The organism is Streptomyces qinglanensis (assembly GCF_900111245.1).
GTDB lineage: Bacteria > Actinomycetota > Actinomycetes > Streptomycetales > Streptomycetaceae > Streptomyces > Streptomyces qinglanensis.
This window is the reverse complement of sequence record NZ_FOGO01000012.1, coordinates 1-114,383: the sequence shown is the minus strand read 5'-3', so window position 1 is coordinate 114,383 and position 114,383 is coordinate 1. Positions and strand designations below refer to the sequence as shown.

General features: G+C 73.4%; 94 protein-coding genes, 1 tRNA gene, 1 rRNA gene and 1 pseudogene (1 of these 97 running past the window's edge). 56 read left to right on the top strand and 41 right to left on the bottom strand.

All coding sequences use genetic code 11. The features are described 5' to 3' along the window. Positions 1-245 carry the 3' end of a nucleoside triphosphate pyrophosphohydrolase gene (locus BMX65_RS23350; protein ID WP_075002313.1) on the top strand. Its footprint begins 742 nt before the window's first position, so only the last 245 of its 987 coding nucleotides appear in the window; its start codon lies beyond the left edge, outside the window; it ends in the stop codon at positions 243-245. A gap of 65 nt (positions 246-310) precedes the next feature. Here the strand turns inward: BMX65_RS23350 and BMX65_RS23345 are convergent, their stop codons facing one another. The 11 genes from BMX65_RS23345 to BMX65_RS23300 form a co-directional block, all read right to left on the bottom strand. Further along, positions 311-1,495: a methyltransferase domain-containing protein gene (locus tag BMX65_RS23345; protein WP_239502258.1), complete on the bottom strand. Its 1,185-nt coding sequence runs from the start codon at positions 1,493-1,495 to the stop codon at positions 311-313. Then, the gene (locus BMX65_RS33015) at positions 1,492-1,632 is read right to left on the bottom strand and encodes a hypothetical protein (RefSeq protein ID WP_019356961.1); all 141 of its coding nucleotides are present in this window, start codon (positions 1,630-1,632) and stop codon (positions 1,492-1,494) included. Before BMX65_RS33015 ends, BMX65_RS23345 begins: the two co-directional genes overlap by 4 nt. A gap of 437 nt (positions 1,633-2,069) precedes the next feature. Then, on the bottom strand, positions 2,070-2,555 hold the full coding sequence (locus BMX65_RS23340; RefSeq protein WP_075002312.1) for a recombinase family protein: 486 nt from the start codon (positions 2,553-2,555) through the stop codon (positions 2,070-2,072). A gap of 94 nt (positions 2,556-2,649) precedes the next feature. After that, positions 2,650-3,852, bottom strand: a complete 1,203-nt coding sequence (locus BMX65_RS23335; RefSeq protein WP_075002311.1) for a helix-turn-helix domain-containing protein — start codon at positions 3,850-3,852, stop codon at positions 2,650-2,652. 233 nt (positions 3,853-4,085) lie between these two features. After that, positions 4,086-5,060, bottom strand: coding sequence for a Ppx/GppA phosphatase family protein (locus BMX65_RS23330; protein ID WP_177214333.1), 975 nt, complete (start codon positions 5,058-5,060; stop codon positions 4,086-4,088). Continuing rightward, positions 5,057-5,605 carry a DUF501 domain-containing protein gene (locus BMX65_RS23325; RefSeq protein WP_075002310.1) on the bottom strand — a complete coding sequence of 183 codons (549 nt, stop codon included), beginning with the start codon at positions 5,603-5,605 and terminating at the stop codon, positions 5,057-5,059. Before BMX65_RS23325 ends, BMX65_RS23330 begins: the two co-directional genes overlap by 4 nt. Positions 5,606-5,748: 143 nt before the next feature. After that, a complete protein-coding gene (locus tag BMX65_RS23320; RefSeq protein WP_075002309.1) occupies positions 5,749-6,225 on the bottom strand; it encodes an FtsB family cell division protein in 477 nt (158 codons plus the stop codon). A 115-nt stretch (positions 6,226-6,340) separates the two neighbouring features. Then, the gene (gene eno, locus BMX65_RS23315) at positions 6,341-7,621 is read right to left on the bottom strand and encodes a phosphopyruvate hydratase (RefSeq protein ID WP_019356955.1); all 1,281 of its coding nucleotides are present in this window, start codon (positions 7,619-7,621) and stop codon (positions 6,341-6,343) included. A 172-nt stretch (positions 7,622-7,793) separates the two neighbouring features. Next, positions 7,794-8,891, bottom strand: a complete 1,098-nt coding sequence (locus BMX65_RS23310) for a transglycosylase family protein (RefSeq protein ID WP_075002308.1) — start codon at positions 8,889-8,891, stop codon at positions 7,794-7,796. A gap of 181 nt (positions 8,892-9,072) precedes the next feature. After that, positions 9,073-10,320: a cytochrome P450 family protein gene (locus BMX65_RS23305; protein WP_075002411.1), complete on the bottom strand. Its 1,248-nt coding sequence runs from the start codon at positions 10,318-10,320 to the stop codon at positions 9,073-9,075. A gap of 79 nt (positions 10,321-10,399) precedes the next feature. Beyond that, positions 10,400-11,053, bottom strand: a complete 654-nt coding sequence (locus BMX65_RS23300; RefSeq protein WP_075002307.1) for a lysoplasmalogenase family protein — start codon at positions 11,051-11,053, stop codon at positions 10,400-10,402. Positions 11,054-11,538: 485 nt separating this feature from the next. Here BMX65_RS23300 and BMX65_RS23295 point away from each other — a divergent pair, with 485 nt between their 5' ends. After that, positions 11,539-12,987: an NAD(P)/FAD-dependent oxidoreductase gene (locus BMX65_RS23295; protein ID WP_075002306.1), complete on the top strand. Its 1,449-nt coding sequence runs from the start codon at positions 11,539-11,541 to the stop codon at positions 12,985-12,987. A gap of 231 nt (positions 12,988-13,218) precedes the next feature. Beyond that, complete coding sequence (locus BMX65_RS23290; RefSeq protein ID WP_075002305.1) at positions 13,219-14,580, top strand: SAM-dependent methyltransferase; 1,362 nt, start codon at positions 13,219-13,221, stop codon at positions 14,578-14,580. Between the two features lie 154 nt (positions 14,581-14,734). Here the strand turns inward: BMX65_RS23290 and BMX65_RS23285 are convergent, their stop codons facing one another. Both BMX65_RS23285 and BMX65_RS23280 read right to left on the bottom strand, forming a co-directional pair. After that, entirely contained in the window at positions 14,735-17,269 is a 2,535-nt protein-coding gene (locus tag BMX65_RS23285) for an ABC transporter permease (protein ID WP_075002304.1), read from the bottom strand. 112 nt (positions 17,270-17,381) lie between these two features. Next, positions 17,382-18,194, bottom strand: coding sequence for an ABC transporter ATP-binding protein (locus BMX65_RS23280; protein ID WP_177214332.1), 813 nt, complete (start codon positions 18,192-18,194; stop codon positions 17,382-17,384). Positions 18,195-18,658: 464 nt separating this feature from the next. Between BMX65_RS23280 and BMX65_RS23275 the strand changes: the two genes are divergently transcribed. Next, positions 18,659-18,745 (top strand) — tRNA-Leu (locus BMX65_RS23275). Positions 18,746-18,904: 159 nt separating this feature from the next. On the opposite strand, the gene BMX65_RS23270 is transcribed toward BMX65_RS23275, so the two are convergent. Beyond that, positions 18,905-19,264 carry a hypothetical protein gene (locus BMX65_RS23270; protein WP_075002303.1) on the bottom strand — a complete coding sequence of 120 codons (360 nt, stop codon included), beginning with the start codon at positions 19,262-19,264 and terminating at the stop codon, positions 18,905-18,907. 193 nt (positions 19,265-19,457) lie between these two features. On the opposite strand from BMX65_RS23270, the gene BMX65_RS23265 reads away from it, so the two are divergent. The 3 genes from BMX65_RS23265 (at position 19,458) to BMX65_RS23255 (ending at position 22,580) form a co-directional block, all read left to right on the top strand. Continuing rightward, positions 19,458-19,895: a VOC family protein gene (locus BMX65_RS23265; RefSeq protein ID WP_075002302.1), complete on the top strand. Its 438-nt coding sequence runs from the start codon at positions 19,458-19,460 to the stop codon at positions 19,893-19,895. Between the two features lie 100 nt (positions 19,896-19,995). Continuing rightward, the gene (locus BMX65_RS23260) at positions 19,996-21,216 is read left to right on the top strand and encodes an aminotransferase-like domain-containing protein (protein ID WP_075002301.1); all 1,221 of its coding nucleotides are present in this window, start codon (positions 19,996-19,998) and stop codon (positions 21,214-21,216) included. A gap of 455 nt (positions 21,217-21,671) precedes the next feature. Continuing rightward, entirely contained in the window at positions 21,672-22,580 is a 909-nt protein-coding gene (locus BMX65_RS23255) for a nitroreductase/quinone reductase family protein (RefSeq protein WP_075002300.1), read from the top strand. On the opposite strand, the gene BMX65_RS23250 is transcribed toward BMX65_RS23255, so the two are convergent. Beyond that, positions 22,529-23,038: a MarR family winged helix-turn-helix transcriptional regulator gene (locus tag BMX65_RS23250; RefSeq protein WP_075002409.1), complete on the bottom strand. Its 510-nt coding sequence runs from the start codon at positions 23,036-23,038 to the stop codon at positions 22,529-22,531. The two genes, BMX65_RS23255 and BMX65_RS23250, sit on opposite strands and share 52 nt — an antisense overlap. Before the next feature lie 143 nt (positions 23,039-23,181). On the opposite strand from BMX65_RS23250, the gene BMX65_RS23245 reads away from it, so the two are divergent. Both BMX65_RS23245 and BMX65_RS23240 read left to right on the top strand, forming a co-directional pair. Next, positions 23,182-23,808, top strand: a complete 627-nt coding sequence (locus BMX65_RS23245; protein ID WP_075002299.1) for a DoxX family protein — start codon at positions 23,182-23,184, stop codon at positions 23,806-23,808. A gap of 188 nt (positions 23,809-23,996) precedes the next feature. Further along, the gene (locus BMX65_RS23240) at positions 23,997-24,845 is read left to right on the top strand and encodes a Bax inhibitor-1/YccA family protein (RefSeq protein WP_075002298.1); all 849 of its coding nucleotides are present in this window, start codon (positions 23,997-23,999) and stop codon (positions 24,843-24,845) included. A 167-nt stretch (positions 24,846-25,012) separates the two neighbouring features. On the opposite strand, the gene BMX65_RS23235 is transcribed toward BMX65_RS23240, so the two are convergent. After that, entirely contained in the window at positions 25,013-25,240 is a 228-nt protein-coding gene (locus BMX65_RS23235) for a DUF4287 domain-containing protein (protein ID WP_019356940.1), read from the bottom strand. Between the two features lie 114 nt (positions 25,241-25,354). On the opposite strand from BMX65_RS23235, the gene BMX65_RS23230 reads away from it, so the two are divergent. Further along, entirely contained in the window at positions 25,355-25,720 is a 366-nt protein-coding gene (locus BMX65_RS23230) for a hypothetical protein (RefSeq protein ID WP_075002297.1), read from the top strand. Here BMX65_RS23230 and BMX65_RS23225 read toward each other — a convergent pair. The 3 genes from BMX65_RS23225 to BMX65_RS23215 all read right to left on the bottom strand — a co-directional run bounded on the left by BMX65_RS23225 (position 25,707) and on the right by BMX65_RS23215 (position 29,888). Further along, positions 25,707-26,780 (bottom strand): hypothetical protein, encoded by a 1,074-nt coding sequence (locus tag BMX65_RS23225; protein ID WP_075002296.1) that lies wholly within the window; start codon positions 26,778-26,780, stop codon positions 25,707-25,709. The two genes, BMX65_RS23230 and BMX65_RS23225, sit on opposite strands and share 14 nt — an antisense overlap. A gap of 384 nt (positions 26,781-27,164) precedes the next feature. Further along, positions 27,165-28,385 (bottom strand): acetyl-CoA C-acetyltransferase, encoded by a 1,221-nt coding sequence (locus tag BMX65_RS23220; protein ID WP_075002295.1) that lies wholly within the window; start codon positions 28,383-28,385, stop codon positions 27,165-27,167. Between the two features lie 450 nt (positions 28,386-28,835). Beyond that, complete coding sequence (locus tag BMX65_RS23215; protein ID WP_075002294.1) at positions 28,836-29,888, bottom strand: SGNH/GDSL hydrolase family protein; 1,053 nt, start codon at positions 29,886-29,888, stop codon at positions 28,836-28,838. A 277-nt stretch (positions 29,889-30,165) separates the two neighbouring features. Between BMX65_RS23215 and BMX65_RS23210 the strand changes: the two genes are divergently transcribed. Continuing rightward, the gene (locus BMX65_RS23210) at positions 30,166-31,554 is read left to right on the top strand and encodes a cystathionine beta-synthase (RefSeq protein WP_075002293.1); all 1,389 of its coding nucleotides are present in this window, start codon (positions 30,166-30,168) and stop codon (positions 31,552-31,554) included. A 295-nt stretch (positions 31,555-31,849) separates the two neighbouring features. On the opposite strand, the gene BMX65_RS23205 is transcribed toward BMX65_RS23210, so the two are convergent. Next, the gene (locus BMX65_RS23205; protein WP_075002408.1) at positions 31,850-32,287 is read right to left on the bottom strand and encodes a hypothetical protein; all 438 of its coding nucleotides are present in this window, start codon (positions 32,285-32,287) and stop codon (positions 31,850-31,852) included. A gap of 179 nt (positions 32,288-32,466) precedes the next feature. Between BMX65_RS23205 and BMX65_RS23200 the strand changes: the two genes are divergently transcribed. Continuing rightward, entirely contained in the window at positions 32,467-33,318 is an 852-nt protein-coding gene (locus tag BMX65_RS23200; protein WP_075002292.1) for a MurR/RpiR family transcriptional regulator, read from the top strand. A gap of 158 nt (positions 33,319-33,476) precedes the next feature. Here the strand turns inward: BMX65_RS23200 and BMX65_RS31690 are convergent, their stop codons facing one another. Next, positions 33,477-34,301, bottom strand: a complete 825-nt coding sequence (locus BMX65_RS31690; RefSeq protein WP_162637699.1) for a TIGR03086 family metal-binding protein — start codon at positions 34,299-34,301, stop codon at positions 33,477-33,479. 586 nt (positions 34,302-34,887) lie between these two features. On the opposite strand from BMX65_RS31690, the gene BMX65_RS23185 reads away from it, so the two are divergent. Continuing rightward, complete coding sequence (locus BMX65_RS23185; protein WP_075002290.1) at positions 34,888-36,087, top strand: PP2C family protein-serine/threonine phosphatase; 1,200 nt, start codon at positions 34,888-34,890, stop codon at positions 36,085-36,087. A 52-nt stretch (positions 36,088-36,139) separates the two neighbouring features. On the opposite strand, the pseudogene BMX65_RS23180 reads toward BMX65_RS23185, so the two are convergent. Beyond that, positions 36,140-36,463 (bottom strand): annotated as a pseudogene (locus BMX65_RS23180) (helix-turn-helix transcriptional regulator); the annotation flags it as partial. 74 nt (positions 36,464-36,537) lie between these two features. On the opposite strand from BMX65_RS23180, the gene BMX65_RS23175 reads away from it, so the two are divergent. After that, positions 36,538-36,741 (top strand): hypothetical protein, encoded by a 204-nt coding sequence (locus tag BMX65_RS23175; protein ID WP_239502259.1) that lies wholly within the window; start codon positions 36,538-36,540, stop codon positions 36,739-36,741. A gap of 166 nt (positions 36,742-36,907) precedes the next feature. Here the strand turns inward: BMX65_RS23175 and BMX65_RS23170 are convergent, their stop codons facing one another. Continuing rightward, on the bottom strand, positions 36,908-37,621 hold the full coding sequence (locus tag BMX65_RS23170) for a type 1 glutamine amidotransferase domain-containing protein (RefSeq protein WP_075002289.1): 714 nt from the start codon (positions 37,619-37,621) through the stop codon (positions 36,908-36,910). Positions 37,622-37,971: 350 nt separating this feature from the next. On the opposite strand from BMX65_RS23170, the gene hutU reads away from it, so the two are divergent. The 9 genes from hutU to BMX65_RS23125 all read left to right on the top strand — a co-directional run bounded on the left by hutU (position 37,972) and on the right by BMX65_RS23125 (position 49,774). Beyond that, positions 37,972-39,642 (top strand): urocanate hydratase, encoded by a 1,671-nt coding sequence (gene hutU, locus BMX65_RS23165; RefSeq protein ID WP_075002288.1) that lies wholly within the window; start codon positions 37,972-37,974, stop codon positions 39,640-39,642. Beyond that, entirely contained in the window at positions 39,642-40,967 is a 1,326-nt protein-coding gene (locus BMX65_RS23160) for an allantoate amidohydrolase (RefSeq protein ID WP_075002287.1), read from the top strand. The genes hutU and BMX65_RS23160 overlap by 1 nt, the downstream gene beginning before the upstream one ends. 8 nt (positions 40,968-40,975) lie before the next feature. Then, positions 40,976-42,604: a formimidoylglutamate deiminase gene (locus tag BMX65_RS23155; RefSeq protein ID WP_239502260.1), complete on the top strand. Its 1,629-nt coding sequence runs from the start codon at positions 40,976-40,978 to the stop codon at positions 42,602-42,604. Positions 42,605-42,703: 99 nt separating this feature from the next. Next, a complete protein-coding gene (hutI, locus tag BMX65_RS23150; protein WP_075002285.1) occupies positions 42,704-43,903 on the top strand; it encodes an imidazolonepropionase in 1,200 nt (399 codons plus the stop codon). 70 nt (positions 43,904-43,973) lie between these two features. Further along, positions 43,974-45,011 (top strand): 3-oxoacyl-ACP synthase III family protein, encoded by a 1,038-nt coding sequence (locus tag BMX65_RS23145; protein WP_075002284.1) that lies wholly within the window; start codon positions 43,974-43,976, stop codon positions 45,009-45,011. Then, positions 45,008-45,814, top strand: coding sequence for a glycosyltransferase family 2 protein (locus BMX65_RS23140; protein WP_239502261.1), 807 nt, complete (start codon positions 45,008-45,010; stop codon positions 45,812-45,814). Before BMX65_RS23145 ends, BMX65_RS23140 begins: the two co-directional genes overlap by 4 nt. Next, positions 45,814-47,322 (top strand): class I adenylate-forming enzyme family protein, encoded by a 1,509-nt coding sequence (locus BMX65_RS23135; RefSeq protein WP_075002283.1) that lies wholly within the window; start codon positions 45,814-45,816, stop codon positions 47,320-47,322. Before BMX65_RS23140 ends, BMX65_RS23135 begins: the two co-directional genes overlap by 1 nt. Next, positions 47,319-48,800, top strand: a complete 1,482-nt coding sequence (locus BMX65_RS23130) for a cytochrome P450 family protein (RefSeq protein ID WP_204357589.1) — start codon at positions 47,319-47,321, stop codon at positions 48,798-48,800. Before BMX65_RS23135 ends, BMX65_RS23130 begins: the two co-directional genes overlap by 4 nt. Beyond that, positions 48,797-49,774, top strand: coding sequence for an NAD-dependent epimerase/dehydratase family protein (locus BMX65_RS23125; protein WP_075002282.1), 978 nt, complete (start codon positions 48,797-48,799; stop codon positions 49,772-49,774). The genes BMX65_RS23130 and BMX65_RS23125 overlap by 4 nt, the downstream gene beginning before the upstream one ends. Here BMX65_RS23125 and BMX65_RS23120 read toward each other — a convergent pair. Then, the gene (locus tag BMX65_RS23120) at positions 49,730-50,938 is read right to left on the bottom strand and encodes a serine hydrolase domain-containing protein (protein ID WP_075002281.1); all 1,209 of its coding nucleotides are present in this window, start codon (positions 50,936-50,938) and stop codon (positions 49,730-49,732) included. The genes BMX65_RS23125 and BMX65_RS23120 overlap by 45 nt on opposite strands. A 395-nt stretch (positions 50,939-51,333) precedes the next feature. Here BMX65_RS23120 and BMX65_RS23115 point away from each other — a divergent pair, with 395 nt between their 5' ends. The 3 genes from BMX65_RS23115 (at position 51,334) to BMX65_RS23105 (ending at position 54,870) form a co-directional block, all read left to right on the top strand. Beyond that, positions 51,334-52,503, top strand: a complete 1,170-nt coding sequence (locus BMX65_RS23115; RefSeq protein ID WP_075002280.1) for a hypothetical protein — start codon at positions 51,334-51,336, stop codon at positions 52,501-52,503. A 319-nt stretch (positions 52,504-52,822) separates the two neighbouring features. Continuing rightward, entirely contained in the window at positions 52,823-54,307 is a 1,485-nt protein-coding gene (locus BMX65_RS23110; protein ID WP_079172048.1) for an MFS transporter, read from the top strand. Continuing rightward, positions 54,304-54,870 carry a MarR family winged helix-turn-helix transcriptional regulator gene (locus BMX65_RS23105; protein ID WP_079172041.1) on the top strand — a complete coding sequence of 189 codons (567 nt, stop codon included), beginning with the start codon at positions 54,304-54,306 and terminating at the stop codon, positions 54,868-54,870. The genes BMX65_RS23110 and BMX65_RS23105 overlap by 4 nt, the downstream gene beginning before the upstream one ends. Before the next feature lie 298 nt (positions 54,871-55,168). On the opposite strand, the gene BMX65_RS23100 is transcribed toward BMX65_RS23105, so the two are convergent. Next, positions 55,169-56,158 (bottom strand): RNA polymerase sigma factor SigF, encoded by a 990-nt coding sequence (locus BMX65_RS23100; protein WP_075002278.1) that lies wholly within the window; start codon positions 56,156-56,158, stop codon positions 55,169-55,171. A 261-nt stretch (positions 56,159-56,419) separates the two neighbouring features. Here BMX65_RS23100 and BMX65_RS23095 point away from each other — a divergent pair, with 261 nt between their 5' ends. The 5 genes from BMX65_RS23095 (at position 56,420) to BMX65_RS33010 (ending at position 61,483) form a co-directional block, all read left to right on the top strand. Further along, positions 56,420-56,818, top strand: a complete 399-nt coding sequence (locus tag BMX65_RS23095; RefSeq protein ID WP_075002277.1) for an STAS domain-containing protein — start codon at positions 56,420-56,422, stop codon at positions 56,816-56,818. A gap of 180 nt (positions 56,819-56,998) precedes the next feature. After that, positions 56,999-57,685 carry an ATP-binding protein gene (locus BMX65_RS23090; RefSeq protein ID WP_177214331.1) on the top strand — a complete coding sequence of 229 codons (687 nt, stop codon included), beginning with the start codon at positions 56,999-57,001 and terminating at the stop codon, positions 57,683-57,685. 457 nt (positions 57,686-58,142) lie between these two features. After that, positions 58,143-58,931, top strand: a complete 789-nt coding sequence (locus tag BMX65_RS23085) for an LPXTG cell wall anchor domain-containing protein (protein WP_075002276.1) — start codon at positions 58,143-58,145, stop codon at positions 58,929-58,931. A 192-nt stretch (positions 58,932-59,123) separates the two neighbouring features. Further along, complete coding sequence (locus tag BMX65_RS23080; RefSeq protein WP_143081882.1) at positions 59,124-60,323, top strand: COG1470 family protein; 1,200 nt, start codon at positions 59,124-59,126, stop codon at positions 60,321-60,323. Then, the gene (locus BMX65_RS33010; protein ID WP_177214330.1) at positions 60,320-61,483 is read left to right on the top strand and encodes a neocarzinostatin apoprotein domain-containing protein; all 1,164 of its coding nucleotides are present in this window, start codon (positions 60,320-60,322) and stop codon (positions 61,481-61,483) included. Before BMX65_RS23080 ends, BMX65_RS33010 begins: the two co-directional genes overlap by 4 nt. A 355-nt stretch (positions 61,484-61,838) precedes the next feature. Here BMX65_RS33010 and BMX65_RS23070 read toward each other — a convergent pair whose 3' ends face one another. Continuing rightward, positions 61,839-63,365, bottom strand: coding sequence for a peptide MFS transporter (locus tag BMX65_RS23070; RefSeq protein ID WP_075002273.1), 1,527 nt, complete (start codon positions 63,363-63,365; stop codon positions 61,839-61,841). Between the two features lie 323 nt (positions 63,366-63,688). Here BMX65_RS23070 and BMX65_RS23065 point away from each other — a divergent pair, with 323 nt between their 5' ends. Then, the gene (locus tag BMX65_RS23065) at positions 63,689-64,369 is read left to right on the top strand and encodes a response regulator transcription factor (protein ID WP_027760256.1); all 681 of its coding nucleotides are present in this window, start codon (positions 63,689-63,691) and stop codon (positions 64,367-64,369) included. 214 nt (positions 64,370-64,583) lie between these two features. After that, entirely contained in the window at positions 64,584-65,870 is a 1,287-nt protein-coding gene (locus BMX65_RS23060) for an ATP-binding protein (RefSeq protein ID WP_075002272.1), read from the top strand. Here BMX65_RS23060 and BMX65_RS23055 read toward each other — a convergent pair. Beyond that, positions 65,790-66,557, bottom strand: coding sequence for a GtrA family protein (locus tag BMX65_RS23055; RefSeq protein WP_075002271.1), 768 nt, complete (start codon positions 66,555-66,557; stop codon positions 65,790-65,792). The genes BMX65_RS23060 and BMX65_RS23055 overlap by 81 nt on opposite strands. 432 nt (positions 66,558-66,989) lie before the next feature. Between BMX65_RS23055 and BMX65_RS23050 the strand changes: the two genes are divergently transcribed. The 3 genes from BMX65_RS23050 to BMX65_RS23040 all read left to right on the top strand — a co-directional run bounded on the left by BMX65_RS23050 (position 66,990) and on the right by BMX65_RS23040 (position 69,988). After that, entirely contained in the window at positions 66,990-68,153 is a 1,164-nt protein-coding gene (locus BMX65_RS23050) for a 5-(carboxyamino)imidazole ribonucleotide synthase (RefSeq protein ID WP_075002270.1), read from the top strand. A 75-nt stretch (positions 68,154-68,228) separates the two neighbouring features. Further along, complete coding sequence (purE, locus tag BMX65_RS23045) at positions 68,229-68,777, top strand: 5-(carboxyamino)imidazole ribonucleotide mutase (RefSeq protein ID WP_075002269.1); 549 nt, start codon at positions 68,229-68,231, stop codon at positions 68,775-68,777. Continuing rightward, a complete protein-coding gene (locus BMX65_RS23040) occupies positions 68,774-69,988 on the top strand; it encodes a dipeptidase (protein WP_075002268.1) in 1,215 nt (404 codons plus the stop codon). Before purE ends, BMX65_RS23040 begins: the two co-directional genes overlap by 4 nt. Before the next feature lie 201 nt (positions 69,989-70,189). On the opposite strand, the gene BMX65_RS23035 is transcribed toward BMX65_RS23040, so the two are convergent. Beyond that, positions 70,190-71,356, bottom strand: a complete 1,167-nt coding sequence (locus tag BMX65_RS23035; protein WP_275435245.1) for an acyl-CoA dehydrogenase family protein — start codon at positions 71,354-71,356, stop codon at positions 70,190-70,192. Positions 71,357-71,571: 215 nt separating this feature from the next. Here BMX65_RS23035 and BMX65_RS23030 point away from each other — a divergent pair, with 215 nt between their 5' ends. Continuing rightward, entirely contained in the window at positions 71,572-72,915 is a 1,344-nt protein-coding gene (locus BMX65_RS23030) for a UDP-glucose dehydrogenase family protein (protein WP_075002267.1), read from the top strand. A gap of 159 nt (positions 72,916-73,074) precedes the next feature. On the opposite strand, the gene BMX65_RS23025 is transcribed toward BMX65_RS23030, so the two are convergent. Next, on the bottom strand, positions 73,075-73,620 hold the full coding sequence (locus tag BMX65_RS23025; RefSeq protein WP_075002266.1) for a CGNR zinc finger domain-containing protein: 546 nt from the start codon (positions 73,618-73,620) through the stop codon (positions 73,075-73,077). 125 nt (positions 73,621-73,745) lie between these two features. Between BMX65_RS23025 and BMX65_RS23020 the strand changes: the two genes are divergently transcribed. Continuing rightward, positions 73,746-74,129 (top strand): VOC family protein, encoded by a 384-nt coding sequence (locus BMX65_RS23020; RefSeq protein ID WP_075002265.1) that lies wholly within the window; start codon positions 73,746-73,748, stop codon positions 74,127-74,129. Between the two features lie 144 nt (positions 74,130-74,273). Here the strand turns inward: BMX65_RS23020 and BMX65_RS23015 are convergent, their stop codons facing one another. Beyond that, positions 74,274-75,536 (bottom strand): LCP family protein, encoded by a 1,263-nt coding sequence (locus BMX65_RS23015; protein WP_075002264.1) that lies wholly within the window; start codon positions 75,534-75,536, stop codon positions 74,274-74,276. 129 nt (positions 75,537-75,665) lie between these two features. Here BMX65_RS23015 and BMX65_RS23010 point away from each other — a divergent pair, with 129 nt between their 5' ends. Continuing rightward, entirely contained in the window at positions 75,666-76,202 is a 537-nt protein-coding gene (locus BMX65_RS23010) for an acyl-CoA thioesterase (RefSeq protein ID WP_075002263.1), read from the top strand. A gap of 45 nt (positions 76,203-76,247) precedes the next feature. On the opposite strand, the gene BMX65_RS23005 is transcribed toward BMX65_RS23010, so the two are convergent. Next, positions 76,248-77,717, bottom strand: a complete 1,470-nt coding sequence (locus tag BMX65_RS23005) for an LCP family protein (protein WP_079172040.1) — start codon at positions 77,715-77,717, stop codon at positions 76,248-76,250. Between the two features lie 356 nt (positions 77,718-78,073). Between BMX65_RS23005 and BMX65_RS23000 the strand changes: the two genes are divergently transcribed. Next, positions 78,074-79,117, top strand: a complete 1,044-nt coding sequence (locus BMX65_RS23000; protein WP_275435246.1) for a glycosyltransferase family 2 protein — start codon at positions 78,074-78,076, stop codon at positions 79,115-79,117. 217 nt (positions 79,118-79,334) lie between these two features. On the opposite strand, the gene BMX65_RS22995 is transcribed toward BMX65_RS23000, so the two are convergent. The 4 genes from BMX65_RS22995 to BMX65_RS22980 all read right to left on the bottom strand — a co-directional run bounded on the left by BMX65_RS22995 (position 79,335) and on the right by BMX65_RS22980 (position 85,168). Beyond that, positions 79,335-81,080, bottom strand: coding sequence for an LCP family protein (locus BMX65_RS22995; RefSeq protein WP_075002261.1), 1,746 nt, complete (start codon positions 81,078-81,080; stop codon positions 79,335-79,337). A 70-nt stretch (positions 81,081-81,150) separates the two neighbouring features. After that, positions 81,151-82,959 carry an LCP family protein gene (locus BMX65_RS22990; protein WP_075002260.1) on the bottom strand — a complete coding sequence of 603 codons (1,809 nt, stop codon included), beginning with the start codon at positions 82,957-82,959 and terminating at the stop codon, positions 81,151-81,153. A 141-nt stretch (positions 82,960-83,100) separates the two neighbouring features. Then, positions 83,101-84,258 (bottom strand): LCP family protein, encoded by a 1,158-nt coding sequence (locus tag BMX65_RS22985; protein ID WP_075002259.1) that lies wholly within the window; start codon positions 84,256-84,258, stop codon positions 83,101-83,103. Between the two features lie 154 nt (positions 84,259-84,412). Continuing rightward, positions 84,413-85,168, bottom strand: a complete 756-nt coding sequence (locus BMX65_RS22980; RefSeq protein WP_075002258.1) for a TIGR03089 family protein — start codon at positions 85,166-85,168, stop codon at positions 84,413-84,415. A gap of 78 nt (positions 85,169-85,246) precedes the next feature. Here BMX65_RS22980 and BMX65_RS22975 point away from each other — a divergent pair, with 78 nt between their 5' ends. From BMX65_RS22975 to BMX65_RS22965, 3 genes are all read left to right on the top strand, one after another. Further along, complete coding sequence (locus BMX65_RS22975) at positions 85,247-86,800, top strand: N-acetylmuramoyl-L-alanine amidase (protein ID WP_075002257.1); 1,554 nt, start codon at positions 85,247-85,249, stop codon at positions 86,798-86,800. 228 nt (positions 86,801-87,028) lie between these two features. Beyond that, on the top strand, positions 87,029-88,111 hold the full coding sequence (manB, locus tag BMX65_RS22970; RefSeq protein WP_075002256.1) for a mannose-1-phosphate guanylyltransferase: 1,083 nt from the start codon (positions 87,029-87,031) through the stop codon (positions 88,109-88,111). 133 nt (positions 88,112-88,244) lie between these two features. After that, positions 88,245-89,159, top strand: coding sequence for a DNA-3-methyladenine glycosylase family protein (locus BMX65_RS22965; RefSeq protein ID WP_075002255.1), 915 nt, complete (start codon positions 88,245-88,247; stop codon positions 89,157-89,159). Positions 89,160-89,288: 129 nt separating this feature from the next. On the opposite strand, the gene BMX65_RS22960 is transcribed toward BMX65_RS22965, so the two are convergent. The 3 genes from BMX65_RS22960 to BMX65_RS22950 all read right to left on the bottom strand — a co-directional run bounded on the left by BMX65_RS22960 (position 89,289) and on the right by BMX65_RS22950 (position 92,454). Continuing rightward, positions 89,289-90,620 carry a coenzyme F420-0:L-glutamate ligase gene (locus tag BMX65_RS22960; protein ID WP_239502266.1) on the bottom strand — a complete coding sequence of 444 codons (1,332 nt, stop codon included), beginning with the start codon at positions 90,618-90,620 and terminating at the stop codon, positions 89,289-89,291. A gap of 158 nt (positions 90,621-90,778) precedes the next feature. Beyond that, complete coding sequence (gene cofD / locus BMX65_RS22955; RefSeq protein WP_075002253.1) at positions 90,779-91,783, bottom strand: 2-phospho-L-lactate transferase; 1,005 nt, start codon at positions 91,781-91,783, stop codon at positions 90,779-90,781. Positions 91,784-91,860: 77 nt separating this feature from the next. Next, the gene (locus BMX65_RS22950; protein WP_075002252.1) at positions 91,861-92,454 is read right to left on the bottom strand and encodes a cysteine dioxygenase; all 594 of its coding nucleotides are present in this window, start codon (positions 92,452-92,454) and stop codon (positions 91,861-91,863) included. 814 nt (positions 92,455-93,268) lie between these two features. On the opposite strand from BMX65_RS22950, the gene BMX65_RS22945 reads away from it, so the two are divergent. The 3 genes from BMX65_RS22945 (at position 93,269) to BMX65_RS22935 (ending at position 99,281) form a co-directional block, all read left to right on the top strand. Further along, complete coding sequence (locus BMX65_RS22945) at positions 93,269-93,532, top strand: WhiB family transcriptional regulator (RefSeq protein WP_004952403.1); 264 nt, start codon at positions 93,269-93,271, stop codon at positions 93,530-93,532. 284 nt (positions 93,533-93,816) lie between these two features. Further along, positions 93,817-97,647, top strand: a complete 3,831-nt coding sequence (locus tag BMX65_RS22940; RefSeq protein WP_075002251.1) for a glycosyltransferase — start codon at positions 93,817-93,819, stop codon at positions 97,645-97,647. Then, positions 97,644-99,281 carry a DUF5719 family protein gene (locus BMX65_RS22935; RefSeq protein WP_075002250.1) on the top strand — a complete coding sequence of 546 codons (1,638 nt, stop codon included), beginning with the start codon at positions 97,644-97,646 and terminating at the stop codon, positions 99,279-99,281. Before BMX65_RS22940 ends, BMX65_RS22935 begins: the two co-directional genes overlap by 4 nt. Before the next feature lie 48 nt (positions 99,282-99,329). Here the strand turns inward: BMX65_RS22935 and BMX65_RS22930 are convergent, their stop codons facing one another. After that, entirely contained in the window at positions 99,330-99,779 is a 450-nt protein-coding gene (locus BMX65_RS22930) for a metallopeptidase family protein (RefSeq protein WP_075002249.1), read from the bottom strand. A 356-nt stretch (positions 99,780-100,135) separates the two neighbouring features. Between BMX65_RS22930 and BMX65_RS22925 the strand changes: the two genes are divergently transcribed. The 6 genes from BMX65_RS22925 (at position 100,136) to BMX65_RS22900 (ending at position 106,014) form a co-directional block, all read left to right on the top strand. Continuing rightward, positions 100,136-100,582 (top strand): DUF3499 domain-containing protein, encoded by a 447-nt coding sequence (locus BMX65_RS22925; protein WP_177214338.1) that lies wholly within the window; start codon positions 100,136-100,138, stop codon positions 100,580-100,582. A gap of 84 nt (positions 100,583-100,666) precedes the next feature. Further along, positions 100,667-102,052 carry a phosphomannomutase/phosphoglucomutase gene (locus BMX65_RS22920; protein WP_075002247.1) on the top strand — a complete coding sequence of 462 codons (1,386 nt, stop codon included), beginning with the start codon at positions 100,667-100,669 and terminating at the stop codon, positions 102,050-102,052. Positions 102,053-102,179: 127 nt separating this feature from the next. Continuing rightward, complete coding sequence (locus BMX65_RS22915; protein WP_019356880.1) at positions 102,180-102,353, top strand: Trm112 family protein; 174 nt, start codon at positions 102,180-102,182, stop codon at positions 102,351-102,353. A gap of 177 nt (positions 102,354-102,530) precedes the next feature. Continuing rightward, entirely contained in the window at positions 102,531-103,733 is a 1,203-nt protein-coding gene (locus BMX65_RS22910; protein WP_075002246.1) for an SIS domain-containing protein, read from the top strand. Between the two features lie 79 nt (positions 103,734-103,812). Further along, a complete protein-coding gene (manA, locus tag BMX65_RS22905) occupies positions 103,813-104,997 on the top strand; it encodes a mannose-6-phosphate isomerase, class I (protein ID WP_075002245.1) in 1,185 nt (394 codons plus the stop codon). A 39-nt stretch (positions 104,998-105,036) separates the two neighbouring features. Next, positions 105,037-106,014 carry a cation diffusion facilitator family transporter gene (locus BMX65_RS22900; protein WP_075002244.1) on the top strand — a complete coding sequence of 326 codons (978 nt, stop codon included), beginning with the start codon at positions 105,037-105,039 and terminating at the stop codon, positions 106,012-106,014. Positions 106,015-106,428: 414 nt separating this feature from the next. On the opposite strand, the gene BMX65_RS22895 is transcribed toward BMX65_RS22900, so the two are convergent. Next, positions 106,429-108,753, bottom strand: coding sequence for a fructose-specific PTS transporter subunit EIIC (locus BMX65_RS22895; protein WP_075002243.1), 2,325 nt, complete (start codon positions 108,751-108,753; stop codon positions 106,429-106,431). Positions 108,754-109,146: 393 nt separating this feature from the next. On the opposite strand from BMX65_RS22895, the gene ahcY reads away from it, so the two are divergent. Then, positions 109,147-110,607, top strand: a complete 1,461-nt coding sequence (gene ahcY / locus BMX65_RS22890; RefSeq protein ID WP_075002242.1) for an adenosylhomocysteinase — start codon at positions 109,147-109,149, stop codon at positions 110,605-110,607. Between the two features lie 420 nt (positions 110,608-111,027). Continuing rightward, a complete protein-coding gene (locus BMX65_RS22885; protein WP_075002241.1) occupies positions 111,028-111,648 on the top strand; it encodes a hypothetical protein in 621 nt (206 codons plus the stop codon). Between the two features lie 59 nt (positions 111,649-111,707). Here the strand turns inward: BMX65_RS22885 and BMX65_RS22880 are convergent, their stop codons facing one another. Next, a complete protein-coding gene (locus tag BMX65_RS22880) occupies positions 111,708-112,655 on the bottom strand; it encodes an RDD family protein (RefSeq protein WP_075002240.1) in 948 nt (315 codons plus the stop codon). Between the two features lie 166 nt (positions 112,656-112,821). Here BMX65_RS22880 and BMX65_RS22875 point away from each other — a divergent pair, with 166 nt between their 5' ends. Next, positions 112,822-113,829: a stage II sporulation protein M gene (locus BMX65_RS22875; RefSeq protein WP_075002239.1), complete on the top strand. Its 1,008-nt coding sequence runs from the start codon at positions 112,822-112,824 to the stop codon at positions 113,827-113,829. Between the two features lie 463 nt (positions 113,830-114,292). Next, positions 114,293-114,383: ribosomal RNA gene (locus BMX65_RS22870) — 16S ribosomal RNA — on the top strand; the annotation flags it as partial.

Here is a 114,383-nt window from a genome sequence, read left to right as displayed (position 1 = left end):
CGGTCACCGAGGGCGTCCCCTTCGGCCAGCCCGCCCTCTCGCTCGCCGCCAAGCTCGCGGGCCGCGCCCGCACGGCCGGCCTGCCCGCCCCCGGGGACGGCGCCGGTGCCGGCGTGGGCTACGCCCTGCTGGCGCTGGCCGCGGAGGCCGAACGGGAGGGCGTCGACCCCGAGGCCGCACTGCGCGCCGCCGCCCGCGAGTACCGCGACCTGATCCGGCAGGCGGAGCAGCACCCCGCCGACTGACCCCGGCCCGGTCCGGCCCGGCCCCACCACGGGTGGTCGCCGGGCCGGGGCGAGGGGCCACGCCGCTACGGCACCCGCACCGGTACCGGGTTGTCCGGGTGGTCGAGCCACACCCGCTGACCGCGCGGGGTGACCGTCAGCCCGTACCGTGCGAACCCCGGCTCGCCGTGCTCGCGCCACCAGGACAGGACGGCCTCGGCCTCGGCCCACAGGCGGCGCGGCCCGTACTCGGCGACCTCGAACTCGCCGCGACCGGGTTCGAAATCGGCCGTCGCCCAGGACGTGCGGCCCATGTCGAGGAGCCACAGCCGGTATGCCCCGCCTGTGCCCCACTCGACGCGGCAGAACAGATCGGGCACCTGCACGCCCAGCGTGAACATGTGGTGCCAGGCGCCCATGTCGTCCGGCGAGAGCGCTGTCGTGCGCCGCCGCGCCGCACCCGGCCAGTCCTCCGCGCCGGGGAACAGCCGGGTCGGCGGGAACCGGTCGCGCTGGTCCCGCAGCCGCATGAACGCCGAGGAACCGACGAACGGCCCCGTCGCGATCCCGCCCTCGCCGACCGTCAGCCGCGCGACCGCCTGCCCGCCGTAGGGCGGGCCCCACGGGACGACGAGCACGGCACCCGCGGCGGCCTGCTCGATCCATGCGTACGGCACCCGGGAGACCCCGCAGGTGGCGATGATCCGGTCGTACGGCGCTCCGGCGGCATGGCCCCGCGCGCCGTCGCCGACGACCGACACCGGTACGGGCCCCGCCGCCGCGAGGCGGCGCCGCGCTCCCTCGGCGACGGCGGGATCGACCTCGACCGTCACCACGTTGCCCGGCCCGAGCCGGTGGGCGAGCAGGGCCGCGTTCCAGCCGGTTCCCGTGCCGATCTCCAGCACCCGGTTCCCCTCCGCCACGCCGAGGGCGGCGAGCATCGAGAACACCATCGTCGGCATGGAACTGGACGAGGTCGGAGCCCGGCCCCTGGCCGTGCCCGGCTGCGTGCCGTCGTCCCACTGGGTGGTGAGCGGAATGTCGCTGTGCACCTTCTCCCACCACAGCGCCGGGTCCGTCCGGCGGTCGATCACCTCGCCCTGCCGGTTGCCGCCCGCCGTGCCCGGCCACAGCCGGTCGGGGACGAACGCGGCCCGCGGCACGGCCCGGTAGGCGGGCAGCCAGTCCGGCGTCAGGACACCCTTGTCCACCAGCACGGAGGCCAGCCCGTCCGGGCCGGCCTCCCGCGTGCCGGATTCCGCCCCGGTCACTCGCCGTCCGCCGGGCCCTGGCCGTCCGAGGTGTTGCCGCCCTCGTCCGAACCGCCGCCCCCGTGCTTGTTGCCGGAGTCGCTGTCATCCTGCGGGTTGCCACCATCGGCCCGCGTCAGCCACGGAACTGCGTCCACTGGGTACCTCCTGATCGGTGTTCCTCGTGCGGTGCTTCGGAATTCCGCCCCGGCCGGATGGGGAGCCACCGGACCCGGCCGGGGCGGAGTCTGTGCGGGCGCCGCCGGTGCGGAGGCGCCCGATGCGCAGCGGGACACCGGGCACGCACAGCGCCCGCCGCGAGGGCCGGTGCGGGGCGGTCCGCTGCTCCGGCGGCGGACCGCCCGCCCGCAGCCGAGCGCGTTCGGCCTCGACCCAGTGGAGCTGTTCGACCCGGAAGACGCACCAGTGACAGGCACGGAAGGGGACGGTGACACCGCGCGCCTCCATCGTCCCCAGGCACGCCACCGGCAGGTTCGTACGCTCGCAGCGGTGGCAGGACCCGCGGCGGAAGTCGAACCGGGCCCACAGCTCCAGCGGCCTCACGCCCATGCGGCACCCCGCGCCCGGCGCGGCGTCAGCACGGAGTGTGCGGGCGGGGCCGATCGGCGCCCATGACGTGCAGGAAGCCGCCCGCCTTCTCGACGCTCCGCGCCACCTCGTCGTACTCCTGCGCGATGGTCGAGATCATCGAGCGCCAGGGTGTGAGCACCGCACCGGCCTTCCGCTCCTCGACCAGTTCCACGGCGCGGGCCAGCCCCTCGCGCCCCTCCGGGGGCAGCAGTCCGACGCGGTCCTCGACCACGTCCACGATCTGCCAGCCGAACGACCCGGCGTACGCGAGGCACTCCTCGCGCGGCCCCGCGATGTCGGAGTTCGCCGCCGCGCACAGGTAGACCACGACCCGGAAGCGGTCGACCTTCGCCACGCGGGCGGGTACGGGGCCCTCGCCCGGTACGTGACCGGCCGCGTGATCCGCGAGAGCGTGCCGCCGCCGCCTCTCACCCTCGGTGCGCCGGGCCGGAGTCGGCCTCTTCCTGAGTCCCTGCTCGCTGCTGACCATGCATCAATCGTGTCGCCTCGATCACCCAGGGTGAAGAGATCTGACGTAGGACCAGCGCAACGAGTGCCCGGCCGACTCCTACGCCGCGTCGGCGTCACGCGACCAGGGGGACACCGATCGCCTCGCCGATGCTGCGGACCCGCGCCGTCGACACCTTCGCGATCCGCCGGCCGATGACCCCCGGCAGCGCCTGGTGCCGCACCCACTCCGGCGCGTCGAGACCGACCTCGACGAGAGTGTCGCCCGCCTGGTCGTACAGCCCCGCCGAGCACTGCGCGAGCGCGACGTCCAGCTTGTAGCGGTTGCGGGCCAGCTTGGGCATGGCGCGGGGCAGTTGGGTGCGCGCCGCCAGTTGCAGCGCCCTTCCGTGGTTGCCGAGTGCCACCGCGATGCCCACGGCTTCGGTGTTCGCCATGGTGGGGCCGAAGTGCGTGCCGTACATCGCCGTGTCCGCACCGAGCCGGGCGGCCGCCGCGTGGGCCTGCGACAGATAGTCGTCGGCGGAGACGGAGTCGCCCTGCCGCGACGCGGCGACGGCCGCGGAGATCATGAGCCGCCCGTATGCGACCATCCGGGGCCGGGAGGCCCGGCTGAACGAGGGCTCGATCCGGGAGGCCGCCTGTTCGGCGACGGACACCGCCCGCTGGATTCTCGCGCAGCGCAGCGAGATCCAGGAAAGCGTCGAGTCCACGAGCGCGGCCTGCACCTCGTCGCCCGAGTCCGCTGCCAGGTGACGGGCGGAGGTGAGGGCGCTCAGGGCGAGGTCCCGCTGCCCGAGGAGGAGCGCGGCCGAGGAGGCGAACTGGTAGGTGGCGGCGAGCAGTGAGGCGAACTGTTCGCGCTCGTGCCCTGTGGCCCGCGCGTACCCGGCCCGCCCTTCGAGCAGCACCTTGGCGGCGAGTTCGCTCAGTTCGCCGAACGAGCCCTGCCAGTAGGCGGTGCCCAGACGGTCGTGCGCGGCGGTGAGCTGGCCGAGCGTGCTCGGTTCCTCGATGCCCTCCCACCCGCCGAGCGCGCTGTCGTGCACCGCCTCGGAGAGCCGCCGGACAGCGGCCCTGGTGTCCCTGCTCATGCCCCGGCGCGGGGCCTGCTGTCCGAGAACGACGGCCACGTCGGTGCGGAGCGCACGGGCGAGCTTGAGCAGCGAGCCGACGGACAGCTCCCCGCGGTCCTGCTCGGCCTTCTGCACCAAGGCGTAGGAGACGCCTGCGGCTTCGGCGAGCTCGTGCTGTGTCAGGTCGGAGCCCCGCAGGGCCTTGATGCGCTTGCCGGTCGTCAGATCAGCCCAGTTGCTCACGTGTGCACCTCAGCGGTTTCGGGCCTGGTGGCTGTCGCTTCCGATGGTAGGGCCGGCCGGGTGACCGCCTCCGGCGAACGACGAGGGCGCCCGGACTCGCCGCAACCTGCCCTGCTCCACCGGGATGCGTGCCCGCTGCGGACCGGCCGACACCGACCGGCCGGCACCGCCCGCACACGGCGGCGCTCCCGGCGGAAGTCCGCCGGGAGCGCCGATCGGGCTGTCGTCTCCGGTCAGGAGCGCCCCGCGGCGCAACTGTGCGCGATGCCGTCCAGGATGTCGTGCTCGCTCACCACGACCTCCTGGGCGCCGATCCGCTCCATCAGCGTCAGCAGTACGAGGGCCCCGGCGCTGATCACGTCGACCCGCCCCGGGTGCATGACGGGGATGGCCGCGCGTTCGTCGTGGGTGGCGGACAGCAGCCGGGAGGTGAGTTCGCGGACCTGCGCCAGCGAGATGCGGGAGTGGTGGATGCGGGCCGAGTCGTAGGCGTCCAGCTCCAGCGCGATGCCGCCGAGCGTGGTGACGGTGCCCGCGAGCCCCACCAGGGTGTGCGGCCGGTCCAATGGCACCGTCCGCGCCACTTCGTCCAGTGCCGCGTGCACGTCGGCGCGGATCGCGGCGATCTGCTCGGCGGCCGGGACCTCGGTGCGGGTGCCGCCGTGCGTGAGATGGCGCTCGGTCAGCCGGACGCAGCCCACGTCGACGCTGCGGGCCGCCTCGACGTGCTCGGTGCCCAGCACGAACTCCGTGGAGCCGCCGCCGATGTCCACCACCAGGTACGGCGGCGGGAAGGTGCCGGGTGCCAGCCCCTCGGTGGCGCCGGTGAAGGAGAGGTCGGCCTCCTGGTCGCCGGTGATCACCTCCGGCTCGACGCCGAGGATGTCCAGCACGCCGCGGACGAACTCGTCCCGGTTCTCCGCGTCGCGGGAGGCGGAGGTGGCCACGAAGCGCGTCCGCTCGGGCGGTACGCCGAACTCGGTGAGGACCTCGGCGTAGCGGCGGCAGGCGGCGAAGGTCCGCTCCAGCGCCTCGGGCGCCAGCCGTCCGGTGCGGTCCACGTCCTGCCCCAGCCGGACGATCTCCATCCGGCGGTCCCGTTCGGTGAGGCCGCCCGGGGTGCCGTCGGCGGACACCGCCACGTCGGCCACCAGCAGGCGGATGGAGTTGGTGCCGCAGTCGACGGCTGCCACACGGTTCGTCGTCACGGCCGGGCCTCCTCGGATTCCGCCGTCTCCTCGGGGACCGTCACACACGGCCCCTTGCGCCACCACTCGGGCAGCAGCGCCAGCGCCTCGTCGCCGAGCGGGTTGACGCCGGGGCCCGCCACCAGCGAGTGCGCCACCAGCACGTGCAGGCACTTGACCCGGTCGGGCATCCCGCCCGCGCTGGGGAAGCCGACCAGCTCCTCGATGGCGTCGCGGCGGGCCAGATAGTCCTCGTGCGCGGCGCGGTAGGCGTCGGCCAGTTCCGCGTCCTCGGCCAGCCGCGCCGTCATCTCCTTCATGACGCCGTTCGCCTCCAGCGTCCCGATGGCGGAGGCGGCGCGCGGGCACGTCAGGTAGTACGTGGTGGGGAACGGCGTGCCGTCCTCCAGCCGGGGTGCGGTCTCCACCACGTCGGGCAGCCCGCAGGGGCAGCGGTGGGCGATGGTGCGCAGCCCGCGCGGCGGGCGGCCGAGCTGCTCCTTGAAGGCGGCGATGTCCGCGTCGGTGGGCGCGGTCGGCTCGGTGCGGGGCGGTGGAGTGTCCATGGGTGAGGTGCTCGTCGCTTCGCTTCGGTCGTCAGGAGGGTGCTTCGGTCGTCAAGAGGGTTCGGTCGTGCGGTCGATCGTCATGAGGCAGGCAGGGCAGGGTCAGGCGGCGGGCCGCCCGCGGAAGGGGCGCGGGCGGGCGTTCACCCGTCCTGGTCCGCGCGGTCCACACCGTCCCACAGGTTCTGGTACCAGGGCCGGTCCTCCGGCTCGTGCTCGCGGGGGCGGCGCACCTCGGCCGTGCCGTCCGGCATGGTGTAGCCGGTCTCGCCGGGGCGGACGAAGTGCAGGTGCTCACGGGCCTGCCGCTCCACGTAGGCGGGGTCCTGCCAGCGGGCCCGCTGCTCGCGCAGCCGCTTCACCTCCGCGCGGGCCTGCTCGGCCTGCCGGCGCTGGTCGGCGATCTGCGAACGCTGGGTGATGTACTGCCGGGTCGGGTACGCGAGCGCGACGACCAGGGAGCACACCACCAGGGCGAGGAGCGCAGCCCGGCCGGTGAGCCGGCCCTTGCGCGGGGTGCGGACCTTGCGGCCCTGGGCGCGGTACACCCGCTCGGCGGCCTGGGCGCCGAGCGCGCGCAGGCGCGTCGCGGTGGAGAAACGGTCCCGGTCCGCTCCCATACCTCTCCCCTGCGGTGCACCTGCCGAAGCTGTGTGAACGGTGGCGACGGTGCCCTGTCCCCGGGACCCCGGGAGGAGTCGGGGCGCAGGGCACCGGCGGCGCGGTGTGCGGCGGTCAGCGCTTGTAGCGCGGGAACGCCGAACGACCGGCGTAGACCGCCGCGTCGTCCAGGATCTCCTCGATACGCAGGAGCTGGTTGTACTTCGCGACGCGCTCCGAGCGCGCGGGGGCGCCGGACTTGATCTGGCCGCAGTTGACGGCGACGGCCAGGTCGGCGATCGTCACGTCCTCGGTCTCGCCCGAGCGGTGCGACATCATGCACTTGAAGCCGTTGCGCTGGGCCAGCTCGACCGCGTCCAGCGTCTCGGTCAGCGAACCGATCTGGTTGACCTTGACGAGCAGGGCGTTGGCGACGCCCTCCTCGATACCGCGGGCCAGCCGCTCGGGGTTGGTGACGAACAGGTCGTCGCCCACGAGCTGCACCTTGTCGCCGAGCTTGTCGGTGATGGTCTTCCAGCCCGCCCAGTCGTCCTCGAACAGCGGGTCCTCGATGGAGACCAGCGGGTAGTCGGCGACGAGCTGCTCGTAGTACTCGGTCATCTCGGCGGCGGAGCGCTTCTGCCCCTCGAACGCGTAGACGCCGTCCTCGTAGAACTCGGAGGCGGCCACGTCCAGCGCCAGCGCGATGTCCTGGCCCGCGTTGTATCCGGCCTTCTGGACGGCCTCGATGATCAGGTCGAGGGCCTCGCGGTTCGAGCCCAGGTTCGGCGCGAAGCCGCCCTCGTCGCCCAGCCCGGTGGCCAGGCCGCGCTCCTTGAGCACGCCCTTGAGCGCGTGGTAGACCTCGGCGCCCCAGCGCAGCGCCTCGGAGAACGACTCGGCGCCGATCGGCGCGATCATGAACTCCTGGATGTCGACGTTCGAGTCCGCGTGCGAACCGCCGTTGAGGATGTTCATCATCGGCACCGGGAGCTGGTGCGCGTTCGGGCCGCCCAGGTAGCGGAACAGCGGCAGGTCGGACGCCTCGGAGGCGGCGTGCGCGACGGCCAGCGAGACGCCCAGGATGGCGTTGGCGCCCAGCGAGGACTTGTCGGCGGTGGCGTCCAGGTCGAACATCGCCTGGTCGATCAGCCGCTGCTCGGTGGCGTCGTAGCCGACCAGCTCCGGGCCGATCTGCTCGATGACCGCGAGGACGGCCTTCTCGACGCCCTTCCCGCTGTAGCGCGCGGCGTCGCCGTCACGCAGTTCGAGCGCCTCGAAGGCGCCGGTCGAGGCGCCGGACGGCACGGCAGCACGGCCGGTGCTGCCGTCGTCGAGGCCGACCTCGACCTCGACGGTGGGGTTGCCTCGCGAGTCGAGGATCTCGCGGGCTACGACGACGTCGATGGACGGCACGAGGTTTCTCCTTCGTCTGGGACGACTTTCCGCCCCGAGCCTAACCGTCCCGCCCGGCGCACCCGCGAGGCTGTCCCGTTTCCTTCCCGGGTGTCCCTTCCGGGGGACTCCTCCGGCGCCGCACGGCCACGGCGGACCGCGCGGGCCACGCGGCTGACGCGGCCTGCGCGACCTACAGCGTCAGGTGCTGGCCCGGGCGGATGAGGTCCGGGTCGTCGCCGACCGTCTCCCGGTTCTGTGCGTACAGCTCGCTCCAGCCGCCCTCGACGTCCTGCTCCGCGGCGATCCGGGCGAGCGAGTCGCCGGCCCGCACGGTGATCCGGTGCCGGCCGCCGCCCTCTCCGGCGCGGTCGCGCTCCCCGCCGCGGGAGGACCGGTCGCTGCGCTCGTCGTGCTCGGGCCGCTCCTCGGCGGGCCGTCCCCGGTGCTTGCCCTTGCGGGACCCGTCGGAGTCGGACGGGGACTTGAGCCGGTCCGGGCTCGACGGGCCCAGGTCGGACCAGCCGGAGGTGTCGCCCGCCGAGTCGGAGTCGGAGCCGGTGGCGGTGTCGTCGTCCGGGTCCGGGGACCCGGACTCGGACGCTCCGGAGCCGGGTGCCCCGGACGTGCTGTCGTCGGACGGCTGCTGCGGCGTGCCGGACTCCCCGCTCTCCGGCTTCCCGGAGTCCCGGTCGGAGCCGGTGCCCTTGTCCCTGTGGTCGGCGCCGTCGTCCTTGCCCGTGGGCGAGTCGCTCGCGTCCGGCGACGGGTCCGTCTCCGGGTGCCGCGCGTCGGGCTTGCCGGACTCGCCGGACTTCCCGGCGTCGTCGGGCTTGCCGGAAGGGCCGGACTTCCCGGCGGAGTCGGCCGGGCCATGCGACGGCTTGCCGGACGGGTCGGTGTCCTCGTCCGACCCGGGGATCTCGATCGTCAGGTCGCCGCCGCACTGCGGGAAGGCGCGCGGACCCTCGGCCTGCAGGATCTTCTCGCCGACGGCGATCTGCTGGCTGCGGCTGGCCAGGTCCGGCCGCTCGGCGTACATCGTGCCGCCGTAGTACTTCCAGGTGTCCAGGTCCAACTGGAGCCCGCCGTAGTACCCGTTGGAGTCGTTGGCAGTCCAGACGCCGCCGCTCTCGCAGTCCGCGACGCGGTCCCAGACGTGGGCGTCGGCGGCGTGTGCGCCGGTGGCGCCGAGCAGCGGAAGTGCGATTCCGGCACCTGTGACCCCGGCGGCGACGAACAGTGCGGGGGCTTGGCGGGGGCGGCGGTGCCGACCATTCCCGGAGCGCATGGTTGACCTCTCGTGGGGGACGAACGGGACGACGACTGTAGTCGACAGTCGATGACAGCAGTCGATGACCGAAGTCGGTGACCGAACGTAGCTGCGAAGTCCGACAGTCACAAGCCAATGTCGCCCACATCACGCCGCGGTCACATATGTGAGAGCCCGTCATACCGGTTGCCGGTGCAGGTCATCCGCCCTCGGTCGCGGTGAACTCCACCGGCAGCGTCCGCAGCCCGCGCATGATGAGTCCGCCGCGCCGGTGCAGGGTGTCGGGGTCGGCGGCCAGCCGCAGATCGGGGAGCCGGTGCAGCAGGGCGGCCAGCGCGGTCCGGCCCTCCAGGCGGGCCAGCGGGGCGCCGAGGCAGTAGTGGATGCCGTGCCCGTACCCCAGGTGCTGGTTGTCCTGCCGCGCCAGGTCCAGGGTGTCGGGTGCGGAGAACTTGGCCGGGTCCCGGTCGGCTGCCGCCAGGACCACCAGCACGGCTTCGCCCTCCCGCACCCGCTGTCCGCCCAGCACCAGGTCGCGGGCGGCGAAGCGCCAGGTCGCCAGTTCGACGGGGCCGTCGTAGCGCAGCAGCTCCTCGACGGCGCCGCCGAGCAGCTTCTCGTCCCCCTCCGCGACGGCGCGCTGCAGCACGGCGCGCTGCTCGGGGTGGCGCAGCAGTGCGAAGGTCCCGTTCCCGATGAGGTTGACGGTCGTCTCGAACCCGGCGAACAACAGGATGAAGGCCATCGCGGCGGCCTCGTTCTCGGTGAGGTGCTCGCCGTGGTCGGAGGCGCGGATGAGGCCGGAGATCAGGTCGCCGCCGCCCTCGGCGGTGTCCGACTCCGCGCGCTTGCGGTGGATGAGCTCGGCCAGGTAGCCGCGCATCCGCTTGACGGCCCGGCCCACGCCGCCGCGCGGGCTGCCGGGCTGATGGATCATCATGCCCGCCCAGGTGCGGAAGTCCTCCTGGTCCTCCTGCGGGACGCCGAGCATGTCGCAGATGGCGTAGATCGGCAGCGGGAACGCGTACTCGTGGATCAGGTCCGCTTCGCCGCGCGGCGCGAAGGAGTCGATGAGGCCGTCTGCGAGTTCCCGTACCCGGGGCGCGAACGCGGCGACCCGGCGCGGGGTGAACGCGGTGGAGACCAGGCGGCGCAGCCGGGTGTGGTCGGGCGGGTCGATGTTGAGCAGATGCGTCATCAGGTTCGCACTGCGCTCGCCCGGAATGCCGACCTTGCCCTTGCCGTGCGAGCCCTGTTCGCCGTGCCGGCGCGGGTCCTTGCTCAGCCGCGGGTCGGCGAGCGCCTCCCGGGCGTCCGCGTACCGGGTCACCAGCCACGCCTCCACCCCGCTGGGCAGCCGGGTCCGCCGGACCGGCGCGTGCTCGCGCAGCCAGGCGTACGCGGGGTAGGGGTCGAGGGCGAACTGCCGGTCGAAGAGCGGCGGCATGGGCGGCGGGGAGCCGGGGCGGTCCGGGCTGGTCGGGTCGTGCACGGCTACGACGGTATGCGCTCCCGGCGGCGGGGACTCAGGACGGGGCGCGCTCCAGCCAGCCCTCGGTGATCAGGTACTGACCCAGCAGGTACCCGGCCATGATCAGTACCTCCTGGGAGGGGAACTCGTGCCCCGCGGCCTGCAGGCCGATCAGCGCGTCGGAGGCGATGAAGGCCACCGCGCCGGTGGCGACCTTGCCCCCGACGCCGAGTGCCGCGGCGCCCATCGCGGTGAGCGCCAGGCTGTAGCCCGCCACCGGGAGCCGCAGGCGCCGCTCCAGCGTGGGCGCGAGTACCGCGTTGGCGGCGCCCCAGGCGGCGAACGCCGCGAGCGCGCGCTTGGGCCGGGCGCGCAGTCCGCGGACGGCGCCGAGCCGGGCCGTCATGCCCGCGGTGTAGCTGAGCTGGGTGCCGAGGAAGGCGGCCATGCCGGTCAGCAGGGCGCGCTGGTGGCGGTCCCACAGCAGGGCGGTGTCGCCCGCGGTGGCGCAGGCGAGCCCGGCCAGCAGGGCGGCGGGCGGACGTGCGGGCTGCGCGGCGTCGCGGGCGTGGGCGGCGAGCGCGGGCATCAGGAAGGGCTTTGCGGCGCGCGCCGGGCCGCGGGGGGACTTCGCGGTGGCGTACAGGTCCGCGGCGGCCAGCACGGCGAACGCGGCTGTGCCCTTTCCCTTGCCCTTGGTGATCGCCATCCGGGCAGTGTTACCGCCCAGTACGCCACCGTCAACCCTTCGGCGGCGGGTCGTCGCGGCCCGGCGGGGTGCTGCGGCGGGCCCGGTCGAGGGGGCTTGAGAGCTCTCAGTTGAGCGGGGTGACTCTCTGCTGATAGGTGTGAAGCGGCCTTTGCGGCGCCGGGAACACGCACCGGCAGACGAGTTTCGTGAATTGATTCACATGAGAAAGGGCCCGGTGGGCCCTGGTTTTCCCTTCGGAGGGCGCGGTTCCGGATGTGTCGCCGCCGCGCCGGATGCGCGCGGTTCCACCGCTGTGCGGCGGCTCCCTTCAAGGGGTACTGATCCCCGCAGCTCAAGAGGCGTGTCAACGGTTCACGCGGCGCAGGGGTTCCACGGACGGCCTGTGGGCTCGATCACGGGCGGCGGAGTGTAGCAGAGGGTCCACCGATCCTTGTGAAGACCCTCACGAAGTGACCCCCCGGGATGGGTGGATACTCGATTCCATGAGCACCACGGAGCGTCCCCGAATCCTCGTAGTGGGTGGCGGGTACGTCGGTCTGTACGCAGCGCGGCGCATCCTCAAGAAGATGCGCTACGGCGAGGCGACCGTCACGGTCGTCGACCCGCGGTCGTACATGACGTACCAGCCCTTCCTCCCTGAAGCCGCCGCCGGCAGCATCTCACCCCGCCACGTCGTGGTCCCCCTGCGACGCGTGCTCCCCAAGGCCGAGGTCCTCACCGGCCGGGTCACGTCGATCGACCAGGACCGCAAGGTCGCCAGTGTGTCGCCGCTGGTCGGCGACGCCTACGAGCTGCCGTTCGACTACCTGGTCATCGCGATGGGCGCCGTCTCGCGCACCTTCCCGGTGCCGGGGCTGGCGGAGAACGGCATCGGCATGAAGGGCGTTGAGGAGGCCATCGGCCTGCGCAACCATGTCCTGGAGCAGTTCGACAAGGCGGACTCCACCCAGGACGAGGACGCCCGCCGCAAGGCCCTCACCTTCGTCTTCATCGGCGGCGGGTTCGCCGGAGCCGAGACCATCGGCGAGGTCGAGGACATGGCCAGGGACGCCGCCAAGTACTACCCCAACGTCAAGCGCGAGGACATGCGGTTCGTCCTCGTCGACGCGGCCCCCGGGATCCTGCCCGAGGTCGGCCCGAAGCTGGGCGAGTGGGGTCTGGAGCACCTCAAGAAGCGCGGTGTCGAGGTCTACCTGAACACCTCGATGGAGTCCTGCGTGGACGGCCACGTGGTGCTCAAGAACGGCCTGGAGGTCGACTCCAGCACCATCGTGTGGACCGCGGGCGTCAAGCCCAACCCGGTGCTCTCCCGCTTCGGCCTGCCCCTGGGGCCCAAGGGCCATGTGGACGTGGACGCCGGCATGCAGGTCAAGGGCATGGACTACGCCTGGGCCGCGGGTGACAACGCGCAGGTGCCGGACCTGGCCGCCGGCAAGGAGGGCGCGTTCTGCCCGCCCAACGCGCAGCACGCGCTGCGCCAGTCCAAGGTGCTCGGGGACAACGTCATCTCCGGCATGCGCGGCTTCCCGCAGGGCAAGTACAAGCACGCCAACAAGGGCGCCGTCGCGGGCCTGGGTCTGCACAAGGGCGTCGCGATGATCGTCTTCGGCAAGACGCGGATCAAGCTGCGCGGCCGGCTGGCCTGGTACTTCCACCGTGCCTACCACGGCATGGCGGTGCCCACCTGGAACCGCAAGATCCGGGTCTTCGCCGACTGGACGCTCGGCATGTTCCTCAAGCGCGAGGTCGTCTCGCTGGGCGCCATGGAGCACCCGCGGGGTGAGTTCTACGAGGCGGCGGCACCGGTGACCGCGGCAGCCCTCGCCAAGGCGGAGGCGTCCGCGTCCGCCGACACCAGCAAGGCGTCCGCCGACAGCCGCGCCGACAGCCCGGTCGGGGACAAGAACGAGAAGGCGGCAGCCTCCTCCTGATCCGGGAACCGGCCGACCCCGCAGCGGGCCGGCCGGCACCGGCCGCGGACCCGGTCCGCGGCCTTCGTGCACGTCCGAGAGGGGCGTGAGCCATCCGTGGGGCTCACGCCCCTCTCGCCGTTTCCGCCGCCGTCGAACCGCCGGTCCGTTGGGCACAGTGGGCATACACCCACCCCCGCGCGCGTTCCATGTACGGGGAATCCACCCCTTCCTGACACGGAGGTGTGCTCTATGGCCGGTGCCGCCGAACGGATCGTCGCGCTCGCGGAGCAACTGCTCGGGGTCCCGGTCCCGGTCCGGGTACGGGCGTGGGATCGCAGCGAGGCCGGCCCGCCCGAGGGGCCCGTCCTGGTCGTCCGCAGCCGGCGGGCGCTGCGCCGGGTGCTGTGGCGGCCGGGCGAGCTGGGACTGGCCCGGGCCTGGGTGGCCGGCGACCTCGATGTCGAGGGCGACCTCTACCGAGCGCTCGACCTGCTGGCCGGCCTCATCTGGGAGCGGGACGAACAGGGCGCGCTCACCTCCGGAACCGACGAGGCGCCCGCCTTCGGCACCGGCTGGGCGGGCGGCGCGCTGTCCCTCGCGCGCGACCCGGCGGCCCGCCGCGCCGCCGCCGAACTGCTGCGGCTGGCCGGCCCCGGACTGCCGCCCCCGCCGCCCGCCGAAGAGGCCCGGCGCCGCACCGGCCTGCGCCACACCCTCGGCAGAGACCGCGAGGCCATCAGCCACCACTACGACGTCGGCAACGACTTCTACGCGCTGGTGCTGGGGCCCAGCATGGTCTACTCCTGCGCCTACTGGCAGCCGGACGGCACTCTGGAAGAGGCCCAGCGCGACAAGATCGACCTGATCTGCCGGAAGCTCGCGCTGCGCCCCGGCGAGCGGCTGCTGGACGTCGGCGGCGGCTGGGGGTCGCTCGTCCTGCACGCCGCGCGCGAGTACGGGGTGCACGCCGTCGCCGTCACCCTCTCCCGCGAACAGGCCGCCTACGGCCGCAAGCGGATCGCCGAGGAAGGGCTGACGGACCGGGTCGAGATCCGGGTCCAGGACTACCGCGAGATCGACGACGGCCCCTACGACGCCGTGTCCTCCGTCGGGATGGCCGAGCACGTGGGCTCCGCCCGCTACCGCGAATACGCCGACGATCTGCACGCCCTCCTGCGGCCGGGCGGACGGCTGCTCAACCACCAGATCGCCCGGCGCCCGCTGGCCGACGAAGAGGTCTACGCGGTGGACCCGTTCATCGACGCCTACGTCTTCCCCGACGGGGAGCTCGCTCCCGTCGGACGCACCGTGGGACTGCTGGAGCGGGCCGGCTTCGAGGTGCGGGACGTCGAGTCGCTGCGCGAGCACTATGCGCTGACGCTGCGCGCCTGGGTGCGGAACCTGGAGGCGGACTTCGCCCGCGCGACCCGGCTCGCCACACCCGGGCGGGCCCGGGTGTGGCGGCTCTACATGGCCGCCTCGGCCCTCGCCTTCGAGCGCAACCGCATCGGCGTCAACCAGGTGCTGGCCGTACGGACCCCGGAGTCCGGTGCCTCCGGTCTGCCGCTGCGCACCCGGCGGTGGACGGCCGACGCGGAGGCGCGGGGCTGACGGCCGTTCCGGGTGCGGCCCTGACGGACGGCTCGGTGCGGGGCCGACGGGTCCTGGCGGCCGGCCCGTGCCGCACATGTGTGCGCCCCCTCCGGAGCGGAGAGGGCGCACACCAGCGGGGTCCGGTCTCCCGGGCCGGCCGGGAGCATCCGGGTCACTCCGTCTTGATGGCCTCCAGCATGTTGAGCCGGGCCGCGCGCCGGGCGGGCCACAGCGCGGCGAGGACGCCCACCAGCGCGGCCAGCGCGAGGAAGACGCCCATCCGTCCCCAGGGCAGGACGAGCGAGTAGGTCTCCAGCGAACCGGAGATCAGCTCACCGGCCGCCCAGCCGAAGAACACGCCCAGCCCGATCCCGAGGACGCCGCCGAAGAGCGAGATGACGAGCGACTCCAGCCGCACCATCCGCTTGATCCCCCGCCGGTCGAGGCCGATGGCCCGCAGCATCCCGATCTCCTGGCCGCGTTCGAAGACCGACATGGCCAGTGTGTTGATCACGCCGAGGACGGCGACGATGACGGCCATCGCGAGCAGCCCGTACAGCATGTTCAGCAGGATGTTGATCATCTGTGCGATGCCGTCGGAGATGTCCTTCTTGTCCTGCACGAGGACCGCCGGGTTGTTGCCGAGCTGCTTCTCCAGCGTCTCCTTGACCTCGTCGGTCGCGCCGCCCTTCGTCTTGGCGAGGACCTGCATGTCGGCGACCTTGGTCAGATGCGGGGTCACGGCCTTGTTGTCGACCATGATGCCCTTGATCATCTGGTTGCCGTGGTAGACGCCCGCGACGGAGAACCGGCCCTTCTCGCCGTCCTGGTAGGTCACCTCGAACCGGGACCCGGGCTTCCAGCCCCGCTCCTTCGCGGTGTCCTCGTCCACGACCGCCTGCTTGCCGCTGCTGACGCCGGACCAGCCGCCCGCGGTGAAGTCGATCGAGGTGAGCTGCGCGATGGTGGAGCCGTTGACGCCCGTCAGGTACTCGGTGTCGCCGTCGATCTTCGACCGCGCGTTGCGCAGCGGCGAGGTCGCGGTGACCTCGTCCGAGCGGGACAGCTCCTTCTCCACCTCGGGGGAGAGCGGCGTGAAGTTGGCCATCGAGACCGTGTAGTCGGCCTTCAGCGAGCCGGACGCCATCTTCTCGATGGCCTGCTGCACGCCACCGGCGATCACCGTCAGACCCGTGATCAGCGTCAGCCCGACCATCAGCGCGGAGGCGGTGGCGGCCGTGCGGCGCGGGTTGCGCACCGCGTTCTGCCGGGCCAGCTTGCCGCTGACCTGGAAGAGCCGCAGCACCGGGGCCGCCGCCGCGATCAGCGGGCGGGACAGCAGCGGGGTGAGCACGAAGACGCCGATCAGCAGCAGCGCGGCACCGCCGCCCATCGGGGCCTTGCCGTCGTCCATCTCGGTCGCCGCCAGCACCAGGGCCGCCCCGGCGGCCGACAGCAGCGCGCCGATGGTGTTGCGGACGATCAGCGAGCGGGTCGTCGACGGCGCGTGGACGCTGCCCATCGCCGCGACCGGCGGGATCTTGGCCGCGCGCCGCGCGGGCAGCCAGGCCGCCAGGACGGTGACGACGACACCGACGACCAGCGAGACGACGACCGTGGACGGCTCGACCACCAGCGGTCCGTCGGGCATGGTGCCCATCCGGCCCACCAGGGAGCGCAGCCCGGCGCCGATGCCGACCCCGGCCGCCATGCCGGCCAGCCCCGCGACCGCGCCCACGACCAGCGCCTCGATCAGCACCGAGCGGGTGACCTGGCGCCGGCTGGCACCCACCGCGCGCAGCAGCGCCAGCTCCTTGGTGCGCTGCGCGACCAGCATGGTGAAGGTGTTGGCGATGATGAAGATGCCGACGAACAGCGCGATCCCGGCGAAGGCCAGCAGGCTCGTCTTCATGCCCGACATGCCCTGCTCGATCTGCTTGGACTCCTCGTCGGCGAGCTTCTTGCCGGTGACGGCCTCGGTGCCGGACGGCAGGATGCCGGCGGCCTGCTTCTTGAGTTCCGTCTGCGAGACGCCCTGATCGGCCCGCATCGAGATCTCGGTGTACTCACCGGGCTTGGCGAACAGCTTCTGCGCGGTGGCGTTGTCGAACAGCACCAGGGTGCCGCCCGCGGCGACGTTGCCGTCGTCGGTGGTGAAGATGCCGGTGACCTTCTCGGTGCGCACCGGGCCGTTCACCGACATCCGGACGGTGTCGCCGACCTGGTAGCCGGTGCGCTCGGCGGTCTTGGCGTCCAGCGCGATCTGGCCGGGGGCGCGCGGTGCCGCGCCGTCCTTCATCGGATAGCGCGGGTCGCTGCCCTTGCCGTCCCGGCCGCCGTAGTAGTTGGCGCCCTGGGAGGAGAAGCCGTCGCCGACGAGCTTGCCGTCCTTGTCGGAGAGCGCGGCGAAGCCGGAGACCACGCCGGTCGCGGACTTGGCGCCGGGCAGATCCGCCGCCTTGTCGAGGGTGCGCTGGTCGAGCGTGGAGAGCGAGTCCCGGCCCTCGGGCGCGTCGCTCCCGTCCTGGCGTATCGAGACGTCGACGTTCGCGTAGCCCTTCTCGGAGCTCTTGTGGAACGCGTCGGAAATGGTCGAGGTGAAGACCAGGGTGCCGGAGACGAAGGCCACGCCGAGCAGCACGGCGAGCATGGTCATCAGCAGCCGGGCCTTGTGCGCGAAGACATTGCGCAAGGCGGTACGGAGCATGAGGAAGTCCTGGAGGGTCCTTCTGCGAGTGGGCTGGACGGACGGTGGGAGGGTGGGACGGGAGCGCGGGGCGGAGGCCACCCGGCTCAGGCCGTCCGGGAGTGCGCCCGGCTCAGCTCGTCCGGGCCTTGGCGTCGAAGGACTTCATCCGCTCCAGCACGCCGTCGGCCGTCGGCTCGGCCATGTCGTCGACGATGCGGCCGTCGGCGAGGAAGACCACCCGGTCCGCGTAGGCGGCGGCCACCGGGTCGTGGGTGACCATCACGACGGTCTGGCCCAGTTCGCGCACGGAGTTGCGCAGGAAGCCGAGGACCTCGGCACCCGCGCGGGAGTCGAGGTTGCCGGTCGGCTCGTCACCGAAGATGATCTCCGGGCGGGAGGCGAGGGCGCGGGCGACGGCCACCCGCTGCTGCTGGCCGCCGGAGAGCTGGTTGGGCCGGTGCTTGAGCCGGTCGGTGAGCCCGACGGTCCGGATGACGCGGTCCAGCCACTCCTTGTCCGGCTTGCGGCCCGCGATGTCCATCGGCAGCGTGATGTTCTCCAGACCGGTGAGCGTGGGCAGCAGGTTGAACGCCTGGAAGATGAAGCCGATGCGGTCGCGCCGGAGCTGGGTCAGCTTCTTGTCCTTGAGCTTGGTCAGCTCGGTGTCGCCGATGCGGGCGCTGCCGCTGGAGATCGAGTCCAGTCCGGCCATGCAGTGCATGAGCGTGGACTTGCCGGAGCCCGAGGGGCCCATGATCGCGGTGAACTCGGCCTGCCGGAAGTCGACTGTTATCCGGTCGAGTGCGACGACCTGGGTCTCGCCCTGGCCGTAGATCTTGGACAGATCGGTGGCGCGCGCCGCGGCGACGCCGTGCGCATGGTCGGCGGGGGCTCCGGGGTGCGGGCCACCCGCGGTGTGCTGCTGACGGGTACTGGTCGTCACGGCGCGGGGCTCCTGTCGGACGTCGATGGTGAGTGACGGAACTTTCCGTCTGCCCCTATCGTTCCGTCCCATCCGCGCGCCGGGATCCGCCGCGGCTCTTGGTTCCGGGACAGCCTTCGGAGGTAGAACCCGGCCCGCCGGTCATCCTTGGGTATGACGGCCGACCCTGAGACGGACGCGTCACCCGTGGCCGCAAACCCCCTTGTCATATGCCGCTGGTCGACATGGGACGTACACACCCGTGACCGACCGGCGACTTTCCGTCATTTCTGACGACCCGGGCGCAGGGGGGAGACCGCTGCGAAGTGGCGCATGTGACACTGATGCCCCGTCAGTTGCCAATAAAATAAGACAACATCGCTCTGTCGATCCGCTGTTCAGGGGAAGACCCTGGATAGGCTCGTCCCACGCCCTGGGGAGGGGCGTCTGCGCCCGGCGGCGTACGACGCGGTCCAGGAGTCGGTGCCCGGATGGTGGAATGCAGACACGACGAGCTTAAACCTCGTTGGCCCTCGGCGGCCGTGCCGGTTCGAGTCCGGCTCCGGGCACCACCTGCCCACCTGTCGTGACCTGCGGTGACCTGCCGCGGACGGTCCGCACCGAGCAGGTGAGGATGACGCTGACGCGTTCATACGGGGTGGCGTCCGGCCATCCGCGCTCACCGGCCGCGCACCCCGTGCCGCGGCGCCGCACCGGGACCGTGGGCGCCGTCAGCGGGTCTCCAGTTGGAGGCGGAGCTGTTTCTCCTGGTCCCCGGCGACCTCCAGCACCTCCACCACGCCGAACGCCTCCAACAGGACCCGGTGCAGCCGCTCCACCGCCTGCGGGGTGCCCTGGAGCTCCGCCGTCACCTGCGCGCCGAGCGCCACCGCGTCCGGCCGCCCGCTGTCGCGGGTGACATCGAAGCGCGACAGCCACACGTTGGCCTTGCGGCCCTCGGGCTGCAGCTCCGCCCAGTCCGAGGGGTACAGCCCGCTCAGCACCCGGAAGACCGCCTCGGCGTCCTCGCAGGCGCAGCCGCTCAGCTCCACGGACACCTCCATCTCCCCTTCGGACATCTCCGCCGTCATCGTGCGGGCCTCCCTCTCTCGTGTTCGCGCTTTCCACTCCAGGCCCAATATCGGCCCGCGGGCTCCCGTGCGGCGTGACCGTGACCCCGACCGGCGATTCGCGGCCTCGGTGTGGCGCGCACGCAGCGGCGGCGGGGCAGGGCGCAATGGAAGGTCCGAAGTACCCGACCCCGGATGCATCCAGGAGGTACCCATGACCGTCGGCCGTACGCTCGCACCGGTCACCGTCAGCCTGCCCGTCGCCGACCGGATGGCGGCCTACACCTTCTACCGCGACGGACTGGGTCTGGCGGCGGTCGGGAAGCTCGCCGAGGACGGCGTCCCCGAGCCGCTGCGGTTCGTCGTCAACGACGGGCTGCGGCTGATGCTGATCCCCGCGGACGGCTTCGACTGGGTCACCGGTGACCACACCGTCGCCGCACCCGGGCACAGCGAGTGCGTCCTCGCGGTCCCCGTCGGCGCGGAGCGCGAGGTGGACGAGATGATCGCCCGCGCTGTCCGCGCCGGAGCCCGGACGGTCAGCGAGCCGGACCACCGGCCCTGGGGGTACGCCGGCGCCTTCGCCGACCCGGACGGCCACCTCTGGCTGATCCAGGCGGAGCAGGACGCAGGAGGTGAGCGGGCCGACTGAGGTGTGCGGAGCCCGCTGGAGGAACGGGAGGAGGCGGGGCCGCTGCCCGCATACCGGAATCCGGTGGGGAGGTGCTGTGCGTCGCTTCTAAGCTGCGGGGATGACTCCCAGCACGTCCGCGGGCCCGGTTCCCGCCCCCGCGCCTCCGCTCGCCGCCCGCGCCGCCTCGGTCGGCTCCTCCCCGGTACGGGAGATCCTGGCACTGACCGAGCGGCCCGAGGTCATCTCCTTCGCCGGGGGGCTCCCGGCGCCCGAGCTGTTCGCCGCGCAGGAGATACGGGCCGCCTACGACGGGGTGCTCGCCGACGAGCCGCGCCGGGTGCTGCAGTACTCGACCACCGAGGGGGACCCGGCGCTGCGTGCCGCGGTGGCGGGGCGGCTGGCGGCGCGGGGCCTGCCGACGGGGCCGGACGAACTGGTGGTGACGACCGGCTCCCAGCAGGCGCTCACGCTGCTGGCGACCGCGCTGCTGGAGCCGGGTGACACCGTCCTGGTGGAGGATCCGACCTATCTGGCGGCGCTGCAGTGCTTCGGCTTCGCCGGTGCGCGCGTGGTGCCCGTCCGCTCCGACGACGCGGGCCTCGACCCGGTGGCGCTGGCGGAGGCCGTGGAGCGCGAGCGGCCCAAGCTGCTCTATCTGATCCCCACTTTCCAGAACCCCACCGGCCGCACCCTCCCGCTGGAGCGCCGCCGCGCCGTGGCCGAGATCGCCGCACGGTACGGGATGTGGATCGTGGAGGACGATCCGTACGGCGAACTCCGGTTCGAGGGCGAGCCCGAGCCGTGGGTCGCCGCGCTGCCGCAGGCGGCGGACCGCACGGTCCTGCTCGGCAGTTTCTCCAAGGTGCTGGCGCCCGGACTGCGGCTCGGCTGGCTGCGCGCGCCCGCTGCGCTGCGCCGCGCCTGCGTCGTCGTCAAGCAGTCGCTGGACCTGCACTGCTCGACCGTCGACCAGGCAGCAGCCGCCCGCTACCTGGCGGACAACGATCTGGACGCGCACCTGGCCCGGGTCCGGGACGCCTACCGGGAGCGCCGCGACGCACTGCTGGGCGGGCTGGCCGCCGCGCTGCCGCCCGGCAGCACCTGGAACCACCCGCAGGGCGGGATGTTCGTCTGGGCGCGGCTTCCGGAGGGCGCGGACGCCACGGAGCTGCTGCACGACGCGGTCGCCCGGGACGTGGCGTACGTCCCCGGAGCGCCGTTCTTCGCGGGACCCGCCGACCCGGCGTCGCTGCGCCTGTCGTTCACCACGCACTCCCCGGAGGAGATCCGCGAAGGGCTGCGGCGGTTGGGCGGGGCGCTGCGGGCCGGGACGCGGTAGCCGGCCGGAACGTCGGAACTCGGCCGGGATTTCGGAACTCGGCCGGTCTCGCGAGCGCCTTGCCCCGACGGAGAACGGACGGTTGAATGGGCGACCGTGCCGCGTGTCGCTGCTGCCGTGTACGGCAGCGCCATGGAGGCACCCTGACGTGAGGAGTGCATCGTGGGTACACACACCGCCGGGCTCGTCTGACACGTGAGAGCTGACGGCACGCGCGCAGCGCGGCTGCCGTCCCGCGCCGCCGACTGACCGGGCGAGCGCCTCTCCGTTCTCTTCTTCACCGTCCTTCTTCCACCGGGCCGTCCGCTGCCCGGGCGCACCGCGACCGGGCTGTCCGGCGCCGCCGGTGCCCCGGTGCGCGCGGCGTACCCGTACGGGCGCATGCGCGCCCTACGGGTGCCTACGACGCCGTACGCGTGCTCCTGCGAAGGCCCTTTTCCCGAGGAGCTGTTTTCTTGACCCCTGCACCCGTCCCGTCCACCCCGCCCCGCGTCGCGGATTTCAACCGCGCGGTCGTCGAGGAGTTCCGTGCCAACGCCGGGCAGGTCGGCGGACCCTTCGCCGGGGGCGATCTGCTGCTGCTGACCACCACCGGCGCCCGTACCGGTACGGAGCAGACCTCGCCGCTCGGGTTCGTCCGCGACGAGGACGGCGCGCTGCTCGTCGTCGCCTCCGCGGGCGGTGCGCACCGGCATCCCGCCTGGTATCGCAATCTTCTCGCGCATCCCATGGTCCGGGTGGAGGTGGGGACCGACACGTTCGGCGCGGTCGCCGTGCCCGCCGAGGAGACCGAACGCGAACGGCTGTTCGCGTACGTGTCCGGGCAGCAGCCCGGATACGCCGACTACCAGGCGCGGACGGACCGGCGGCTGCCGGTGGTGCGGCTGGAGCGGTCGTACCCGGACGCGCCGTTCACCGGCCTCGTCGACAAGCTGCTGGAGGTGCACACCTGGCTGCGCGGGCAACTGCGCCGGGTGGCGGCCGAGGCGGAGGCGTACTTCGCGGCACGCGCGCCGGGAGCGGACGCCGCCGGGGCGCTCCCGCTCGGGCTCCAGCTCCGGCAGCACTGCCTGGCCTTCTGCGAGTCCCTGCACGTCCATCACACGTCCGAGGACCGGGGCGCCTTCCCGGTCCTGGAGGAGAAGTATCCGCGGTTGGCCCCGGCCCTCGCCCGCCTGCGCGCCGAGCACCGGACGGTCGAGCGGATCCGGGGTGAGCTGGAGTCGCTGCTGGCCGCGCTGCCGTCGGCCGACCCGCACCGCTTCCGGGTCGAACTGGCCCGGATGACGGAGGAGCTGGAGGCCCACCTCGACTACGAGGAGGAGGTGCTGATCCCGCCGCTGTCCGAGCTGCCGGTCTCCTGAGCCGGGGGCCGCAGCCGCCGTCCGACCCGGCCGAGGGCGCGGGCGACGACGTCGAGCTCGTCCGGCTCCAGCACGTCGATCAGGGCGGCCCGCACGGCGGCCACATGACCGGGGGCCGCGGCGCGCAGCACGTCGCGGCCCTCCGGGGTGAGGGCGGCCAGGACGCCGCGGACGTCGGTGGGGCAGGAGTGCCGTTCGACCAGGCCGCGCTTCTCGAGCTGGCCCACCTGGTAGGTGAGGCCGCTCTTGGACGTGAACAGTCCTTCTGCCAGGTCGGTCATCCGGACTTCGCCGTCGGGTGCCGCGGCGAGGCGGACGAGGATCTCGTAGTGCGGGTGGGAGAGTCCCGCGTCCTCCTTGAGCTGCTGCTCCAGATGGCGGGAGACCCGGCTGGTGGCTTCCAGGAAGCCCTGCCAGGCCGCCATTTCCCGCTCATCGAGCCACCTGGTTCCGGCCATGGTGTCCATTCTACTCAGTTGTTCAAATTCGAACCTGCTTGTTACGGTCGGCGGGCAGTCATTCAAATCTGAACAACCTGTCCCGCCTGACCCATCCGTTCGGCCCCGTCCCCCGGCCGGCCCGCCCCCAGGAGGCTCCGCTCATGCCGTCCCCCCACGCTCCCGAGACCACCGACGGTGCGTCCCGCGACCACCGAACCGCCGAGTCGCCCCGCACCTCCGCGGACACCGGAACCACCGAAGGCCCCGGGGCCGCCGGGGTCGCCAGGGCCGCTCCCGCCGAGCAGTCCGGGCAGGACGCCGGGCTGCTCGTGCTGCGCCTCGTGGTCGGCCTCACCATGGCGGCGCACGGCAGCCAGAAGCTGTTCGGCTGGTTCGAGGGCGGCGGACTCGACGGCACCGCGCAGTTCTTCGCGTCCTCCGGCTACCCCGCTGCCCGGACCATGGCCCTGGTGGCCGGGCTCACGGAGGTACTCGGCGGACTCGGGCTCGCGCTGGGGCTGCTGACCCCCCTCGCGGGCGCCGCCGTGTTCGGCACCATGCTCAACGCGCTCGCCGTGAAGTGGGGCGGCGGCTTCTTCGCGCCGCAGGGCGTGGAGTACGAACTGCTGCTCACCGCCGCGGCCGCGGCGCTCGCCCTCACCGGCCCCGGCCGGCTGGCGGCCGACCGGGTGCTGCCGCTGCCCCGTCCGCACCGGCTCGTCCACGGCGCGGCGGCACTGGCGCTGGGCGCCGTCCTGGCCGGTCTCGTGCTCCTGCTGCGCTCCTGACCCGCCGGGTGTGCGCCAGCGGCGTGCCGGACCCTCGCGCGCACCCGCCCGGGTGAGGTCGGGGATCTGTGAGGGAAGTGGAACAATCGACAGCTTTCCTTCGTTCTTGACTCTGCACTAGCGTGCTGTTTTTGCTAACGCATTACGCTGGACGGCAAGGCCGCGCAGTGTGGCCATGGAGGAGTGAGATGAGGAGTAGTAACCCGGTCTTCTCGCGACGGGGGTTCAGCCGCAACAACGGCTATGCCGGTTTCGACGCTCAGCAGCAGCCGCCGCAGGCCGGGAACCCGTACGCGACGAACCCCTACGCCGGAAACCCGTACGGCCAGCAGCCCCAGGCCCCCGGCCAGCCGTACGCGCCCCCGGCCGCACCGCCGTCCGCCGGACGGATGACGATCGACGACGTCGTCGCCCGGACGGGAATGACCCTCGGCCTCGTCATCGCGATGGCAGCCGTCGCCTGGATCACCGGGCTGTCGCTGCCGCTCGCCGTCGGTGCCGGGCTCATCGCCATGGTGTTGTCGTTCGTGCAGGTGTTCAAGCGCAAGGCGTCGCCCGCGCTGATCCTGGCGTACGCCGCATTCGAGGGCCTCTTCCTCGGCGCGCTGAGCAACTTCGTCAACCAGTTCGTGGACGGCGCCGCCATGCAGGCGGTGCTCGGCACGCTGGCGGTCTTCACCGCCGTCCTGGTGCTCTACAAGACCCGTGTCATCCGCGTCACCCAGCGGTTCTACCGGTTCGTGATGGCCGCCGCGATCGGCTTCGTGCTGCTCATGGCCGTCAACATGCTCTTCGCCGTCTTCGGCGGCGGTGACGGGCTCGGCTTCCGCAGCGGCGGCCTGGGCATCCTCTTCGGCGTGGTCGGCGTCGTGCTCGGCGCGCTCTTCCTGGCACTGGACTTCAAGCAGGTCGAGGACGGCATCGCCTACGGCGCTCCCAAGGAGGAGGCGTGGCTCGCCGCCTTCGGGCTGACGCTGACCCTGGTGTGGATCTACCTGGAGTTCCTGCGCCTGATCGCCATTCTGCAAGGCGACTGAGCGGCACCGGCGGCAGCCGGAGCCGCAGACGCGGCGGACCGATCGAGGGCCCGGGAGGTGCACCACCTCCCGGGCCCTCGGCGTGTCCGCGTCCTTCGCGTACTGCGCTCTCTTTCGTGTCCTAGGGTCTTCGCTTCGTCTGTCCAGGCCGGGGAACGAGGCCCTGCCTAGCGGTGGCGCGCGGCGCGCCGCAGGTCGTGTTCGTGGATGATCGCTTTGGCGTGCCCATAGGCGAGGTTGTGCTCACCGCGGAGCCAGCTCACCTTCTCCTCGAAACGGAGCAGGGCAGGGCCCTCGTCGACCGCGTGGAGCCATTCGGAGACTTCACGACCAGTGCACTGGGGAATGCGGGACAGCATGTTCCGGTGGGTCTCTTCGGAGAAGACTTGGGACATCGGCGCCTCCGGACGCTTCTGCAGTGAGTCCTTGCCGACACGTTGCCTGAGCGCGCGGGCGTTGGCAACAGTGCGGAGAGCCCGGGGCGGCGCAGTGGCGCATATGCTGGGGGCGTGCTCCGGCCCGACACCCGCCCCCTGACCGACGCCGTCGAACGGTTCGCCGACCGGCTGCGCAGCCTGCCGCAGAGCGCCCTGGAGCGGGGTGCCGCCGCGGACGGGCTCGTGCTCGCACGGGAGTTGGCCCTGCTGGCCCAGCGTCTCGAATTCCCCGAGGGCGGGATGTCGCGGGTGCTGCCGGACGCCGGTGTCTTCGCCGTCGGCGATCAACTCGCCGTCGCGGGACACGACGTGGTCGCGGCCCTGCGGACGGTGCCCGCCCACCTCGCGGAGCCCGCGCTGCGGGAAGCCCTCCAGTTGCTGGAGAGCTCACCGCTGTCCCCGCGGGGCGGCACCGCGCGGGGTGCTAGAGGGGCGTGATGACGCGGTCCGCCAGCAGGTAGGCGGTGCTGCCGTCGGGGAAGGCGAAGGTGAGCGCGTAGGAGCCGGCGATGCCGGAGCCGCCCATCAGCACCGGGGCCTGACCGCGTCGTACGCCGTCGGCCAGCGCCTCGCTCGTCGCGCGGTGGCCCGGCGCCAGGCACACCGTCGTACCGTCCTCGAAGACGTAGACGTCCAGCGTGCCGAGCGGGCCCGGGCGCACATCGGCCAGCGGGGTGCGCGCGTCGGCGAGTTCGGTCAGCCGCTCGACGGTGCGCTCGTGGTAGGTGACGGTGGGGGTCGCGGGCGCCGGTGCGGGACCGGGCACGACCGGCTCGCCGTCGAGGGTGTAGTCCGGCTGGGACGGGTGGCGGCGGCGGGCCGCGGCCAGGCCCGGGGACTCGGCCTCCGCTGCGGTGTCCCCGTCGCGGAAGCAGAGCCCCTCGGCGGTGCCGCGGTACTCCTCCACGCCCCGCTCGTCGTCCGCGCGGGTGTAGGGGGCCACGTCCAGTTCGAGAGCCAGGTCCGCGTCGTCCGCGTAGTCCGCGAAATCGGTGCCGTCTGCGTCGTCTGCGTCCTCGGGTCCCGGCTGGCGGGGGATGCACAGTCCGCCGGTGTCGCCCTCCAGCAGCGCGTCGAGTTCCTCGGCGAGGCCGTCCGCCTCGACCTCGTACGCGTACTCCGTGCCGTGCCCGGCCAGCAGCGAGCCCGCTCCGGAGCCCGCGCCGCGCGCCTCCTGGGCGGCCCAGAAGGCGCGGGCCTCGGCGAGTTCCCGCTCGCGCTCGTCGGCCAGCGCGGCGGCGACGGCGGTACGGATCTCCTGCGAGAACGCGTCGGTCCTCGCCGAGAGCGTGTCGGAGGCGGCCTCGCCGCCTTCCCCATGGGCCGCGTCCCGGGCCCGCGGGAGCGCGGCGTCCGGGGCCGCCGCCGGTGCTGTCTCCAGTTGGGCGCGCAGCGCCGTCAACTGGCCGCGCAGGCCGCGCGCCGTGTGCAGTGCCGCACCGCCCAGCGCGGTGGCCGTGGTCGCCGCACACAGCAGGATGAGGGATATGGCGCTCACTGACTTGACTCCCGGTTCCGGTTCGGTCCCCTGATGCGGTTCCCCCCGGTCGTTGCCCCTTGAATTCCTACTACAGCGCTGTATTCCTACAACAGCGTCGGCCCGAAGGTTGTTCAAGGTTCTTCGACCGTAGTGCAAATCCCGTCGAATTGGACAGGGGGAGTCCGGAGCCGGCTGGGCGCGTACCGCCACGACCTGCGGGAACACCGCGCCTCCAGGGCATATGTCACATCCTGGGGGCGCTTCGGTCTCGCCGCTGTATACCCGGCGCCCGGCGGCCTCAGCGTGCCGGGCGCCGGAGCCCGGCGCGGTCGCCGGGCGGAAGGCCGGAACCGCCGCCGGGACCGCCGCGGCGCGTCCCGGCGGCGGTCCGCCCAGCGGGGCTCAGGCGAGCCGCTCCAGCACCATGGCCATGCCCTGGCCGCCGCCCACGCACATGGTCTCCAGGCCGAACTGCTTGTCGTGCCACTGGAGCGAGTTGAGCAGCGTGGTGGTGATGCGGGCCCCGGTCATGCCGAACGGGTGGCCCACCGCGATGGCGCCGCCGTTGACGTTGAGCTTGTCCAGGTCGATGCCGAGGTCCTGGTAGGAGGGGATGACCTGAGCCGCGAACGCCTCGTTGATCTCCACCAGGTCGATGTCGCCGATCGACATGCCGGCGCGGGCCAGAGCCTGCTTGCTGGCCTCGACGGGGCCGTAGCCCATGATCTCGGGCGAGAGCCCGGAGACCCCCGTGGAGACGATCCGGGCCAGCGGCGTCAGACCCAGCTCCCGCGCCTTGGTGTCGGACATCACGACGAGCGCGGCGGCGCCGTCGTTGAGCGGGCAGCAGTTGCCCGCGGTGATCAGGCCGTCGGGGCGGAAGACGGGCTTGAGCCCCTCGACGCCCTCCAGCGTGACGCCCGCGCGCGGCCCGTCGTCCTTGCTGACGACCGTGCCGTCCGGGGTGGTGACGGGGGTGATCTCGCGCTCCCAGAAGCCGTCCGCGAGAGCCTTCTCGGCGAGGTTCTGCGAGCGTACGCCGAACTCGTCCATCTCACGCCGCGTGACGCCCTTGTGGCGGGCCAGGTTCTCCGCGGTCTGGCCCATGGCCATGTAGACGTCCGGGACGCCCGCCTCCGCGCGCGGGTCGGTCCACCCCTCGCCGCCCTGCTCGGCGCGGGCCGCGGTGCGGGCCTCGGCCTCGGCGAAGAGCGGGTTGTGGGTGTCCGGCATCCCGTCCGAGGAGCCCTTGACCGAGCGGGAGACGGCCTCGACGCCCGCCGAGATGAACACATCGCCCTCGCCCGCCTTGATCGCGTGCAGCGCCATCCGGGTCGTCTGCAGGGACGAGGAGCAGTACCGGGTGATGGTGCAGCCCGGCAGGTGGTCCATGCCCAACTGGACGGCGACGACGCGCCCGAGGTTGTGGCCCTGCTCACCGCCGGGCAGTCCGCAGCCCAGCATCAGGTCGTCGATGTCCGTCGGGTCCAGTTCCGGGACCTTGGCCAGCGCCGTCTTGACGATCTCGGCGGTCAGGTCGTCCGGGCGGACGTCCTTGAGGGAGCCCTTGAAGGCGCGGCCGATGGGGGAGCGGGCGGCGGAGACGATCACTGCTTCAGGCATCAGGGCTCCAGAGAGGGTCGGCGAGTGGCTACGCAGCGGAAGCTACCCGCCCGTAGGGTGCGGGTCACGGTCCCGGGGATGTGATGCGGGCCTCTTCTAAGCGTTCGCTTTTTCCGTCTCGCGGTCAAGGCTCCGCGATCGGTCGGTGCTCCCCGCGGGCACTGCCGTGTGGCCACCGCCGCGTGGCCCCTGCCGTGTGGCCACCGCCGCGTGGCCGGTGCCCGGGGTGCCCGGGGGTCCGGGAATCCCGTGGTCCCGTCCCCGGCTTCCGATCCCCGGCCCCGTCTTCCCGGCCTCGGTCTTTCCGGCCCCCGTCTTCCCGGCCCCGGTTCAGGTCCCCTGCCGGCTCGATCCGGGCGCCTGCCGACCCGATCCGGGTGCCCGTCGGTCCGAGGCTCCCGTCGGCCCCACCCCGGCCCCCGTGCGATCCCGGCGCGGGTGCCGACCGGGTCAGCGGTTCTCGGCGACGTCCTCGGCGCGGTCCTCCGCGTACCTGGGTCCCGCTTCCTCGGGAGGCGGCAGCCGGCGCCGGCGCCTGTGCTTGAGGAGGGCCCAGGGGCCGCGCATCCCGGCGACCTCCGTACCGCCCTCGGCAGCGGCCTCCGCGGCGGCGCGCGCCACCGGGAGGATGCTCTCGCGCCGCCGCGCGTCCGGCCGCTCGTCCTCCACCGGCCACAGGCCCAGTGCCGCGCACAGGGTCGGCAGTACGGCCATGGCCGCCGTGGCGTACCCCTCGGCCGAGGGGTGGTAGTTGTCGGGTCCGAACAGTTCGCGCGGGTTCGCGGAGAACTCCGGGCCGAGCAGATCGCCCAGCGAGACCGTGCGGCCGCCCTCCTCGACCACGGCGATGGTCTGGGCCGCGGCCAGTTGGCGCGAGAGCCGCCGGGCGATCCAGCGCAGCGGCTGCCCGACCGGCTCGACACTGCCCAGGTCCGGGCAGGTGCCGACGACCACCTCGCAGCCCGCCGTCCGCAGTCGTGCCACCGCGTCCGAGAGATGGCGGACCGAGCGTGCCGGGGACATCCGGTGGGTCACGTCGTTGGCGCCGACCATGATGACGCACACGTCCGGCGCCTCGGCCAGGTCCCGTTCGCTCAGCAGCAGGGTGATCTGCCGCTCCAGGTCGTCGGACATGGCACCGGAGAGGGCCACGTTGCGCAGTTCGACAGGGCGTTCGGCGACCGCCGCGAGCGCCGAGGCGAGCAGTGCCCCGGGGGTCTGGCGGGGCCGGTGCACGCCCTGGCCCGCCGCGGTGGAGTCGCCGAGGAAGGCGAGACGCAGCGGCTGCCCGTCGTAGAGCCTCCCGAAGGCGCTGCCGTACGAGCCGTCGGCCTTGGGCGGCTCGTCGTCGGAGCCGCCGATATGGTGTTTCGCCAGTTGAAGTTCGGTGAAGAGCAGCCCGACCGCCGCTCCACCGACCAGGCCGAGTCCGCCGCCTCCATAGGCGGCCGCGGTCGCGATTCGCCGGGCTACTCTCGCGCTCGACGCCTTCGACATCGGCATTGTCCTCTTCCGCCTCCCGAGTTCCCGATCATGGGCTCATGTAGTGGTGCGTCCGTTCGTGGGGGAGCGGGCGCCTGATCCTGTGCGTTCGGGGGCTGTTGTGCGCCGGTGTGCGCGCTGTTGTCCGAACGCCGGGGGTCCGCGACCTCCAAGACTGTGTTGCCCCGTGCGGCCCGCCCTGCAACGCACCTGGGGTGTGCACGTGTTGCCCCATAAGGTGTCGGGACGGGCTCGCGACCCCGCGGCCCTGCGACCACGACTACGCGCGGAGACCACGGTGCAGTATCACGAGTCGATGATCGAGCTTGTCGGCAACACCCCGCTGCTCAAGCTCAACAGTGTCACGGACGGTATCCAGGCCACCGTCCTTGCCAAGGTCGAGTACTTCAATCCAGGCGGTTCCGTGAAGGACCGGATCGCGCTGCGCATGATCGAGGCGGCAGAGCAGTCCGGCGAGCTGCGGCCCGGCGGGGTGATCGTGGAGCCCACCTCGGGCAACACCGGTGTCGGACTGGCCATCGTGGCGCAGCAGAAGGGGTACCGGTGCCTCTTCGTCTGCCCCGACAAGGTCTCCATGGACAAGATCAATGTGCTGCGGGCCTACGGAGCCGAGGTCGTGGTCTGCCCCACGGCCGTCGATCCCGAACATCCCGACTCTTACTACAACGTTTCCGACAGGCTTGTGCGCGAAACCCCGGGCGCCTGGAAGCCCGACCAGTACAGCAACCTCAACAACCCCCGCTCGCACTACGAGTCGACCGGCCCTGAGCTGTGGGAGCAGACCGACGGCCGGATCACCCACTTCGTGGCGGGCATCGGCACCGGCGGCACCATCAGCGGCACCGGCCGCTATCTGAAGGAAGTCAGCGACGGCCGGGTCCGGATCGTGGGCGCCGACCCCGAGGGCTCCGTCTACTCCGGCGGTTCGGGCCGTCCCTACCTCGTCGAGGGCGTGGGCGAGGACTTCTGGCCGGACGCCTACGACCGCGGCGTCACCGACGAGATCGTGGCCGTCTCGGACAAGGACTCCTTCCAGATGACCCGGCGGCTGGCCAAGGAGGAGGGGCTGCTGGTCGGCGGGTCCTGCGGGATGGCCGTGGTCGGCGCGCTGGAGGTGGCCAAGCGGCTCGGCCCGGACGACGTGGTGGTCGTGCTGCTGCCGGACGGCGGGCGCGGCTACCTGAGCAAGATCTTCAACGACGAGTGGATGAACGACTACGGCTTCCTGGAGGAGGGCGGCAACACCGGCGCCCGGGTCGGCGAGGTACTGCGCTTCAAGGAGGGCCCCATCCCCTCGCTGGTGCACATGCACCCGGAGGAGAAGGTGGGCGAGGCCATCGAGGTGCTGCGTGAGTACGGCGTCTCGCAGATGCCCGTGGTCAAGCGCGGCGCCGGGCACCCGGACGTGATGGCCGCCGAGGTGATCGGATCCGTAGTCGAACGCGAGCTGCTCGACGCGCTGTTCGCGCAGCGCGCCTCCCTCGGGGACCCGCTGGAGAAGCACATGAGCGCGCCCCTGCCGCACGTGGGCGCCGGGGAGAGCGTGGCCGACCTGATGGCCGTGCTGGAAGGTGCCGACGCGGCGGTCGTCCTCGCGGAGGGCAAGCCGAGCGGCGTCGTGAGCCGTCAGGACCTGCTGGCCTTCCTCGCGCACGAGGGCCGCTGACGCCTCGCGCACGAGGGCCGCTGACGCGCGGGCGCGGGCTGCCGGCTCGTGCTCGCGGGTTGCCGACTCGTGCGCGCGGGTCGTCGGCTCGTGCGTGCGGGTTGCCGAGTCTCCGGTGACCGGCGGCGTTCCGCCCGCCCCGGATTGCCCGGGCCGTTCCGGCCCCGGGCAGTCCGGGGCGGCCCGGCGCGGGGCCGCCGCTGTCCGCGAATGCCGAGTGCTGTCCGCGGGGGCCTGTGGTCCGCGGGGTCCTGCTGTCCGCGGGGTGTCGGCGGGTCCTGGGCCGGGTACGGGCTCAGTCGAGGTCGGAGGTGCGGTTGCCGCCGCCGCGGGTGAACCAGGAGCGGCTGGCCTGCAGGCCGTTCACCGCGACGATGCCCGCCCAGCAGGTGACCAGGCCGGTCAGGCCCGCGTTGGCCACCGCGATCGCGGAGAGCGGGATCGCCAGCACCAGGGAGGCCACCGCCAGGCCCAGCCGGGCGCCGAGCCCGTCCGGCAGGCCGGACGCGGGCCGCGGCTGCGGTGCGGCGCCGACGCTGCTGCCCCGGGCGGCGACCATCTGCTCCTCCGCCATCCGGCGCCGCACCCGCTTGTCGACCACGGTGTCGAGTCGCTGCTCCACCTTTTCGAGGAACGAGTCGAGCAGTTCGTTCTCGTACTCGGGACCCAGCTCCCGGCGCGTCTGCAACGTCGCGTCGAGTTCTTTCCTCAGCTCATGGTCGGCTCCGCTCATGTCCATCAGCCTACGGCCGCGCCGGGGGCCGGGCAGTGGTGCTAGCCCCCCTTCGTCGCGGAGAGGGCCCCGACTGCGGTACCCGCCTTTGGGCGTCCCCGGCGGCTCCGTCTTGCCCGGGGCGGCCGCTGCTGCATAGGGTTATGCAGGGGAGGAGCGGGTTGAATGAGAGGTGCGGGATGGGCAGCGCGAGCGCGCGATTGCTGAAGCTCTTCGAAGGGCACCGGCTGACCCCCACCCAGCGCCGTATCGCGCACTGCATGGTCCGCAGGGCGGGCGACGCCCCGTTCCTCTCCAGCGTCGAACTCGCCGAGCTGGCCGGAGTCAGCCAGCCCTCCGTCACCCGGTTCGCGGTGGCGCTCGGCTTCGACGGCTACCCGGCGCTCCGCCGCCACCTGCGGGAGAGCGAGCCGCCCGCGGAGGCCGAGTCCGCCGCGGAGGGCGAGGGCTCCACCGGGCTCAGCGAGTACCAGCAGGCCGTGCACGCCGAGATCGAGAACCTGCGGCACCTGGCCGCGCTGCTGGAGGACCCGGCGCCGGTCGAGCGCGCCGGCGCGCTGCTGGCCGCCTCCCGCCCGCTGCCCGTGCTCGGACTCCGGGCCGCCGCCGCACAGGCGACCGGCTTCGCGTACTTCGCGGCCAAGGTCCACCCCGATGTCCGGCTGCTCACCGAGGGCGGCTCCATGCTCCTGGACCGCATCGACGGCTGCGTACGCGCCGGAGCCCGGACGCTGCTGTGCTTCGCGCTGCCCCGCCACCCGCGCGAGACCGTGGAGGCGCTGGAGAGCGCGCGGGAGGCGGGGCTGTCGATCGTCACCGTCGCCGACAGCGCCTTCGCGCCGGTCGCCCATACCGAGGACCTGCTGCTGCCCGCGGCCGTCGGTACGGGCCTGGCCTTCGACACGGCGTGCGCACCCATGCTGCTGGGCCGGGTACTGCTGGAGGCGATGTGCGACGGGCTGCCGGACGCGCAGGCGCGCCTGGAGGAGTTCGACGCGCGAGCCGGAGAGCGCGGCCTGTTCGCCGAGTGAGCCGGTGCCGTCACCGGCCCGCGCTGTCACCGGACCGCGTCGTCACCGGACCGCGTCGTCACCGGCCCTTGTCGCCGGGCTGCCGGGCGCGGTCGCCGGGCGGCCCGGAGGTGCGCCCCGCCGGGCGCACCCCACGGGCGCGGACCCGGCCGCCCGGATCACCCGGGGTCGCGCCCGAGGAGGGCCAGCAGCCGATCCCCGGGCGGGGCGCCGGGCGGGAGGCGTACCTCCGGCCCGAACAGCGGCCGCCGGGCCTCCGCGTGCGGCACCAGGTGCCGGGCGACCGGCAGGAGCCGGGCCGCCAGCGGCGCGGGAACGGGGCATGCGGTCCGGCCGGTGGCCCGGGCGATGTCCCACCCGTGCACCGCGATCTCCACCGCGCCCGTCAGGGCCAGGGCCGTCGCCGTCAGTGGCGCGCCGGCCACCGCGACCGGCCGGTACCGCGGACCGTCGCGGGTCCACGCGCCCAGCAGCCGCGCGGCGCGCAGCCGGAAGGCCGCCGCGGGGTCCGCCTCCGCCGCACCGCCGCGTGCCGGATCCGCCGGGCCTCCCGTACCTCCGGCACCGTTCCCGGACTCCGGGTACAGCGCGACGGAGCCCTCCGTGAGGCCCTCGTGCACGGCCCGCAGCGAGTCGTCCGCGTGCGCCATCAGCCTGCCCAGGTTCCATCGCGCGCAGGGGGTCGGCCGGTCCAGCAGCGCGGGAGTCACCGGCTGCGCGGTGCCCAGCGCGTAGCCGAGGGCCCGCCGCAGCAGCTCCGCCGCCCGGACCGCGGAGTCCTCCCCGTATGCGGCGTCGCCGAAGCCCGCGTCGCCCGCCGCATCCCCGCCCTCCGCTGTGTCCGCTGCGTCTGCCGCGTCTGCCGCGTCTGCTGCTCGGGCTGCGTGTGCTGCGTGTGCCGTGCCTGCCGTGGTCTGCGCTTCCCGGCGGGTCCGGCGGTCCCGGTCCGCCGGCCCGTCTCCGTGTGCCCGGTCGTGGTGCACGGCACTAGCGGGTGGAGCGGACGGCGGCGGTCCGGGCGGTCCGGCAGCCGGGCCCCGCGGTCGTGCGGGCGGCCGCGGCGAGCCGGACGCAGCCGCTGTAGCAGCCGCAGCCGCCGTCCGGACCCTCGACCGGCGCGGCGCGGGGTGCGCGCACTGCGCGGTACCGCTCCCGTCGCCGTGGACCGGCACTGCCCGCTCCGGTGCAGCGTGCCCCGGTCTCGTCCGCTTCCACCATGGTTCCTGCCTCCCGTGCCGTACGCCGGGCAGGTCGCTCCGGCGTTCCCGGCAAGACGGACCGGGCGCGGAGCGCGAACTCATCGCCGCACCGTGTCACCCGACTCATCGCCGCACCATGTCGCCCGCTGTCCGCTGTCCGCTGTCCGCTGTCCGCTGTCCGCTGTCCGCTGTCCGCTGTCCGCATCCCGCATGCGCGGGGTGGCCCGCTGTCGCGGCGGGGAACGCGGCCGGACCAGTCCGCATGTGTCTGCGATAGGTTCTTTCGCGGGACTCTTCCGGAACGGCTGAACCCGTGCGATCCCACTACCAGCGGGGTCATCGTCAGCCCCGCACAGAACCAGGACCGCTCGTGGACAGATTCGCCGCCCTGCAGCAGGCGCTGCGCTCCGCACCGCCGCACGCGCTCGCCCGGGTCGTCATCGAGGAACTGCGCGGCCGGTACGGCGCCGGGCGCGTCGAGCTCCGCATGATCGACTACGGCATGAAGTCGCTGCAACTGGTCGACGGCCACGCCGCCGAGGCCGGGCCGGTGTCCGTGCACGACAGCCCGCAGGGGCGGGCGTTCGGCTCCCAGGAGCCCTTCACGGTCCAGCAGCCGGACGGCGGAGCCGTCGTCCATCTGCCGGTCACCCTCCGCGGCGACCGGCTGGGCACGCTCTCGGTCGGGCTGCCGCCCTCGGCCGACCCCGGCGGCCTGCTGCCCGCGCTGCGGCAGGTGTGCGAGGCGCTCGGCCACGAGATCCTGGTCGCCGAGCGGGACACGGACGTGTTCCTGCTCGCCCGCCGGGCCTCCCGGCTGACCCTGGCGGCGGAGATGCAGTGGCAGTTGCTGCCCGGCCGCACCTGTGTCCGCGACGAGTTCGAGGTCGGCGCCCATCTGGAGCCCGCGTACGCGATCCACGGCGACAGCTTCGACTGGGAGGCGTCCGAGCGGTATCTGACCCTCGCCGTCACCAACGGCATGGGCGAGGGCATAGACGCCGCGCTGCTGACCAACCTCGCCACCAACGCGCTGCGCAACGCGCGCCGGGCCGGGCTGGATCTGGCCGGGCAGGCGACGCTGGCCGACCAGGCGGTCTACGCGCAGTACCGGGGCGCGGCCTACGTGTCCGTGCTGCTGCTGCGGTTCGAGCTGTCGACCGGCCGGGTGGCGGTCGTGGACGCGGGCTCCCCGCGGATGTGGCGGATCCGGGGCCGTGACGTGGCGGCGGTCCCCTTCGACCACCAGTTGCCGCTCGGCATGTTCGAGGACTCCGTCTACGTGGAGGAGTCCTTCACCGTGCGACCCGGCGACCGCCTGCTGATCGGCAGCGACGGTGTCTACGACACGCTCTCGGGGCCGGCGGGGGAGGCGTTGCCGGACCGGGGCGAGAAGTACGGCGAGCGCGCACTCGCCCGCTCGCTGCCCGGGCACCGGCTGCTGCCGGCCGGTCTGGTCCCCGCAGCGGTCCTCCGGGAACTGGCGACCTACCGTGGCGAGGCACCGCTTCAGGACGACGCGCTGGTGATGTGCGTGGACTGGCACGGCAGCCCGGGGAAGACGGCCTGAGGGCGTCCCGCGCCCCGGTGCCCGCGGGCCGGGCCGACGGGTCCTCAGACCTTCACCCGCCCCGTGTCCAGACGTTCGGGCCGGCCGGGGCCGTGGCTGTGCGGTCCGGTCCGGGCGGGGCCGTGCGGTCCGGTCCGGTCCGTGAATCCGCCGGGGAGGTCGCGGTCGCGGCGCGCCGGAAACCGCTCGGGTCGACGCCCCGGGTGCGTTTGAACGCCGCGCTGAAGCCGAACGGGTCGGCGTAGCCGACGGTGCGGGCGATGTCCGCCACGGTTGCGGTCTCCTGTTCGACCAGGAGGTCGGCGGCGAGGGCCATGCGCCAGTGGGTGAGGTAGGTCAGCGGCGGTTCGCCGACCAGGTCGGCGAACCGCTCGGCTCACCGCCCCGGACTCGCTCAAGGTCCGCCGACTGCGCCGCGACCCCCGCGCCTCGCTCGTCGTCGCGGCGCCGGTGGGGGAGCGGGAGCGCCGGCTGTCGGTCACCGGCCGCACCACGGTGGAACCAGACGGAGCGCACGACCTGTGCGTCCGTCTGGCCGCCCGCTACTGGGGCCTCGACGACCCGGTCCGCGCCGACCAGCTCGCCGCGATCCTGGCAGCGGACCAGATCCGCGTCGTCCTCCACCCGGAGACCGTGCGGCGATACGTGCACTGACCCGCGGCGGCGAGCCGTGCGACCGCGCCGCCGGTCCGGCGGGGCCGCGCCTCGCGCTCGACCCGAACCCGGGGCTCGGAGCCCGGAGGGCGGGGCTCGGCGCCCGGAGCCCGGTCCCGGAGCTCGGCGCCCGGAGTCGGAGGCCCCGGGGTGCGCGGGTGCGGGCTCAGCCGAGCATCTTGATGAGTTCGGCGGCCACCGGGCCGGCCGACGCGGGGTTCTGACCGGTCACCAGGTTGTGGTCGACCACCACGTGCGGGGCCCACGGTTCGCCCGCGTCGAAGTGCGCCCCGGCCTCGACCAGCCGGTCCTGGAGCAGCCACTTGGCCTTGTCGGCCAGCCCCGTCATGCGCTCCTCCGCGTTGGTGAAGCCGGTGAGCCGGTAGCCGTGCACGGCGTTGGCGCCCTCCTGGGTGTGGGCGGCCAGCAGGGCGGCGGGGCCGTGGCAGACCACGCCGAGCGGCCTGCCGGAGGCCAGGGTGCGCACCAGCAGGGTGCCGGAGTCCGAGTCGGTCGCCAGGTCCTCCATCGGGCCGTGCCCGCCGGGGTAGAAGACGGCGTCGAATCCGGCCGGGCCGCCTGCGCTGTCGATCCGCACGTCCTCGATGCTCAGCGGGTGGCCGAGCGCGGTGAAGGACTCCAGCCCGGCCGCGACCCGGTCGGCATTGTCCTGTCCGCCGTTCGCGTCGGCGGACAGGCTGGCCTCGTCGACGGCGGGCACGACTCCGCCGGGGGTGGCGACGACGACCTCGTGGCCCACCGCGGTGAACGCCTCGTAGGGGGTGACGGCCTCGTCGGCCCAGAAGCCGGTGGGGTGCTGGGTGCCGTCGGCGAGCGTCCAGTGCCGGGCGCCGGTCAGCACGAAAAGGATCTGCGTCATGTCGTTCTCCGGGGGCTGCGGGGGAGGGCTACTGGACGACCGTAGGCCGCGCCGGGCCGCCACGGCCGCTGACGCCACCGGGCGAGCCCGTCCCGTCCCCTGGCCGCCGCAGTCCGCTGGTCCGCCGCAGTCCGCCCGGTCCGCCGGCCCGCCGCGGTGCGCGGGCGGCCGAGGACGCGGGGCGGGCCCCCGAGGGCCCGAGGGGCCGGGCGGACCCGTTGACTAGATCTATTCAATGCGTATCGTTGGTGAATAGATTCGATACGCGACCACTGAGTGCGCGTACCGCCCCCGGAGTGCGCGGCACGCCCGGCGCGCGCGTACGCCGCGAGTCGAGGAGGCAGGGCCACATGACCAGCACCGCAGGACCGCGCCCGGTCAGGGCACCGCGCGGCAGCGAGCTGAGCGCGCTCGGATGGCAGCAGGAGGCCGCGCTGCGGATGCTGCAGAACAACCTCGACCCCGAGGTCGCCGAGCACCCCGACGAACTCGTCGTCTACGGCGGCACCGGCAAGGCCGCCCGCGACTGGACATCCTTCGACGCGATGCTCCGCACCCTGCGCACCCTCCGCGGCGACGAGACGATGCTCGTCCAGTCCGGGCGCCCCGTCGGCGTGATGACCACCCACGAGTGGGCCCCGCGGGTGCTGATCGCCAACTCCAACCTGGTGGGCGACTGGGCCAACTGGGAGGAGTTCCGGCGGCTGGAGCAGCTCGGTCTGACCATGTACGGCCAGATGACCGCCGGTTCGTGGATCTACATCGGCACCCAGGGCATCCTCCAGGGCACCTACGAGACGTTCGCGGCGGTCGCGGCGAAGAAGTTCGGCGGCACGCTCGCCGGAACGATCACCCTGACCGCCGGGCTCGGCGGGATGGGCGGTGCCCAGCCGCTCGCCGTCACCATGAACGACGGCGTCGCGGTGGTGGTCGAGTGCGACCCCTCGCGGATCGCCCGCCGCATCGAACACGGCTACCTCGACGTCCGGGCCGAGAACGCCGCGGACGCGCTGCGGCTCGCCGTGGAGGCCCGGGACGCGCGCCGCCCGCTCTCCATCGGCCTGCTCGGCAACGCCGCCGAGGTGCTGCCCCGGATGCTGGCCGACGGCGCGCCGATCGACATCGTCACCGACCAGACCTCCGCGCACGACCCGCTCGCCTATCTGCCCGCCGGTGTCGACTTCGCCGACATGGCCGCCTACGCCGCCGAGAAGCCCGCCGACTTCACCCTCCGGGCACGCGAGTCGATGGCCGCGCACGTGGCGGCGATGGTCGGGTTCCAGGACGCGGGCGCCGAGGTCTTCGACTACGGCAACTCGCTGCGCGGCGAGGCCCAGCTCGCCGGGTACGCGCGCGCGTTCGACTTCCCCGGCTTCGTCCCCGCCTACATCCGGCCCCTCTTCTGCGAGGGCAAGGGCCCCTTCCGCTGGGCCGCCCTCTCCGGCGACCCCGCCGACATCGCCGCCACCGACCGGGCGCTGCTGGACCTCTTCCCGGAGAACGCCTCGCTCGCCCGCTGGCTGAAGCTGGCCGGTGAACGCGTGCACTACCAGGGGCTCCCGGCGCGGATCTGCTGGCTCGGCTACGGCGAGCGGGCCGCGGCCGGCGAGCGCTTCAACGACATGGTCGCCGCCGGGGAACTGGCGGCGCCGCTCGTACTCGGCCGCGACCACCTGGACTGCGGCTCGGTGGCCTCGCCGTACCGCGAGACCGAGGCCATGCGCGACGGCTCCGACGCCATCGCCGACTGGCCCATGCTCAACGCCATGCTCAACGTCGCCTCCGGCGCCACCTGGGTCTCCCTGCACCACGGGGGCGGGGTCGGCATGGGCCGCTCGCTGCACGCCGGCCAGGTCACCGTCGCCGACGGCACAGCGCTCGCGGGCGAGAAGCTGCGCCGGGTGCTGACCAACGACCCCGGCACGGGAGTGATCCGGCACGTCGACGCCGGGTACCCGGAGGCGGAGGCCGTCGCCGCGGACCGCGGCGTGCGCATCCCGATGCGCGAGGGAGACGCCTGATGGGAGCCGACGAGGGGGCTGCCGGGGCCGCGGGAGCCGTCGGGGCCGCGCCGGGTCCGGCGCCGCACCCGGCGGGGGACGGCGGCCCGCCGCCCTCGTTCCAGCAGATGTGGCGGGAGCTGCTGCCGCTGGGGCGGTCCGCGGGCGGCGGGTACCGCCGCTTCGCATGGACGGGGCCCGACCTGGAGTGCCGGGAGTGGTTCCGGGAGCAGGCGGCGGTCCGGGGGCTGGCCTACGAGGTCGACCGGAACGGCAACCAGTGGGCCTGGGCCGGGTCTGACACCGAGGGGGCCGCCGCGGGGCCCGCCGCCGAAGGCTCCGCCGGCGACGCGGTGGTGACCGGCTCGCACCTGGACTCCGTCCCCGACGGCGGCGCCTTCGACGGCCCGCTGGGTGTCCTGTCGGCCCTCGCCGCGCACGACGAGCTCCGTGCCCGGGGCACCGTCTTCACCCGCCCGCTGGCCATCGTCAACTTCGCCGACGAGGAAGGGGCCCGCTTCGGACTGGCCTGCGTGGGCTCCCGCCTGGCGAGCGGCGCGCTGTCCCGGCAGGACGCCCACGCACTGCGGGACGCCGACGGGGTGACGCTCGCACAGGCCATGGAGGCGGCCGGGCAGGACCCCGGGACGCTCGGCCCCGACCCCGAGCGCCTCGCGCGGATCGGCGCGTTCGTCGAACTGCACATCGAGCAGGGCCGGGCGCTGGCCGAAACCGCGCACCCGGTGGCCGTCGCGTCGGCGATCTGGCCGCACGGCCGCTGGCGGTTCGACTTCCGGGGCGAGGCCAACCACGCGGGCACCACCCGGCTGGAGGACCGCCGCGACCCGATGCTCACCTACGCCAACACCGTCCTGGCCGCCCGCAAGAAGGCGCGGCTGGCGGGCGCGCTGGCCACCTTCGGACGGGTGGCCGTGCAGCCCAACGGGGTGAACGCCATCCCGTCCCAGGTCAGCGGCTGGCTCGACGCGCGGGCCCCGGACGCGGGCACGCTGGAGAGCGTCGTCGCCGAGATCGAACGCGCCGCCGGGGAGCGGGGCGGGCGGGACGGCGTGCACGTCGAGGTCACGGGGGAGTCCGCGACGCCGCTGGTCGAGTTCGACCACGCGCTGCGCGACCGGGTCCGGGCCCTGCTCGGCGGCGAGGTGCCGGTGCTGCCCACCGGCGCCGGACACGACGCGGGTATTTTGTCCGCTTCGGTGCCCACGGCCATGCTGTATGTCCGCAACCCGACCGGTGTCTCGCACTCGCCCGCCGAGTTCGCGGAGGAGGACGACTGCGCGGCGGGCGTGACCGCGCTGGCCGACGTACTGGAAGGTCTGATGTGACGACCGGGATGCGAACGGCACCGGCCGGGACGCGAACGGCACCGACCGGAGGGGTGCCGACCGGAGGGGTGCCGACCGGAGGGGTGCCGACTGGAGCGGGGCGGCCCGAGGCGGGACCGACCGGCCCCGAACGGCCCGAGGCGGGACCGGCCGGAGCGGGACCCGCTGCCGCGGAGAAGACCGAGGCCGGGGCGACAGCGTCGCGCAGGACCGCGGCGACGCCTGCCGCGGCGGCCGGGCCGCACCCCGGGGCGACCGGCCCCGACCCCGGCGGCGCACCCGCGGCGAAGGTCTACTGGTGCGAGAACGCCTGGCTCAACGGCACCGTCGAGCCGCACGTCGTCCTGGAGGCGACCGCGCAGGGCCGGTTCGGGGCCGTCCGCACCGGCGTCCCCGCGCCACCGCCCGGAGCCGTCGTGCTGCGCGGACTGACCCTGCCCGGACTGGCGAACGCCCACTCGCACGCGTTCCACCGCGCGCTGCGCGGCACCGTGCAGGTCGGCTCGGGCACCTTCTGGACGTGGCGCGACACCATGTACCGGACGGCGGCGCTGCTCACCCCGGACAGCTACTACACGCTGGCCCGCGCCGTGTACGCCGAGATGGCGCTGGCCGGGATCACCTGCGTGGGCGAGTTCCACTACCTGCACCACGCGCCGGGCGGCGCACGCTACGACGACCCCAACGCCATGAGCCACGCGCTGGTCGCGGCCGCGGCCGACGCGGGCATCCGCATCACCCTGCTGGACACCGCCTACCTCGCCGCCGGAATCGGCAAGGACGGCCGCGGCGAACCGCCCACCCGGCAGCAGCAGCGCTTCAGCGACGGCAGCGCGGAGGCGTGGGCCGAACGCGCCGCCGCCTTCACCCCGCAGGGCGACCACGCGCGCGTCGGTGCCGCGGTGCACTCCGTGCGGGCCGTGCCCGCACGGGAGCTGCACACCGTCGCCGAGTGGGCCCGGCAGCGGGACGCGCCGCTGCACGTCCACCTGTCCGAGCAGGTCGCGGAGAACGAGGCGTGCCGCGGCGCCCATGGCCGTACTCCGGCCGCGCTGCTCGACGAGCACGGGGTGCTGGGCGCGCGGACCACCGCCGTGCACGCCACCCATCTGACGCCGGAGGACATCCGCCTGCTCGGCGGCTCCCGCACCGGTGTGTGCATGTGCCCGACCACCGAACGCGACCTCGCCGACGGCATCGGACCGGCACCTGCCCTCGAACGCGCCGGATCCTCGCTGTCGCTGGGCAGCGACAGCCACGCCGTGATCGACCTGTTCGAGGAGGCCCGCGCGCTGGAGCTCGACGAGCGGCTCGCCAGCCGCACCCGCGGCCACTGGACGGCCGGCCAACTGCTGCGGGCCGCCACCGCGGGCGGGCACACCGCCCTCGGCCGGCCGGAGGCGGGCCGCCTGGAGACCGGGGCGCCGGCCGACTTCACCACCGTCGCGCTCGACTCGGTGCGCACGGCCGGGCCGGTGGCACGACTGGCCGCCGAGACGACCGTGTTCGCCGCCACCTCCGCCGACGTGCGCCACACGGTGGTCGGCGGCCGGCAGGTGGTGCGGGACGGTGCGCACACCCTCCTCGACTCCGTCCCCGAAGCCCTCGCCCGGGCCGTCGCCGCCCTCCGCCCGTGACAGCCGCCCTCCGCCCGTGACAGCCGGGCACCGCCCGCGACAGCCGCGCACCGCGGCCCGACCCGCCCCCGTGCCTCCCGCGACCAAGGACCGACCCTCATGAGCCAAGCGCCTGCCACCTTCTCCCTCACCAACCTCGCCACCCTCGTCACCAACGACCCCGCACAGGGCGACGGAAGCCCGCTCGGGCTGATCGAGAACGCGGCCCTGGTCGTCGAGGACGGCCACATCGCCTGGGTGGGTCCCACCGGCGAGGCCCCCGCCGCCGACGAGACCGTGGACGCGGGCGGCCGGGCCGCCGTCCCCGGGTTCGTCGACAGCCACTCCCACCTGCTCTACGCGGGCGACCGCACCCAGGAGTTCAACGCCCGGATGTCGGGCCGCCCCTACACCGCCGGCGGCATCCGCACCACCGTGCAGGCGACCCGGGAGGCATCCGACGCGGAGCTGGCGGCCACCCTGAAGGCGCATCTGGCGGAGATGGCCGCCCAGGGCACGACGACCGTCGAGACGAAGTCCGGATACGGGCTGACGGCCGAGCACGAAGCCCGTGCGCTGCGGGTGGCGGCCGAGGCCGGGGTAGCGGAAGTCACCTACCTCGGCGCCCACATCGTGCCGCCGGAGTACGCCGCCGACCCCGACGGCTACACCGCGCTCGTGGCCGGGGAGATGCTCGACGCATGCGCCCCCCACGCGCGCTGGGTGGACGTCTTCTGCGAGGAGGGCGCCTTCGACGAGGACCAGTCGCGCGCCATCCTCACCGCGGGCCGGGCCAAGGGACTGGTGCCCCGGGTGCACGCCAACCAGTTGACGCACGGCCCCGGGGTGCGGCTCGCCGTCGAGCTGGAGGCCGCCTCCGCCGACCACTGCACCCACCTGAACAGCGCGGACATCGACGCGCTGGCCCAGGGCAGCACGGTCGCCACGCTGCTGCCGGGGTGCGAGTTCTCCACCCGTGCCGTCTACCCGGACGCCCGCCGGCTGCTGGACGCGGGCGTCACCGTCGCGCTGTCCACCGACTGCAACCCCGGCTCCTCGTACACCTCCTCGATGCCGTTCTGCATCGCGGTGGCGGTGCGGGAGATGAACATGACGCCCGACGAAGCGCTCTGGGCGGCGACGGCCGGCGGTGCCCGCGCCCTGCGCCGCACCGACGTCGGACGGCTGTCCCCCGGGGCCCGCGCCGACCTCGCCCTGCTCGACGCACCCTCGCACGTCCACCTCTCCTACCGGCCGGGAGTCCCCCTCGTCTCCGACGTCTGGCAGCGCGGAGTGCGCCGGGCGCGCGGGAACCGGTAGGTACCCGGCGCGGGCACCTGAGTATCCGCACTCATGCCCGCGCCCGCCCCGGCTTCCTAACCTCCCGGGCATGGGGATACACAGCACCTGCGCCGACCGGCCCGCCGCGGCACCGGGCGTGGGTATCACGGGGGTCGGTTCGGCGCTGCCGGAGCGGATCGTGGACTCCGAGCAGCTCCGGCGGACCGTCGTCGAGCGCAGCGGCCTGCCGGTTCCACCGCGGATGATCGAGCGGGCCACCGGCGTCCGGACCCGCCGCGTCGCCGCCGACGGCGAGTACGCCTCCACCCTCGCCGTCCGCGCCGCCCGCACGGCACTGGAGAGGGCCGGGCTCGCCCCGCCGGACATCGACCTGCTCCTGTTCGCCTCCGCCACCCGCGACGTGGCCGAACCCGCCACCGCGCACATCGTGCAGCACGCGCTGGGCTCCCGGGCCCACGCGCTCGACGTCACCAACGCCTGCAACAGCTTCGTCGGCGGGATCGACCTCGCCCGCGCCATGCTGCTGGCCGGCCGGGCGCACCGGGCCCTGGTCGTCACGGGGGAGACCCCCAGCCGCGCCGTGCAGCACGCCCCCGCGGACCTGGACCGGTTCCGGGAGGTGTTCGCCGGATACACCTTCGGCGACGCGGGAGCCGCCGTGGTGCTGGAGTCCGTGCCCCGCGGAGGCATCCTCGACATCGGCACCGAGACCCGCTCCGAGCACTGGGACGTCGGCGGGATACCCGGCGGCGGCTCCCGCCATCCGCGCGGTGACGAGTACACCTGGTTCCACGGCGACGGCGCCGAACTGCGCGACGTGTTCGAGAAGGTCGGCACCTCGGTGCTGGACCGGATGCGGTACCGCACCGGACTGGAGTGGCAGGACTTCCGGCACATCCTCGTCCACCAGGTGACGCTGCCGTACCTGGAGCGCTTCGTGGAGCTGACCGGGGTGCCCCGGGACCGGCTGGTGGTCACCGTGCCCGAACTCGGCAACCTCGCCAGCGCCACCCTCGGCGTCCAACTGGACCTGATCCGCGACCGGCTGGATCCCGGCGACCGCGTCCTGCTCGTCGGCCTCGGCGGCGGCGTCAGCCTCATGACCATGGTCTGGGAGAAGGCATGAGACCGGCCCGACCGTCCCCGGCCCCCGCACCGCCCGCCCGGGCGGCGGCAGCGGCCCGGCCCGCCGGAGCGCTGTGGGTCGTCGTCCCCGCCCACCAGGAGGCCGCGCGGCTGCCCGGCACCCTGGCCGCACTCGCGGCCCAGCGGGACCGGGACTTCACCCTCCTGGTCGTCGACAACGCCTCCACCGACGGCACCGCCGCCCTCGCCCGCGGCTTCGCCCGGCGGGCGCCGTTCCCCGTGCACGTCGTCACCGAACCGCAGAAGGGCGTGGGCTGCGCCGTGGACACCGGCTTCCGGTACGCCATCGCGCACGGCGCCGCACAGCTCGCCCGCACCGACGCCGACTGCCTGCCGCAGCCCGGCTGGACCGCCGCCGCACGCGCCGCGCTCGACGCCGGAGCCGGACTGGTCTGCGGCCGCATCACGGCCCGCCGGGACGAGCACGGACCGGCGGGCCGCGCCGCCTTCCGGCTCCTGGTCGCCCTCGCGGCACTCTTCGGACGGCTGCGCCCCGCACACCGGCGCAGCCGCGGCTACCTGGTGCCCTACCGGATGCACGCGGGCAACAACATGGCCCTCACCGCCCGCCTCTACGAGGACACCGGCGGCATGCCGCGCCGCCCCTCGCCCACCGACCGGCTCTTCCTCAACCGGGTCCGCCGCACCACCGCAGCCGTCGTCCGGGAGCGCCGCATGGTCGTGGCCAACTCCACCCGGCGGCTGCGCACCTACGGACTGCTGACCACCGCACGCTGGTACCTCGACAAGGGGCCGGGGCGACACGGAGAGGACCCCCGCTGATGCTCGACACCCTGCACGCCGCACTGCGCCGTGACCCGCACCTGCCCGCCGTCCTGGTCGCCGGCCCCACCGGCCGCACCCTGGTCCGGGCCACCCGCGGCGACCTGGCCGACCTGGCCGACCACTACGCGGCCGCCCTCCACCACCGCGGACTGCGGCCCGGCGACACCCTCGGCGTCGCCGTACGGCCCGGACCCCGCGCCCTCGCCGTGCTGCTGGCCGCCTGGCGGCTCGGGCTGCGCGCCGCCGTGCTCGACCCCGGCGCGGGCCCCGACGTGCTGCGCGCCCGGCTCGCCCTGGCCCGGCCCGACCTGGTGCTCGCCGACGCCGCGGCACAGGCCGTCGCCGGGTGGGCACGCCCGCTGGCCCGCCGCGCCCGGCTCGCCCTCCCCGACCTCGCCGGACTCGGCGGCCCGGTGGTGACGCTGGGGCCCCGGCTGCCGGGCTGCGCCCCCGCCCTGCGGGCCGGACCGCACCCGGCCCCCCGGGGCGCGGACCACGACGGGGACGCCGTCGTCGTCTTCACCTCCGGCACCACCTCCCGTCCCCGGGCCGTCGTGCACTCCCGCGCCTCGCTCGCCGCGGGGATGGCGACGGTCGGCGACCTGGTACGGCCCGCAGCCGGGCGACCCGTACTCGGCGGCACCTTCTTCGTCCTCGTCCCCGCGCTGGCCGCCGGCGCCCCCGTCGCGCTGCCCGCCCGCGCACCCCGCGTCCTGACCCGGCAACTCGCCCGGCTGCGCCCCCAGGCGAGCTACCTGACGCCGCCTCGGCTGCGGGCCGCGCTCACCGCCGGTGCCCGCTTCACGGGACGCGTGTGGACCGGCTCGGCGCCCGCGAGCGCGGCCCTCCTCACCCGGGTCAAGCAGGCCGGTGCCGCCGAGGCGTGGGGCGTGTACGCGCTGACCGAACTCTTCCCCGCCGCAGCCGTCGAACAGGCCGCCAAGGCGGAGTACGAGGGAACCGGGGACCTGCTGGGCGCGCCGCTGCCCGGCGTCGAGGCGCGCACCGCGGACAGCGGCGAACTCCTCCTCACCGGCCCCGGCGCCCGCCACCGCTGCCTGGGCGAGGAGCCCGACCCGTGGATCGCCACCGGCGACCGCGCCCACCTGGACGCCCGGGGCCGGCTCGTGCTCGAAGGGCGGATGAAGGACATGGTGCTGCGCCGCGCGGAGAACATCTACCCGGGGCTGTACGAGCCCGCGCTGCACGTGCCCGGCGTCGACCTCGCGCTGCTGGTCGGCGTCCCGGCGCCGGACGGCGACGAGCAGCTCGTCGCCGTCGTCCAGCCCAGCCCCGGCACCGACCGGCGGCGGCTGCGCGGCGCCCTGGAAGGACCGCTGCGGCGTATGGGCACGGCCCGCCCGGACGCGGTGCTGCTCGCCGACATCCCGCTCTCCGGTCGCTCCCGCAAGCCCGACCGCGCCGCGACCGTGCTGCTGGCCGCGGGACGCCGCCGGGAGACGGCGGGCCGGGCCATGGCGGGCCGGGCCACGGCGGGCCGATGAGGAGCCGGGAGGAGCGGGCCCTGACGCTGCGGGGCCGGACGGAGCGGGCCCTGACGCTGCGGGGCCGGACGGAGCGGGCCCTGGCGCTGCGGCCCTCGGTTCCGGGGACTTCGGTTCCGGGGACTTCGGCGTCGCGGGCCCGGCCGCCCGGCCCGCGCGCGGCCCGACGCCGGGACCGCCGCGTCTACACCCGCAGCCATCCGGTGCTGTTCGCGCTGCTGGCGGCCACTCGCCGCCGCCCGGTGGTCCGGCTGGGCCGCACCGTGCTGGTGCACGGCACCGACGCCTGCCGGCAAGCCCTCACCCGGCTGCCGCTGGACCGCACGGCCGCCGGGACCACGGGCGGCGCCGCCCGTGAACTCTCCGGTGGCGGCGCCCTGTTCGACCAGGAGGGCAGCGGTCACCGCGGCTCTCGCCGAACTCTCGCCGAGGATCTCGGTACGGCGGGTACGGTGCGACTGCGCCCGGTGTGGCAGGAGGTCCTCGCCCGCCGCCTCGCCCCGCTGGCGGACGGCCGCGCGGTGGAGACGGCCGCGCTCGCCCGCGAGATGGCGGGCGCCACGGTCTGCGCCCTGCTGGGCACCGCCGCCGATCCGGACGCCGTCGGACGGGCCGCGGCCGACGCCGCGGCGGCCGCCGTCCGCGACCACCTGCCAGGACCGCGCCGCCCCGGCACAGCCCGCGCGGCCGCCCGCGCCACGGCCCGGCTGGAGGAGCTGCTGCGGGACCGGGCCGGGGGCGTCGCGGGTGGTGCCGGCGCCGGGGCGGCGGACGGCACGGGAGCACCGGACGGCACCGGTGCGGCGCTGCGGGCCGTGGTGGCGGTCGCCGCGGTCGCCACCACAGCGGCGGCGCTGCCCCGGGCCGTGGCCTGGTGCGCGGACGCCGGACTGTGGGAGCAGGCCGCCGACCCCGCAGCGCGCGAAACCCTGGTCGACGAACTGCTGCGGGTGACGGCACCCTCGCCGGTACTGCCCCGCCGGGCCGCCGCGCCCGGATCGCTGGACGGCCACCCGGTGCGGGGCGGCGACCGGCTGGTGCTGGTCGCGCGGCACGCGGTCGGCGCCCATCGCGACGCGCCGGGCTGCCCCGCACCGGCACCCGCCGCCGTCGCCCGGCTCGTCTTCGGCGCGGGGCCGCACACCTGCCCGGGGGCCCGGCTCGCACGCACGCAGCTCGCCGACCTGCTGGCCGCGCTCGCCCCGCACCGGCCCGTCGTGGTCCGCGCCCGCGCCGACCGCCGCGCGGCCCTGCCCGCCTGGCGCATGCTCACCGTCCGGCCGGGCCCCGCCCCCGTGGCACCGCGGCGCATGCACCGGAACGAGGAGGGAAGCAGCCACCGGAACGGCGAGTACGGCGGCCACGGCGAGCACCGTGGGAGCGACCGGAGCGACCGGAGCGACCGGAGCGACCGGAACAACCGGAACAACCGGAACAACCGGAACAACCGGAACGACCTGGACGGGGAGGCACCATGACCACGGTCGCCGTCACCGGCGCGAGCGGCTTCTGCGGCTCCTACGTCGCGCGTGCTGCCTTCGCACAGGGAGCCGAGGTGCGGTGCGTGGGGCGGCGGCCCGGCCCGGTCGGCCGCCACCTGCGCTGGGACGCCGCCTCCGGCGAAGCGCCGGACCTGGGCGGGGCCGACGTGGTGGTGCACTGTGCGGCGGCCGTCGGGGACCCGGCCGCGGGCTCGGCGGCCGAGGCGGCGATGCGGGCGGTGAACGTCACCGGAACGGCCCGGCTGCTGGAGGCGGCGGAGGGGCGGCCGGTGGTGTGGGTCAGCAGCGCCAGCGTGTACGCGCCGGGCCCCGGGCGGGCCCGGATCCGCGAGGAGCATCCGGTCGGCGCGCAACTGAACGCCTACGGCCGGACCAAGGCCGCGGGCGAGGCCCTGGCGCTGGCCGCCGGAGCCGTGGTGCTGCGGCCCCGCGCGGTCTACGGCGTCGGCGACCCGCACCTGGTGCCGCGGCTGCTGGCCCGGGTGCGGCGCGGCCTGCTGCTGCTCCCGGGGCGCGACGTCCAGCTCAGCCTGACCGCGGTGGAGAACCTCGCCGACGCCTGCCTGGCCGCGGCGGACGGCGGATGGCCGCCCGGCGCCTACAACATCGCCGACCCCGTGCCCTACCGGCGGGACGAGGCGGTGCGCACGGTGCTGGCGGCGCACGGGGTGCACGCCCGGGTCGGGCACCTCCCGGTGCCGCTCGCCCGGACGGCGGGCGCCGCCGCCGAACACCTCTGGCGGCTGCGCCCGGGGACCGAGCCCCCGCTGACCCGGTACGCCGTCGACCAACTCGCGCACAGCGTCGTGCTCGACGTCACCCGGGCCCGCCGCCGCGGCTGGACGGCTCCTCGCACCCTGGCCGACTACGCCCGCGCGGTGGCCTCGGTGGTGGAGAGCCGGCCCTCAGTGCGACCGGCGCGCCGCCGACGCGGACGGGGGAACCGCTGAGGGGGAGAACGCGGCGGTGAGCAGCCGCTCGCCGACCGGGTTCATCGCCGGTCCCTTGGCGTCGGTCGAGTCGAGGCTGTAGACGAGGGTCCGGGACAGGTCGCGGGTGCCGGCCAGCAGCGTGTTGTAGCCGGGGCGGGCCCCGCTCTTGCCCCACAGCACCAGGCCGCCGCCCGCGTCGTACCGCTGGAGTCCGGCGCTCATGGTGGCGCCGTCGATGTCCGGCACGGTGAACATCTCCCGTTCCAGCAGCGGCTGGGGCACGATCTCGCCGCGGAAGAGGGCGAACAGGAGGCGCTCCAGATCGGCCGTGGTGGAGATCATGTCACCTGCCGCCCAGCGGTCGGACATGTTCCACTCGGTGGCGTCCACCAGGCGGCCGTCGTCCAGCCGCTGGTAGCCGCGGTTGTGCGGGCCGTGGATCCGCGGGTCGGCGCCGCGGGGGAAGGACGTGTGCCGCATCCCGGCCGGGCGCAGCACGTGCAGCCACGCCTGGTGCGCGTAGGAGTCGCGGGTGACCTTCTCGACGAGCAGGCCCAGGACGGTGTAGTCGATGTTGGCGTACCGCTGCTTCTTCCCGGGCCCCTCGCCGTCACCCCGGTAGGGTCCCTTGGCGACCGACGAGGCGACGACCTGCTCGGGGGTGAGGGTCTTGAAGCGGTTCTCGTACCCCTCTCCCGAGACCGGGCCGAGGTCGTCGCCGGACTTGAGCCCGCTGGTGAAGGTGAGCAACTGCCGTACGGTGACGGGCGCGAACGCGTCGCTCAGCAGCCCGGGAAGGTAGTGCTGCACGGTGCCGTCGAGGTCGATGCGGCCCTGCGAGGCGAGCTTCAGCACCAGCGCCGCGGTCACCACCTTGGTGGTGGACCCGGCCCGGAACCGCCCGTGCTCCAGTGCCTTCCGGCCGGTACGCAGATCCCGTACGCCGGAACTGCCGTGCCAGCTCCCCTTCCCGCCGACGCGGGCGAGGGCCGCGGTGGTCGTCTCGTCGGGCAGCCCGCGCAGCGCCTTGTCCAACGCGGCGGTGTCGGGGCCGTCCTCCTGCTGCCGCGTCACCGCCGCCGTTGAGCCGGGCTGTTGGGCGAGGGCGGGCGCCGCCGCGGGGCCGGTGAGTCCGGCGACCACGAGCGCCGCCAGGAGGGTGTTCCGCAGACGTATGGGCACGATGCACTCCGCAGGGGAAGGGATCCGGTACGTGGAAGATCCTTCCGCCGGGGGCCGGGCCGCGGATCACCGCCGCGGAGGACGTGCTCCCTGACGGCGCCCTGCCCCCGTGCCGGAGCCGGGTCGGGGTATGTGGCGGGGATCGTCCCTAGGGCCGCTCGCGGTGGATCACCGGCGGGAGGGGCGGCGAGGCGGCCGCGGGCCGGCGGCTCCGCGGAGTGACCTGTCGGAAGTGTCGTCAGTGAACCGGAGTCCCGGGCTTGACGTTGTGTTCGTCGAGTGGTCTGCATCCGTTCGGCGTTGCCGGCCCAGCCTCACGACCGGGCTCCCTGAGGAGCCTTCCTCCACGTGAAGGGGAGAGCGAAATGGCAGGATGGGAACAATCTTACCGACCGGTGAAGATTCGGGACGACAAGACATTTCGCGAGGACCCGAACGTTCGGGTCCCGAAAGGCGCCCCGCAGCCACCCGTCGGGGCCGTGGACGGCCTCTACGACACGAACGCGAAGAAGTTCTACGTCCTCAACGAGCAAGACCAGGTCGCGCGCCATTCGAAGGAAAAGGGGTGGAAGGACTACGCTTCGAACACGGTCGTAAGGGCATTCCACGAGACCAAGGGCAAGGCGCCCGAGGCTCCTGCGGCCGAGTCGAGCAGCGCGATGGAGATGGACGACCTCTCCCAGCAGATGAGCACCATGCGGACCGGTTCGCCGGGTTCCCAGGGGAGTGACGAGTCGTTCGCCAGCGCGTACAGCGCCGTACGGCAGGACAAGCGCGGCCGGTACGTGTCGGCCTCGCAGGAGGACGTACCGTCCACTGCTCCCGAGCCTCCCGAGGGGGCCAGGCGGGCCTTGTACGACGTGGAGCGGGGGGACTACTACGTCCAGAACCAGGGCGTGCTGCAGCGCTTCAGCAAGTCCTCTTCCGATTGGGTCTCGAGCAAGGCGAAGGGCATGCTGGATGTCCTGAAGACCCACGGCAAGTCCCTCGGGAAGGCCGGCTACAAGGCGGCTCTCCCGACCGCGACGGGAATCGCGAAGATGGCCTCGGGGAACGACCCGACGGTCAGCAAGTGGGCGAACATCACGTCGGGTGTCGCGGGTGGCGCGGAAGCCGCGTACTCCATGTACAACAACGTCAGCCAGACGATGACCTCCGGCGGAACCAGGCCGTTCGACCGGTTCCAGGGGGCGGCCGACGCGGCCCAGCTCCTCTCCGCGACCGGCAACGTGGTGAGTGCGGCCACCGCGCATACGCACCCGGGCCTCTCCGACGTGTCGAACCGGGTGGCCACGAGCCTCAGCTTCGCGGGCAGCGCGGCGGAAGCGACTCACGGTGCCCACCAGGAGATGAACGCGCAGCGTATGCAGGAGCGGCGGGAGAACCTCTACAGCCTGCCGGAGGCGACCCGGGCCGACTCGGACCTGGCGCAGCACGTCAACCAGAACCTCCCCGCCGGTCAGTCGACGAGCTCGCAGCCGGTGAGCTCGGATTTCCAGGACAGGGCCCGCGCCGCCCAGCGCAGCAACAACGCGCCGCGGCAGCGTTCCCGTTCGCGCGGATAGGGGAGACCCCGGACTCCGGGGGTGCGTGGCCCGCACGCTGCGCCTGAAGCTCCCGGCTTCCGCACGTCGGCGACATCCGGAAGAACCGTCCGGCCCGGGCCCGGCGCACGTGTGTTCGTGCGCCGGGCCCGGTGCTGTTCTCGCGCCGCGGCGTCGGCGGCCGGGCGCCGGCAGCCCGCACCCCGGGACGGGCACGGTGGTCGGCGACCAGGAGGTGGTTGTACAGTCACAACTGTTGTACTCGTATAAGTGATGGGCTGCTGTGTCCGACGCCGAACTCCCGCCGCGCCGCCGACAGCTCGTGCTGGCGATCTGCTGCATGTCGCTGCTGATCGTCAGCCTCGACACGACGGCGCTCAACGTGGCGCTGCCCGACATCCGCGCCGACCTGGGCGCCTCGGTGTCGGGCCTGCAATGGGTGGTCGACGCCTACACCCTCGTACTGGCCGCGCTGCTGATGCTGTCCGGCTCGACGGCGGACCGGCTGGGCCGTCGGCGGGTCTTCCGCTGGGGGCTGCTGCTGTTCGTCCTGGGCTCGCTGCTGTGCAGCCTGGCGCCGGGGCTCGGCTGGCTGGTGGCGGCCCGAGCCCTGCAGGCGGTGGGCGGCTCGATGCTCAACCCCGTCGCGATGTCGATCATCACCAACACCTTCACCGAACCCCGCGAGCGGGCCCGCGCGATCGGCGTGTGGGGCGGGGTCGTCGGCATCAGCATGGCGGCCGGACCCCTGCTCGGCGGGCTGCTGGTCGACGTCAGCGGCTGGCAGGCGATCTTCTGGGTGAACGTGCCGGTCGGCCTGGCCGCGTGGCTGCTGACCACCCTGTACATCCCCGAGTCCCGCGCGCCCCGGGCCCGCAGGGCCGACCCGGTGGGCCAGCTCCTGGTGATCGTCCTGCTCGGCACCCTCACCTACGGCATCATCGAGAGCCCGCAGCACGGCTTCGGCTCGCCGCTGGTGCTCGGCTGCCTGGCCGCCGCGCTCGGCGCCCTGGCCGGACTGGTGGCCTACGAGTCGCGCCGCGCCGAACCCCTCGTCGACCCGCGCTTCTTCCGCAGCCTGCCGTTCACGGGCGCGGTGGCGACGGCGGTGTGCGCGTTCGCGGCGCTGGGCGGCTTCCTCTTCGTCACGTCGCTCTACCTCCAGGAGATCCGCCACCTGAGCGCGCTGCGGGCCGGGCTCTGCATGCTGCCGATGGCGCTGATGACGCTGGTCTGCGCACCGCTCTCCGGCCGCCTGGTGGGCTCCCGCGGCCCGCGGCTGCCGCTGGTGGCGGCGGGCGCCGGGATGACCGCCGCGGGGGTGCTGCTGGCCTGCACCGTCTCGGCCGACCTGCCGTTGGGGGTGCTCTTCACCGGATACGTGCTCTTCGGTATCGGCTTCGGACTGGTCAACGCGCCGATCACCAACACCGCCGTCTCGGGCATGCCCAGGACACAGGCAGGCGTCGCCGCCGCGGTCGCCTCGACCAGCCGGCAGGTCGGCTCCTCCCTGGGCGTGGCCGTCATCGGCGCGGTCATGGCGGCGGGCGGCTTCGGCGCGGGCGGCGGCCTCCAGCAGGCCGCCGGGTTCCAGGAGACCGAGCGGGCCGCCTGGTGGATCGTCTCCGCCTGCGGACTGGCCGTGCTCGCGCTCGGTATCCTCTCCACCGGCCACCGGGCCCGGGAGACGGCACGCCGCGCGGCCCATCTGCTGGACGGGGGCGACGAGGGCGACGAGGGCGACGGGGACGACGAGGGCGACGGGGACACTGAGGCGGCGCGGCGTCCGGCCGCAGGGCGTACGAGCAGCGAGGCAGCGGGATGAACAGCACGGAGTCCGCGCACGGCGGACCGGAGCGTACCGAGTCCGAGTCCGAGTCCGAGTCCGGGACCGGGGCCGGGGCCGGGGCCGGGGCCGGGGTGTCCGAGAGCGAGGGCGCGGGCGCGCCGGGGGCCGACGCCGTCGGGCAGGAGGCCGTCCGGGTCTGGCGCGGCATGCGCACCCTTGTCCTGGAGACCGCGGACGTGCGACCCCGGGTCGTCGAGGCGCTGGGGATGAGCTACTTCCGCGCCAAGGCGCTGCGGTACGTCGCGGACGAGGGCCCGCTCACGCTCAGCGCGCTGGCCGCTGCCCTGTTCGCCGACGCGCCGTACACCACGCTCTCCGTCGACTACCTGGTCCGGCGCGGACTGGTCACACGTGAGCCGAACCCGGCCGACCGCCGCTCCAAACTGGTCGAGGTCACCGAGGCGGGAGCCGCGGCGGCGGCCGAGATGGCGCGGATCACCGACACCCCGCCGCCGGCCCTGCACGGCCTGGCAGCGGCGGATCTGGCCGCCCTCGCCCGCATCCTGGACCGGGCGCTGCACACCGGCCCCGCGGACTGAACGCGCGGTCCGGCACCTGGCATCTGCGGCGCCGGGCAGCGGGCACCGCACCAGCCGGTGGTTCCCGCCCGGTCGGTGGTTCTCGCCCGGTCGGTGGTTCCCGTTCCCGCCGGACGTCCCTGCCCCGACCGGCAACCTCGCCCCGGACCCGACCGGCAACCACGTCCCGGACCCGGGTGCGTCCGCCCCGGGCCCGGGTGCACCGTCCCGGACAGGCCGAGGGCCCGGCCGGACTGCGTCGTCCGGCCGGGCCCTCGGCACACGGAGCGGGCCGCACCTCGTGGGGCGGCACCCCGCGTCACTCTTCGACCATCAGCCCCTTGCGGAGCTTGCCCAGGGTGCGGGAGAGCAGCCGGGAGACGTGCATCTGCGAGATGCCGAGCTCCTCGCCGATCTCCGACTGGGTCATGTTCGCCACGAAACGCAGCGAGAGGATTCTGCGGTCCCGCGGAGGGAGTTCGGCGATCAGCGGCTTCAGGGACTCGACGTACTCGATGCCCTCGAGCCCGTGGTCCTCGTAGCCGATCCGGTCGGCCAGCGCGCCCTCGGTGTCGTCCTCCTCGGGCTGCGCGTCCAGGGAGCTGGCGGTGTAGGCGTTGCTCGCCGCCATGCCCTCGATGACTTCCTCGCTGGAGATGTTCAGCCGCTTGGCCAACTCCTCCGCGGTCGGCGCCCGGTCCAGCTTCTGGGCGAGTTCGTCGCCCGCCTTGGCCAGGTCGAGCCGCAGCTCCTGGAGACGCCGGGGTACCCGCACCGACCAGGACGTGTCGCGGAAGAAGCGCTTGATCTCGCCGACGATGGTCGGCATCGCGAAGGTGGGGAACTCGACGCCGCGGTTCAGCTCGAAGCGGTCGATCGCCTTGATCAGGCCGATGGTGCCGACCTGGACGATGTCCTCCATGGGCTCGCTGCGGGAGCGGAACCGGGAGGCCGCGAACTTCACCAGGGCGAGGTTGAGCTCGACCAGGGTGTTGCGGACGTACGCGTACTCGTGGGTGCCCTCGTCGAGATTCTCCAGCCGCTCGAACAGCGTCTTGGACAGGGCCCGCGCGTCCAGCGGACCGACCTCGTCATAGGGTGGGATCTCGGGGAGCTGGAGCTGGTCGAAGAGGTCGGCTTCCACCGCCTCCGCGATCTGCTCGGCGCTCGCCGGATCGCCGAGGGTTTCGGGGGCCAGGGACCGGGAATCCGGCAGCCGGTCCGTGCTGCGCTGCTCCGGAACGGCGGGAAGGGCCTCGACCTGCGCGTGCGCGGAGTCGGATATCCCATTGTCGAGCCGGGGTGACATGGCTGTCCTCCATGGTTTCTCGGCATATGGCTGCCGAAGCCGTGACGTGCACTACGGGGTGCGGCGCCTCCAGAGCCGACGTTGTTTCGGTATCCCTACTAGACCTACCTGGTCCTGCACAGCGAGGGCAAGCTCCTTATGTCCACCTGTGGCCAATCTGTCCGATGTTCGGCTACCGGTAGGGCCGTCGAAGGCGTAGGGTTGCGAACCGCTCGACGGGGGAAGCAGTGAAGGCCCTCACATGGATCAGAAGGGGTGTGCATGGACCGCGGGATGCCCGGCAGCACGAGCCAGGGTCGGCTGACGGTCGAGGTGCGGCACGAGGGGATCAGTGCCGTGGTGACCCCTGAAGGTGAGCTCGATCACCACACCGCCGAGCTGCTGCGCGAGCCGCTGGAGCGGAGCGTCGAGGAGGGCTACAACCGCCTCGTCGTGGACTGCTCGCGGCTCGAGTTCTGCGACTCGACGGGACTGAACGTGCTGCTCGGCGCCCGCCTGAAGGCGGAGGAGGCCGACGGCGGCGTCCATCTGGCGGGAATGCTCCCCGTAGTGGCCCGCGTCTTCGAGATCACCGGCGCCAGCGCGGTCTTCACCGTGCACGACACCCTCGAATCCGCACTCCGGACCCCCTCGGGAACGGAACAGCAGCCCGATTCGTAATCAGGGCGTTACGCGCATCACACAGGTCCGGCCGAATCCGTAAGTGTTCTCACGGTGCGTCCGGGCAGGAGTCCATCGAATCTGTCAGACATTCGTGTACAGCGCGTCACGGGCCCCGCACTGCTGCGGGGCGGCGCGGGACGGCGAAACGCAACCGGTGATCGGTGAGGTGAACCACTGATGAGCACCACCCGGCCGCAACCGGCGGGCGACCGCGGTCCGGAGCCCGAGGGCACTCCGGCGACCGCGGGCCCGGGGTGCGGTGCCGCCGGGAGTGCTGACGCACGGGTGCGTACCGGTACGGACGCGGGGCGTGAGCAGCTCTCGGGAGCCTCGGGCTCCGGGGCCGCCGGCACGTCCGCACCCGAACCCGAAGGGGGGAGTGGCGCCATGGGGACCGCTGCGGAGAGCACGGCCTCGGCCGCGGCAGGGGCCGCACGCCAGGCAGGGCAGCCGATGCGGCAGGTCCGCAGGCTGCGGCTGGTCGGCGCCAGCGGAGCCGTGCCGCGGGCCCGGGACTTCACCCGCCGGGCCCTCCAGGACTGGGGCTGGCTGCCCGCCGCCACCGCGGACCAGCGCGCGGCGGCCGAGGACGTCCTGCTCGTCGTCTCGGAGTTGGTCACCAACGCGTGCCTGCACGCCGACGGCCCCGAGGAGCTGCGGGTGGGCGCCAGCGCGAAGGTGCTGCGCCTGGAGATCGTCGACCCGGGCAGCGGTTCCCCGTCCCCGCGCACCCCGCACCGCGCCGGACGGCCCGGTGGGCACGGGATGTTCATCGTCCAGCGGCTGTGCCTGGACTGGGGCGTCGTCCGCAACCCCGAGGGCCCCGGCAAGACCGTGTGGGCGGAGCTCGCGGCCCCGCACTGAGGCGGCCCGCTGCGGACCCCGTCATTCTTCGCTCCCCACTTCGCCACTTCGCCCCTTCACCCCTTCACCTCTTCACCTCTTCCTCCCTTCCGTCCGTCCCCGTGGAGCGGGCTGCCCGGTTCTCCCGTCCGTGCCGACGGGGTGTTCGGTGCTTCCGGTCCGTGCTGACCGGGGACCGTTCGGTCCCGCCGTTCCCCCATGTGCCGGGAAGTCCGCTGCGGGCGCGATCCAGGGGACGCGATCCCGCCGTGCGGCTTGTCCCGTGCGGCTCCCTCACGCCGCGCCTCCCGGTCGGCGCCCTGGGGTGCGGCTCCAGGAGCGGTTCTGCGCCGAACTGGCGGCGCTCGGCGGACTGTCGGCGCGATGGCTCTTCCCTCGGCAAGGGGCTGGGGCTACTGTCGGCGCGAATCTGATGTGTCGTCAGTAACGTGCGCGTCCGGATGAAGGGGGAACCCCCGTGTCCCACAGCAAGCAGCGCCGCACCCGCTCGGCCGCCGCCGCGGCGGTGGGGGCGGCCGTCGCCGGCTCGGCCGTCCTGCTGGCGGCCCCCGTCGCGAGCGCCACGACGGTCGACGTCGACTACCAGTGCAAGACCCCCATCGGGAACAAGGGCGCCGTCTCGCCGATCGACATCAAGTCCACCAAGAGCGACGAGGGCTACAAGCTCACGATGTCCTTCGAGAAGGGCGTCTCCTCCAGCCCCATCGAGCTGGGCAAGGGCGCGATGAAGCCCAGCGCCAAGATCAAACTCGGTGGTGCCGAGACCGGTGACGTCGCGGTCAGCGGCCCCGCCAACGACGAGGCCATTCCGGCCAACACCCCCATCAAGATCCCGGACCTGTCCGGCACCTACACCCCCAAGAAGAGCGGCAAGGTCACCTTCACCGCCAGCACCCTCACCATCAAGGCGCTGGGCACCACCACCACCTGCACGCCGAAGAACGATCCCAAGCCCTCCCTCACCCTGGACGTGACCGCCGGCGGCAGCGGTGGTTCGGACAGCGGCGGCGCCTCCGGGGGCGACTCCGGCGGAGACTCCTCCGGCGGCGGGTCGACCGGCGGCGGGGACGCCTCCGGAGGCGCGGCGGCCGACGGCGGCGGCCAGAGCTCCGGCGGCGGCGAACTGCCCAAGACCGGCCCCACCGACTCCGCCGTCGCCCTCGGCACGCTGGGCGGCACCGTCCTGCTGGCGGGGGTCGGCGGAACGCTGTGGGTGACGCGGCGCAGGGCCGCGGTACGGCCCTAGCCCGTGGTGGGCCGCACCCCGCCGCGCCGCGGCGCCCGTCCCGCACCGGCCGTTCCGGCCCCCCGCCCCGTAGCGGCTCCTCCGGTGTCCCACGCCGGCCCGGTCCCTCCGGGGCCCGGCGGCGCACCGGCCACCGGAGGAGCCCGCGCCGACCCGGCCGCTCCGGTACCCCGCGTCGCCCCGGTCGCTCCCGTGTCCCGTACCGCCCCCGTCGCTCCCGTACCCCGTACCGCACGGGCCGCTGCGCGGCAGCGGCCCGCTGTCCGCGCCCGCGGGGTGCTGGTCTGGGCGGCCGTACTGCTCTGGCTGCTGGGGGCGGGCGGTCCCGCGGCGGCGGAGTCCGGTGCGAGGACGGGGGAGCAGTGGTCGGCGGCCCCCGCCCCGCCCCGGGGCGCTCCCCGCTCGGAGGCGCGCGCGTTCTTCTACCTGGAGGGCGCCCCCGGCACCGTGCTGAGGGACTCGGTGGCCCTCACCAACGACGGCGACGCGCCCCGGACCTTCCGGCTGCGCGGCGCGGACGTGCCCGGCGGGGACGGTGGGGACGGCGGGGACGGCGGCGGCCGCTCCGCGGAGCGGGACGAGGACGGCACGGACCGCGACCGTGAGCCGGGTGCCTGGATCGCGCCGGCCCGGGACACGGTCGAGGTGCCGCCGCACACCCGTGCCGAGGTGCCGCTGAACGTGACCGTCCCCGGCGGCGCCGTGCCGGGCGATCACCCCGCCGCGCTCGTCGTGGACGACGGGAAGCGGACCGAGCGGGTGCGGATGCATCTGCGGGTGAGCGGGCCGACGCTGGCCGCGCTCAGTGTCGAGGACGTCTCCGTGCGGGAGCGGCCCGACGGCTCGGCACGGATCGGATACACCCTGGTCAACCGGGGCAACACGGTGCTGCGGCCCAGGCTGGCGGTCGGCGCCGAGGGCCTGTTCGGCCGGCTCCACCGGCAGCCCGCCCGGACCCTGCCGGTGGAACTGCTCCCGGGGCACCGCCTCACCCGCTACGAACGGTGGCCGGATCCGCCCGCGGCGGACCTGGCGGAGGTCCGGCTCACCGTGACGGCGGCGGGTGGAGCACGGGATTCCGCCACCGCGTCCTACACCGCCGTGCCCTGGGGTCCGCTGCTGGGTGTGCTGTTCGTCCTGACCGGGGGAGGCGTGGGCTGGTTCGCGCGCAGGCGCCGCCGGGTGCCGCCGGATGCCCGCCGGAGCGCCGGGCACGGCCGGCCGGACCCCGCACCGCACGCCGCGCCGTACCCCGCGTCCGCGGGCCCCGAGCCTGCGGACGCGCAGCCGCCTCCGGGCCCGGCGCCCGGGACCGCGGCGGAGGCTGTCGATCCGGGCCCGCGGCGGGCCGCGCACCCGCGTTCGGCCCCGACCCTGGGAGCGGCGAAGTGAGGAGGACCTTCCGGTGGGCCGCGAGCCTGGTGTGCGCCCTGGTGTGCTGCGCTGTCGCGGCGGCCGGGCCCGCCGCCCGGGGCGCGGTGCCGCCCCGCCCGGCCGCGGCCGCGGCCGCGGTCGCGGTCGCGACCGCGACCGAGGAGAAGCCGAGGATCACCCTCTCCCGCGAGGAGGCGGGCGCCGGGGCCCGGCTCACCGTGCGGGGCACCGGGTGGCGCCCCGACACGCTGCTCACCCTGCTGGTGTGCGGACAGCGGGCGATCGGCGGCACCAACGCCTGCGCCAACGCCGAGGGGAGGGCCGTGACCACGGACGCGGACGGCGGATTCCGCAAGAGGATCCCCGTCGCCGAGCCGCCGAAGCCGTGTCCGTGCGTGGTCCGGGCCAGTACGGTCACCGGCGCCCACGCGGCGGCGAACGCGGCCTTCCGGGTCGCGGGCCATCCCGTGGCGCCGCTGCCCGAGAAGCGCACGGGCGGACGGATCAGCGTGCTGGCCGCCCGGCTGGAGGGTGACAGCGGGCTGCTCAACTGGTTCGGCGCCCCCGAGCGCCGGAAGCTGGTGCTGACGGTCGGCAACGTGGGCTCCGACCGCACCCGGGACCCGGTCTTCGAGGTGGGTTCCGCGCACGGCGTGCTGGCCCCCGAGTGGGAGCACCAGCGGTGGCGGGGCACGATCGGTCCCGGCCGCAAGGCGCGGGTCGAGCTGACGGTCGAACTGGCCGCGGGAGCCCACGGCGCGTACACGGTCGCGGCCAGGCGCGACGGGCGGGTGCTGACCGAGCAGCCCTGGGACGTGGGCCGCCCGTGGGGCGTGACCCTCTTCTGGGTGCTGCTGTGTCTGGTGGTCCCGCTGCTGGTGTTCCGGTCGGGGATGCTGATTGTCGACCGGGTCCGTCCGCGGCGGGCGGCGCCCCCGGCGGAGGGTCCTACCGGAGCGGCGGACACCTCCCGCGGTCTCCCGTGGTTCACCCCGGATGCGGTCGCCGCACCGCCGCCCGCGGGGCCGGGCGCCGCAGCCCCGTTCCCGGACGAGCGCGACCCCGAGCAGCCGTCCGGCCGGAGCGCCGGAGGTCCGTACGGCCGGGCTGCCGAGGAGCGGTACGGCCGGGATGCCGGTGCGGGGAGCGGCGACGGCCCGGTCGAACGGCAGGGCTGAGCGCCGCCCATGCCCGGCGGCGCCCGATTCCACGCGTCCGCCCGGCTCCGCGCGCTCGTCCCACTCCGCGCGCTCGTCCCACTCCGCGCGCCCGTCAGCTCCCGCCCGCGGAGGGCCACATCCCGCCCTCCGGCCACTCATACGGGCCGCGGTCCCGGGCCGCGGTCCCGGGCCGACGGCCGACGTCCGGGGCCAGGGGCCACCGCAACAGGCCGAGCCGGGTGGCCCTCGTCCGAACGCCGTCGGACCCCGCCGCGCGGGCGCGGCGGGGTCCGACGGGATCAGCAGGGGTCCGGCAGGTCCGGCGGGACCCGGTGCCGGCCCGGAGGCCCGGCGGGGGTCCGGACGCGGGGGACTACTGGGCTTCGTCCATCGTGGCCGCGATCTGCCGCCGGTACATGTAGATGGCGAAGCCTGCCAGGGCCGAGAGGGTGGCCTCGACGGCGACGACGCCGGTGGTGCTGAGGTCGGCGCCGCCGATGGACAGCAGGCCGGTGATGCTGTCGCCCGCCGTCACGGCGAGGAACCAGACCCCCATGAGCTGGCTCGCGTACTTGGCGGGGGCCAGCTTGGTGGTCACCGACAGACCCACCGGCGAGAGGCACAGCTCGGCGATCGTGTGCAGCAGGAAGATGAGGACCAGCCACATCGGGCTCACCTTCGTCCCGCCGGAGGCCATGCCCATCGGGATGACGAAGACGAAGAACGACAGGCCCATCACGACCAGCGAGAAGGCGAACTTCGCGGTGGTCGACGGCTCCTTGCCGCGCCGGTTCAGCGACAGCCACACCGCGGCGAAGAGCGGCGCGAGCAGGATGATGAAGAGCGGGTTGATCGACTGGAACCAGGTCGAGGGGAAGTGCCAGCCCAGCACCTGCGTGGTGGTCTTGGCGTCGCCGAACGCCTGCACGGTCGAGGCGCCCTGGTCGTAGATCATCCAGAAGATCGCCGCGGCGGCGAAGAACCAGATGTAGCCGGTCATCCGGCCCTGCTCGGCCCGGGTGAGGTCCTTGTCGCGCTTGATCCGCACCAGCATGCCGAGCGGGATGAGCAGGCCCAGGACGGTGAGCGGGATCATCGCCCAGTTGAGGGTGAAGGTGCCGGTGGCCACCACGACGCCGTAGAAGAGGACGGCGACGATCAGCCACAGCAGCGCCTTGCGCAGCACGGCCGACTTCTCCTGCGCCGAGAGCGGCGAGGGGATCTGGCTGCTGCGGGGGTCCAGATGGCGCGAGCCGACGAGGAACTGGATCAGGCCGAGGCCCATGCCGACGGCGGCCATGCCGAAGCCCAGGTGCCAGTTGACGGTCTGGCCGACGGTGCCGATGGCGAACGGGGCGAGGAAGGAGCCCGCGTTGATGCCCATGTAGAAGACCGTGAAGCCGCCGTCCCGCCGCGGGTCGTCGGGACCGTTGTACAGGTCGCCGACCATCTTGGAGATGTTGGCCTTCAGCAGCCCGGAGCCGGTGGCCACGCATGCGAGGCCGACGAAGAACGCTCCCTCGCCCGGCACCGCCAGGGTGAGGTGGCCGAGCATGATGATCCCGGCGCCGACGGTGACCGTCTTGCGGGGGCCCCAGAGCCGGTCGCCGAACCAGCCGCCCGGCATGGTCAGCAGGTAGACCATGGCGTTGTAGACGGAGTAGATCGCGGTGGCGGTCGCCAGGTCCATGGCGAGGCCGCCGCCTTGGTGGCCCGCGCCGCCCTCACCCGCGTCGGGCCCGCCGGCCACGAGATAGACGACGAGCAGGGCGCGAAGGCCGTAGAAGCTGAAGCGCTCCCACATCTCCGTCATGAAGAGCGTGGCCAGACCTCGTGGGTGGCCGAAGAAGGTCCTGCCGCCGGTGTTGCCGGGGGCGTCCTTCGTCAGGCTGGGCGCCATAATTCGGTGTTCCTTGCCGTTGCGCCGCGGGGCCGCGCTGACCAGCGGCGTTGCTCGCAAGCGGGGCCCGTACACGGAGAAGGACCCCTGGCCGTGGTGCTGTGGCGCCAGGAGTCCTCGACGTTCACTACATAAGTGCATTCACCATAAGTCACCGTCGGCGGCACGAGGGAAGGGCTTGCGAGACAGATCACAGGTGAACCGTGCAACCCTCCCGCTGTTTCGACGGTGTCGTGTTCATATCACCTGGAGATCGACAGTGGCGGCGGAGGGAACGCACCATGTCCCCACTCGCGCTCTGCCACGCGGATTACCATCGGTGCATGACCCGTGTACTGCTCGCCGAGGATGACGCATCGATCTCGGAGCCCCTGGCCCGCGCCCTGCGCCGGGAGGGATACGAGGTCGAGGTCCGCGAGGACGGCCCCGCCGCGCTCGACGCGGGGCTGAGCGAGGGAATCGACCTCGTCGTGCTCGACCTGGGGCTGCCCGGCATGGACGGCCTGGAGGTGTGCCGCAGGCTGCGCAACGAGGGCCACGCGTTCCCCGTCCTCGTGCTGACCGCGCGCGCCGACGAGGTGGACACCGTCGTCGGCCTCGACGCGGGCGCCGACGACTACGTCACCAAGCCCTTCCGGCTCGCCGAGCTGCTCGCGCGCGTCCGTGCCCTGCTGCGCCGCGGCACGCCCGCCGAGCCCGCCCAGCCCCCCGCCACCCACGGCGTGCGGATCGACGTCGAGTCCCACCGCGCCTGGATGGGCGAGGAGGAACTCCAGCTCACCGCCAAGGAGTTCGACCTGCTGCGGGTGCTGGTGCGGGACGCGGGCCGGGTCGTCACCCGGGACCAGCTCATGCGCGAGGTGTGGGACACCACCTGGTGGTCCTCGACCAAGACGCTCGACATGCACATCTCCTGGCTGCGCAAGAAGCTCGGCGACGACGCGGCGAACCCGCGCTACATCGCCACCGTGCGCGGCGTCGGCTTCCGCTTCGAGAAGAGCTGACGCCCCTCGGCCCGCGCAGGGAGCCGGGGCCGCCGGGAAGAGCCGGGCCCCGGGCCCTCCGCGCGGGCGGCCGGCGGAGTCCGCGGCCGGGAGGCACACCCCGGCACCGCCCCCGGCCCCCGGCACCGCCCCCGGAAACAGCCAGGCCCTCGGAAACAGCCAGGCCCCCGAAAACAGCCAGGCCCCCGAAAACAGCTAGGAAAGAAGCCAGCACGTGCGCCGTCGGCTCATCCTGTCCATCCTCGCCGTCGTCCTGGTCGTCGTCGCGGTCTTCGGGATCTCGCTCGTCATCGTCGAGTCCCGCACGATCGAGAACAGCACCAAGGAGAACGTCCGCTCCGAGGCGGTCCGGCTGGTCTCCACCGTGGAGAGCCGGCTGGTGGCCGGGGAGCGGGTGACCGAGGAGTCCATCGGCGTCACCACCTCCAAGGACCGCTACGTCCGCTACATCCGCGTCGAACTGCCCGGCCGCCGTCCCATCGAGGTCGGTGACAAGCCCTCCGGCGAGGTCGTCGAGTCCCGGCAGACCGGCGCGCACGGCGAACGCATCACGGTCCAGGCGTCCCGGTCGGCGGTGCGCGCCGAGGTCGGCCGTACGCTGCTGATCATCCTCGCGGTCGCGCTGCTGGCCGTGATCGCCGCCGCCGTGCTCGCGGTCCGCCAGGCGCACCGCGTGGCCGCCCCGCTCACCGACCTGGCCGAGACCGCCGAGCGCCTCGGCTCCGGTGACCCGCGCCCCCGGCACCGGCGCTACGGGGTACCGGAGCTGGACCGGGTCGCGGATGTGCTGGACGGCAGCGCGGACCGGATCGGCCGGATGCTGACCGCCGAGCGCCGGCTGGCGGCGGACGCCTCGCACCAGTTGCGGACGCCGCTGACCGCGCTGTCCATGCGACTGGAGGAGATCATCGCGATGGCCGAGGGCGACGAGCCCGAGGACCGTGCCGTGGTCAAGGAGGAGGCGACCATTGCGCTCGCCCAGGTCGAGCGGCTCACCGACGTGGTGCAGCGGCTGCTGACCAACTCCCGCGACCCGCGTACCGGCTCGGCGGTCGGCTTCGACCTGGACGAGGTGGTCAAGCAGCAGATAGAGGAGTGGAAGCCCGCCTACCGCAGCGCCGGCCGGGCCATCGTGCGCTCGGGCAAGACGGGGCTGCGGGCCGTGGGCACCCCGGGCGCGGTGGCGCAGGTGCTGGCGACACTGATCGAGAACTCGCTGATGCACGGCGCCGGGACGGTCGCGCTGCGCACCCGGGTGACCGGGAACCAGGTCGTCGTGGAGGTCACGGACGAGGGCCCCGGCGTGGACGAGGCGCTGGGCTCGCGCGTCTTCGAGCGGACGGTGAGCGGTCACAACTCCACCGGCCTGGGCCTCGCAGTGGCACGGGACCTCGCGGAGGCGGACGGCGGGCGGCTGGAGCTACTTCAGCAGTTGCCGCCGGTCTTCGCGCTGTTCCTCAGCCGCGAGGCCGCCGACCTCGACGCGTCCGGCACCGGCTGAGGCCGCCGGTCCGAGGGTCAGCCGGACTCCGGCCGCCGCCTCGTCCCGGATCCCGGCCGCGTCCTCGTCCCGGATCCCCGCCGCCTCGTCCCGGAGCACGGCCCCGGTGCCGACGCCCTCGCCGACACCGGCCGTACCCCCGCCGACACCGGCAGCACCGCCGTCCGCGGGGCGGCGCCGGTCCGGGGCCGGACCGTTCGGCGGCCCCGCGGCGTCGGCCCCGTCGATCCCGCGGGTCCGCACGGGCGCCTTGGTGCGCGCCCGGAAGACCCAGGTGCGGTACGCCCAGAAGCGGAAGGCGGTGCCGACGGCGAGCCCGATGACGTTCTTGGCGATGTTGTCCGCGAGCGTCGAGGTGTAGCCGAGGCCGTAGTGCGAGAGGGCGAGGATGCCGTTCTCCAGCACCAGCCCGGCCCCGCTGAAGAGGAAGAAGAGGACCGTCTCGTGGTGGATCCGGTTCTTGTCGGTGTGCCGGTAGGTCCAGTAGCGGTTGCCCAGGTAGTTGGTGCCGATCGCGACGACCTGTGCGATGACGCCGGAGCGGATGGGTGCGAGCTGGAACGTGTGGATGCACAGGTTGAAGATCGCGACGTTCACCAGGAAGCCCAGCGCACCGACGGCGCCGAACTTGCCCAGTTCGCGCACAAGCCGTTCCAGTCCCGGGCGCATCGTGCGCCATTCACCCATAGCGATACTGCGCCCCGTTTCGGTCGGTGTCGAAGCTGCCCCATGCTAACCAGGCGCGCATTCGGCCTGTAGGGCGATTGACGCACACAGGGGGCCGAAGGTTGCGCAGTGGCGGCCCGCTCCCGGGCGCACTGCCGGTCGGTCCGCGACCGTGCTCAGGTCAGTCCGCGACTCGGTCCGCGACGGTGATCCGGAAAAGGTGACGTCCCGGACGGGTGGTCCCCGTCCGCCTCCGTACCGGCACCGTCTCCGCGGCACGCCGTGGCGGCCGGCAGGACGGGCGGCGCCAGTGTGGCTGGTTTCATACGCCGCGATCCCGGCCCCCGTTTTCCGCAGGTCCCTGTCAGGACCGAGCGGCGCCGAGCACGGGGCAGCGGGGGTGCCGGGCCCCGGGCGGACGGAGCGCCCTCCGGTGCGCCGTACCCTGGAGCCGTGACATTCCCGGTGGTCGGCATGGTCGGCGGTGGCCAGCTCGCTCGTATGACCCACGAGGCGGGCATCCCGCTCGGCATCAGGTTCAAGCTCCTCTCCGATACGGCGCAGGACTCGGCGGCACAAGTCGTCAACGAGGTTGTCGTTGGCGACTACCGAGATCTGGACACGCTGCGGCGCTTCGCCGAAGGCTGCGACGTGATCACTTTCGATCACGAGCACGTGCCCACCGAGCACCTCCGCGCCCTGGAGGCGGACGGCATCCCCGTCCGCCCCGGGCCGGACGCGCTCGTGCACGCGCAGGACAAGGGCGTGATGCGCGCCCGGCTCGCCGAACTCGGCGTGCCCGCGCCACGCAATCGCCTGGTGAGCGACGCCCGCGACGTCGCCGCCTTCGCCGCGGAGGGCGCGGCCCCCGGCACCGGCGACGGCTTCCCCGTCGTCCTCAAGACGGTGCGCGGCGGCTACGACGGCAAGGGCGTGTGGGTCGTGCGCGGCGCCGACGACCCGAACGCGGCCGAGCCCTTCAAGGCCGGCGTTCCCGTGCTCGCCGAGGAGAAGGTCGACTTCGCGCGGGAGCTGGCGGCCAACGTCGTGCGCTCCCCGCACGGGCAGGCCGTCGCCTACCCGGTCGTGGAGTCCGTCCAGGTCGACGGGGTCTGCGACACCGTGATCGCGCCCGCGCCCGAACTGGCCGAGGACCTCGCGCTGGGCGCCCAGGAGATCGCGCTGAAGGTGGCGCACGAGCTGGGGGTCGTCGGGCACCTGGCCGTGGAGCTGTTCGAGACCGCCGACGGACGGCTGCTCGTCAACGAGCTGGCCATGCGGCCGCACAACTCCGGCCACTGGACCCAGGACGGCGCCGTCACCTCGCAGTTCGCCAACCATGTGCGCGCCGTGCTCGACCTGCCGCTGGGCGACCCGCGCTGCCGGGAGCGCTGGACGGTGATGGCCAATGTGCTGGGCGGCGACTACCCCGACATGTACGCGGCGTACCTGCACTGCATGGCCCGCGACCCGCAGCTCAAGATCCACATGTACGGGAAGGACGTGAAGCCCGGCCGCAAGGTGGGGCATGTCAACGTCTACGGTGACGATCTCGCCGAGGTGCGGGAGCGCGCCGCGCACGCCGCCGGATATCTGCGCGGCACCGTCGTGGAGTGAGCCCGCGGGGCGGTGCGCACCGCAGGGCCGCGCGCCGGTCGGCGAGCCGGTCCGGACCAGCTACCTAGGAGCCGTATGAGTACTGCTGCCAGCCCTCTCGTGGGGATCGTCATGGGGTCCGACTCGGACTGGCCCGTCATGGAGGGGGCCGCCAAGGCGCTGGAGGAGTTCTCGGTGCCCTACGAGGTGGACGTCGTCTCCGCGCACCGGATGCCCCGCGAGATGATCGCCTACGGCGAGGACGCCGCCGACCGCGGTCTGAAGGCCGTCATCGCGGGCGCGGGCGGCGCGGCGCACCTGCCGGGCATGCTCGCGTCGGTCACCCCGCTGCCGGTCGTCGGCGTCCCCGTACCGCTGAAGTATCTGGACGGTATGGACTCGCTGCTGTCCATCGTGCAGATGCCCGCGGGGGTCCCCGTCGCGACCGTCTCCGTCGGCGGAGCGCGCAACGCCGGGCTGCTCGCCGTCCGGATGCTCGCCGCGCACGACGGCGAACTGCGCGAGAAGATGCGCGACTTCCAGCAGGAGCTCAACGAGCAGGCCACCGAGAAGGGCAAGCGGCTGCGGGCCAGGGCCGCCGGGGACACCGGGTTCGGCTTCGGCCAGGCGGGAGGCAGCCGGTGACGCGGCCGGACAGCCCCCGCCTGGAGCACGCCCGCGCACTGCTGACCGAGCACCCCGTCGTGGACGGGCACAACGATCTGCCCTGGGCGCTGCGCGAACAGGCGCACTACGACCTGGACAAGCTCGACATCGCACTCGACCAGCGCGAGAAGCTGCACACCGACCTGGCGCGGCTGCGCGCGGGCGGGGTCGGGGCGCAGTTCTGGTCCGTCTACGTACCCGGCGAGCTGACCGGGGACGACGCGGTGAGCGCCACCCTGGAGCAGATCGACGCCGTACGGCTGCTGGCGGCGCGCTACCCGCAGGATCTCCAACTGGCCTTCACCGCCGAGGACGTGGAGGCGGCGCACGCGCAGCGGCGCATCGCCTCGCTGATGGGCGCCGAGGGCGGGCACTCCATCAACAACTCGCTGGCCGCGCTGCGCGCCCTGTACCAGCTCGGGGTGCGCTATCTGACGCTCACCCACAACAACTCGCTGGACTGGGCCGACTCGGCCACCGACGAGCCGCGCGCGGGCGGCCTGAGCCGCTTCGGCGAAGAGGTCGTCCGGGAGATGAACCGGCTCGGCATGCTGGTGGACCTCTCGCACGTGGCGGCCGAGACGATGCGCGCCGCGCTGCGGGTCACCGAGGCCCCCGTCCTCTTCTCGCACTCCTCCGCGCGTGCCGTCTGCGACCACCCGCGCAACATCCCGGACGACGTGCTCGCCCAGCTCCCCGCCAACGGGGGCGTGGCGATGGCCACCTTCGTGCCCAAGTTCATCCTCCCCGAGGCGGTGGCCTGGACCCGGGCGGCCGACGAGAACATGCGGGCGCACGGTCTCGATCACCTCGACCTGTCCGACGAGGGCCGTGCGGTGCAGCGCGAGTTCGAGCGCGCCAACCCGCGGCCCATCCCGGACGCGAGCACTGTCGCCGACCACCTCGACCACATGCGCGAGGTCGCGGGGATCGACCACATCGGCATCGGCGGCGACTTCGACGGCACCGCCTTCACCCCGGCCCAGCTCTCGGACGTGGCCGGCTACCCGCACCTGGTGGCCGAGCTGCTGGACCGCAACTGGTCCGAGGCCGACCTGGCCAAGCTGACCTGGTCCAACGCTCTGCGCGTGCTGCGCGAGGCGGAGGAGGCGGCCCGGACGCTGCAGACGCAGCGCGGTCCCTCGATCGCCACGATCGACCAGTTGGACGGCGCCCGGCAGGCGGGCTGACCGGCCGGCGCCGGTTCGGTGGGCCGACCGGCACCGGTTCGGTGGGCCGATCCGCGCCGGGAGGGCCGCGCGACCCGGCGCGCCGAGCACCGCCACGGGCGCGCCCGGTGCGCACCGGACCGGGCCGGGCCCGGGGGAAGCACCACGTGCTGCCCCCGGGCCCGGCCCGGTCTCCCGGCTGCCGCCGGCCCGCGGAATCCGCTACGGCAGGTTCCGCGCCATCACGATCCGCTGCACCTGGTTGGTGCCCTCGTAGATCTGGGTGATCTTCGCGTCCCGCATCATCCGCTCGACGGGGTAGTCGCGGGTGTAGCCGTAGCCGCCGAGGAGCTGGACGGCGTCGGTGGTGATCTCCATGGCGGCGTCCGAGGCGTAGCACTTGGCGGCGGCGCCGAAGAAGGTCAGGTCCTCCTTCTCGCTGCCTTCCGAGACCCGCTCGGAGCGTGCGGCGGCCGCGTAGGTGAGCTGCCGGGCGGCCTCGATCTTCATGGCCATGTCGGCCAGCATGAACTGCACGCCCTGGAAGTCGCCGATGGGCTTGCCGAACTGCTTGCGCTCCTGGACGTACCCCTTCGCGTAGTCCAGCGCCCCCTGGGCGATGCCCAGGGCCTGTGCGGCGATGGTGATGCGGGTGTGGTCGAGGGTCTTCATGGCGGTGGCGAAGCCGCTGCCCTCGGCGCCGATCATCCGGTCGGCCGGGATGCGCACCTTGTCCAGGTAGACCTCCCGGGTGGGGGAGCCCTTGATGCCCAGCTTCTTCTCCGGGGCGCCGAAGGAGACGCCCGGGTCGTCCTTCTCCACCACGAACGCGGAGATGCCCTTGGTGCGCTTCTCGGCGTCGGTGACGGCCATCACCGTGTAGTAGTCGGAGACCCCGGCGTTGGTGATCCAGCGCTTGACGCCGTCGAGGACCCAGTGGTCCCCGTCGCGCACGGCCTTGGTCTTCATGCCGCCCGCGTCGGATCCGGCGTCCGGCTCGCTCAGGCAGTAGGAGAACATCGCGTCGCCCTTGGCCAGCGGCGTCAGGTAGCGCTTCTTGAGCTCTTCCGAGGCGGAGAGGATCACCGGCAGCGAGCCGAGCTTGTTGACGGCCGGGATGAGGGAGGAGGAGCCGCAGACCCGGGCGACCTCCTCGATGACGATGACGGTGGCCAGTGCGTCGGCCCCGGCGCCGCCGTAGGTCTCGGGTACGTGCACCGCGTGCAGGTCGTTGGCGACCAGGGCGTCCCGGGCCTCCTGCGGGAACCGCGCCTCCTCGTCCACTTCGGCGGCGTGCGGCGCGATCTTCGCCTCGGCGAGCGCGCGCACCGAGTCGCGGAGCATCTCGTGCTCCTCGGACGGCCGGTAGAGGTCGAAATCAGACGCCAAGGTGTCTCACTCCTTCGAGAGGATGCGGAATGCCTGGGGTGCCACGGGCTGCTGGTTGCCTCGGTTGTCGTGCCGGGTGCCCCGGGATTGCTAATTACCGTTAAGTAACCCCAATTTTAGTGGCCGTCGGCGCCTCGGGGGTACGTGAGGTTCGCGACAGGAGGGGTCCCGTTATGCTCGCGGACAGCGTTCTGCCGTCCCAAGGAGCTCATCGCATGGCCTCGCCCAAGATCACCGTGATCGGCCTCGGCTATCTCGGCGCCACCCACGCGGCCGCCATGGCCGAACTGGGGTTCGAGGTGCTGGGGCTGGACGTCGTCCCGGAGAAGATGCGCAAGCTGGAGCAGGGGCAGGCGCCCATGTTCGAGCCGGGGCTGGAGGAGCTGCTGCGCGCACATGTCGCCGGGGTCGAGGGCTCCACCGGGCGACTGCGCTTCACCGACTCCTGGGAGGAGCTGGGCGCCTTCGGCGACGTGCACTTCCTGTGCGTCAACACCCCGCAGAAGCACGGCGAGTTCGCCTGCGACATGAGCTACGTCGAGCGCGCGGTCGACTCCCTCGCGCCGCATCTGCACGGGCCCGCGCTCGTCGTCGGCAAGTCCACCGTCCCGGTCGGCAGCGCCGAGCGGCTCGCGACCCGGATCGCCGAGCTGGCGCCCGCCGGTCAGGAGGCCGAGCTGGCCTGGAACCCCGAGTTCCTGCGGGAGAGCTTCGCCGTCAAGGACACCCTCCACCCCGACCGCATCGTCGTCGGGGTCGGCGGGCCGCGCGGCGAGGCGCTGCTCCGCGAGGTGTACGCGCAGCCGGTCGCCGAGGGCACCCCCTTCCTGGTGACCGACTTCCCGACGGCCGAGCTGGTCAAGACTGCGGCAAACTCCTTCCTGGCCACGAAGATCTCCTTCATCAACGCCATGGCCGAGGTCTGCGAGGCCGCGGGCGGCGACGTGGTCAAGCTCGCCGAGGCCATCGGCCACGACGACCGCATCGGCCACAAGTTCCTCCGGGCCGGGATCGGCTTCGGCGGCGGCTGCCTGCCCAAGGACATCCGCGCCTTCATGGCCCGCGCCGGCGAGCTGGGCGCCTCCGAGGCGCTCACCTTCCTGCGCGAGGTCGACTCCATCAACATGCGGCGCCGCGCCCAGATGGTCGAGCTGGCCCGGGACGCGCTGGGCGGGGTGCTGCTCGGCAAGCGGATCGCCGTGCTGGGCGCCACCTTCAAGCCCGACTCCGACGACGTACGCGACTCGCCCGCGCTCAACGTCGCGGGGCAGCTGCACCTCCAGGGTGCCCAGGTGACGGTCTACGACCCCAAGGGCATGGAGAACGCGCGGGCCGTCTTCCCCACGCTGGGCTACGCGGACAGCGCGCTGGACGCCGCACACGGCGCCGATGTGGTGCTGCATCTGACGGAGTGGCCGGAGTTCAAGGAGCTCGACCCGGCCGCGCTGGGCGACGTCGTCGCCTCCCGCCATCTTCTCGACGGCCGCAACACCCTGGACTCCGCGCTCTGGCGCAAGTCCGGCTGGCTCTTCCGCGCACTCGGCCGCCCCACCGCGTGACCCCGGCGGCCCACGGGGCCTGACCGCGCGCGGCCGGGCCGGGGCCGGGCTGCGCCAGGCCGGGCCGGACCGTCTCGGTGAGGGCCGGCCGGGCCGGTCCGCAGGCTCGTGGAGCGCGCCTCCGTGCCCGGAGGCGCGGTCACGGGCCTCCGCCGGCCGCTAGGAGCCGCGCCGGGCGCGGTAGGTGCGCATCTTGGCGCGGCTCCCGCAGACGGCCATGCTGCACCAGCGGCTGCGGCCCGCGGGGCTGCGGTCGTAGTAGACCCAGCGGCAGTCGTGCGCCTCGCACGCCTTCAGCCGCTGCCAGGTGCCCTCGCCCGCCGCGGTGGCGATGCGGGCGGCCAGGTGGGCCGCGAGGGCGGGAAGGCCCGTCAGGCCGGGTGCGGGCCGCAGCACCGCCTCACCCCGGGGGCCGAGCCGCAGCGCGAGCGGCGCCGCGCCCAGCAGCCGCTCCAGGGCCTCGGCCGCCTCCGGCGGGACCGCCGCGCCCGTGTGGGCCGTACAGGCGGCGCGCAGCGCCTCCCGGAGCTCGCGCAGCTCCGCCAGGTCGGCCGCGCCGAGCCGGTACCGCGCCAGCCCCTGGTCGTCGGCGAACCGGGTCAGGTCCGCCGGGGAGGCCAGTCCGTCGGTGCCGGATTCGATGTCGAGGGTGTTCACCAACTTCTGCACCAGACGGAGGGACTCGGGTGCTTCTCTGTCTCCCACTCTTGTGACGTTACCGGTCTTCACCCATCATGGGGTAACTCGGGCTGTTACCCCATGCAGCCCTCTGGCGGTAACGTCTGCGGCGGTCGAGCGGTGGTTGCCGAGCAGCGGAGAGAGGAATCACGATGGCCATCCCCACGATGGGCGTAGTCGTACTCGACTGCCCCGACCCCCTGCGGCTGGCGGACTTCTATGCCCGGATGCTGGGCTGGACGGTGGATCCGGGCGGCGACAGCACGTGGGCGGAGGTGCTGGACACCGACGGCCGCAGACGGCTGGCGTTCCAGGAGGCGTCCGGGTTCGTCCCGCCGCAGTGGCCGAGCGGGGAGCACTCCCAGCAGCTCCACCTCGACCTGGACGTGCCGCGGGCCCACCTGGAGGAGGCCGAGCGGGAGGTGCTGGCGCTGGGCGCCCGGCTCATCCAGGACGACGCGGACGGCACGCGGGACTTCCGCGTCTATCTCGACCCGGCGGGGCACCCCTTCTGTCTGTGCCTGTGCGACCACTGAGCGGCCGGGTGGCCGCCCGCTGACCCGCCTGCCGCAGAGCGGAACGACGACGGCCAGGCCCCGCTTCCGGGAGCCTGGCCGTCCTGTGTGCCGTGGGGTGGCCGCCGCGGCGGTCGCCCCAGGGGTGCGCCGCAGGGGTGCGCCTCAGCGGTCGGAGGTCACCGTCACCTTCTCGTCGTTGTTGAGCTGGTCGACGAGCTTCTTGACCTTGGCCCGGTCCCACTGCAGGTTGCCGTTCGGCGTCGAACCGGAGATCGGCATGTTCATGGAAGTGCCGTCGCCCCCGGAGACGCCCTTCATCGCCCAGAACATCGAGGCGACGTTCCACAGGCTCATGTCCTTGTCCACCTTGAGGGTGTCCAGACCCGCGCCCATCGTCGGGTAGAGCTTGAACGGGTTGAGCACGGTGCTGGGGGTCGCGGCCTGGTTCGCCAGCGCGGCGAGGAACTTCTGCTGGTTCTTGGTGCGGTCCAGGTCGCTGCCGGGCAGCGCGTACCGGGTGCGGACGAAGGCGAGCGCCTCCCGGCCGTCGAGGGTCTGCTTGCCCTTCTCGAAGTCGGCGCCGGACTTCTTGTCCTTGATGTCGCGGGGGATGTCCATCTCCACACCGCCGACCGCGTCCACGATCTTGGCGAACCCGCCGAAGCCGATCTCCGCGTAGTGGTCGATCCGCAGTCCGGTGTTGTGCTCGACGGTCCGGACCAGGAGCGTGGGGCCGTCCTCGGCGTAGGTCGCGTTGATCTTCGTGTGGCGGCCCTTGGCCGGGTACTTCTTGCCGGACTCGGAGCCGGTGTAGGACGGCACCTCGACGTTCGAGTCGCGGGGCAGCGAGACCATGGTGTTCCCGTTGCTGCCGACGTGCAGGATCATGATCGAGTCGGTGCGGCCGCCGTCGGTGGGCCCGCCGGTGTGCAGATTCTGCCGCTCCTCGTCGCTCATCCCCTCGCGACTGTCCGAGCCGACGATCAGATAGTTGGTCCCGTCGCCCGCGTCGGGACGGTCCTCGACGATGCTGAGGTCCACCTCGCGGCGCAGCTTGGAGTCCGCCCAGAAGTAGGTGCCGACCGACCACACCAGCAGCACGACGACCAGGGTGAGCAGTGTCCACTTGGTGCGACGGCGCCAGTCCGGGCGGGGGCGGTCGCCGTAGTCGCCGCCGCGGCCGCCGCCGTAGACCTGGCCCTCGCTGTAGCCGGAGTCGTAGCCGTCCTGCGGCTGTCCGTAGCGCGCGTCGTGGCCACCCGGACCGTACCCCGGGCCGCCCTGCCCGGAGCCCCGGGTCTGCGGGGGCACGCCGGGAGCCGATGTATGGGGCATGACACGTGTGGGGTCGGGCCGGGGCGCGCCGCGGCCACGACCTTCCCGGCCCCGCGAGCTGTCGGTCCAACCATCGGGCCACTGATTCATGTCCCGCAGTGTGCCTGCACTCCGGGGGAGGAACACAGGGCGGGTACCACTTCGGGGGAAGGCTGTAGCAGTTCTGATGCAGAATGCCGGGTTCTGAGGGGCTTCCTCCGCGCGCATAAGGTGGTGCACATGAACCACCAGGCGCACACGGCGCACGGCGAGCTCCCGGGCAAGCCGACGGCCGCCTCCCGGACCACCCTCTCCCACATCATGACCGCGGGTGACACCAACCTGCTCGGGACCGTGCACGGCGGGGTGATCATGAAGCTGGCCGACGACGCGGCCGGGGCCGTGGCCGGGCGCCACTCGGAGGGCCCTGCCGTCACCGCCTCGATGGACGAGATGGTCTTCCTCGAACCGGTCAGGGTGGGTGACCTCGTCCATGTGAAGGCCCAGGTCAACTGGGTCGGCCGGACCTCCATGGAGGTCGGTGTGCGGGTGCTGGCGGAGCGCTGGAACGAGTCGACGCCCGCCACCCAGGTCGGCTCCGCCTATCTCGTCTTCGCGGCGATCGACGAGGACGGCAAGCCGCGTTCCGTGCCGCCGGTGATACCGGAGACCGAGAAGGACCGGCGCCGCTACCAGGAGGCGCAGATCCGCCGGACCCACCGGCTGGCCCGCCGCCGCGCCATCAAGGAACTGCGCGCCAGCCGCTCCCCGGACTGAGCCCCGCGCCCGGCAGCCGCGCGGGGCCGGTCCCGGGCCGCGGGCTCATCCGCAGTCGGCCTCGTCCCCACGCATCGGGGCCTCGTCCGGAGTGCCGTGCGCGGCGGGGGCGCGTACCGGCCGTACGCGCTGGTCCGGGTCGCCGACCGTGACTTTCATCCGGGCGCCGCGGTGCGGGGCCTTCACCAGCTTCGCCCCCGGGAGCGCCGCGGCCAGGGAGCGGGCCGAGCGGTCCCAGCGCGGGTCGTAGACGATGGTCGTCCGGGTGTGCTCGGCGTGCCGGGCGTTGGAGGGCGCGCCGGTGGTGGCGAACCCGGTGCCGCGCAGCTCCCGGTCGATCCGTGCCCCGAGCCCGCGGCGGCCCGTGGCGTTCGCGATCTCGACGCGGATGTCGCGCGGGGCGACCTCGACCCGCGGCTTCTCGTCCCTGCCGGAGCCCTCCTGCTCGGACGCGTCCCCGTCGGACGCCGCCCGGCCCGACGCTGCCGGGTCGGACGCTGCCGGGTCGGACGCCCGGTCCGACGCTGCGGGGGTGGACGCCGCGGGGTCGGGTGCGGCGGGTGCGGAGAGCGGCCGGTCCGCGCGCAGGGCCGCGAACAGCTTCGCCGCCCTGGGCCGGTCCCACTCGACGGTGGAGCCCAGTCCGGGCACCCGGTGGTCGACGTCGGACAGCGGCACGGAGGCGAACTCCGAGGAGGCGAGGCTGAAGCCGCGCATCGCCCGGCCCAGTGCCATCATCTGCTCGGTGCCGAATCCGGGGTCGGCGCGTACCGACTCCAGCAGGGTGGCGGCCACCTTGTTGAAGCGCACGGGGTTCATCAGGACCCCGGTGTCCGTGGCCCGGGAGATGACCGAGGCGAGGAAGTGCTGCTGCCGCTTCATCCGGCTCAGGTCCGAGCCGCCGTCCAGGTGCCGGGCCCGCACGTACTGCAGCGCCTGGCCGCCGTTCAGCTTGGTGGTGCCCTTGGGCAGGTCCAGCCCCGAGTAGCTGTCCTTGAGCGGCCGGGTGGTGCAGACCCGGACGCCGCCCAGGACGTCCACCGTGCTCATGAAGCTGGTGAAGTCGACCTCCAGGTAGTGGTCGACGTGCACGTCGGTGAGCTTCTCCACCGCCCGCACGGTCAGCGGGGCACCGCCGGCGGTGTAGGCGGCGTTCAGCTTGGCCGGCCGCCCGGCCACCCGCTTGCCGGTGGCGCGGTCCTTGTGCGGCGGCAGCTCGGTGTAGGTGTCGCGGGGGAGGCTGACGACGGTGGCGCGGTCCCGGTCGCCGGAGAGGTGCACCAGCAGCATCGTGTCCGTGCAGTCGCAGGCCGAGCCGCCCAGGTTGTACCGCTCCTTCTGGATCGCCGAGACCCCGTCCCGCCGGTCGGTTCCGACGACGAGGAAGTTGACGCCGTTGTCGCCCTTGGGGCGGCTGTCGGTGTCGAGGTCGTCGAACGGATCGACCCTGCGCACGTCCGCGCTCAGCCCGGTCACCATTGCATGGCCGACCCCGCCGGCGGCCAGCAGCAGCACGGAGGCACCCGTGGCGATCCGCAGGCCCCAGCGCGGGCCCGGACGGCTCCAGCTCGGGCGGCGGCGGCCCCGGCTGCGGCTCCTGCCGGGACGCTTGCGAGTTCCCTGAGGACTGCCGTGGGGGCTTCTGTGCGGGCTTCTGTGGGGGGAGGAGGCGCGTCGGGGCAAGGGTGGCCGCCTTCCGCGAGAGAAGAACAGGAACAATACCTAGAGTGACAATAAGGTGACGTGAAGTTCCCACACTGTATGCCGGTACGATCTCCGGATCGTGCGTACACGCCGTCCCGTTCCCGGAGCCCCCTGCCGTGGGGCGCGTGTGTGCGGAGCGTTCGCCCGATCGCGGTAACGTGAGCGCCGTGACTCGCGAGAACCGACGTCCTTCCGCGGACGCAGCCCCGCCCCCCGTTTCCGTGATCATGCCGGTACTCGACGAGGAACGGCACCTGCGCAGCTCTGTGCGGCACATCCTGGAGCAGCGCTACGACGGTGAGCTGGAGGTGGTCATCGCGCTGGGTCCGTCCACGGACCGCACGGACGAGATCGCCGCCGAGCTGGTCGCCGAGGACCCCCGCGTGCGCACGGTGCCCAACCCCACGGGCCGCACCCCCGCGGGGCTGAACGCCGCCATCGGGGCGTCCCGGCATCCGGTGGTGGTGCGGGTCGACGGGCACGGCATGCTCTCCGCCGACTACATCGCCACGGCCGTGCGGCTCCTGGAGGAGACGGGCGCGGCCAACGTCGGCGGCATCATGCACGCCGAGGGTGAGAACGCCTGGGAGCACGCCGTCGCCGCCGCGATGACCTCGAGGGTCGGGGTGGGCAACGCCGCCTTCCACACCGGCGGGGCCGCAGGCGAGGCGGAGACGGTCTACCTGGGGGTCTTCCGCCGCGAGGTGCTGGAGCAGCAGGGCGGATACAACGAGGAGTTCATCCGGGCCCAGGACTGGGAGCTGAACTTCCGCATCCGCTCCGCCGGCGGGCTGATCTGGTTCTCGCCCGAGCTGCGGGTCTCCTACCGCCCCCGGCCCAGCGTGCGCGCCCTGGCCAAGCAGTACCGCAACTACGGCCGCTGGCGGCACGTCGTCGCCCGCTACCACGCGGGCTCCATCAACCTGCGCTACCTGGCCCCGCCGGTCGCCCTGTGCGCCGTCGCGGCGGGCTTGGTGGCCGGTGCCGCCCTCACGCCCTGGGCGCTGGTGGTGCCCGGCGGCTATCTGGCGGCCATAGCGGCCGGTTCGCTGCCCGCGGGCCGCGGTCTCCCGCTCGCGGCGCGCGCGCAGATCCCGGTCGCGCTCGCCACCATGCACATGTCCTGGGGCTGGGGCTTCCTGACCAGCCCGAAGAAGCTGGCCCGCAAGGTCATCGCCAGCCGCCGCGAGCCGGTACCGGCGACCCGGTAGCGGGGCGGCCGCGGGCGGCCGCGACCGTGGCCGCACAGCGCACAGCGCACAGCGCACAGCGCACAGCGCACAGCGCACAGTAAGGGGCGCCCTCTTCTGAGGGCGCCCCTTACTCGCGTCCGGCATCCGGTGGCAGGTCCTCATCCCGCGGTCCTGCGTCAGGGCTCCACCCTGTTGAGGGCCTCACCACGTGAGGTGCCTCACCACGTTCAGGGCCTCACCACGTGTAGTTCGGGTTGACGTCCATGCACGCCTTCTTGTCGTCGCCCCGCAGGGCGTCCGCGCTCTCGGGCGCCTTGTGGTGGCCCTTGTCGGCCTTCCCGCCGCCGTCGCTCTCCGGGTAGCTCGCGCCCTCCCGCCAGTCGGCGCCGATGACGAGGGTGACCTGCTGCACGCCCGTGGAGTGCTTCACCAGCCGCTCGGGGATGCCGAGCGCTTCGGCGACGGCCAGCGCGTCGCCGCGCAGCTCCTCGCGCGGGTAGCGGACGGTGGTGTCGGCGCGCGACTGGGGCGTCGGGTCGGTCGCGGCGCGGCCGAAGCCCTTGCCGGTCAGGGTCTGGGCCACCTGGCCCGCCCGGCCGGTCACCGGCCGCTGCAGAGAGGTGCCGGTCCCGTTCATCACACTGACCGGGATGTCGGCCTTCGGCTGGGACGGCTCGGTGGGCTGTGCGGACTTGCTCGCCTCCGCCTTCTTCCGGTCCTTGCCGTCGAGCGCCACATCGTTGCGCACGAGGGAGAAGACCTGGTCCGCGTCGTCCTTCTTCGGGACCACGTAGCTGCCACCGCCCCCGTACTCCCACGGCATGGTGGCCATGGTGATCCGCTTGGTCGGCACCTGCTTGAGGTCGTTGCCCAGGTCGTAGAGCTTCTTGACCGTGCCGATCCCCTTGTCGACGGTGAGTGCCTTGGTGGCGGACTCCGCCAGGCCGCGCAGCTTGCCCGGGTCGCTCAGCTTCGTCCCGGCCTTGAGCTGGCGCACCATCGCGTTCATGTACATGTGCTGGGCCTTGGCGCGCCCTATGTCCGTGCCGTCGCCGAAGCCGTGCCGGGTCCGCAGCCAGCTCAGCGCCTGCTCGCCCTTGATGACCGTGGTGCCCTTCTCCAGCTTCAGCTTCGACTTCGGGTCGTGCACGTTCTCCTTGACGCAGACCGGGACGCCGCCGACCGCGTCGGCCATGGAGACCACGCCCGAGAAGTCGATCATCATGAAGTGGTCGACCGGGATGCCGGTCATCTCTTCCCAGGTCGCCACGGTGCACCCGGGGCCGCCGTGCTGGAGACTGGTGTTGATCTTGTCCGTGGTCGTCGGATAGACCTTCCCGTCGTCCGGGTCGGTGCACTTGGGGATCGTCGTCCGGGTGTCCCGCGGTACGGAGACGACGGACATGTTGCTGCGGTCCGCGGATATGTGCAGCAGCATCTGCACGTCCGCCAGCGGCGGCCGGTCGCGGTCGGCGCGGGAGCCGCCGAGCCGGACGTTCTCCTTGGAGGCCCGCGAGTCGGAGCCCAGCAGCAGGATGTTCAGCGGAGTCTGCCCCGCGGCGTTCGGGTCCGAGTGGTGGAGCTTGTTGTCCCCGAGGTTGAGGTCGTCCTTGCTCAGGTTGCCGTTGAGGTGCTGGTAATAGAAGTAGCCCGCTGCCGCGGTCGCGAGTATGAGCACCGAGAGGACGGTCGCGGACCAGCGCAGCACGCGGCGGCCGCGGCTCCGCCGCGGGGCGCCGTTCACCGCCGGACCCTCGCCACCCGCTCCGGAGGCGCCGCCGCCGTCCGGTCCGCTCCCTCCGCCGCCGGCACCGGACGCGGGTGCGGCACCGGGTGCGGATACGGCGGCGGAGGCGTGCCCGCCACGGGGGCCGGGCTCCGCCGGGTGCTCCCCGTACAGGCTCTCGTCCCAACCGCGGTCGGCGGCGGTGGGGACGCCGCGCTGCGTCTCTCCGCCGCCGTCGGTGTCGTCGTGCCGCACGGGACCTCCCGGGGATGTTCCTGTTGTGCTGCCCCCGGGCGTCCGGTGGGACGTGTCGGAGGGGCCTGCGTCATTTCGCGCACACGTTCTTGTCGTTGGCGTTGACCTTGTCGACCCCGGACGGTGCCTTGTCGGGAGCCCCGACCGACTCGCCCGGGGCGGTGAAGTCCTTGCCGAGGGTCAGCTTCATGCTGGGACCCGTGCCCTCGGTCTTCTTCAGGGCCGAGGCCGGCAGCTTCAGCATGTCGGCCAGCCTGGCGGCCGCGCCCTCCTGGGAGGGGGTGAATTCCAGCCGGGTCCTGGAGAGCTGCTGCGGTGCGTTGCCGCCGGAGACCGCCTTGCCCGCGCCCTTGTCCACCAGCCACTTCACCGTCCCGGCCGCCGCCCCCGAGGGGCCGCCGCCGTTGAGCACGGAGACGTCGACCTCGGACGCCGGGGCCTTGTCCACCTTCGGCTTGTCCGACTTCTTCTTCTTGTTCTTCCCGGTCAGGGACTTGTCCTCCTGGATCATCCTGAACAGCGGGTCGGCCTTGCTCTGGTTCAGGAGGACGGTGGCCTTGTTGTTCGGGTTGTCGACGACCGGGACCGTGGCGAAGGTGATGTTCTTGATGTCGACCCGCTTGAGGTCGTTCGCCAGGTCCATCAGCTTCTTGACGCTGCCGATGCCGTAGTCCACGGTCAGGGCCTTGGTCGCGGCGTCGCTCAGCTTGAGCAGCTTGGAGGGGCTGCTGAGGGTGTCCCCGGACTTCATCTTGCGGATCATCGAGCTGAGGAACTGCTGCTGCAGCTTGATCCGGTCCAGGTCGCTGCCGAAGCCCACCGCGTGCCGGGTCCGGACGAACGCGAGCGCCTGCTCGCCCATGACGGTGTGCTTGCCCGCCTTGAGCTTCAGATGCGACTTGGGGTCGTTTATCGCCTTCTTGGTGCAGACCTCGACGCCGCCGACCGCCGTGGACAGTTCCTTGACGGCGTTGAAGTCCGCCATCATGAAGTGGTCGATCTTCACCCCGACCAGTTCCTCGACCGTGTTCCAGGTGCAGGTCGGGTCCCTTTCCTCCTGGCCGAGGCTGGTGTTGAAGCGGACGTTCTGCTCCCCCCGGATGACCTTGGTGGAACCGTTCTCCTCCTTGGTCTCGCAGTCCGGGATGTCGGTGATCATGTCGCGCGGGATGGACAGCGCGGTGGCGTTGGAGCGGTCCTCGGAGACATGGAAGAGGAAGGTGGTGTCGGCGTGGCCGACGCTTCCCGCGTCGCCGTAGCCCGTGTTGCCCTTCCCCTCGCGGGCGTCGGTTCCGATCACCAGGATGTTGACCGGGCCGTCCTTCACCGCGGGGTTGTTCCTGCCGACATCGACCTTGTTGATGTTGCCGTTGAGCCGCTGATACCAGACGACGCCGCCGACGCAGCCCGCGACCATCAGCAGGCCGACCGTGCCGCCGCCGATGCGCAGCACCTTCTGCTTCCGGGAGAGCTGGCGTTTGGCCTTCCGGCGTCCCCGGCCGCCGCCCTTGCCCGGTACCTCACCGGAACCGGTCCGCTCGGAGGCGCGGGCCCGGCGCTGGGCGGGCAGCCGCGCCTCGGCCCGCCGCGCGGAACGGGACCCGGTGCCGTCGCCGCCCTCACCCGTACGGGAGCGCGGACGGTCCCCACCGGGGCCCTCGGGCCGCTTTCCGCTGCCGGAGTCGGCGGGCGCTTCGGTGCTCTCGTCGGGGGAGGCGCTTCTCTGGCGCGGTGCGGAAGTGCGGCGGGAACCGGGCCGACCGGAAGAGTCGTCGGCGTCGGGGTTCAGTCGCAGTTCGTAGCTGCCGGTGCTCGGGTTGAACACCCACTGATCCGCGGGATCGACATTTCCCGCGTGCCCACGGCCTTGCGCGTCCACGATTGCGTAAGTCCTCCATAGAACCGGCTGCTGATGCCGCCCCGGGGCCGACCGGAGCGCTCACACTATCCGGCAGGCTCCGCGGCCAGCGACGGCGGTGACAAGTTCTGTGCAGCCGGAAACGGTCAATTCGCCTCAATCTCAGCGTGCGGTGTTCGCGCAGATGTCCAGGTCCGCCGTCGTCCCGCGGTACGACCCGGCCGTCTTCTCCTCTCCGTCCTTCTTCTTCGCTCCGCCTTCCCCGACGGTCACCGGGCTGTCCTCGCGCAGCTTGGTGAAGAGCTCCTCGGCGGCGGGCTGTACCAGCTCGTCCCGATTGATGTCCAGTTTGTACGACTGCCGGGGCACCGTAAGGAAACGGATGTGGTCTTCCGGGATATCGCGTACGCTCCGCACCAGTTCGTACAGTTCGGAGAGGGAATCAAGGCCGGAATCCGCGGTCAGCGACGAGGTCGCGGCATCCAGCACGGGATAGGCGCGCGTGGGGTTCAGCAGAACTCCATTGCTGCGCACCTTCTTCACCAGAGATCCCAGAAATCGTTGCTGGCGCTCGATGCGTTGTGTGTCGCTGCCGTTTCCCAGCCCGTGCCGGGCGCGGACGTAGCCGAGCGCGTCCTCCCCGTCGAGGGTCTGCCGTCCGGCGGGCAGATCGAGCTTCGCCTCCCGGTCGTGCACCGGCTCCGCCAGGCAGACCTCCACTCCGTCCACCGCGTCCACCAGCTTCTTGAAGCCGTTGAAGTCCACGACCAGGTGGTGATCGACGCGGATGCCGGTCAGCTTCTCCACCGTGCGGATGGTGCAGGCCGCGCCGCCCCGCTGGAACGCCCAGTTGAACTGCGCGAACTGCGGGGCGGTGGTGGAGCCGTCCGGCTTCCGGCAGTCGGGGATGTCCACCATCAGGTCCCGCGGTATCGACATCCCCGTCGCGCCGCGCCCGTCGGCGGCTATGTGCAGCAGGATCGCGGTGTCCGAGCGCTGGCTGCCCTCGTCGTGCCCGTAGGCGCCGTTGCCGTCACCGCGGTTGTCCGAGCCGAGGACGAGGATGTTGCGCGCCTCCTGGGTGCCGCGCACCGGAGTGGGCCGCTCCTTCTCGTAGGGCGCCAGCGCCTGCGCGGTGCCCGCGTCGGTGCGGATGTTGCCGTCCAGCTTCCGGTAGAGGGACCAACTGGTCGCCGCGGAGGCCAGGACGAGCACTGCGGCGCCCAGCGCTGCCCAGCGGGGCCAGCGGCGCCGGCGCGTCCGGACGGAAGCCGTACTGGACGCGCCGGAATCGGCATCGGTGGTGCCCGGATCGGTCACGAGTGTTCATCCCTCGGGTGGCGGCGACACCGGCGCACACGGAGTACAGGGCGTACACCCGCACGGGTGCCGGTCATGAAGACAGACGCTCGAATCACTCGCAAGGTTGTACGGACCATCCGGCTCAGGTGTTGCGGAGGGGCCGGGCCGGTGTTCAGCCGGCGGTGTGCGTCACCCGCTCGTCCGCCGCGCGCTGCCGACGGGCGGCGGCGTCCAACTGCCCGGCGCGGGGTGCGAGCACCACCGATCCGCCCACGGCGAGCGGCGCCAGCAGCCCCGCACTGAGTCCGTCCCAGCCGTCCCACGGCAGCGCGGACAGCAGCCGGGCGCCGGGCTCCAGCCCCCGCGCGGCGGCGTCCGCCCGGGCCCGCTCCACGACCTGCGCGCCTGTCAGCTCGTCGCCGCCGGCCAGTGCCAGGCTCGCGGCGTCCGCGTCCACGGGTGCGTACGGGGCGAAGTGGTCGCCCTGGCCGGGCACCTCCACCGCGTAGTCGGCGAACCCCTCCGGCGGCTGGGGGAAGCGGCCGCCCATGGGGCGCAGGCTGAGTGCCACCCGCTCGCCGGAGCAGGTGCGGGCCGCCTCCAGGGTGTCCGGTCCCGACACCACCAGATCGGCGCGAGCGGCGTCGCCGCCGAGGTCGGCCACGACCCCCACCGAGGAACAGGCCAGCAGCCAGACCGCCGTCTGCCAGTGCGCCGGGAGCAGCAGGGCGAGCCGGTCCCCGGGTTCGGCCGAGAGCTCGTCCTGGAGCAGGTTCGCGGTCTTCGCCACCCAGTTGGCGAACGTCGCCACCGAGAGCTCGACGCGCTCGCCCGTGGCGTCGTCGTAGTAGGTCAGCAGAGGGCGTGCCGGGTCGTCGGACAGGGCGGTCCGCAGCAGGTCGGCGGGGGTGCGGTCGGAAGCGTTCATTCCTGCAAGCGTACGCGGGCGCCCAACTGGCGGTGCGTCAATAGACGGGAATGATCATATATGTCCATGATCTGAAGTATGCGTGCGAATCGGAATCGTGTTCAAACGGTCGGTGTCGTGGGCGCGGCGGCGCTGCTGCTGCCCCTCGCCCCTCTGGCCACGGCAGCCGCGGCGTCCCCGGAGTCCCCGGCGCTCCCGTCCTCGGCCTCCGCGGCCCCCGAGTCTCCTGCGGCCCCCGAGTCCCCCGCGGCTTCCGCCTCCTCCGGGTCCGCGATCCCGGGCCGCACCCAGTCGCTCTCCTTCGACGGGTCCCCCGAGGGAGAGTCCGGCGCCCGCGCGGCGGAGGCGCCCGGCGCCGGAATGCGGGTGCCGGCCCGCACCGTCCGCCCGTACTCCCTCCTGGGCGTGGTCTGGGAGGGGGCCGGTACCCCGCTGCGCGGGCGGGTGCAGGTCCGCACCCGCGACGCGGACTCCGGTCGCTGGTCGGCGTGGCGGCACCTGGAGAACCATCCCGTCGACGCCCGGCGGGGCGGCCCGCGCGGACCGGCCCGCGGCGCCACGGCTCCGCTCTGGGTCGGCGCTTCCGACGGCGTCGAGGCCCGGGTGCTGCCGGAGCACACGGAGCACGGCGGGTCCCTGCCCGACGGGCTCCGCCTGGAACTGGTCGACCCGGGCCCGGACCAGGGCCCGGACGCGAGCCCGGACCAGGGCAGGGACCCGGACCACGCCGCGGGGCCCGGTCACGCCGCGGAGTCCGCCCGGCCCGCGGAGTCCGGTCACACCGCGGAGTCCGCCCGGCCCGCGAAGCCCCGCCCGGCGGAGGGGTCCGCGGGCGGTCAGCGGGACAGCGCGGCGGCAGGTGCGGCGGCGGAGGGGGCCGGAACCGGTGCCGCGGGAGCGGAGCCCGCGGAGGCTCCCTCCGCGGGGGCGGACTCCGTGGGGGCGGACTCCGCGGAGGGCGCCGGCGACGGGGTGCTGCCCGCCCTCTCCCGGGAGGCGACCCGCTCCCAGTACCCGGAAGCCGGGTCGTTCGCCGGGCCCCGCCCGCGCATCGTGACCCGCGCGGGCTGGGGCGCCGACGAGAAGCTGCGGGAGGCGGAGTTCCGCTACACCGACACGGTCAAGGCCGCCTTCGTGCACCACACGGCCATGACCAACGACTACGCGTGCGACCAGGCGCCCTCCATCATCCGTGCGATGTACCGCTACCACGTCAAGAGCAGCAAATGGCGGGACATCGGCTACAACTTCCTCGTGGACAAGTGCGGAACCATCTACGAGGGGCGGGCCGGGGGAGTGGCCAAGCCGGTGATGGGAGCCCACACCTACGGGTTCAACACCGACAGCACGGGCATCGCGGTCCTCGGCTCCTACGGCAAACAGGAGCCCTCCGAACGCACCGTGGACGCGTTGGCCCGGCTCACCGCGTGGAAGCTGGGGCTCTTCGGCGTCGACCCGGCAGGCAAGACCTGGCTGACGTCCGGCGGCGGCAAGTTCAAGAAGGGGCGGAAGATCCACTTCCACACGGTTTCCGGACATCGGGACGGGTTCGTCACCGAGTGCCCCGGCGACCGGCTCTACGCGAAGCTCGACGCCGTCCGCAGCGCGGCGGCCCGCCTGCAGGGCCGCTGAACCGGCTGCGGATCGCTGATCCGCAGCCGGGGCGCCGGACCGCAGGCGCCGGACGGCAGGCGCCGGACCGCGGCGATCGCGCAGAGCGGAGCAACCGCCGGGCCGTTCGGCGCGTCTGCCGGGGGCGGCCGTACCGGGCCGCCCCCGCGTCCGCACGCGTCTGCATACACTGTCCGCCGGCCATCCGAAGGGCGGTCGGCGGACCCCGGCAGGAAGCAGAGACAACAGGTGACAGAAGCGATCCTTCTGGTCGGGGGCAAGGGCACCCGGCTGCGTCCGCTCACGGTGAACACCCCCAAGCCCATGGTCCCCGCCGCGGGTGTGCCCTTCCTCAGCCACCAGTTGGCCCGCGCCCGCGCCGCGGGCGTCGACCACGTGGTGATGGCCACCTCCTACCTCGCCGAGGTCTTCGAGCCGTACTTCGGCGACGGATCCCAACTGGGCCTGCACCTGGAGTACGTCACCGAGGAGGAACCGCTGGGCACCGGCGGCGCCATCCGCAACGTCGCCTCCCGGCTGCACTCGGGCCCCGACGAGCCGGTGCTCGTCTTCAACGGCGACATCCTCTCCGGCCTCGACATCCGCGCCCTGGTCGACGAGCACTCCCGGGCCGCGGCCGATGTCTCGCTGCACCTGACCCGGGTGACCGACCCGCGCGCCTTCGGGCTCGTCCCCACGGACGGCTCGGGACGTGTGACGGCCTTCCTGGAGAAGCCGCAGACACCCGAGGAGATCGTCACCGACCAGATCAACGCGGGCGCCTACGTGTTCACCCGCTCGGTCATCGACACCATCCCCGCGGGACGCCCCGTCTCCGTGGAGCGCGAGACCTTCCCCGGGCTGCTGTCCGCCGGGGCGACGCTGCACGGCATGGTCGACTCGACCTACTGGCTCGACCTGGGCACCCCCGAGTCGTTCGTCCGCGGCTCCGCCGACCTCGTGCTGGGCCGTGCGCCCTCACCCGCCGTACCGGGCCGATGCGGGGAGCGGCTGATCCTGGAGAGCGCCGACGTGGCGCAGGACGCCAAGCTCACCGGCGGTACCGTCGCCGGAGCGGGGGCGGCGGTCGGCTCCGGCGCCCGGATCGACGGCAGCGCCCTGCTGGACGGCGCGGTGGTGGCGCCCGGCGCCCGGATCCGCGACTCGCTGATCGGCGCGGGCGCCCGCATCGGCGCCGACACCGTGCTGGACGGCGCGGTCATCGGTGACGGAGCCGTCGTCGGCGAGGGCAACGAGCTGCGCGGCGGCATCCGGGTGTGGTGCGACGCCCGGATACCGGCCGGGGCGGTGCGCTTCTCCTCGGACCAGTAGCCGCGGCCTCTCCGCAGGCTCCATCAGGCCCCCTTCCGGCTCCCCCGACGCTCGGGGGCCACCGGTCGGACCGCCGCCCGGTCGGACTGCCGCCCGGTCGGGCTGTCGGTGCCGGCCCGTAGTCTTGCTGCCCGTGTCACTCACCCGCTCGTGGACCCCGCCGGGCCCGTACGACCTGCACGGCAGCCTGCGCGTGCTGCGCCGGGGTCCGTACGACCCGACGTACCGCACCGAGGACGGTGCGATCTGGCGCGGCACCCGCACCCCCGACGGCCCGGCGACGCTGCGGCTGTCCCGGCGGCGGGAAGCCGACGGCGGCGCCGTGTGCGCCGAAGCGTGGGGGCCCGGGGCAGGGTGGCTGCTGGACGGACTGCCCGCGCTGCTCGGCGCGCAGGACGACCCGGCCGCCTTCGTCCCGCACCACGGCGTCGCGCGGGAGGCACACCGGCGTCACCCCGGGCTGCGGCTCGTCCGCACCGGGCGGGTGCTGGAGTCGCTGATCCCCTCCGTGCTGGAACAGAAGGTCACCGCCGAGGAGGCGTACCGCGCCTGGCGGCTGCTGGTCCGCAGGTTCGGCGAGCGCGCCCCGGGGCCGCATCCGCACCTGTGGGTGATGCCCCACCCGCGCGACTGGCTGCGCATCCCCTCCTGGGAGTGGCACCGCGCCGGAGTCGACCAGAAGCGCTCCGCCGCCGTGCTGCGCGCCCTCCAGCGGGCCGGCCGGATGGAGGAGGCGGCCCGCCTGGACCTGGCCGCGGCGCTGGCCCGGCTCCAGGCCGTTCCGGGCATCGGCCCCTGGACGGCCGCCGAGGTCCTGCAGCGCTCGAACGGGGAACCGGACGCCGTCACGGTCGGAGACCTGCACCTGCCGGGCCTGATCGGCTATGCCCTCACCGGGGCCCGCGGCACCGACGACGAGGGCATGCTGGAACTCCTGGCGCCCTACGAGGGGCAGCGGCACCGCGCCTGCCGCCTCATCCTGCTGGGCGGTCCGCGCATGCCGCGCCGCGCTCCCCGCTTCCCGGTGGGGAACATAGCGCCGCTGTAGGGATCGCGGGCACAGCGGTACCGGCGGCGCCGGTGGTACCGCCACCGCGGCCTGAGACCACCCCCGGCGGCACCACCCCCGGCGGCACCGGCACCGGCGGCGCCGCACGGGACGGTCCTCAGCGGAAGGTCACCGCTCGACGACGAAGTCGGCCGCGGAGCGCGGCGGGCGCTCCCGGGGCGGGGCAGCCGGGTGGCCGATGGCGACCGCGCCCATCGGGTCCCACCCCTCGGGCAGGTCCAGCACCTCGCGCACCACGTCCCGGCAGAACATCGTGGAGGAGATCCACGCGGACCCCAGCCGCTCCCCGGCCAGTGCGACGAGGAAGTTCTGGATGCCCGCACCGGTCGCGACGACGAACATCTCCCGTTCGGCGGCGTTCCGCCGCGCGTCCGGATAGGTGTGCGAGCCGTCCATCACCAGGCAGGGCACGGCCAGGCAGGGCGCGTTGCGCAGCACGTCGCCGCGCTTGACGCGCTTGGCGATGCTCTCCTCGCTCTTCTCGTCGCCGCGCAGGTCGGCGATCCAGGCGTCCCGCATGGCGTCCAGCAGCCGGATCCGCGACTCGGCGCTCTCCAGCAGGACGAACCGCCACGGCGTGGTGTGGTGCGGAGCCGGTGCGGTCACGGCGGCGGCGACCGCGCGCCGCACGGCCTGCCCGTCCACCGGCTCCGCGGTGAACTCCCGCACGGTGCGGCGCAGCGTCACCGCCTCGCGCACGGCCTCCGAGGTGCCCAGCCGGAACATGTCGGCGGCCGCGTCGCGCACCAGCGCCCGGGCCGTCGCCTCGTCCCCGGGCGCCGCGGAGGGCTCGGCAGCCGTCCCCGTGCTGCCGGACGCGGGCAGCACGTGGTGGGCCAGCCCGCGCACCACCGCGACCGGCAGCCCGCTCGCCTTGCGTTTGACCAGTTCGCCCGCTCCCGCCAGTTCGTCGCCGACGGCGGTGACGGTCACGCCCAGCGGGTTGCCGTACATGTCGACGCCGCCGCGCAGGTCTTCCAGGACCCGCACCCCGGCCGCGCCGATCGCCACATCGGTCTGGCCCTCGCGCCAGGGCCGCCCGAAGGTGTCGGTGACGACGACGCCGACGGTGACCCCCAGCGCCTCCCGCACCCCGTCCCGTAGCTGCCGGGCCGTCGCGTCCGGGTCCTCGGGGAGCAGCAGTACGGTGCCCTTGGGGGTGTTGGAGGCGTCGACCCCGGCCGCGGCCATCACGAAGCCGTGCCGGGACTCCACGATCCGGGCCGGGCCGCGCCGCGCGACGACCCGTACGGTCTCGGCGTCGATGGCGGCCTCGCGGTCGTCGGCCCGGACGATGCGGCCCTCGGCCTTGCTCACGATCTTCGAGGTGACCACGAGCACGTCGCCGTCCGCCAGCCCCCGCCCGCCGGGCGCCGCCGCCGCGTCGGCCACGAGCCGGACCAGGTCGTCGCCGGGGCGCACGTCCGGGATGCCGGGCAGCGCCCAGACCTCGTACGAGGTACCGGCCCTGCTCCCGTCCCGGCCCGCCTGCCCGGCTGCCTCCGCGGGACCGTCGGCTTCCGCGGGACCGTCGGCCTCCGCGGGGGCCGCGGCCTCCGGGTACTCCTTCGGCCCGGGCGCTCCCGCCGTCACCGCTGTCACGCGCGCACCTCTTCTGCCAGCGCCAGCGCCTGCCGGGCCATCTCCGCGGTGGTCTCCTCGTCGCGCATCAGCAGCGGCACGGCGCGGCAGCGGATGCCCGCGTCCTCGACGGCCCCCACGGTGTCGGCGTCCGCGGTGTCGACGAGCCAGCCGTCCAGCAGCCCCGAGCCGTAGTGCGCGGCGACGGCCGCCGCCGTGGTCTCGACCCCCACGGCGGCCAGCACCTTGTCCGCCATGCCGCGCACGGGGGCGTTCCCGACGATGGGCGAGAGGCCGACGACCGGCACTCCGGCGTCCGCGATCGCCTCCCTGATGCCGGGGACGGCCAGGATCGTGCCCACGCTGACGACGGGGTTGGAGGGCGGGAAGAGGATGGTGTCGGCCGCGGCGACGGCCTCCAGCACGCCGGGTGCGGGCTTGGCGGCGTCGGCGCCGACGGGCACCACGGCGTGCGCGTCCACGGAGGCCCGCAACCGGACCCAGTACTCCTGGAAGTGCACCGCCTTGCGGCCGGCCGTCCCGTCCCCGCCGTCCTCGTCCCGGCCGGCGTCCCCGGCGTCCGGGTCGTCGATCAGGACATGGGTCTCGACCCGGTCGTCCGTCATCGGCAGCAGCCTCACCCCGGGCTGCCAGCGGGCGCACAGCGCCTCGGTGACGGCGCTGAGCGGATAGCCCGCGGAGATCATCTGGGTGCGGACGATATGGGTGGCGAAGTCCCGGTCGCCCAGCCCGAACCACTCGGGGCCCACGCCGTAGGCGGCCAGCTCCTCCTTCACCGCGAAGGTCTCGTCGGCCCGTCCCCAGCCCTGTTCCTCGTGGATGCCGCCGCCCAGGGTGTACATCACGGTGTCGAGGTCGGGGCAGACCTTGAGGCCGAACAGATGGATGTCGTCACCGGTGTTGCCGACGACGGTGATCTCCGCGTCGGGCACCGCGGAGCGGAGCCCGCGCAGGAAACGGGCACCGCCGATGCCCCCGGCCAGAACCACAATGCGCTGCATGGGCACCAGTCTCGCAGCCCGGCGCCCGCCCCCGACATCAGGTGCCCCGCCCGGCGCCGGGACGCCGCGTGACGGCGTCAGGCCGGGGACTTCTGGGCCGGATGCCGCGCGGCGCCGGGGCGGCTGGAGCAGTGCTGGGGCATCTCGGTCAGTCCGGGTGCGTAGATGTGCGCACTCACGACGGGTTCCAGCCCGTCGTTGACCACTTCGTGCACATATCCGGGCGCGAAGACGCGCACCGCGCCGGTGCGGAGCACCCGGGTGCCGTGTCCGGTGGCGCCGCGCCCGTCTCCGGTGGCGCCGTGCCCGTGTTCGGTGGCGGCGCGCCCGGTGGCGGCGCGCCCGTCTCCGGTCGTGCCGTGCCCGTGTTCGGTCAGCTCGCCGGTGAGCACGCCGAACACGCCGGACGAGCGCCCGTGGTCGTGCCGGCCGCTGCCCTGTCCGGGCAGCCAGCTCAGCAGCCACATCTCGTAGCCGGGGCCGGTGCGCAGCCGGTGGTACCAGCGCAGGGTCGGGTCGTAGCGCACCAGCGGCGCCCAGGCGGCCCGGTCGGCGGCCAGCGCGCCGATCAGCCCGGCGAAGTCCGCGACGGTGGCCGGGTGCGCCGGGGGAGCGGGGAGCAGATGGGGGAGGGCGAGCGGATCGCCCGCGATTTCGAGGTCGCTGTTCACGTGCGGAAGTGCCTTTGTGCGGGGCCGACCGGAGCCGGGCGGCGGGCGGAGCCGCGCCGGGCGCGCAGGGCGCGGCGGGGCGGCGAAGGAAGGAATGCGCAGGGGCGTGCGGCGGGGGCGTGCGGAGGAGGTGGGCGCTCCGCCGGAGCGGCTGCTCGACGGTGGGCCGCGGGCGCTCGGATCAGAGCGGGCCGGACCTCAGCGACACCTCAGCAACAGGGCGTGTGGCAGCCGCGCGGACAGCGACAGCGGTGCGGCTCCAGGACGTGAGAGGCGGCACGGAGGAGCGCGCACGCACCTCCGGCAGACCGCATGGCGGGGGCGCCATGGGTCGTACGGGTCTCAGAGGTCACTGCCATGCGCTCCAGAACAGCGCCCCCGTGCCCCAGGTGTCAACCTGTAGTCGCGTTTGTGGCGAATGTTTCACCCCTTCCGGCCCCCTCGGCCGACGAGAGGTTTGCGCCCGCCCGGGCGGGAGACTCTGCCGCGGTAGCTGCGCCTGCACGCCGTTGCGCCTTCGTGATCAGAGTGTGATCAGGGCCATCCGAGGGTTGGTGCGGAACGTGACCGCAGGTCATCGCGTTCTGAATACAGGAGTCGGGAAAACGCTCCGACTCCGGGCACGAGTGTCATATTTCGTAGTGATTTGAACACTTACTGCGAAAGCTTGGTTCCGCCGGGTGAATAACGGGCTCAATAGCAGATCTCGGCTTGACTGCCCCGGATCGGCACACTTGTAATTTCACTCGTGTCGTTCATGAGGGTTCGATAACGACAGCATCACGGGGTCGAAGAGACGGATCGAGGGGCGCACATGACCGAGCTGTTCCAACAACTGCTGGTCGAAGAGGCGGACGAGGAGCTGGGTTGGCAGGAGCGCGCCCTGTGCGCGCAGACCGACCCGGAGTCGTTCTTCCCCGAGAAGGGCGGCTCCACCCGCGAAGCGAAAAAGGTCTGCCTCGCGTGTGAAGTCCGCTCCGAATGCCTCGAATACGCCCTTGCCAATGACGAGCGTTTCGGTATTTGGGGCGGCCTGTCCGAGCGTGAACGGCGCCGACTGAAGAAAGCCGCTGTCTGACCCGGCCACGCGCCGGACCGTCGAACAGCCGCACCCAGGAGGGACCCGGGTGACCGGGCCGGACCCGCACACCGCGCGCGCCGGGCAACCAGCAGCCCGTCCCGGGCAGTTGCGCGGAGGCGCCGGGCGCGTGAGGGTGAGCCGTTAGTGTGGGGCCGTCCACGACGCACACCACCCTGGCAAGGGCGTGCGCTCACCGCTCCGATACGCGTCTTCCGGGGGCTTGCAGCCACACCGCGGCACTGCCGCGAGGCCCCGGCACCCCGGGGAGGGCCCCTACCTCGATGTCCGTGCACAGCCACATGGCGGCCCACTACGAGGCGGCCGCAGCAGGGTTGGCCACCTTGGAGCCGCCCGAGTCCCCCCGGCACGTCGTCACCGCCGTCCTCGTCGCCCACGACGGCGCACGCTGGCTTCCCCGCGCACTGAGCGGGCTGCTGGAACAGAACCGCCCCGTGCAGAACATCGTCGCGGCCGACACCGGCAGCGCGGACGACACCGCCCGGCTGCTGACCGAGGCGCTCGGCCCCGAGCGCGTGCTGCACATGGCGCGGCGCACCGGGTTCGGCACCGCCGTCGAGGAGGCCGCCCGCGCCGCACGCCGGCTCACCCCCGAGGACCTGCCGTATCTCAAGCGGCCCAGCGGCTGGGACCCGGTCAACCGCACCTGGCGCGATGACGCCTACGACCTGCCCGAGCTGCCCTACGGCGAGCCCGTGGAGTGGCTGTGGCTGCTGCACGACGACTGCGCCCCCGAACCGGATGCCCTGGCCCAGCTCCTGCGGGTCGTCGACGCGGACCCGTCCGTCGGCGTCGTCGGCCCCAAACTGCGCAGTTGGTACGACAAACGCCAACTCCTGGAGGCCGGAGTCTCCATCGCGCACAGCGGACGGCGCTGGACCGGCATCGAACGCCGCGAGCAGGACCAGGGCCAACACGACCAGGTGCGCCCCGTGCTGGCCGTCTCCACCGCCGGCATGCTCATCCGCCGCGACGTCTTCGACCAGCTCGGCGGATTCGACCGCCGGCTGCCCCTGATGCGCGACGACGTCGACCTGTGCTGGCGCGCCCAGTCCGCCGGGCACCGGGTGCTCACCGTCCCGGACGCCGTGCTGCGGCACGCCGAGGCCGCCTCCCGGGAACGCCGCCCGGTCGACTGCGTGGGGCGCTCCAGCAGCGGCGCCAGCCCGCACCGCGTGGACAAGGCGGGCGCCGTCTACACCCTGCTCGCCAACGTGCCCGGCACCCTGCTGCCGTGGGTGCTGCTGCGCCTGGTCGTCGGCACCGTGCTGCGCACCCTCGGCTACCTCATCGGCAAGGTGCCCGGACAGGCGCTGGACGAGATCACCGGCCTCTCCGGCACCCTGCTGCGCTTCGGCCGCGTCCTGGCGGCGCGCCGCCGGCGGGGCAGGCCCGCCGTGCCGCACAAGGAGCTGCGACCGCTCTTCCCGCCCCCCGGCGCCACCCTGCGGGCCACCCTCGAACAGGCCACCAGCAGCCTCCCCGGACGCACCGAACCGGACTCCTCCGCCGCGGGCCGGCACGGCGCCGCCGAGACGGGCCCCGGGGACGAGGACGCGGACTTCCTGGAGGTCGAACAGTTCGCGCGGCTCAAGCGGCTCGGACAGCAGCCCGGACCCGTCCTGTTCGCCGTCCTGCTGGTCGTCTCCCTGGTGGCCTGCCGGGCGCTGCTGGGCGGCGGCGCGCTGGCGGGCGGTGCGCTGCTGCCCGTGCCCGAGGGCGTCTCGGAGCTGTGGGCGCGCTACGCCGAGGGATGGCATCCGGTGGGAACCGGCGGCACCGTGCCGGCTCCCCCCTATCTCGCCGTCCTGGCCACGTTCGCCACCCTGCTGTTCGGCAGCACCGGATTCGCACTGACCCTGCTGCTGGTCTGCTCGGTCCCGCTCGCCGGTGTCACCGCCTACTTCGCCTCCCGCCCGCTGGTCGACTCCCGGCTGGTGCGCGCCTGGGGAAGCGTCGCCTACGCGTTCCTGCCCGCCGCCACCGGCGCGCTCGCCCAGGGCCGCATCGGCACCGCCGTGCTCGCCGTACTGCTGCCGCTGCTGGCGCGAGCCGCCGTGGCGGCGAGCGGACTGCGCGGCAGGGGCGGCTGGCGCGCCGCCTGGGCCTACGCGCTGCTGCTGACGTTCACGGCAGCGTTCACGCCCGTCGTGTGGCTGATCGCCGCCGTGCTGGCGCTCGCGGTGCTCGCTGTGCGCCGCGCGCACGGCGCCTCGCTCGGCGCGCTCCTCGCCCGGCTGGCCGCCGTCCTGGTGACGCCGCTGGTGCTGCTCGCGCCGTGGTCGCTGTCGCTGTTCACCAGCCCCGCGCGGTTCCTGGGCGAGGCGGGTCTGGAGTACGGCACCGGCGCGGCCTCCGCGCTCGACCTGCTGACCCTCTCCCCGGGCGGACCGGGGACCATGGACGGGCTGTTCCTCGCCGGCCTGGTCCTGGCCGGGCTCGCGGCCCTGCTGCGCAGCGAGCGGCGGCTCGCCGTGTCCGCCGCGTGGGCCGCCGCGCTGGCCGGGCTGCTGGCCGCCGCGGTGTCCAACAGCTCCGCCTGGGCCGGTCCCGCCACCCTCGTCTACGGCCTCGCGCTGCTGTGCGCCGCCGCGGTCGGTGCCGAGGGCGCCAAGGAACGGGTGGCGGCGCAGAGCTTCGGCTGGCGCCAGCCCGCCGCCGCCCTGGTCGCCGCCGCCTGCGTGCTCGCCCCGCTGGTCGCCGCCGGGGGATGGATGCTGCGCGGCGCCGACGGCCCGCTCTCACGGCGCGACCCGGTGCAGGTGCCCGCGTTCGTCGCCGAGGAGAGCACCACCAGCGACCAGGCCCGCACCCTGGTCCTCGACCAGCCCGAGGGCGCCACGGGCGTCACCTACACGCTCACCCGCGGTGCGGGCGCCCGGCTGGGCGACGCCGACCTGGCGGCGGCCGAGGGCGACGACGGGCGCCTGGACGGGGTGGTCTCCAACCTCGTGGCCGGCTCCGGCGCCGACCAGACCAGCCAACTGGGCGGCTACGCGGTCCGGTACGTGCTGCTGCGCGACGGCGCCTCACGCCGGGTGAGCCGCACCCTGGACGCCACCCCCGGACTGACCCGGCTCAGCCAGGAGGACGGCAGCGCGCTGTGGCGTGTCGACCGCCAGGTGTCGCGCGTCTCGATCGTCCCCGGCGACCGGGAGAACGGCGCGGGCGGCGCGGTGACCGCCCCGGTGGCCGTTCCGGCCGGTCCGGTCGCCTCGCACGCGACGCTGCCGTCCGGCCCCGCCGGGCGGGTGCTGCGGCTCGCGGACCGCGCCTCCGAGGGCTGGCAGGCCACTCTCGACGGCAGCCCGCTCAAGAGCGTCACGGTGGACGGCTGGGCGCAGGGCTTCGAACTGCCGACCAAGGGCGGCAAGCTGGAGCTCGACTACCGAACGCCCCTCTCGCACACCGTGTGGGTGTGGACGCAGGGCTTCCTCCTGCTGGTCGTCGTCGTCCTCGCGCTGCCGGGCCGACGGCGGGACGTGGACGACGACCTGCCCGAGACCGAGCCCACGACGTCGGACCCGGCGGCGGGCGAGGGCCGCAGGGCCCGCAGGCTCCGCGCTGCCGCCGAGGCCGCCCAGGCATCCTCCGCGCCGTCCGCGCAGGAGCAGCCCCCGGTGCCGCCCGAGCCGGTGCCGCCGCAGGACCCGCCGCAGCAGCCGCCGGTGCCGGAGCAGCCGGAGCACGCCCCGTACGGGCAGCACCCGGTGCCCGGGCAGCCGGAGTACGACCCCTACGGACAGCAGCAGCCCTATGTGCCGCAGCAGTCCCCGTACGCGGACCCGGCGGACTACGGGCAGGCCGCTCCGTACCAGCAGTCCCCTTATGACGCCTACGACGCCTACGGTGCGGCCCCCTACGGCCAGGTTCCGCAGCAGCCGTACGACCAGGGGCACTACGAGCAGCAGCACTACGGCGCCCAGCCCGGCTACGACGCCTACCAGCAGCAGTCCTACGAGGAATGGCAGGCGCAGCAGTACGCCGCACAGCAGTACGCCGCGCCGTACGACCACCCGCAGGGCCAGGACGGGACGGGTGCGCACGGCTACGACAGCAGGTACGGCAACGGCGACGGGAGCGAGCAGCAGTGAACCGCACAGTCCTCAGCGTCGGAGCGGTCGCCGTCGCGCTCGCCGCGGTCACCGGCGTCGCCGCGCTCACCGCTCCCGAGGAGCCGGCGCACAGTGCCCGGAGCGTCGGGACGGCGGCCCGCAAGCCGGTCGAGCGCTCGACGCTGGTCTGCCCGTCCCCGAGCACGTCCGATGTCGCGGAGACCGCGTACGAGGCGTTCACGCCCAAGGGCGGCCCCGGCAAGAAGGGCAGCGCGGCCCTGTACGCGGCCGAGCGCGCCGACCCCCAGGACCCGGAGGACCCCGCCGACGGCAAGGACGGCGACACGTCCGACTCCGAGGAGTCCGACAAGGACAAGGACAAGAACAAGAACTCCGAGAAGAAGAAGGAGAAGTCCGAGGACGGTGCCGAGGGCGGGCACGGCGCGGAGAAAGGGAACGGCAAGCCCTTCCTCTCTCTCGGCAGCCCCGGCACCCCCGTCGAGGCCGAGACGGACGACTCCGAGGCTCCCGCGCTGACCGGTACCGCCGACGGCCCCTTCGCACCGGGCTGGACGGTGCAGCAGACGACGACTGTCGCCGCCGGAGCGGGCCGCGGCCTGCAGGGCACGTCCTGCTCGGTGCCGGACACCTCGTTCTGGTTCCCGGGTGCCGGCACGGCCGAGGGCCGGCAGGACTACGTCCATCTCACCAACCCGGACAGCACCCCCGCGGTCGTCGATCTGGAGCTGTACGGCAAGGAGGGCAAGGAGAAGGCCGGGCAGGGCAGCGGTGAGGGGATCACCGTTCCGCCGCACGCCACCGTTCCCGTGCTGCTGTCCACCCTGACCTCCGAACCGGTCACCAACGTGACGCTGCACGTGATCGCGCGGTCCGGCCGGGTGGGCGCCCAGATCCAGTCCTCGGACCGCAAGCTGGGCGGCGACTGGCTGCCGCCCGCCGCCGACCCGGCACCCGGCCAGGTCCTCCCGGGCATCCCCGAGGACGCGACGGCGGTCCGGCTCTCGGTCCTCGCCCCCGGCGGCGCGGACGCGGACCTGAAGGTGCAGCTCGCGGGCAAGTCCGGGCGGATCAGCCCGGCCGGGCACGAGTCCCTGCACGTGAAGGCCGGCATGGTCACCACTGTCGACCTCAAGGGCCTGATCAAGGGCGAGTCCGGGTCGCTGGTGCTCTCCCCGGCCGAGGACGGCGACGACGCCCCCGACGTGGTGGCGGCGGCGCGGGTGCTGCGCGGCAAGGGGAGCAAGCAGGAGACGGCGTTCGTCCCGGCGACGGCACCGGTCCAGAAGCGGGCCACCGCCGCGGGCAACACCGCGAGCGGAACCACCCTGGCGCTGGCCGCCCCGGAGGGCGGCGCGAAGGTGCGGGTGACCGCGTCGCCGGGCAGCGGCGGCGGCAGCTCCAAGAGCACCACCGTCACGCTCAAGGCGCACACCACCAAGGCGTTCACCCCGCCCCGTCCCGCGGACGGCAAGGGCGGCTACGCGGTGACGGTGGAGCGCCTCTCGGGCGGCCCCGTCTACGCCTCCCGCACCCTGGAGAGCGAGCAGTCCGGCGTTCCGGGGTTCACGGTGCAGACGCTCCCGGACGACCGGAGCACGGTCGCCGTACCGGAGTCGGCCCAGGACCTGGCGGTGCTCAACGACGACGAGTGAGCGCGCGGAGCGGACGGGGGACCGGCCCGTCCGCTCCCGCCGGGGCGCCTAGTCCTGGCCGTAGCGGGGGTCCACCGACTCGGGTTCCAGGCCCAGCAGTTCGGCCACCTGTTCCACCACCACCTCGTGCACCAGGAGGGCCCGCTCGTCCCTGCTGCGGCTGCGGATCTCCACGGGGCGCCGGAAGACGATCACGCGGTCCGGGTGCTCGCCGCTGCCCTCGGCGACCCGGCCCAGCGGCACGGCCTCGTCGCCGTCGCGCACCTCCCCGTTGTCCGACCGCGGCACCTCCTGGACGGCGAACTCGACGCCGGCCAGTTGCGGCCAGTGCCGCTCCAGGCGGGTCACCGAGTCGCGCACCAGATCGTCGAACGCCTCCGCCCGGCTGATGGCGAGCGGTACTTGGGGAGGGGCGACGGGGCCGCGCATGCCGCGGCCGTGGCGGTCTCGGCGGCGCGGCCGGGAGTCGGCCCGGCGCGGCGGTACGGGGCTGTCCATCGCCCCCGAGCGTAGCCCGCCGCGGGTCCCGCGCGGGGGGCGACGGGCGGGTGCGGGCCGGCTCGCCCGCATCGGCGGACGACGGCGCCGCGCCTGCGCTGCCGGGCCGGCAGCGCGTTCCGGCGGTACCGGCCCCGGAATCCGCTGGCACGTCGGCTTGTCACGTCGGCGCTGACGTCGGCTCTGGGTCGGCGCTGACGTCGGTGGGGGTTCGGCTGTGACCAGGTGCGGAGCGGAGGCCGCGTGCGGCGGCCGGGGTGCGGGCCGGCCGGAGGCAAGGGCGCCGAACCTCTCGGTCTGCCTTTCAGCAGATCAGACGTTTCCGGAGAACACGGACGACACGGCAGGGTGACGTCCTGGCGAGTCGTCGCAGCCCGCTCAAGAGTGCGGTACGGTCCAACGCTGTGAGCCCTGTACGTCGCTGTTCGCGCACCGCTTGCGGTCGTCCCGCCGTCGCGACGCTGACGTACGTCTACGCGGACTCCACCGCCGTCCTGGGCCCGCTCGCCACCTACGCCGAGCCGCACTGCTACGACCTGTGCGCCGAGCACTCCGAGCGGCTCACCGCACCGCGCGGCTGGGAGGTGGTCCGGCTCGCCGTCGACACGGCCGCGGCCCGCCCCAGCAGCGACGACCTGGAAGCCCTGGCCGACGCCGTGCGCGAGGCGGCCCGGACACCGCGCCCCGACCCGCGGGACCCGGCTCCGCGCGACCGGCGCGGCGGGCCCGAGGCGGGCGAGGCCGACGCGACGGAGGTCGCCCGGCGCGGCCATCTGAGGGTCCTGCGGTCCCCGGAGCCGTAGCGCACCGCGCTGCCGCACGGCGCCCTTCCGTCCCGCGGGTAGATTTGGGACCGTTTACGACCGACGACCCAGGAGAGGCTGGCCGTGGCTGATCTGTCTCAGATCGTGAAGGCGTACGACGTGCGCGGTGTGGTGCCGGACCAGTGGGACGAGGCGACAGCCGAGCTGTTCGGCGCCGCCTTCGTCCATGTCACCGGCGCTTCCGCGCTCGTCGTCGGACACGACATGCGACCCTCCTCGCCCGGTCTCGTCCGGGCGTTCGGCCGGGGCGCGGCCGGACAGGGCGCCGACGTCACCGAGATCGGCCTGTGCTCCACCGACGAGCTCTACTTCGCCAGTGGCAAACTCGGCCTGCCCGGCGCGATGTTCACCGCCAGCCACAACCCCGCCCGCTACAACGGCATCAAGATGTGCCGGGCCGGTGCGGCGCCGGTGGGCGAGGAGACGGGGCTGGCCCAGATCCGCTCCCTGGTGGAGCGGTGGTCGGACAGCGGTGGCGCACCCGCCTCCGACAAGCCCCAAGGCACCGTCACCCAGCGGGACATGCTCGCGGAGTACGCCGAGCATCTGCACTCCCTGGTGGACCTGTCGCACATCCGCCGGCTCAAGGTCGTGGTCGACGCGGGCAACGGGATGGGCGGCCTGACCGTTCCCTTCGTGCTGGCCGGGCTGCCGCTCGAACTCCACGACCTGTACTTCGAGCTGGACGGCACCTTCCCCAACCACGAGGCCAACCCGCTCGATCCGAAGAACATCGTCGACCTGCAGCGCCGGGTCCGCGAGGTCGGCGCCGACCTCGGCCTGGCCTTCGACGGCGACGCCGACCGCTGCTTCGTGGTGGACGAGAACGGCGACCCGGTCCCGCCGTCCGCGATCGCAGCGCTGGTCGCCTCGCGCGAGCTGGCCAAGGCGCCCGGCTCCACCGTCATCCACAACCTGATCACCTCCTGGTCCGTCCCCGAGGTGATCAGGGAGAGCGGCGGGCAGCCGGTCCGCACCCGTGTCGGCCACTCCTTCATCAAGCAGGAGATGGCCAGGACGGGTGCCATCTTCGGCGGCGAGCACTCGGCCCACTACTACTTCCGCGACTTCTGGAACGCCGACACCGGCATGCTCGCCGCCCTCCACGTGCTGGCCGCACTCGGCGGACAGGACGGCCCCCTCTCCCGCCTCGTCGCCCACTACGACCGCTACGCCTCCTCGGGCGAGATCAACAGCACCGTGGAGGACCAGTTCAACCGCACAGCAGCCGTCAAGGCCGCCTTCGCGGGCCGTGAGAACGTCACCATGGACGAACTGGACGGGCTCACCGTCACCGGCGTCAATTGGTGGTTCAACCTGCGCCCCTCCAACACCGAACCGCTGCTGCGGCTGAACGTGGAGGCCCGTGACGCCGCCACCGTCGAGCGCGTCCGCGACGAGGTACTGGCCATCGTGCGGGCGGAGGGCGAGCGGACCCTCACGGTCTGAAGGCCGCCCCCGGTACCGCCGACCGCACCCGGCGGTACCCTGACGGCACAGTCACCGCAGCCGCAGCCGCAGCCGCAGCCGCAGCCGCAGCCGCAGCCGCAGCCGCACACCGCACCTGGAGGAAGACATGCCGCTCGAAGCCGGACTCCTGGAGATCCTCGCCTGTCCGGCGTGCCACGCGCCGCTGCGTGAGGAGGGCGACGAACTGCAGTGCACCGGGGACGCGGAGTGCGGCCTGGCCTACCCCGTACGCGACGGCATCCCCGTGCTCCTGGTGGACGAGGCCCGCCGGCCCGCCTGAGCCGGCACGCGGCGGCACGCGGCGCCCCCGGCGGGACTGCCTCCGCGGGACTCCCCCCGCGGGATCGCCCCAGCGGTACGCCCGCCGGGGAAGAGCCGGGCACCTGCCGCCGGAGCGCCGCCCCCGCGGTGACTGCCGCCACGCGCAGCACCGCAAGCCGATCGGAGGCCACGGAAGATGCTCGACGAGACGCTCCTGGACGCACCCGAGGACCTGGCCCGTGCCGACGCCCGGGGTCTGCTGCGCGGCGCCGCGCAGGCCGGCGCGCACGTCCGCACCGGGATCCGGCAGGCCGCCGAAGCGGGCGTGGACACGCTCCGGCCGGAGGGCCGCCCCCGCGCGCTCCTGGTCGCCGGTCCGGGGACGGCCACCGCGTGCGTCACCGACCTGCTGGGCGCCCTCACCGACGGAGCCCTGCCCGTCACCGGCCTGCGCCCCGCCGGCGCCCAGGCCGCCGGCGGCGCACTGCGCTGGACGCTGCCGGGCTGGGCGGGCCCGCTGGACCTGCTGCTGCTCGTCACCCCGGACGGCACCGAGCCCGGCCTCACGGCGCTGATCGACCAGGCGTACCGGCGCGGCTGCACCGTCGTCGCCGTCACCCCGCGCGGCACCCCGCTGGCCGACGCACTCGGCGAGACCCGCGGCCTCACCCTGCCCCCGGCCCCGGGCCCGCACGGGATCCACTCCTCGCCGGACCGCCCCGACCCGCTGGACCCGGCAGCCCCCGCCGCTCCGCCCGGCGGCGGACCCGGCACCTTCTGGAGCCTGCTCACCCCCCTGCTGCTGCTGTGCGACCGCCTCGGACTCACCCGCAGCGGCCCGGCGGACCTCGCCGGGCTCGCCGACCGGCTGGACGAGGTCGCCGAACGCTGCGGACCCGCCGTCCCGACCTACAGCAACCCCGGCAAGACCCTGGCCGTCGAACTGGCGGGCTCGATACCGCTGCTGTGGAGCGAGGGCGGCGTCGCGGGCGCCGCGGCACGGCACTGGTCCGCGGTCCTGGCCGCGCTCTGCGGCCGCCCCGCGCTCGCGGCCGGCCTGCCCGAGGCCCTGACCGCGCACGGAGCGCTGCTGGCCGGCCCCTTCGCCCCGGCCTCCGGCCAGGACGACTTCTTCCGCGACCGGGTCGAGGACGAGCAGACGACCCGCGTCCGCGTCGTCCTGCTGCGCGACGCATCCCCCGGCGGCGAATCCGCGACGGTGCCCGCCCGCGACCTGGCCTACGCGCACGGAGCGGCACTCAGCGAACTGGAACCGGCCGAGGGCAGCAGTCCGCTGGAGGCGGCCGCCGAACTGATCGCCACCGCCGATTTCGCCGCCGTTCACCTCACGCTCGCCGACAGCGACTCCCCTTGGGCAGAACGCGGCACTCGGGCATGACGCGGCCCCCGGCGCGCCGCCGCGCCCGCGCCGCACCCTGCACATGACACCTCCCCGCACGACAGGAACAGCACCTCTCATGGACCGTCTGGAGAACTCCGTCAGGCCGTACGCCTGGGGCTCCACCACCGCCCTCCCGGAACTGCTCGGCCAGGAGCCCACCGGCCGCCCGCAGGCCGAACTGTGGATGGGGGCGCACCCCGGCGCGCCCTCCCGCATCGACCGGGGCGCCGGACCGCTCCCGTTGTCCGAGGTGATCGACGCCGCTCCGGAGCGCGAACTGGGCACCCCGGCAGTGCGCACCTACGGCCCCCGGCTGCCTTTCCTGCTGAAGCTGCTGGCAGCCGCCGCCCCGCTCTCCCTCCAGGTGCACCCCGACAGCACGCAGGCTGCCCAGGGCTACGCCGACGAGGAGGCGCGCGGCATTCCGCTGGACGCGCCGGAACGCAACTACAAGGACGACAGCCACAAGCCCGAACTCCTCTGCGCCCTCACCCCGTTCGAGGGGCTGTGCGGATTCCGGCACCCCGAGGAGGCCGCCGCGCTGCTGGACGGGCTGGGCGTGCCCGGACTGAAGCCGTACGTCGACATCCTGCACGCCCGACCCGGCGGCGAGGCACTGCGCGAAGTGCTCTCCGCCCTGCTGACGGCGGACCGGGACGCGATGGCCGCCACCGTCGCCGCGGCCGCCGAGGCAGCCGCCGCGCGCCCCGAGTACGCGGTGTACGCGGACATCGCACACCACTACCCGGGCGACCCCGGAGTGCTCGCCGCGATGCTCCTCAACCACGTCGTGCTGCGTCCCGGCGAGGCACTGTTCCTCGCCGCCGGAGTGCCGCACGCCTACCTCAGCGGCCTCGGCGTCGAGATCATGGCCAGCTCCGACAACGTGCTGCGCTGCGGCCTGACGCCCAAGCACGTGGACGTCCCCGAACTGCTGCGCATCGTGCGCTTCGAGCACACCGAGCCGGGCGTGCTGCGGCCCGAGGCCGACGAGGTGAGCGGCGAGGAGAGCTACGAGGCGCCCGTCGGGGAGTTCCGGCTCTCCCGCTTCGTCCTCGTCCCCGGCGCCCCGGCGCACCCGCTGGACCCGTCCGCCGCGCAGATCCTGCTGTGCACCGCGGGAGCCGTCGTCCTGCACGGCGGGACCGACGGCACGGAGGAACTCGCCCTCGCCCCCGGGCAGTCCGCCTACGTTCCGGCGGAAGAGCCGGTACGGATCTCGGGTGACGGTACGCTCTTCCGCGCCACCGCTGCCGTCTGATCGGACGGTCGCACAGCAGCAGGAAGGGACCTCTCACTCGTGAGTGCATCAGGCGGAACAAAGGCGATCGTCGCCGCACTGGGCGCCAACCTGGCCATCGCCGTCGCCAAGTTCGTCGCGGCGGCCTTCAGCGGCTCGGCCTCCATGCTGGCCGAGGGCGTCCACTCCGTGGCCGACTCCGGGAACCAGGCCCTCCTGCTGCTGGGCGGCAAGAAGGCCAAGAAGGCCGCCAACGAGGAGCACCCCTTCGGCTACGGCCGCGAGCGCTACATCTACGGCTTCCTGGTCTCCATCGTCCTGTTCACCGTCGGCGGCGTCTTCGCGCTCTACGAGGGCTACGAGAAGATCGTCCACCCGCACGAGATCGAGCACTGGTACTGGCCGGTCGGCGTCCTGGTCTTCGCTGTGGTGGCCGAAGGCTTCTCCTTCCGGACCGCCATCCGGGAGTCCAACGAGATCCGCGGCAAGCAGAGCTGGACCCAGTTCGTACGCCGCGCCAAGGCCCCCGAACTGCCGGTCGTGCTGCTGGAGGACTTCGGCGCGCTCGTCGGCCTCGTCCTCGCCCTCGGCGGCGTCGGCCTCGCCCTGCTGACGGGCGACGGCGTCTGGGACGGCGTGGGCACCATGTGCATCGGTGCGCTGCTCGTCGTCATCGCGCTGGTGCTCGCGGCCGAGACCAAGTCGCTGCTGCTCGGCGAGTCCGCCGCCCCGGCCGAACGGGACCGGATCCGCACCGCGCTCGTCGACGGCGAGACGGTCACCCGCGTCATCCACATGCGTACCCTGCACCTGGGCCCGGAGGAGCTGCTGGTGGCCGCCAAGGTCGCCGTCCAGCACGACGACACGGCCGCACAGGTCGCCCGCGCCATCGACGCCGCGGAGCACCGCGTCCGCGAAGCCGTCCCGATCGCCCGGGTCATCTACCTGGAGCCGGACGTCTACCGTGCGGAGCAGGACACCGAGCCGGAGCCGGCGGCGGAACCGGCGGACGCGTCCGGCCGCGGCCCCGGCGCCTGACGGACCGTCCCCCGGGCGTGCCGGGCTCACCCGGCCGCCGCGCGCAGCGGAAGGGCCCGCCCCTGGAATTCACCGGACCGGGGGCGGGCCCTCGTCGTGGGCACTGCCGCTGTGTGCTGGGCTGCCACGGCAGCGCTGCGGAAGCGGCAGGGCTTCAGGAGCGGCAGCGCTTCAGGAGTTGCCGCTGTGGTGCGGCAGTGCTTCGGCTGTGGTGCGGCAGTGCTTCCACTGTGGTGCGGCAGTGCTTCCACTGTGGTGCGGCAGTGCTTCCACTGCGGTGCGGCAGTGCTTCGGCTGTGGTGCGGCAGTGCTTCCACTGTGGTGCGGCAGTGCCGCGGTGTCGGCTGACCGGCGGCCGACCGCATCGACCGCCGGGTGCGGCCGATGCGGTCGGACCGGACGATGCGCCGAACCTCAGCCGATCTCGGCGAGCGCGGCCAGCACGGTGTCCTTGTCCGGGGCCTCCAGCAACCGGGTGCGGAACGCGGGATCCATCAACTTCCGTGACAGCAGCGCCAGGATGCGCAGGTGCTCGTCGCCTGCCGCCGCCTCGGGCACCGCGATCATGAACACCAGCCGCGCCCTGGTCCCGTCCAGCGAGCCCCACTCGATGCCCTCGGCGGACCGCGCGAACCCGACGACCGGAGCGGTGACCGCGTCCGTCTTGGCGTGCGGGACGGCGATCTCCTCGCCGAGCCCGGTCGTGCCCTGCTCTTCGCGGGCGAGCGCGGCCCGTACGAGCGCCTCGCTGTCGGAGACCTTGCCGCTGCGGCCCAACAGCTCGGCCATCTCCCGGATGCCGGCTTCCTTGCCGTCGGCCGCGAGCTGCTCGCGCACGGTCTCCGCGGACAGATAGCCGGAGAGCACCCCGGAGGACTCCGCGGCGGCATCGGGCGCGGGGCTGCTTTCCGTGCCGGTGCCGGCCGTCCCGGGCGCGCCCTCGGCGGCCTCCGGCTCCCCCGCTGTCGGGCCTTCCTCCGGGGCGGAACCGGCCGCGCTTCCCGGTGCCCCGCCCTGGGCCGGCACGGCAGGCTGCTCCGCCGCCGAGGCCGGGGGCGGCTCCGCGGCCCGGGCCGCGGGCGTGGCCGAGTCCCCCGCCGGGTCCCCCGCCGTGCTCCGGGCGGCGTCCCCCGCGTCCTCCCCGCTGAGGACACCGGCGCCCACCGCGGCCGGGGCCCGCACCGCACGCTCCGCGGAGTCCGTGCCGGGGGCGTCCTGCCCGGAACGCCGTGCTCCGAGCGTCACCAGGCCGACCGTGGTCGCTGCCGTGACCACGGCACCGGTCAGGAGCGCCACGAAGAACATCGCCACACCGTCGACCGCGCCCAGCACCGCCACGATCGGCCCGCCGTGCGGCACGTTGTCCCCGACCGAGGCCAGCCCCGCGATGCCGCCCGCGACGGCGCCGCCGAGCATGTTCGCCGGGATCACCGTGGCGGGCCGCGCGGCGGCGAACGGGATGGCGCCCTCCGTGATGCCGAAGAAGCCCATGAACAGCGCGGCCAGGCCGGTCTCCCGCTCCTGGTCGGAGTAGAACCTGCGGCGCAGCAGCGTCGCGAGGCCCTGCCCCAGCGGGGGCACCGGAATGGCAGCCGCGCACATCCCCATCACCTCGGGGCTCTTGGAGACCAGCCCGGCCCCGAACAGGAACGCGGTCTTGTTGACCGGGCCGCCCATGTCGAAGGCGATCATCAGCCCGAGCACCACGCCCAGCAGCGCGGCGCTGGTCCCCGTCATACCGCCCAGGAAGTCGGTGAGGTTCTCGAAGACCCAGGAGATCGGCCTGCCGATGACATAGACGAAGAACAGGCCGAGCGCGGAGGTCGCCACGATCGGGATCACGATGATCGGCATGATGGGCCGTACGAACCGCGAGACCGGTATCCGCTTGATCCAGCGCACCAGGTACCCGGCCAGGAACCCGGTGACGATCGCGCCGATGAAGCCCGCACCCGACTCGGAGTCGTACAGCTCGCCGGTGTTGGCGATCCAGCCGCCGATCATGCCCGGCACCAGCGCGGGACGGTCGCCGATCGCATAGGCGATGTAGCCGGAGAGGATCGGCACCATCAGCGTGAACCCGATCACGCCGATGTCGTTCACGTGCTTCCAGAAGCTGCCGTCGGGGATCACCAGACCGCCGTCGGCCTGCGGGTGCCCGCCCAGCGCGAGCGAGACGGCGATCAGCAATCCGCCGACGACGACGAACGGGATCATGTACGAGACGCCGTTCATCAGCGCCTTGTAGCCGGCACTGCGCTCCCGGCCCTTGGCTCCGGCGGGCCCGGTGGCCGCCGTGCCGGAGCCCCCGCCGCTCCCGTCGCCTCCGCTGCCGCCGCCGCGGGCGCCTCCGGCCGCAGCGGAGGCCGCGCCGCCCGGATGCACCGGGGCCTCGCGTACCCGGTCGATGAGCCCGTCGGGGTCGCTGATGCCCTCCGCCACTCCGACGCAGAGCACCCGCTTGCCGCCGAACCTGCCGAGGTCCACGTCCTTGTCGGCGGCGACGATCACGCCGTCCGCCGCGCTGACATCGTTGTCAGACAGGACGTTCTCAGCGCCGATGGACCCTTGGGTCTCCACCTTCATGGCGATACCACGGGCTTGTGCGGCCTGGGTCAGTTTTTCCGCCGCCATGTAGGTATGGGCGATACCGGTCGGACACGCCGTCACGGCGAGCAGTTTCAGCCCCGGGTCGGCCGGGGGAGCCGCTCCGTCACGGGGGTCGGCAGGACTGGTCACGTGGGAACTCCTAGCTCGGCCAAGGGGTGGAGAGGTGCGTTCTCGCGCCGTCGCAGTCGCCGTCGCAGAGGCCGCAGGGTGCACCGAACCAGCCGGACGGCCAAAAAAGCAAGCGGCCGAAAACCGACCCCGAGGCGCCCTTGCTGTCAGCGGCGCCCGTCTTGTCCCCTGGACGGGCGGTGTAGATTCGTAGAGCCAGACGTCGCTGCTGATGGCGGTCGGGAGGCCCGGACACCGGGCCACCGAGGGAGAGAGGGCCTCCGACGGACTGAGCTGCGAGCAGGGGACGAGTGTGCCCGGTCACGATGCGCGCCTCCGCGCGACCGGTGCCGCACCGCCCCGGCGCCGCAGCACGGACCAGCCTTATTTCTCGACACCGAGGAGCAGCTCGCAATGACGACGACCTCCACGACCGGCCAGGACTTCAAGGTCGCGGACCTCTCGCTGGCGGCCTTCGGCCGCAAGGAGATCAAGCTGGCCGAGCACGAGATGCCCGGCCTGATGGCGATCCGCAAGGAATACGCCGCCGACCAGCCGCTCGCGGGCGCCCGAGTCACCGGCTCCCTGCACATGACCGTGCAGACGGCGGTGCTCATCGAAACGCTGGTCGCCCTGGGGGCCGAGGTCCGCTGGGCCTCCTGCAACATCTTCTCCACCCAGGACCACGCTGCCGCGGCCGTCGCCGTCGGCCCCGACGGGACCCCGGAGAACCCGAAGGGCATCCCGGTCTTCGCCTGGAAGGGCGAGACCCTGGAGGAGTACTGGTGGTGCACGGAGCAGGCCCTCACCTGGCCGAACGCCAGCACCGGCGGCCCGAACATGATCCTCGACGACGGTGGTGACGCCACCCTCCTGGTGCACCAGGGCGTCGAGTGCGAGAAGGCCGGCTCCGCGCCCTCGGTCGACACCGCCGAGAACGACGAGCACCGTGTCGTCCTCTCGGTGCTCAACCGCACCCTCAGCGAGAACCCGCAGAAGTGGACCCAGCTCGCCTCGGAGATCCGCGGTGTCACCGAGGAGACCACCACCGGCGTCCACCGCCTGTACGAGATGCACCAGGCGGGCACGCTGCTCTTCCCGGCGATCAACGTCAACGACGCCGTCACCAAGTCGAAGTTCGACAACAAGTACGGCTGCCGCCACTCGCTGGTCGACGGCATCAACCGCGCCACCGACGTCCTCATCGGCGGCAAGACGGCCGTCGTGTGCGGCTACGGCGACGTCGGCAAGGGCTGTGCCGAGTCCCTGCGCGGCCAGGGCGCCCGGGTCATGATCACCGAGATCGACCCGATCTGCGCCCTGCAGGCGGCGATGGACGGCTACCAGGTGGTGACCCTGGACGACGTGGTCGAGACCGCCGACATCTTCATCACCACCACCGGCAACAAGGACATCATCATGGCCTCGGACATGGCCAAGATGAAGCACCAGGCCATCGTCGGCAACATCGGCCACTTCGACAACGAGATCGACATGGCGGGCCTCGCCGCCATCGACGGCGTCGTCAAGGACGAGGTCAAGCCGCAGGTCCACACCTGGACCTTCAAGGACGGCAAGACCCTCATCATCCTCTCCGAGGGCCGCCTGCTGAACCTGGGCAACGCCACCGGGCACCCCTCGTTCGTGATGTCCAACAGCTTCGCGGACCAGACGATCGCCCAGATCGAGCTGTTCACCAAGCCCGAGTCCTACCCGACCGACGTCTACGTCCTGCCCAAGCACCTGGACGAGAAGGTCGCCCGCCTCCACCTGGAGGCCCTGGGTGCCAAGCTGACCACGCTCCGCCCGGAGCAGGCGTCCTACATCGGCGTTCCGGTCGAGGGCCCCTACAAGCCGGACCACTACCGCTACTGAGCACCGCAACCCGGCCGGGTCGGTGCGGGCGGCGTACGCGACTGTGCGTGCCCGCACCGGCCCGTCGGCCTCGTCGGCTCGCCGGTAACCGCCGGTGGGTACGCTCGCCGGTATCCGCCGGTGGGTACGACGGTGCGCGCCGGGGATCCAGCCGGTGCGCGACCGGTGCGATACCGGTAGGCCGGTGTGCCGCCGCAGGAGGCCGTACGGCGGTGACGGGCCGGGCCCGCTACCACCGGTCGCGCCGCCTCCGGCACCTCCGGGGGCGCGGTACGGTCACCTCCAGCACTACATGGGTCCTACCGGCCCGTCCGAGCCCGGCGGCACCACCGCCGGGCTCGGACGGCGCCCGGACCGGACCACAGGCCCCCCGCCCCGCGGGGGGCCTGCCCGTCACCGCACCGACCCCGGACACCGCCCATGCCCCGCGGCCGCTATTCGCTGCACGATCCGCACGACCACACCTTCCTCGGAGAAGAGCACTTCCACTGCGCCACCGGCCCCTCCGGCTGGCGCTACGTCTCGCAGCTCACCGACCCCGCAGGTGAGCACATCGGCTCCGTCGACCTCACGCTCGACGACCTCGGCCGCCCGATCCGCCTCGAACTCCGCGCCGCGAACTGGCGGATCCGCGGAGCGGCACTGGACGGCGTCACCTGGGTGCGTTCCGACCCCACGGGAGAGCAGGCCCAGGAGGGCAATGCCGCCGCGCATTCCTTCACCGGGGCTTCCCCCGCGTTCCTCGTCGCGACCGCGCGGCTGCTGCGCCCGGCTCCCGGTGACCGGGCGACCCGCGTCCGCCTCGTCGCGTTCACACCCCCCGTCCTCGCTCCCCGCACCCTGGACCAGTCCTGGGCGCTGTCCGACAGCGAAGCACACGACACCGACAACGGCCCGCTCGTCGTGCACCACTACCAGGTCTCCGACTTGGAGACCGGAGAGCAGCACGCGGTGCACCTCACCGGCGACGTCGTCCTGGCGGCCCCGGGCATCGAGTTGGAGGACCTGGAGTCGCCCCCGTCGGTGTTCGACAAGGGGTAGCGCGCCGGAGCCCGGCTCCGAGCCGCCGTGCTCCCGGGCGCGGCCGGTCCGACAACGGGCTAGGAGGGCGGAACGAAGCCCGTGCGCGGAGTGGGCGGGCCGTCCTCGCTCCTGTCCGGGGCCGAGCCCTCCCGTCCCGAGGCGGGCGGAGAAGGAGGCGGAACAGGCGGCGGAGGGGAAGGGCTGGTCGCCGTGGACGGCTGTGTCTGCGGCTGTGGCGACGACCGAGACCACGACGACGGGGAGGACGGCATCCCGGAGGAACCCAAGGAGCGCCGTGCCTCGCGCTCCCGCCGCTCCGCAGCGATCCCGGCCAGATAGCTGACCGCGGGCACCCCGTGCGGCGCCGGCGCTCCTGTCCACCCGATGACGTCGTCCGCCAGCCGCTCCGCCATCGAGTGCCGCACAGCGGGGTCCAACTGCTCGGCACGCAGCAGGAACTGCCGGATCGCGAGCCAGAGCGCGTCCGGAACGCGCGACAGATCGAGTTCGGCGAACTCCGCGGCGCACCACCGGGGCGGAGGCGGCACCGCCGTGCGCCCCGGCCGGGGACTGCGTACCCGTACCACCAGCGTCCCGGCGAACACGTCACCCAGCCGGCGACCCCGCTCGGACACCAGCGAGGCCGTACAGGCCACCACACCGAACAGCAGTTGCATCTCGACGACTCCGACCGCCCCGCGCACCAGCGCGTGCCGGAACCGGATCGGACCGCCGTCGTCCCGTACGACCCGCAGTCCCGCTGCGAGCTTCCCGACCGAACGTCCCCCGGTGAGCGTCTCGACCGCGATCGGCAGCCCGACGGGGACCAGCACGAAAAGCCCCACCTGCACAGCCGCGAGCGCGGCTGGGTCCAGGGAGTCGACGGACACCAGCAGGGCGAGCGTCAGCGCCAGGTAGACGACCCAGACGATGACCAGGTCCAGGCAGACGGCCAGCGCCCTGCTCGGCAGCCGTGCGGGACGCAGCCCGAGCACGACGGCTTCCCCGGTCACCAGCTCACTCATCGCACACCCCCAGTTCGTCGGCCGCAGTGCGGAGGCACCACGGCTACGGGCCGCTCTCGCCCCACCCGTCGGGAACGCTCCCGTCGCCACACCACCAGGCACCCGGGGCAACCGCCCGGTGCCGCCGCCCCAGTCTTCCAGTACGACGATCTGGGAAACTCGCTCCATGGACCTGGACGTCTTCGTCTCGGCGCACCGCGCGGAATGGGACCGCCTGGACGTACTGCTGCGCCGCCACCGCCGCCTCTCCGGCGCGGAGGCCGACGAACTCGTCCGGCTCTACCAGCGCGCCGCCACCCATCTCTCCCAGGTGCGGTCGAGTGCGCCGGACCCGGACCTCACCGAACGCCTCACCCACCTCGTCGCCCGCGCGCGCAGTGCGGTCACCGGAGCGCACACCGCCTCCTGGCGCGATGCGGCGCGCTTCTTCGCGGCCGGCTTCCCAGCCGCTGTCTACCGCTCGCGCACCTGGTGGGTTCCCACGGCGCTGCTGTCCGTCGTGCTGACCGTGCTCATCGCCTGGTGGGTGGGCACTCACCCCGAGGTCCGCGCCACCATCGGAGCGCCGGAGGAGCTCCGAGAGATGACGCGCCCCGGTGGCCGGTACGAGGCGTACTACTCCAGCCACCCGGCCACCTCCTTCGCCGCCCAGGTCTGGACGAACAACGCCCAGGCCGCGGCCCTCTGCCTGGCCTTCGGCGCCCTCCTCGGCATCCCCGTGCTCTGGGTGCTCTTCCAGAACGTCCTCAACCTCGGCGTCGGCATCGGGCTCATGGGATCCGCTGGGCGCCTCGACACCTTCCTCGGCCTGCTGCTGCCGCACGGTCTCCTGGAGCTGACCGCCGTCTTCGTCGCGGCGGGCACGGGGCTGCGGCTGGGCTGGACTGTCATCGATCCGGGCCATCGGAGCCGGCGAACAGCACTGGCCCAGGAGGGACGTTCGGCCCTCGGCATGGCCCTCGGACTGGCGGCCGTCCTTCTCGTCTCCGGCGCCGTGGAAGCCTTCGTGACCCCCTCCGGCCTGCCCACCTGGGCGCGGATCCTCATCGGAGTCCTGGTGGAACTGGCCTTCCTCGGCTACGTGTATGTCCTGGGGCGCCGCGCGGCCGGGATGGGCGAAACCGGTGACATCGCCGTGTCGGACCGCTCGGCGGAGGCACCCACCGCCGGATGATGTGCGTGGACGGCCGGGAACCTGCTACTGTCCTCTCCGCCCCGGAAAACCGTTGACGCGGTGGCCCGCGGGCAGTAGATTCGAACAGTTGCCTAGAGTTGGACAAGCTCGGCAGCAGCAGTTAGATTCTTCTTCGCTTCGACCACAAGAAATCCGGCGACGGAATTCTCGTGCGAGAAGCACTCCGAACTCGAAGCAGATTCGATCTGATAGAGTCGGAGACACCAAAAGGGCAAACGTCCGGAGAAACCGGTACTGCATCGTCAGAACCGATTGGTTTCGAAGGAAGCGTCCGTTCCTTGAGAACTCAACAGCGTGCCAAAAGTCAACGCCAGATATGTTGATACCCCGACCTGCCGAGTGTTCGGCGGGTTGAGGTTCCTTTGAAATACACAACAGCGAGGACGCTGTGAACCGGGGGATTATTCCTCCTCTGGTTCCGCTCTTCCTGTGGATGGAAGCATTCACGGAGAGTTTGATCCTGGCTCAGGACGAACGCTGGCGGCGTGCTTAACACATGCAAGTCGAACGATGAAGCCGCTTCGGTGGTGGAT

Bases quoted from the DNA above. Each gene is read 5' to 3' on its own strand.
- BMX65_RS23340 (WP_075002312.1), bottom strand. From the start codon at position 2,555: ATGGTCAGCAGCGAGCAGGGACTCAGGAAGAGGCCGACTCCGGCCCGG.
- BMX65_RS23325 (WP_075002310.1), bottom strand. From the start codon at position 5,605: ATGGACACTCCACCGCCCCGCACCGAGCCGACCGCGCCCACCGACGCG.
- BMX65_RS23320 (WP_075002309.1), bottom strand. From the start codon at position 6,225: ATGGGAGCGGACCGGGACCGTTTCTCCACCGCGACGCGCCTGCGCGCG.
- BMX65_RS23310 (WP_075002308.1), bottom strand. From the start codon at position 8,891: ATGCGCTCCGGGAATGGTCGGCACCGCCGCCCCCGCCAAGCCCCCGCA.
- BMX65_RS23305 (WP_075002411.1), bottom strand. From the start codon at position 10,320: ATGCCGCCGCTCTTCGACCGGCAGTTCGCCCTCGACCCCTACCCCGCG.
- BMX65_RS23300 (WP_075002307.1), bottom strand. From the start codon at position 11,053: ATGGCGATCACCAAGGGCAAGGGAAAGGGCACAGCCGCGTTCGCCGTG.
- BMX65_RS23295 (WP_075002306.1), top strand. From the start codon at position 11,539: ATGAGCACCACGGAGCGTCCCCGAATCCTCGTAGTGGGTGGCGGGTAC.
- BMX65_RS23290 (WP_075002305.1), top strand. From the start codon at position 13,219: ATGGCCGGTGCCGCCGAACGGATCGTCGCGCTCGCGGAGCAACTGCTC.
- BMX65_RS23285 (WP_075002304.1), bottom strand. From the start codon at position 17,269: ATGCTCCGTACCGCCTTGCGCAATGTCTTCGCGCACAAGGCCCGGCTG.
- BMX65_RS23270 (WP_075002303.1), bottom strand. From the start codon at position 19,264: ATGACGGCGGAGATGTCCGAAGGGGAGATGGAGGTGTCCGTGGAGCTG.
- BMX65_RS23265 (WP_075002302.1), top strand. From the start codon at position 19,458: ATGACCGTCGGCCGTACGCTCGCACCGGTCACCGTCAGCCTGCCCGTC.
- BMX65_RS23260 (WP_075002301.1), top strand. From the start codon at position 19,996: ATGACTCCCAGCACGTCCGCGGGCCCGGTTCCCGCCCCCGCGCCTCCG.
- BMX65_RS23250 (WP_075002409.1), bottom strand. From the start codon at position 23,038: ATGGCCGGAACCAGGTGGCTCGATGAGCGGGAAATGGCGGCCTGGCAG.
- BMX65_RS23245 (WP_075002299.1), top strand. From the start codon at position 23,182: ATGCCGTCCCCCCACGCTCCCGAGACCACCGACGGTGCGTCCCGCGAC.
- BMX65_RS23240 (WP_075002298.1), top strand. From the start codon at position 23,997: ATGAGGAGTAGTAACCCGGTCTTCTCGCGACGGGGGTTCAGCCGCAAC.
- BMX65_RS23235 (WP_019356940.1), bottom strand. From the start codon at position 25,240: ATGTCCCAAGTCTTCTCCGAAGAGACCCACCGGAACATGCTGTCCCGC.
- BMX65_RS23220 (WP_075002295.1), bottom strand. From the start codon at position 28,385: ATGCCTGAAGCAGTGATCGTCTCCGCCGCCCGCTCCCCCATCGGCCGC.
- BMX65_RS23215 (WP_075002294.1), bottom strand. From the start codon at position 29,888: ATGCCGATGTCGAAGGCGTCGAGCGCGAGAGTAGCCCGGCGAATCGCG.
- BMX65_RS23205 (WP_075002408.1), bottom strand. From the start codon at position 32,287: ATGAGCGGAGCCGACCATGAGCTGAGGAAAGAACTCGACGCGACGTTG.
- BMX65_RS23200 (WP_075002292.1), top strand. From the start codon at position 32,467: ATGGGCAGCGCGAGCGCGCGATTGCTGAAGCTCTTCGAAGGGCACCGG.
- BMX65_RS23170 (WP_075002289.1), bottom strand. From the start codon at position 37,621: ATGACGCAGATCCTTTTCGTGCTGACCGGCGCCCGGCACTGGACGCTC.
- hutU (WP_075002288.1), top strand. From the start codon at position 37,972: ATGACCAGCACCGCAGGACCGCGCCCGGTCAGGGCACCGCGCGGCAGC.
- BMX65_RS23160 (WP_075002287.1), top strand. From the start codon at position 39,642: ATGGGAGCCGACGAGGGGGCTGCCGGGGCCGCGGGAGCCGTCGGGGCC.
- BMX65_RS23155 (WP_239502260.1), top strand. From the start codon at position 40,976: ATGCGAACGGCACCGGCCGGGACGCGAACGGCACCGACCGGAGGGGTG.
- hutI (WP_075002285.1), top strand. From the start codon at position 42,704: ATGAGCCAAGCGCCTGCCACCTTCTCCCTCACCAACCTCGCCACCCTC.
- BMX65_RS23145 (WP_075002284.1), top strand. From the start codon at position 43,974: ATGGGGATACACAGCACCTGCGCCGACCGGCCCGCCGCGGCACCGGGC.
- BMX65_RS23140 (WP_239502261.1), top strand. From the start codon at position 45,008: ATGAGACCGGCCCGACCGTCCCCGGCCCCCGCACCGCCCGCCCGGGCG.
- BMX65_RS23135 (WP_075002283.1), top strand. From the start codon at position 45,814: ATGCTCGACACCCTGCACGCCGCACTGCGCCGTGACCCGCACCTGCCC.
- BMX65_RS23130 (WP_204357589.1), top strand. From the start codon at position 47,319: ATGAGGAGCCGGGAGGAGCGGGCCCTGACGCTGCGGGGCCGGACGGAG.
- BMX65_RS23125 (WP_075002282.1), top strand. From the start codon at position 48,797: ATGACCACGGTCGCCGTCACCGGCGCGAGCGGCTTCTGCGGCTCCTAC.
- BMX65_RS23110 (WP_079172048.1), top strand. From the start codon at position 52,823: ATGTCGCTGCTGATCGTCAGCCTCGACACGACGGCGCTCAACGTGGCG.
- BMX65_RS23105 (WP_079172041.1), top strand. From the start codon at position 54,304: ATGAACAGCACGGAGTCCGCGCACGGCGGACCGGAGCGTACCGAGTCC.
- BMX65_RS23100 (WP_075002278.1), bottom strand. From the start codon at position 56,158: ATGTCACCCCGGCTCGACAATGGGATATCCGACTCCGCGCACGCGCAG.
- BMX65_RS23095 (WP_075002277.1), top strand. From the start codon at position 56,420: ATGGACCGCGGGATGCCCGGCAGCACGAGCCAGGGTCGGCTGACGGTC.
- BMX65_RS23090 (WP_177214331.1), top strand. From the start codon at position 56,999: ATGAGCACCACCCGGCCGCAACCGGCGGGCGACCGCGGTCCGGAGCCC.
- BMX65_RS23070 (WP_075002273.1), bottom strand. From the start codon at position 63,365: ATGGCGCCCAGCCTGACGAAGGACGCCCCCGGCAACACCGGCGGCAGG.
- BMX65_RS23065 (WP_027760256.1), top strand. From the start codon at position 63,689: ATGACCCGTGTACTGCTCGCCGAGGATGACGCATCGATCTCGGAGCCC.
- BMX65_RS23055 (WP_075002271.1), bottom strand. From the start codon at position 66,557: ATGGGTGAATGGCGCACGATGCGCCCGGGACTGGAACGGCTTGTGCGC.
- purE (WP_075002269.1), top strand. From the start codon at position 68,229: ATGAGTACTGCTGCCAGCCCTCTCGTGGGGATCGTCATGGGGTCCGAC.
- BMX65_RS23030 (WP_075002267.1), top strand. From the start codon at position 71,572: ATGGCCTCGCCCAAGATCACCGTGATCGGCCTCGGCTATCTCGGCGCC.
- BMX65_RS23020 (WP_075002265.1), top strand. From the start codon at position 73,746: ATGGCCATCCCCACGATGGGCGTAGTCGTACTCGACTGCCCCGACCCC.
- BMX65_RS23015 (WP_075002264.1), bottom strand. From the start codon at position 75,536: ATGAATCAGTGGCCCGATGGTTGGACCGACAGCTCGCGGGGCCGGGAA.
- BMX65_RS23010 (WP_075002263.1), top strand. From the start codon at position 75,666: ATGAACCACCAGGCGCACACGGCGCACGGCGAGCTCCCGGGCAAGCCG.
- BMX65_RS22980 (WP_075002258.1), bottom strand. From the start codon at position 85,168: ATGAACGCTTCCGACCGCACCCCCGCCGACCTGCTGCGGACCGCCCTG.
- BMX65_RS22975 (WP_075002257.1), top strand. From the start codon at position 85,247: ATGCGTGCGAATCGGAATCGTGTTCAAACGGTCGGTGTCGTGGGCGCG.
- cofD (WP_075002253.1), bottom strand. From the start codon at position 91,783: ATGCAGCGCATTGTGGTTCTGGCCGGGGGCATCGGCGGTGCCCGTTTC.
- BMX65_RS22945 (WP_004952403.1), top strand. From the start codon at position 93,269: ATGACCGAGCTGTTCCAACAACTGCTGGTCGAAGAGGCGGACGAGGAG.
- BMX65_RS22940 (WP_075002251.1), top strand. From the start codon at position 93,817: ATGTCCGTGCACAGCCACATGGCGGCCCACTACGAGGCGGCCGCAGCA.
- BMX65_RS22930 (WP_075002249.1), bottom strand. From the start codon at position 99,779: ATGGACAGCCCCGTACCGCCGCGCCGGGCCGACTCCCGGCCGCGCCGC.
- BMX65_RS22915 (WP_019356880.1), top strand. From the start codon at position 102,180: ATGCCGCTCGAAGCCGGACTCCTGGAGATCCTCGCCTGTCCGGCGTGC.
- BMX65_RS22910 (WP_075002246.1), top strand. From the start codon at position 102,531: ATGCTCGACGAGACGCTCCTGGACGCACCCGAGGACCTGGCCCGTGCC.
- manA (WP_075002245.1), top strand. From the start codon at position 103,813: ATGGACCGTCTGGAGAACTCCGTCAGGCCGTACGCCTGGGGCTCCACC.
- ahcY (WP_075002242.1), top strand. From the start codon at position 109,147: ATGACGACGACCTCCACGACCGGCCAGGACTTCAAGGTCGCGGACCTC.
- BMX65_RS22885 (WP_075002241.1), top strand. From the start codon at position 111,028: ATGCCCCGCGGCCGCTATTCGCTGCACGATCCGCACGACCACACCTTC.
- BMX65_RS22880 (WP_075002240.1), bottom strand. From the start codon at position 112,655: ATGAGTGAGCTGGTGACCGGGGAAGCCGTCGTGCTCGGGCTGCGTCCC.
- BMX65_RS22875 (WP_075002239.1), top strand. From the start codon at position 112,822: ATGGACCTGGACGTCTTCGTCTCGGCGCACCGCGCGGAATGGGACCGC.